Origin of the sequence: Chryseobacterium taeanense (genome assembly GCF_900099685.1) — a bacterium.
GTDB classification, from domain to species: Bacteria; Bacteroidota; Bacteroidia; order Flavobacteriales; family Weeksellaceae; genus Chryseobacterium; species Chryseobacterium taeanense.
The window spans coordinates 1-115,343 of sequence record NZ_FNDW01000011.1 but is presented as its reverse complement, the minus strand read 5'-3'; the positions used below and the strand labels follow the sequence as shown (position 1 = coordinate 115,343).

The following is a 115,343-nucleotide window of genomic DNA, read 5'->3' as shown; positions in this document are numbered from 1 at the left end:
TATTAGCTGAACAGGGTTTAAGCTTTAAAGAAATTTAATAAATACAATATTTAAAACCACTGAATTATCAGTGGTTTTTTTTGAAATAATATAAAGAAAACCTCGATTTCAGAATTCTTCAAGTCATAAAGATTATATAACTTTGCAAAAATTTTCTATTGAAAGATCTTCTTCTTATCACTCCGCCTTTTACGCAGCTTAATACTCCATATCCCGCCACAGCCTATATTAAAGGATTTTTAAATACAAAAAATATTTCAAGCTATCAGGTAGATTTGGGAATTGAAGTAATCTTAGAGTTATTTTCCAGAACCGGACTTCAGAGTATTTTTGATAAACAGATTGATATTCAAAATGTTTCAGAAAATTCACAACGGATTTATACATTAAGAGATGAATATATAAAAACGATTGATCAGGTTATTTCTTTTTTGCAGGGTAAGACACCTACACTGGCAAGACAAATCTGTTCAATGAATTTCCTTCCGGAAGCTTCAAGATTTAACCAGCTTGATGATATGGAATTTGCTTTCGGAAATATGGGATTACAAGATAAAGCTAAACATTTGGCAACCTTGTATTTAGAAGATTTATCAGATTATATTATTGAAAATATTGATTCAGATTTCGGCTTCAGCAGATATGCCGAACGTTTAGGCAAAAGTGCTAATTCATTTGATGAATTATATTCAAAATTGTCTGGAGATCAGACATTTATTGATTATTTTACTTTAAAAATCCTTCATGAAAAATTAGAATTGATACAACCTAAACTAGTTTGTTTTTCGGTTCCTTTCCCCGGAAATCTTTATTCAGCATTTAGGTGCGCAAAATTAATCAAAGAAAATTTTCCTCAGATCAAAACTGCAATGGGTGGCGGATTTCCAAATACCGAATTGCGGGAAGTAAAAGATAAAAGAGTTTTTGAATTTTTTGATTTTATTACTTTGGATGACGGAGAACTTCCGATCGAACTGCTCTATCAAAATATAATTTCCAAGGAGACTGAGCCTGTCGAAGTCAAAAGAACTTTTTTGATCGAAAACGACACGGTTACTTATAAAAATAATTCCGCAAGAAATGATTATAAACAGTCAGAAATCGGAACTCCCGATTATTCTGATTTACAATTAGATAAATACATTTCCGTTATTGAGATTGCCAATCCGATGCACAGTTTGTGGAGTGACGGAAGATGGAACAAACTGACGATGGCTCATGGATGTTACTGGGGAAAATGTACTTTCTGTGACATTTCTTTAGATTACATAAAAATCTACGAGCCTATTTCAGCAAAAATTTTAGTTGACCGAATGGAAGAATTGATCCGTACAACCGGAGAAACAGGATTTCATTTTGTGGATGAAGCTGCCCCACCCGCTTTAATGCGAGAAATTGCTTTGGAAATTTTGCGAAGAAATCTTGTCGTAACATGGTGGACGAATATCCGTTTTGAGAAAAGCTTCACCCGAGATTTATGTTTCCTGTTAAAACTTTCCGGATGTGTTGCGGTTTCAGGAGGACTTGAAGTGGCGAGTGACCGTTTGCTGAAATTGATTGACAAAGGAATTTCTGTCGAACAAGTTGCGAAGGTAACCAGAAATTTCACTGAAGCCGGGATCATGATTCATGCTTATCTGATGTATGGCTACCCGACACAAACTGTTCAGGAAACTGTAGACTCCCTAGAAATGGTTCGCCAACTATTCGAAATGGGAATTTTACAAAGTGGATTTTGGCATCAGTTTGCCATGACTGCTCATTCGCCTGTCGGATTAAATCCTGAAGAATTCGGAGTTACACCAATAAAACAGGAAATTCTTTTTGCCAACAACGATGTTGATTTTACAGACCGCACAGGAATCGATCATGGAAAATTTAGTTTTGGTTTAAAAAAATCTTTATTTAATTATATGCACGGAATCAATTTTGAACTTCCCCTTCAGGAGTGGTTTGATTTTAAAATTCCAAGAACAACCATTCACCCTGATTATATTTATGATGCTTTGCTTGAAAACAATGATTTTGCATTCAAAGGAAATTCAAAAATTATTTTTTTAGCCAAAAACGTAATCGCTGAGAATCGCGTAAAAACAAAAAAGAAATACGAATACCCGTATAAGAGAATTACAATACACTTAAAAACCAATATTATAAGCATTGATCTTGAACCTTCATATGCAGAATGGTTATTGAAAATGTTTAATGAATATCCTGTTCAAAATCCGAAAAAACCTACTCTTCAATTACTTAAGACCAATTTCGAAGAAAAATTTGAAGACTTTGAATTGTTTTGGTTTTCAAAACCGATACAGCAATTGAAAGAAAATGGTGTGATTTTGAGTTTGTAAATTTATCCATTTGATGAAAGGATTTGAGCTATAAAAAAGAAACTCCTGAAATAGCTTCAAGAGTTTTCTTTATGTAAATTAAAAATAGCTTTATTTCTGCACTCCATCCTTAGTGACTTCACCCACAATTACTTTTTCCTGAAATTTAATAAAATTAGGATCCAGAATAGCCATCCTCTCCGCAATAGCTTTGTAAGTTGGAAACTTTAGAATAGATGCCCGTCCTGACATTTCCCTATATAAAGTGAAAATTTTTCCACCAGCGGTTTTTATTTGTTTTGTGGTGGTGATATATCTACCTATATATTTACTGTTGGCATCGTAAATTTCTATATCTACAAAAGTTTTATCGGTAATAGTATCTTCAGACCCAAAACTTGCAGGCAAATTCGTAAAATAACCTACTGGTTTTCCGTTACTTAAAATTTCTCCCACATTGTTAACTGTGATATTTAGCCTATCTATTTTACTTCTTATGGTATAAGCATCTTTTGTTTTGGTATCCAGTTTCCTTTTAGGAGAATTTTTGAAAAGCTCATCTAAATTTTTGATATTGATTCCTCTTTCATCAATAATCTTTAAGCTTTTTACACAAGTATAAGCTGCAGATTTCTCTTCACCTGAAAATGCCGATGGTGAGGTATAGTCCAATTCAAGAGTTTTATCTTTATTATAAATTCTGTTTAATTTGATATAACTATCTCTTACAGAATCTACTATACTTTTATCTACAAATTCTATAGTATAGATTGGAGTCTCTTTAAGATCCATGAAAGTATAGACATTAGATTTATTTGAAACTTTGGCAACGTGTACTCCCTCCAAAGTTACAATTCCTCTTTTGATTTTGACCGTTTGAGCATGAAGGAAAAATCCTAAAATTGTAAACACTATAATTAAATTCTTCTTCATAAAACCAGGTTTTACATAACATAAAAAAAGTGTAACCAAAGTTACACTTTCTTGAAAATATATTTAGCTTTTCATTTAATTATTCACAAAGGATGATTCCTTTATTATGATTAAATTCTACAACACCGCTTTTGATAGGATAAGAAAAAACAGAATCTTTCTCATTTTCTTTGGTAAAATATTTTGCATACGCTTCATCAACAGATTTGGTATACAATTTTACCTTACCACCGTTCAGAGAAGAAACAACTCCTGCGTGATTTTTCATGATGTGGAATTCACCATTTTTTCCAGGCAATAATACTGAGTCTACTTCTCCTTCAAAAACTACGTATTCTGGTGTTAAAATTTTTATATTCATTTTAATTTAGATTAAAAGATTAAAAGATTGAAGATTAAAAGATTTTGACAAACATTAAATGTCTCTCATCTCACATCTAAAAATCTTATGTCTAATTAAGCGTTATCAGCTAACATTTTTTGTCCGGCTTCGATCGCTTCTTCGATAGTACCTTTCAGGTTGAAAGCAGCTTCCGGTAAATGATCCAGTTCACCATCGATAATCATGTTGAATCCTTTGATCGTATCTTTAATATCCACTAAAGATCCAGGAATACCTGTAAACTGTTCTGCTACGTGGAAAGGCTGAGATAAGAATCTCTGAACTTTTCTTGCACGGTAAACTACTGATTTATCTTCTTCAGAAAGTTCTTCCATACCCAAGATCGCGATGATATCCTGAAGTGCTTTATATCTCTGAAGAATTTCTTTTACTCTCTGAGCACAGTTGTAATGTTCCTCACCTATTACTTCAGGAGCAAGGATTCTTGAAGTAGAAGCCAATGGATCCACCGCAGGATAAATACCTAAAGAAGCAATTTTTCTATCTAGTACCGTTGTTGCATCCAAGTGGGCAAATGTAGTTGCCGGAGCCGGGTCAGTTAAGTCATCCGCAGGTACGTAAACCGCCTGTACTGAAGTAATTGAACCGTTTTTAGTAGAAGTAATTCTTTCCTGCATCGCACCCATTTCAGAAGCAAGCGTTGGTTGATAACCTACCGCAGATGGCATACGACCAAGAAGTGCAGATACCTCAGAACCTGCCTGTGTAAAACGGAAGATATTGTCTACGAAGAAAAGTACGTCTCTACCTTGTCCGCTTTCACCACCATCTCTATAATATTCAGCTAATGTAAGACCAGAAAGTGCTACTCTCGCTCTTGCACCAGGTGGCTCGTTCATCTGTCCGAAAACGAATGCAGCTTTAGAATCTTTCATAGCTTCCATATCCACTTTAGAAAGATCCCAACCTCCGTTTTCCATAGAGTGCATGAAATCTTCACCATACTTGATGATTCCAGATTCCAACATCTCTCTCAAAAGATCATTTCCTTCTCTCGTTCTTTCACCTACTCCGGCGAAAACAGAAAGACCTCCGTGTCCTTTTGCAATATTATTAATCAACTCCTGAATCAATACCGTTTTACCTACACCAGCACCACCAAACAAACCGATTTTACCTCCTTTTGCATAAGGCTCGATAAGGTCGATTACTTTAATACCTGTAAATAAAACTTCAGCAGAAGTTGAAAGTTGATCAAATTTTGGAGCTTCTCTGTGGATAGGAAGACCTCCCTCCTTAGAAATATTCTGAAGCCCGTCGATAGCATCACCAACAACGTTAAAAAGTCTTCCGTTTACAGCCTCTCCGATAGGCATTGTAATAGGATTTCCGTATCCGATTACATCCTGTCCTCTTTTAAGACCGTCAGTAGCGTCCATTGCGATACATCTTACTGTATCTTCTCCAATATGTTGTTCTACCTCTAAAACTACTTTTTCACCGTTATCTTTTGTAATTTCTAACGCGTCATAAATGCTTGGAATTGCTTCCACATCAGTAAAGACAACGTCGATTACCGGACCAATAATTTGAGAAATTTTACCTTTAATTTGGTTTGCCATTGCTAAATTTTTTCTTGGTGCAAATATAATGATTCTTGCTTAACCTGCAATTGGTAAAAAACAGATTTTTATCATACTTTTATTCAATGCAGCAATATATCAACGTAACAGTTTATCAATTAAATCACTAATGAAAGAAAGAGTTTGGTTTATATTGTTAAATTAGTATATTGTTATATGTTACATTAGTTTGCTTATATTTGCAGTCAAAATTTTTCCGGTTTGAAAGTTTTCAGGAATTTTAGCGATTATACTTCTCAAAAGCCTTTAGCATTATCTTTAGGAATGTTCGACGGGGTACATCTTGGTCATAAAAGTATTATAGATGAATTAATAAAAGTGGGTTCAGAGAACAATTTGGAGACTGCTATCCTTACTTTCTGGCCGCATCCGAGATTTATTTTCAACCCGAATGAAGACCTTAAACTCCTGAATACTTTAGAAGAAAAGAAGTATTTAATGGAAAAATATAGTATTGATACTTTATTTTTAAAAGAATTTGATGAAGAGTTCAGGAATTTAACCGGAGAAGAATTTGTTCGTCAGATTTTGATTGAAAAATTACATGTAAAATATTTAATTATCGGTTACGATCATTCTTTCGGAAAAAATAAAAGCGGAAATTTTGAGTTACTTCAAAAACTTTCTCAAGAACTAGATTTTGAGGTAGAACAAATGGAGGCTATTAATATTCATGAAAATAACATCAGCTCTACCAAAGTCCGCAATGCTCTTTTGGCAGGAAATATTAAAGAAGCCAATGAAATGCTGGGTTACTCCTACTCTGTTTCAGGAACCGTAGTCCACGGCAAGAAAATCGGAAGAACAATCGGATATCCCACCGCCAATATCGAAACAGATTCTATAAAACTTTTGCCTAAAAAAGGGGCTTATATTGTCGAGGTTTTCATTAAAAATCAACAGTACAAAGGGATGCTGAGCATCGGAACCAACCCTACCGTAAACGGAGAAAAATTAACAGTTGAAGTCTACATTATTGATTTTGAAGGGGATATCTACGAAGAACAAATCACTGTGAAATTCAGAGATTTTCTCCACGATGAAATTAAGTTTGAAGGACTTGAAAAGCTGATTGAAAAATTAGACGAAGACAAAAGATTGACCGAGGAGTTTAATTTTTAAGAATTAAGAATCTCTTCTTTTCCCTTTCTTGTCAAAGAACTAAATACCAAATCATACGACTGATCGATCATTTTTAAAATCAAATCTTTTTTTAGTCCATCGACCAAAACAGAATTCCAATGTATTTTGTTCATATGATAAGCACCAGTAATCTGAGGATACTTTTCACGAAGCTCTGCACTCCATTCCGGATCGGTCTTTACATTAATTCCCAACGGCTGCTTTTCCAGCGCCATTAATAAAAACATCTTGGTTCCTACTTTCAGAACAAGGGTTTCATTATCAAAAGGAAAACTTTCTGTCACTCCTTTCTTAGCAAGACAATAATCTAAAATTTCGTTGGCATCCATTGTTTATGAGTAATAAGTAATTGGTAATGAGCAATTTTTTATTAATGATTAATGATGATTGATAAATGATGCTTATTTAAAATTATCTTTTATCTTTTATCTTTTCTTTTATCTTTTCTTTTATCTTTTATCTTTTATTGCTCCAAATTTAGTAAATTTAAGAAGCAAACAACAACTTCGCAAACCAGATTATTATGAAAGCTTTAGTCATCGGTGCTACGGGCGCTACTGGAAAAGATTTAGTCAACCAGCTGCTACAGGATAAAGATTTTGAAGAAGTCAATATTTTTGTACGAAAACCTGTTGATATTCAAAATGAAAAGCTGAAAGTACATGTTGTAAACTTTGAAAACCCTGAAGAGTGGAAAAGCAAAGTAAAAGGTGATGTTGCTTTTTCATGTCTGGGAACAACGTTAAAAGCCGCAGGAAGCAAAGAAGCTCAGAGAAAGGTTGATTTCGATTATCAATACGAATTTGCCAAAGCAGCGAAAGAAAACAACGTGGGAGATTATATTCTCGTTTCAGCGTATGGAGCCAATCCGAAATCAAAAATTTTCTATTCTAAAATGAAAGGAGAATTGGAAGAAGTCGTTAAAAAATTACACTTTGAGAAAATTACTATTTTCAAACCGGGAATGTTGGAAAGAAAAGATTCCGACAGAACAGGTGAAGTTCTGGGAAGCCGGATTATAAAGTTTGCCAATAAGCTTGGACTTCTTGAAAGTCAGAAACCATTACCAACAGATGTTTTAGCAAAAGCTATGATTAAGTCTTCGAAAATTAAAAGTAATGGATATTCCAGTATAAAACTGGGAAATATTTTTTGTTTTTCGGAAAAAATAGCTCAATAATGGAAAAACGTAAAAAAATGAAACAGTATAACAATTTAATAATTCCGAATTGAATTGGTAAATTGTTACACTGTTATATTGTTATTTTAATGATATTTTATTTCAGATACTTTGTAATCGCCTCGTCTGTAGGCTTAGTAGTACTTACAAAAGAATCAATTAGTTTCCCATTTTCATCGATCAAGAATTTGGTGAAATTCCAAAGGATCGTAGTATTTTTTACTCCGTTTAAATCTTTTTCAGTTAAATACTTAAAGATCGGAGCCGTGTCATCTCCTTTTACAGAAACTTTAGCTGCCATTGGAAAAGTTACGCCATAGTTTTTCTGGCAGAAAGCACCGATTTCTTTATTGGTTCCCGGTTCCTGTCCTCCGAAATTGTTGGCAGGAAATCCCACAACGACCAATTTATCTTTATACTCTTGTGCAACTTTTTCAAGATCAGCATATTGCGGAGTAAATCCGCATTCCGAAGCCGTATTGACAATAAGGATTTTTTTTCCTTTAAAATCGGCAAAGTTGATCTGCTTACCTTCTTCCAAGGCATCAACTTTAAAATCGTAGATTGATTTTCCCATAAGTTCTTTGGTTTTGGCTTTAGAAGCATCACTTTTTTTCTGAGCACAACTATTGAAGAATGCAACGAAAGAAAGGAGCAATAAAAATATTTTTTTCATAACTAAATTTTATTTAAACTTAAATGTGTTAGCCGGAAACACTTTATTGATATCAACTCTATTGATAAGCATAACATAGTCTCCGTCTTTTTTCGCGCTTGATGATTCAATTCTGAAAGGCATAAACAAATTTCCTACCTTTTTGTAATCTGAATATAATAAAGTTTCATCTTTTTTAACTTCTTTCAAAAGCATATAATCCTTTGTATCGAAATAATAGATGTTCTTATTTACATTTTTCGTTAACTCTACTTTATGACAGTAAATATTTCCGATTTTTTCTTTTCCGAGATATTTGGCTTCAAAACCTTTGCTTTCCCAATCGATAAAATCATTATCAAAACTTTCCGGGGCATAATCGGGATATTCCTGAACTTTATTAGTGGCATAGTTCATGGCATAGCCTTTAGTTCCGTCATATCCTTCAATGGCAGTCTCTTTTCCTCCGATTGTAATGACTGTTTTTGTAAGGTTTGGACGTTGCTGATAAATTTTTATCGGATATTCATCTTTGATTCCTAAAATCACTTTTCCCTGAAGCAAAACAGAATTTAAAAGTTTCCAGTTGGTTAATCCTCCAGACAATTCAATGTTTTTATCAATAATTTCTTTCGCTGTCTGCGCAAAAATTGACTGTGAAAATACCAGGATGAATACTAAAAGTAACTTCTTCATTAATTTTATTTATAAAGTCAAATATAAGCTTTTTTTAATTTGAAAATTTTAAAATGAAGCAATTTGAAAATACGAAATGACATCACATTTTCAAATTAACTTTCTTGCTTTTTCCAGATCTTCCGGTGTATCAATTCCCACGCCGACAAAATTAGTTTCTATCATCTTGATCTTCATGCCATATTCAAGATAACGGATACATTCTATTTTTTCTGAAATTTCCAAAGGTTTCATTTCTAATTTTGAAAACTGGATCAAAGCATGTTTTCTGAAAGCATAAACGCCGATATGTTTAAAATATTCAACATTATAGGAGATCTCACGGTGAAAAGGAATCACAGAACGGCTGAAATACAGAGCAAAACCATTATTATCGGTAATTACTTTTACATTATTCGGATTTTCAATTTCTTCCTTTTCCTGAAGTTTTATTTTTAATGAAGCCAAAGAAATTTCCTGGTTTTCATCATGATGAAAAACTTCAATCAATTGTTGTAAAGGCTCCAATTTCAGAAATGGTTCATCTCCCTGAACATTAATCACAATATCACAGTCGATATTTTGTACGGCTTCTGCAATCCGGTCACTTCCTGTTTCGTGTTGACCAGTCATAACCGCTTTTCCTCCATTTTTCGTAATTTCATCAAAGATAATTTCCGAATCGGTAGCCACAAATACTTCATCAAATAAACCCGTTTCCACCACATTATGATAGGTTGTTGTGATAACAGTTTTTTCTCCTAATATCTGCATGAGCTTAGCAGGAAAACGGCTGGCTTCGTAACGTGCGGGGATAACTGCGATGATTTTCATTTTTAATTAGTTATAAGTTATTAATTATGAATTACAAGTTATTTATCAAGGTTTTTGAAGCTTATTTTTAGTAGTAATAATTATACTTCTAATTATTTTAAGTAATTCTATAGCCTGAGAATGTAAAGTTTCAAATTCTACTTTTGAGATATACTCCGTTTGATATAATAACTCTAGCCAATAAATGGTTTCGTCACATTCTTTCTGAGAAATAGACAATTTATGAATAAAATCCATTTTGCTTTGAGCATTCAAAGCTTCTCTTATATTGGCACCAACGGATGTTCCTGAGCGTAATAACTGTTTGGATAAAACATATTCCTTTTTATCGACAATAAATATTTTATAAAACTTAATAATATTTACAGCAAATTCAAAGCTCTTTTTTCCAACAATACTGCCACTCATAACTCATAATTAATAACTTATAACAAATAAAAGATTATTTTAAATCGTTCAAAGCATTTTCCAGCTTCGGCATCATTGTAGAAATTTCTTCGATGGCCAAACCTCCTACAGAAGCCCTGAACCATGGCTCAGACTTCTCTTCTCCGAAAGCAGAGAAAGGAACCAACGCAACTCCTGCTTCATTGATTAGATAAAATACCAAATCAGAAGAATTTTCAATCACAGAGCCGTCCTGTTTTGTTTTTCCGATATAATCTAATTTAATGGTTAGATATAGCGCTCCCATTGGCTCAATACTATCAACTGCAAGACCTTTTCCTTTCAGATCCTGAATTCCGGAGTGAAGAACCTTTAAGCTTGCTTCCAATTTTCCTTTAAAATCTTCAACGAAAGCGTTTACTTCTTCCGGATTTTCATAATATTTTGCAGTGGCTTCCTGCTCAGGTTTTGGTGCCCATGCTCCAACGTGTGTTAAGAGAGCTTTCATTTTATCCATAATATGAGCAGGGCCAAATCCCCAGCCTACACGAACTCCGGTTGCCGCAAGACATTTAGAAATACCTTCAATATAAATGGTGTATTCCTTCATTTCAGGGAAAAGCGACACAGGATCTACGTGTTTTGCTCCAAAAGTAAGGTTAGAATAAATCTGATCGTACATTAAGTATAAAGGCTTTTCATCTTCACCTCTTTTTTTATTTTCCGCTAAAACCAATTCGCAGATTTCTGAAAGCTGTTCTTTGGTGAACATCGTTCCCGTCGGGTTTAATGGCGAACAAAGCGCCAGTAAGACAGCGCCTTCCAGGTGTGGTCTTAAATCGTCTGCAGTAGGAAGGAAATTATTTTCCGGTGTTGTTTTTACTTCTACAGCATCCGCTGAAGTAAGATATGCGTAGTGATTGTTATTCCATGAAGGGATCGGGTAAACTACTTTATCTCCTTCATCAACGATGGTTTTGTAAACGGCATAAATTAAAGGTCTTGAACCTGCCGTAATTAAAATATCATTTGGGGAATAATCAAGGTTCCATCTAGTTTTTAAATCTTTGGAAACTTCTTTTCTTAAAGATAAAAGTCCGTTAGCAGGCGGATAATTTGTCAGATTATTCTGATAAGCTTTCTGAATTTCCTCCTTCAGTTTGGCAGGAATCGGATAAATATTAGAATTAAGATCACCAATCGTAAGGTTAGCAATCTCCGCTCCTTTTGCCTTTAAATCGTTTACTTCATTACCAATTTTTACAATTTCAGAACCGATCAGGTTCGCCGCTAATTTTGAAACTTTCACTTTATTTTTATTTAATTTATTTTAATGTATAATAGTCTGGCAATGTATCAATTTAACAATAATCGGTAAATTGCTAAATTGATATACTGTTACATTTAACTGAGTTGTAAATCTTTTCTTACTTCCTGAATTTTCTCTTCCAAAGATTTCAATTTTTCCCTGAAATCTGCTTCAGAAGTAATTGAATCTTTTACAGAGATATAAAATTTAATTTTTGGTTCTGTCCCTGAAGGTCTTACACAAACTTTTGTTCCATCCTGAGTATAGTAAATCAGCACATTCGATTTTGGAATGTCGTTCATTACTTGTTTTTCATTTTTTGAAATGATGAAATTCGTTTGTTCTTTAAAGTCTTTCACTTCTTCTACAGGAGAACCGGCCAATGTTTTTGGCGGATTTTCACGGAAATTTTTCATCATATTCTGAATTTCCTCCGCGCCGTCTCTTCCTTTTCTTACTAAATTCACCAGGCCTTCATAATACATTCCGGTTTCCTGATAAATTTCAATAAGGTATTGATACATTGTTCTTCCGTTCGCTTTGCACCACGCTGCGATTTCACAAGCTAAAACAATGCTTCCGCAAGAATCTTTATCTCGAACGAAATCTCCGGTCATAAATCCGAAACTTTCTTCACCACCGCAAACAAATTTTTCTTTCCCTTCAAAATCGCGGATCATTTTTCCGATCCATTTGAATCCTGTTAATCCAACTTTGCATTCAACACCGAATTTCTGAGCAATATCAAAGAAAATATCAGAAGTTACAATCGTAGAACCGATGAATTCTTTTCCGGTAATTCTATCCTGTTTTCTCCATTCATTCAGGATATAATAGGTAAGAATAGTATTTGTTTGATTTCCGTTCAGCAATTGAATTTCTCCATCCAGATTTCTTACGGCAATTCCAAGACGGTCGCCATCGGGATCTGTTCCGATTACGATATCAGCATTGGTAATTTTTGCTAAATCCATTGCCATTTCCAGCGCTGCCGGTTCTTCAGGATTTGGAGAATCAACGGTCGGAAAATTTCCACTCGGGATCATTTGTTCCTTCACCAGATCTATCTTTTTAAAACCTGCTTTTTTCAATGCTTTCGGAACTGTCGTATATGTTGTTCCGTGAATCGAAGTGAAAACAATATTTAAATTTTCTTTTCCAACATTCTGATACGTAGAGTTTTCGATACATGCATCGATATAAACATCATCCTGCTCCTCTCCGATCCATTCGATTAAATCGTCATTTCCATTAAATTTGATTTCTTCAAATTTTACAGAATACACTTCATTGATAATTGCTTCATCATGTGGCGGAACAATTTGCGCTCCGTCGTTCCAATACACTTTATAGCCGTTATATTCCGGTGGATTGTGAGAAGCTGTCAATACAATTCCTCCGTGGCATTTTCTGTTTCTAACGGTAAAAGACAGTTCCGGAGTTGGCCTGTGATCTTTGAAAAGCAGCACTTTAATTCCGTTTGCTGTCAGTACATCAGCAACTAATTTTCCAAATTCTTTTGAGTTATTTCTTACATCGTAAGCAATTGCCACTTTAATCTCTTCGTTGGAAAATTGCTTTAACATATAATTTGCAAGTCCCTGTGTTGCTTGACCTAACGTGTATTTATTTAAACGATTGGTTCCAACTCCCATAATTCCTCTCATCCCTCCTGTTCCGAATTCCAATTCTCTGTAAAAAGAATCTTCAAGATCAGGTGAATTGCCTTCAATTAATAATTGTACCGCATTTCTTGTCTCTTCATCAAACGATTCGTGCAACCAAAGTTTTGCTTTTTCTAATGTTGTCATATTTGTATTTCGTGTATGTTTAGGCTGGAAGTTTGAAGATGGAAGCAGGAAGTCTTCCAGCTTCAAACTCCCAGCTAATTATTATTCTTTTATCTGATTTCTAAATGCTATAATCTGGTTCATTATATTATAGCTTTCATTATATAATTTATTAAAATCATCTTCTGAGATATATTTCCTATTTTTCGCTTTATATAAGCAGCTTACAACTTCAGCTAAAGAGCGGATGGAGTATCCTAAAAACTTTCTAAACTCTAATCTTGACTGTAAAATACTTCCTTCAGAAATATTAAGAGCAACAGAATCAGAAGCCCTTCTAATTTGTGAGGTTAAATTAAAGGATTCATCTTTTGGAAAATTTTGAGATAATTTAAAAATATATTCCCCAAAATTCATAGATTTCTGCCAAATAGTTAGTTTTTCAAATTTAAAACTCATCAGCTATTATTTTTTCCATCATATTATTTATGTGTTTAATCTTCCATCCTCCAGCTTCTCTCTTCCAGCCTTATCTTATCTATCAATCCAGTTTTTTATTCTCCACTCTTGTGTCTTTATCAATTTTAAAAGCACGAATCGGATCATTATAATAAATAAATTTAGCCGTGTTCTGAATATGCCCTTTTAACGAATCTGCCACATTTACTTCTGCATAATTCCCATTTTTAGAATCAATATTCAAATTTTCGATTTTCCAATAAGGAGCGATCAGACTCGCTGTATCAGAGATCTTTATAAATGCGTTTTTAGTCTGACCTAAAAAATTCGCTCTGCTTCGGTTTAGCATTTCAACTTCTGTCCTTCTCGTATTTACAGAACCCATAAATGTAGCATAATTTTTTAAATTAAGCCTAAAATTGTCGGTCTTAATTTCACTTGAAATATTCATTTCTACAGAATCGGAAATCGAAACTTTTTCTAAATTATATTTTGAATAAATGGTTATATTATAGAAATCAACTCCTTTTGTTCCGCGCTTTTCTTTAATCGTTAATGTTTTATCTTTTACATCAACATCAAGATTATCAGCTACATTTGGATACGTTTCAATCTCAACGAAATTTTTTGCTCCTCTTGCATAAAACATACGGAATTTTCCTTCCAGATCGAGGTTTACAAATTCTGAAACATCCACATCTTTTCTTTCAATATTTCCTTTCGGAGAAACCTTTCCACAGGAAACTACCGCAAGCAATAATAATGCATAGAATGTATTTTTCATTTTAACTACATATTTCACATTTATTCATTTTCTATTGATCCTCCATAAATAATCAAAGCAATAAAAACTGCCGATATTAATATTCCGATAATAAGAGGAATCCAGATTGACTTTTTATGATACTGTTCTTCATTTGGAAAATATTTTGGAAAAAAATAATATGCCAGAATATAACCTCCTACAAGACCCCATAAATACGCATAAGAAGTTTTTGGATTTTCCAGCATCATTTCTAAAACCACCTGAATTACTGTCAATACAACAGAAAATCCTAAAACAATATATGCTTCGGCTTTCTTCTTAGTCTCTATTAAGTTTTTGTATAACATAACTCCACCAAAAAGTGTTGAGAAAAACATAGAAAAACCTAAAATAGATTGCTTGGAATAAATTTTGGGTAAATTATTTTCCATATTAAATTACCTCGTCAATATTATAATTCTTATGTTCTCTATTGGTTCTGATAATCATTTCGCCTAAAAACCCTGCCACGAAAAGCAAAGTTCCCATAAGCATCATGGTGAGAGCAATAAAAAACCACGGATTGTCTGTAATTAAATGTCCGTAAATTCCTCTGGCAACATCAATTAATTTTGAAATTCCCAGCCAAAGCGCTGAAAGAAACCCGACAATAAACATCAATGTTCCCACCGCTCCGAAAAAATGCATCGGCCTTCCGCCGAAACGACTTACAAACCAGAGTGTTACCAAGTCCAGAAAACCTCGGATAAATCTTTCAGTCCCGAATTTTGAAACCCCGTAAGGTCTTGCCTGATGCTGAACTTCTTTTTCCGTGATTCTTCTGAAACCCGCATTGGCAGCCAATACCGGAATATAACGGTGCATATCTCCATACACGTCGATGGTTTTTACCACCTGTTTTTTATAGGCTTTTAAGCCACAGTTGAAATCGTGAAGGTAAACTCCTGAAACTTTTCTTGCCGCTGCATTAAAGAGTTTTGATGGTACATTTTTCGTCATGACGTTATCAAAACGTTTCTTTTTCCATCCGGAAACGATGTCGTAATTCTCATTCACAACCATGGAATATAATTCAGGTATTTCTTCCGGAAAGTCCTGAAGATCGGCATCCATGGTAATAATAACATCACCACTTGTTCTTTCAAAAGCCGCATGAAGTGCCTGGGATTTTCCGTAATTTTTTGAAAATTTAATTCCGTGGATCTGAGGATTCTGAACTTTAAGGTTTTCAATAATACTCCATGACAAGTCTGTACTTCCGTCATCCACAAACCAGATCTCGTAAGATAAACTGTTGGATCTGCACACATTATCAATTCGTGAAAAAAGCTCTTCCAAAGAAGCCTCTTCGTTTAATAACGGAATAACTATAGATAAATTCATTTAATTCTGATAAAAAATTATTCTTGATTTTCTGTTTCCTGATAGATTGTTTTTGTTCTGAAAAACGCTCCGAAAAACAACGACAAAACTACGTAAAATATAAGTATTGCCGCAAAATATCCTGAAAAATGACTTGCGGTAAGCATATCTTTTCCTTTAACTGCCTCCGGTGTGAAACTTTGTATTCTTTCCTTATACTTCTGATCGAGTTCGTCGATATCTTTCTGATGCTTTAAAATCTTTCTTGCAGAAGTATATTCTTTATCCAGCTCAGATTTTTGTCTTGTTACATATTGATAATTTAGCAGTTTTTTCGCGTCGGTATCTACAAAATTTAGGAACGCATAAATACTTAAAATCGATAAAACGCCACCGATAAACATCGGAACAAAAGCTCTTTTAAACGCATCCTTAAAGCTTACCTGTTTATGACTGCTCCAATATGTTTTAACAGACCAAAAGGCTGCTCCAGCATAAATAATCGGTAAAACGAAAGCATTGGCTTTCAATGAAATATCAAAATATTCAACTCCTGAAAAGAAGTAATACACTACGAAAAAAACGATCATCGTAGCTCCAAATAATAAAATTCCTAATGTGGAAGGGCTTTTTGTCATATCTAATTTTTTAGAAAATTTCTGAAAATTATTGCTCTTAATCTCAGCAATTTAGCATCGTTAAAGGCTTTGTTCAGATAATTTTCTTTGATAACACTTTTAATTTTATAAAATATTCCTATCTTTGCAACGGCAAGTCCTAAACAACCAGCTCCTGAGAATCCTCCAGGGTGGGAACGCAGCAAAGGTAATCGGTCGTAGCGGTGTGATTTAGGTAGCTTGCCATTTTTTATTGGTTTAAGTTGAAGAGAGGTAATTTGAAGATTATCTTTTTTTATATCTAAACTTTCCAACATTTCTATTTTAATTTTCAAATTACCTTTCAACATCTATTTAAAATTCGAACACCTCTCCCAGTTTTGGTAAAACAAGTTCAACATTTTTGTCTGCAAAATGCTTTAATGCACTTTCGTGGTTAATTTCAATTGCAGGAAATGTATCAAAATGACAACCGATTACTTTCGGTGTCTTTAATAATTCTGATGATGCGAAAGCCGCTTTTCTAGGACACATTGTGTAATGACTTCCAATCGGAAGAATAGAAAGGTCTAAATTTCCGTATAATCTTGGAAATAACTCCATATCTGCCATTACGCCGGTATCTCCTGCCATATAAAGGTTTTTACCTTCAGGAAGTCTGAAAATATATCCTACCGGAACACCTCCGTAACTTCCGTCAGGAAATGAGCTCGTATGGTGCGCAGGAACCATTGAAATTTTAAGATCATCGATTTTTGCCGATCCGCCTAAGTTCACATCGTCTGTATTTTTTGCATTTTTAAAATATCCGCAGATTTCAGGAACGGCAATAATTGTTGCTTCAGGATGATGATGCAAAACTTCTTCAACGTCTGCAATATGATCTCCGTGCGCATGAGTCAGTAAAATATAATCAATTTTCTGAGCAGAAATATCAAATCCTGATTCTGCTTTTTTATAGTTGTAAAATGGATCTGATAAAATCGTTTTGTCTTTATAGGTAAACAAAAAACAGTTTTGTCCTAAAAATTTTATTTTCATTTTAATTATTTTTAAATATTAAATTAGAAACGCTTCGACAAGCTTAGCATTATTTAATGGAAAAAATTAAGTCCTAAAGCAGTAAGAACCGCCATCATAAAAGTCATAATTCCCACTTGTTTTAAGAATGGATCAAGTTCTCTTGGATTTTTTACGGTCATTATTTTTCTTCTGATCTTCATCAAAGGAAGCATCAAAATCATAACGATGAACACATAATAATTCTGAGTTTGGAAAAAACCATTTACTCCCAAAAACATGAGGATAAAAATCAATGGAAGATTTAACAAAATCATCTCATAAATCATCGCATTTTTAAACCCTATTCTTAAGGCAAAACTGTTTTTCCCGGATAATTTATCGCTTTCGATATCTCTCATGTTGTTTAGGTTTAAAACTGCCATGCTCATCATTCCGATTGCTGTTCCCGGTAATAAAATATCCCAGCTGAAAGATTTCGTAAATAAGAAATAACTCCCGCAAACAGAAACCAATCCGAAGAAAACAAAGACGAAAACATCTCCCAATCCCATATATCCGTAAGGTTTTTTACCAACCGTATATCCGATAGCCGCTAAAATACTTGCTACTCCCAACCCTATGAAAATGTAAAATTCATTCATATAATCCGGAATAAAAGCTACATATAAAAGTGCAACGGTAGCTACAAAAGATAATATTGAAAAAATAATAACCGCATTTTTCATCTGTTTAGCCGTAATTCTTCCGGAAGCGACGGCTCTGGATTCAGCTTCTGTTGCTCTTTTTGCATCAGTTCCTTTTACTCCGTCTCCGTAATCATTGGCATAATTCGACAAGATCTGATACAACAAAGTCACTAAAAGTGCCAATGCAAAAATTCTCCAGTCCCATGTTCCGCCTTCGCCATATAGTCTCCATTTGGCAATGAAAGCGCCCATGATAATTCCACTTAAAGAAAGCGGTAATGTTCTAAGCCTCGCAGCTTTTATCCAATCAGTCATAATATTTAGTTGATGGTTGATTGTTTATGGTTGTTAGCGAAAAATCCATCAACTAACAACTATAAACCGTCAACATTTACGATATCCATTGATTTTCTCCGAAGTCCGGTTTTCTTTTTTCGAGGAATGCATTTCTTCCTTCCTGAGCTTCTTCCGTCATGTAAGCGAGACGTGTAGCTTCCCCTGCGAAAACCTGCTGTCCTACCATTCCGTCGTCAGTAAGGTTCATGGCGAATTTCAACATTCTGATAGACGTTGGTGATTTAGCTAAAATTTCCTGCGCCCATTCATAAGCCGTATCTTCCAGCTCAGCGTGAGGAACAACTTTGTTTACCATTCCCATTTCGAAAGCCTCCTGAGCAGAATAATTTCTTCCCAAAAAGAAAATCTCACGGGCTTTTTTCTGTCCAACCATTTTTGCCAAATAGGCAGAACCGTAACCGCCATCAAAACTCGTCACATCGGCATCCGTTTGTTTGAAAATAGCATGTTCTTCACTCGCTAATGTTAAATCACAAACTACGTGTAAAGAGTGTCCTCCGCCAACAGCCCATCCTGGCACCACTGCAATCACAACTTTCGGCATAAAACGGATCAGTCGCTGAACTTCCAGAATATTCAGACGGTGTCTGCCATCTTCTCCTACATATCCCTGGTGTCCCCTTGCTTTTTGATCGCCTCCACTGCAGAAAGCCCAGCCTCCGTCTTTCGGGCTTGGTCCTTCTCCAGAAAGCAGAACAACACCTATCGAAGGATCTTCATAGGCATCATAAAAAGCATCGTATAATTCTGAGGTAGTTTTGGGTCTGAAAGCGTTACGAACTTCCGGTCTGTTGAAAGCGATTCTCGCGACACCATTACATTTTTTATAGGTAATATCTTCGTATTCTTTGGCGGTTTTCCACTCGATCATTGTTGTAAAAATTTTTCCCAAAGATACGGAATTACACATAATTTTAACATTGATTTTTGAGGATAATGCTCGGAAAAAATCAGTTTTAATAATAAAAATTAAGCAAATTCAATTTTACGATTAAAGATTAAATGAAATAAAAATAAAACCATTTAAAACTTGATCTTAAGACACAAAAAAAGACGCCGGTTTCAGCGTCTTGATTATTTGTAAATACTTATGATTAAAGCATTTTAAGATTGTTGACTTCCTGTTCCGTAAGGATTCTCCAGTGTCCTCTTTTGATATTTTTCTTCGTAAGTCCTGCAAACATTACTCTGTCAAGCGCTTCCACTTCGTATCCTAATCTCTGGAAAATTCTTCTGATTACGCGGTTCCAGCCAATATGAATTTCTATTCCCACTTCATTTTTAGGTTTTCCTTCAATAAAAGAAATCTGGTCTACGACAGCAACGCCTTCATCCAGACGAATTCCTTCAGCAATAAGCTTCATGTCTTCGTGTGTGAGTTTTTTATCTAACGTTACATGATAAATTTTCTTCGCATCAAATGACGGATGGGTAAGCTTCTTCGTCATATGTCCGTCGTTCGTTAAAAGGATAACTCCGGTTGTAGAACGATCAAGTCTTCCTACAGGGAATAAACGATAAGGCGAAGCATTTGCCACAAGATCCATCACTGTCTTTCTTGCTTTATCATCTTTGGTGGTAGAAATATATCCTTTAGGTTTATTCAAAAGAACATAAACAGGTTTTTCGGGAGTAATACTCTGTCCGTCAAAAACAACTTTATCAGTTTTCTGAACCTGATATCCCATTTCGGTCACCACTTTTCCGTTTACCTCAACCAACCCTTGGGTAATGAGTTCATCAGCTTCTCTTCGGCTGCAGATTCCTGAATTGGCGATATATTTATTCAGACGAATCGTATCTTTGTGTACATCCTTTTCAATTTTATTTAATCTCCTTTTCTGTACAAAAGATTTATTTTTATCTTCCCGGCTTTCTGTTCCCGGTCTTTTCCCGTATTTCAGGCTGCCTCTTTCGTATTTATCTCTCGTGTCAAAAGTATTGGGTCTGCTCCCTCCTCTTTTCGGAGCAGATTTACCGAAAGTTTTTTTCCCTTCTCCGGCACTGGTTATAAAGGGTTCCTGTTCGGTTTTTCCGTATTTTTTGTCCATTCGAGCCTGATAACTGGTATCACCACTTCTCCTCGAGTCTGAATTTCTCTCTCCTGCTTTTGGGAAAGACCTTTTAAATGGTTTTGATTCTGAAGAATTTTCAGATCTGGAAGCACGAGAATTATCAGAATTTTTCTTGGTTGAAATTCTTGGTCTCTTTGGTCGTTCTGAATTATTATTATCTCTGCTCATTCTAAAAATTTATGCAAAGATAGTATATTTAGTAACGAGTTAAAAATTAAGAATCATAACTTTGCAATATAGTCTTATGTAAACTAAACAGAAAACCCGAAAATGATAACAGTATTAAATGATAATTTTTCTCAGTTAAACGATTTTTTACATTCAAAATCTTTCAGCAAGATCTTTATTCTGGTTGATGAAAATACGCATGAATATTGCCTTCCTGTGCTGTTAGGAAATCTGGAAACAGATCTGGCTTTTGAGATTCTTGAGATCGAGCCTGGTGAAGAAATGAAAAATATTCAGACGGCCAATCAGCTTTGGGAAATTCTTACAGAAATGCAGGCAGACCGTAAAGCTTTGGTGATTAATCTCGGTGGTGGTGTGATTACGGATATGGGAGGTTTTGTAGCTTCTACCTATAAAAGAGGTATTCCGTTCATTAATATCCCTACTACTCTTTTGTCAATGTGTGATGCTTCCATCGGTGGTAAAACAGGGATCGATCTGATGCATTATAAAAATATGGTGGGAACATTTACTTTCCCTGAGCAAATTTTTGTATATCCAAAATTCCTGGAAACCTTACCTTATAAAGAATTGAGAAGCGGTTTTGCAGAAATGCTGAAACACGGTTTAATTGCAGATGAAAAACACTGGGAAAATCTTATTCATATTTCTAAACTTGATTTTGAAGCTGTTATTCCTCATATTTCTACGTCCATGGAAATTAAGCAAAATGTCGTTCAGGAAGATTTTCAGGAAAAAAATATCCGCAAAACTTTAAACTTCGGACACACGATCGGCCATGCAATTGAAAGCTTATGCTTAAGCCAGGGAAATCCTATTCTTCACGGGGAAGCGGTTGCTATGGGAATGATTACCGAAACGCATCTTTCTTTTTCAGAAGGTCTGATTTCTGAAGAGACCTGCAAAATTATTATTGAAAATATTCAGAAATATTATCCTTATCTGGACATCAGTGATTTTAAAGATGAAGAAATATTCGAACTGTTAATTAATGATAAAAAAAATACAGACAGTAAGATCAATTTTTCACTTATTTCAGAAATCGGATCGTGTACATTTGATTATCAGTGTAACAGGAAAAGTATTACTTCTTCTCTGGAATTTTACAGAAAACTGAACGATGCTTAGATGTTTTTGAGTAAAAAACAACCTAAAAATACACCTAATTTTTAGTGTATTTTTCAATTTAGATTATTTCTAAACAAATGTTTAATTCGTTTTACAAATACCACAAAAACAACAATTTAATTATTTAACAATAATAACTCGTAACTAATTCTATACTGATATTTATCACTGTTTATTTTTTTGGCAAGCAATTTGAAAGATACTCCCCGTCAAATTGATTGACAGTAGTAAAATTTAAAATTAGAAAAAGTAAATTATTAAAAATTAAAGTTATGAAAAAGTTAATTTTAGGAATAGCTCTTACAGCTGGTTCATTAGCATTTGCTCAAACAACTTCAAGCTCGAATATGTCTGCAAGCCCGGTACAATTTGGTATTAAGGCTGGAATAAATGTATCATCAATTTCTAAAGACGGATATGATGATGCTAAATCTAAAGTAGGATTTGCCGGAGGTGTTTTTGCGAATATTCCTTTATCAGAAATGTTCAGCGTTCAGCCAGAGGTAATGTATTCCCAAATGGGATCAAAAGTAACTAGCAGTTCTAGTGGTACAGTTTTAGGAAATAATTTCACATCAAAAAGTTCAGCTACATTGAATTTGGATTATGTGACTATTCCTTTAATGCTTCAATTCAGAGCTACCCCAGCATTTTATGTAGAAGCAGGTCCTGAATTTGGATTTTTGGTAAGTGCAAAAACTAAAGATGCGAATACAACTATTGTAAATGGATCTACAACTACTACTACATCAGAATCCGGTGATGTTAAAGATTATTTTTCAGGATTTAATATGGGTGTAGGTCTTGGTTTAGGATATGATATTACTCCAAACTTCGGTGTTAGTGCAAGATACGTTGCAGGATTTACAGATATTAACAAAAAAGATAGCAACACCAACGGTAATACTTCTCTTCAAAATGATGGAAATAAAAACAGAAATAATACATTTCAAGGTGGTGTTTACTACAAATTTTAATGATCCAAAATCTTAGAAAATACAATTTTGATTTCAATAAAAAGGTCAGGTTTTATAATAAAACCTGACCTTTTACTTATATAAACGAAGATGTTTAATTGAATAATTCTACCTCTTCCCCTTTTCCTACAGGATATTGTTCTGTAAAACATCCAAAGCAGTGATTGGCTGATCCTAAAATCTCTTTTAAATTTTCTACACTTAAAAACTCCAGAGAATCTACGCCAAGATAATTTCTGAGCTCAGGTATTGTCATATTTGCTGAAATAAGATCATCTTTTGACGGAGTATCAATTCCCAGATAACAAGGTGCAATGATTGGCGGAGAAACACTTCTGAAATGAATTTCTTTCACGCCGGCATCTTTTAAGATCTTAACCAATCTCTTGGAAGTCGTTCCACGAACGATAGAATCGTCAATGATAACTACTCTTTTATCTTTAATTTCAGAGATAATCGGGTTTAATTTAAGGTTTACCACTCTTTCTCTCATTTCCTGAGTAGGAACAATAAAACTTCTTCCGATATATCTGTTTTTGATTAAAACAGGTCGGAAAGGTATTCCGGAAGCCTTTGCAAAACCAATCGCCGCAGGAACTCCCGAATCAGGAACTCCAATAACAACATCGGCCTCTACCGGTGCCTGCTGCCAGATCTTTTCTCCTGACTTTTCTCTGATCTCATAAACATTAATATTTTCAAGTGAAGAGTCAGGTCTTGCAAAGTAGATATATTCAAATGAGCAGATTCTCTGTTTACCTTTTTTCTCATCCGCCATGTATGAGTGAAGTTTTCCCGGTTCGTTTTCATTGGTATAAACGATTTCCCCCGGCAAAATGTCGCGAACATACTGAGCCCCCACTGCATCCAGTGCTACAGATTCTGATGCAACAACATAAGATTTTTCATCGATAGCTCCCAAAACCAAAGGTCTGATTCCGTTAAAATCCCTGAAAGCAAAGAATTTGTTTCTCGTCATTCCCACCACCGAATAAGCTCCCTCGATCTTTTCCATGGTCATTTTGATAGCTCCTCGAAGTCCTAAGTCAAGGTTTTTCTGAATCAGTCTTAAAATAACCTCAGAATCAGATGTTGCTCTGAAAACCACACCTTCTGCTTCCAGTTCCGCCTTCAGCTCTTTTGCATTGGTAAGGTTACCGTTGTGCGCTATCGAAAGAATAATCTGATCGTATTCATTCTTTGCAAAGAACGGCTGGAAGTTGTATTTTTTTTTGTCTCCTGCAGTTGTATATCGGGTATGTCCGATTGCGGAGTTTCCCATAAAAGTTTCAGGATCCGGGATCTCTTTATAAACATCCAAAACAAGACCTTCATCTTTCATATTGGTGATTTTCCCGTTCTTCAAAACAGAAATACCACATGCTTCCTGACCTCTGTGCTGTAACGCAAAAAGCCCGAACTGTGAAAGTGAAAACGTATCAAGATCGTTATCAGAATACATTCCGAAGATGCCGCACTCCTCATTCGGAGCATCCAGTCTTTCTTCTTCCTGCGTTCTGAAAAGATTTCTTCCGTAGGTCTGTGTTTCAAACTGTTTTAAATATTCACTTTTATGAATGTCTAAACTTTTCATTTCTATTTTTTCTAAATTAGAAGTTAGATATTAGATGTTAGAAATTAGTCTAAGTTAACTTCAATTATAATTTTAAACTTGTCTTTAATGAGTAAATTATTTTCTGTATCTCAGCTAAAAGCTCTTTTAAAAGAATTATTTTAGTTTCAGAAATAAAGTTTAAATCTATTAATAATTGTAATTGTGTTTGTAACTCATAAGTTGATCCAAACGCAATCCCAAGAAATTGATAAAATTCATTCTTACTATTTCTTCCTGCTCCTTCTGCAATATTGGAAGGTATTGAAACAGCACATCTTCTAATTTGAGATAGTAAACCAAATTTTTCTTCATTTGGTAAATCAGCGGTAACCAGATAAACTTCTTTTACTAAAGTCATCGATTTCCTCCATACTTTAAGATCTTCTATCCGATGCGATTTCATACTAGATTCTAATATCTAACTTCTAACCTCTCAGAATTTATTTACCTAAAGCTTGTTTCAATCTGTTGTAGATTTCAACGTACGCTTCAGTAACTTCGCCAAGATCTCTTCTGAATCTGTCTTTGTCAAGCTTCTTCATCGTATCTTTGTCCCAAAGTCTGCAAGTGTCCGGAGAGATCTCATCTGCTAAGATGATTTCGCCGTCTGAAGTTTTTCCTAATTCTATTTTAAAATCAACCAAGATGATATTCATTTTGTCGAAAAGATCAATCAGGATTTCGTTGATGTCTGAAGTCAGCTCATACATTTCATCAAGCTCTTCATATGTAGCTGCACCTAAGAAAACTGCATGGTGATCGTTGATAAGCGGATCTCCCAACTCATCTTTCTTATAGCAGATATCGAAGATGGTAACCGGAGATTTGATTCCTTCTTCTACTCCTAATCTCTGAGCCATGCTTCCGGCAGAATAGTTTCTTACCACCATTTCCAAAGGAATGATTGATACTTTTCTTACCAATTGCTCTCTTTCGTTTAATTGTTTAATGAAATGAGTTTTAATCCCTTTTTCATTTAAATATTCAAAAATAAGAGTCGTGATTGCGTTGTTCATTTCTCCTTTAAGATCTACAGATCCTCTTTTCTGAGCATTAAATGCAGTAGCATCGTCTTTGAAACGCACGATTACCTCATCAGGATTGTCGGTTGCAAATACCTGTTTTGCCTTACCTTCGTACAACATTTCTTTCTTTTCCATTGCTAAAATTGTCTTTTATTAGATTTATATTTATTTGATTACTATTCCCGTTAAAACTGCCATTCCGAAGCTGAGGAGAGTACCAATAAGGACATACTCTGTAAGCTTTCTTTGCTTAGCCTGTGCAAGATCGCTGAATCTGAATACCGATTTTGCCGCTACCATAAAACCTACGCCTTCCCAATGATCTACCATAATAAAGGTAAATACCAGCAAGCGTTCCAGAATTCCTATATACTTTCCTGCATTTGATAAAGATTCGGTCTGAATATTTCCTGCTACTTCAGGAGCCGGTGTCCATGAAGACAGTAATATTCTTATCATCACAGAAGCCGGCGTTGTTAAAAACAAAGCTGCTCCTATTATTTTTAAATGAGTATAATCCTTCAGAAAATCAAAGTTGAATTCTTTATAATAAAAAGATATTCCAGCGATTACCAGAATATGAAGCGCCTGATCTGCAAAGAACCATATTTTTTGGTCTTTTATCGTTTGGAAACTAAGTTTTGCAGCATCAATGACAAAATGTGAAAGGCCAACCAAAGCGGCAATCCACCAAAGCTGAATATCCCATAGAAATATCAGGCTTAATGCTGTGTGAATAATTACATGAAAGTACAGATAAATACTTTTAAGTTTTTTATTCTCTTTATCTGCAACCCATGAATTTGGCTGAAGAATAAAATCTCCGAGTAGATGTGCCAATATGAGTTTAGTAAAAATCATGCTTAGAGTTCTGAAATTTTCTTTCTGAAATATTGATTGGTCTCTACGATCAGCTCGTAGTTAGCGCGTTTCAGTCTCTGGCTTACAGAAGACTGTGAGATGGCAAATTTCTTCGCAAGATCTTCCTGCGTGATCTCTTTATTCATAATCATTTCGTGGATGATTTCGGCAGTCGCCATCGTCCAGTTATCGAAATCTTTAGATGACCATTTGAGTAAAATATTGAGATCTCTGTCGACAGAGACATTGGACGTTTTTATAGAGACGGTATGACCGTCATTTTTAAGATCGTTAAGAAGTCTTCCTGAGTGAACGTAAGCGGTTCCGTTGGATTCTGTAATCTTATCGGAAGAGAAATTTTCTTCGCCGATACCGATGGCTATTCGTACATCCAGATTTTCCTGGCTTTTGATTAATGATTTTATGGCTAAGAAACGCCAGAAAACATCGTCGATATTACACTTGAACTGAAATTCGTCTCCTCTGTAGATTTCCCATGTGTTGGGAGCGCTTCCCCAATTTTCGAGAAGATTTTTAAGTCTGGTGATCCAAACTTCCGTATCCGCCTGTTGTGAATTTATAATGTCTCCGGTAATGACCGCTATCATTCTGCAAATATAAGCATAATTACTTATATACAAAAAATATAAGGTGTTTCCCTTATAGATAATGCGTATTAGCGAATCTGCTTATATCGATTTTAATAGGTTTCTGATGTTTCATGTATTCACTGGCAATTAAAGGGACAAATACCCTAGCCTTGATTGCAGCGGGCATCCTTTTGGGTGGAGGCCGGAGCATAAACTGAAGGTTTACGAACCTAGTTCAGGAGACCGTCACCCAAAAGATACAGCGGAAAGCAAGATCAAGCTCCTGAAAAACCATTCCGTCACGGAAGAAATTCTGAGCCTTGCCCCTCCTATTTTAAACTTCTCCTTATGATGCGTCAAACTCCTGCTGAAGAGTTGAGCAACTTGTGCTTAAGAGTTAGGCAACTTTTGCTTAGGTTATTGTCAACTCTTGCGTATGAGTTCAAAGACTTGTAAGTAAAATGTTGTTTTTTGTATATAAACTTACGTATTGCCTTCTAAAAAAACGGATAAAATAACACTTAGTAAAGGATGATTTACTCCGTATGTGGCAGCGTGCCTGGATTACGGCTGCGGATTGTTCCTGTTGATAAAATAATATACAGGAAGACCAAGCAACACCAATACGAAGCCGGGCCAAGTGTACTGCTGTTTGTAGATTAATAGTAAAATACAGAAGACAGTACCTATTAACAAATAGATAACAGGCGTAACAGGATACAGCCAGGTTTTATAAGGTCTTTCAAGATCAGGTTTTTTGAATCTTAAATAAATAACTCCAAACACTGTAATCATATAGAATAACACAATGACAAAGGAAATCATATCGAGAAGGTTTCCATACTGCCCGCTCAGACATAGTATAGATGCCCATATTCCCTGCATCCAGAGTGCATTTTCAGGAACCTCATTTTTATTGTTCTTTTCGGCCTGTCTGAAGAACATTCCGTCTTTCGCCATAGTCTGAAAAACCCTTGCTCCTGCCAGGATCAATCCATTATTACATCCAAAAGTAGAAACCATGACCAAAACAGCGATAATTACTGTTCCTGCACTTCCGAAAATAAAATGAGAAGCTGCTACGGCTACCCTGTCATTTTCTGCGAAAGCAATGGAGTCTCTGTCGAGCGCATTCAGGTACACATAATTAACGGCAATATATAGGATCATCACCGCGGTTGTGCCGTAAATCATTGATTTTACGACATTCTTTTTCGGATTTTCGATTTCACCTGATACAAAAGTTACACTTTCCCAAGCTACAGAACTGAAAACAGAACCTACCATCGCTGCAGCAATTCCGCCTAGCAGTGTCATTCCGCCAATAGGTTCCCAACCTTCTTTCAGGAAATTACCAAAGCTGTCTTTTGTAAGATTATTAAAACCTTCATATCCAAAGCTAAAATTTTCTGCCAGATGAGAAATATCCACTAAAATAAAGCCTGCCGCAATAAGCCCTACCAGAGCTATTATTTTTGAACCCGTAAAAACATTCTGGAGTAATTTACCACTTTCTACTCCTCTGGTGTTAATGTAAGTAAGCAAAAGAATGATTGCAATGGCCAGCATCTGGATCCATGTGATCTTAAATTCACCACTTTGAAAAATAGGAGCAGCATCATTCAATGCCGGAATCAGATAGGCCGTAAATTTGCCAAAAGCCATAGCCACAGCAGCAATCGTTCCGGTTTGTATTACCGTAAACAGCCCCCATCCGTAGAGGAATCCCATCTTTCTGCCAAAGATTTCTTTTAAATAAGTGTATTGTCCGCCAGCTTTAGGAAACAATGCTGAAAGTTCACCATAACTTATTGCTGCTGCAACCGTCATAATTCCGGTGATTACCCAAACCACAATCATCCAGAATCCTGAACCGAGATTTCTCATCATATCTGCGCTGACAATGAAGATTCCGCTTCCGATCATTGAACCCATTACCAACATAATGGCATCCCAAAGTTTTAGTTTTTTCTGCATAATAAAGTATAGGCTTCAAATATAAATAATTATAGGTTTAGTTTGTTTTAAAATTATGACGGAGTTGTCTTAATTGTTTTTTAACGCAACAGACGCAAAAGTTTTATTGAATAACAAGGAGCATATTTTTTCGGTTGCGAAGGCGTTATACTCAACAAAGGCTTTAGATATAGATACATTGCTATCATTTGCTGAGTGTAACGCCCTTGCGAACGAATTATGCAGGATGATTGATTATTTTTTTTGCGGACGTTGCGTTAAAAATTAGTGTTTGTCAATTTTAACGCAATAGTCGCTAGGATTTATTTGAATAACTATCCGATTATTTTTTGAGCGCGAAGGCATTTCATTCAGCGAATGATAGCGGCATATTATATATCAAATTTTGGCTGAGTGTAACGCCATTGCGAATGAACTATGCAGGATGATTGATTATTTTCTTTGCGGACATTGCGTTAAAAATTGGTGTTTGTCAGTTTTAACGCAATAGTCGCTAGGGTTATTGAATAACTAAGTGATTATTTTTTTGAGCGCGAAGGCGTTTCACTCGGCAAATGATAGCACAGTCTAGTGAATGGTCAAATAGTAAAAAAAAATAACAGAATATGCTTTCACAAGATAATAGTAATATCTTATCCATAAATCCGTTGCTGAGTGAAACGCCTTTGCGAACCGATTATGAAGAATAATTGTTAATTTTCTTTGCGGACTTTGCGTGAAAAAATTATGCATCTTGAGTATTTTTAACGCAAAAGGCGCTAGGATTTATTGAATGATTTTATGGCTATTTTTTTGAGCGCAATGGCACTCCGTTCAGCAAATGATAGCAATGTATGATGTAGGATGCCTTGGCTGAGTGAAACGCCTTTGCGAACCGATTATGCAGAATAATTGTTAATTTTCTTTGTGGGCGTTGCGTGAAAAAAAGAATTAAGCACAACGAATTAATGAACTGAACAAACAACCTGCTTTTTATAAATTTTTCAAAGATTTTATCATTCAGATTTTATTAGTACTTTTGAAAAAAATATTAAAAATGAAACTTAAATCATTATTATTCGCAACAGCATTGGGAATTTCTACAATGGCTTTTTCACAGGAATCAAAAAAATTCGGTCCACCGGCAGGAAATGCTCTTGTTGGAGATACGTATGGTGGTGGAGTGGCATCCAAAGCTGAATCTAAAGCAATATCAGTAGACAAATTAAGCAAGAAGCTTAAAAAAGATAACAAAAAAGTAGAAAACGTTGCGGTAAAAGGAAAAGTAACCGACGTATGTGACAAAAAAGGATGCTGGCTTACCATTCAGACAGAAGATAGTTCTCAGTTCTTTGTTAAAATGAAAGATTATGCTTTCTTCGTTCCAACTGCCCTAAAGGGTAAAAATGTAGTATTAGAAGGAACCGCAGAAAGAAAAATAACTTCTGTAGACGAACAGAAACATTACGCGGAAGATGCTAAGAAACCTCAATCTGAAATCGATGCTATTACGACTCCGAAAGAAGAGATCAGATTTGTAGCCAATGGAATTAAGGTGGTAAATTAAAAGTTATTTTGATTTACACAATTTAAAATAACAATCACAGTACAAATAATACTAAAGCGGAACAATCAGTTCCGCTTTTTTTAGTCTTCTATTGTAAAATTCACTTCAGTATCAAGCTTAGGATATTTTGTGAGAGAAATAAATTTTTTCCCTGTACAGTCAATTTCCAGCCAGCCTTTTCGTCCTTTTACATCACCCACCTCCATCACAAAAGGCACAAAAGATATCTCGTCTTTACCTTCCTCTTTTAGTTCGCGGTACTGCACGGCAATATCTAAAATGCATTCATGATCGGTATTGAGTTTTACATTTCGGTAAATAATATCATAATGGGTCTCTTTATTTTCAGGAATTTCAAAATAAGTTTCCCAGCCTTCTGTATCTGAATCGATTTCAGAAATTGCTTTTAATGCATAATACAACGCAATCGTGTAATATTTCCGGGTGTCTTTTCTGGTGTAATCATTTACAAAATGTCCTCCTTCAAACAAAATCGTCGGCATTCCGGCTTTAATGAAATTATCTCCGGTAGATGCGGGATAAAATTCATCAGAATATCTTCCGATCTGGTTCGGGATCATTTCTTTCAGATGATTGTAAACATTGGCAATTACTGCCATACATTTCTTCCTGTTTTCAGTGATGGTTCGTTCAACATTTTCCGATGGAGCCAAAAAAGAGAGTGTAGCAGGATGAATTCCGTCTGTGGTAAAAATAGTTCTCTGCTCATGAAGATTCAGAGCATAATGATATTTTTTCTTTGCAACAACTTGTTTTAATATTTTGATTTCCTTGCTCGCTTCGTTATGAAAATCTCTGTTAAGATCAATATCCGAAGCATTCAGTCGTGTCCATTTTTCAGAGCCATCAGGATTTAACATAAATATAAAGTCCAGTGTAATTTTATTGAGCAATTCATCCTTTAATTCCGGTGCTTTATCTAAAGTTATCAGAAGATCCAGCATGGCATGTGTCGCGTTAGATTCGTTTCCGTGCATCTGTGACCAAGCCAATATTGAAATATCTCCATTTCCTATTGTCAGTTGATAAATAGGTTTGTCTAAATAAGATCTTCCTATCTCACAAATGTAATTGCTGAGATTCGTATGTAGGTAAAAAAATAATTTTTCGGGGGAAATATAGCGATTAGGGAAGTCTGGATTTTGTTGATACAAATGTTCAAAATTCATTGTGTAATAGTTTACAAGAGTCAAATTTACTTAATTTTTAATGAAATATAAAATTAACATTTGTAATTGGATTAAACACTTCAAATTGACAGAATGTCTGTGGATAAAATTGTGGATTAACAATAATTTAATGTGTTATATTTAAAAAACTTTAAATCAAATACTTATGATTTTTATCTAAATATTAATTAGAACATTACTTTAAGTAATAAAATAAAGGGTTATATACATTTGGGTGTAATTCCATTAAACATTCTAAAGTGTGGAAAAAATTTAAACCATCACTATATACAAATGTAAATTGTTGATAATTTAAATAATTAACTTCTTAATTTGCTACCAATTTGATGCTGGTTTAGAAATGTAACTTTAAAATATGAACATCCATAATAGTAGATTATTTAACCTAAACTATATCTTAGAAAATTCCTATTGAATAGTGTTTACAAAGATTTTTGCAATGATGCTTTATAAGTTAATTCACAAAATCAGAGATTTAATAGACACTACTCCATTTTAGATTTTTAAAGCAAAAAATTTGCTGTATAAGGCATGAATACTATGAAAAGTAGAAGTTAATATGGAAATATACTCTAGTATAATGTTTAATTAATGTTATACTTTAAATACGGCATAAATAATTACGTTTGTGGAAAATTTGTTGAATAAAAAAACAGTTATTTAATAATTAAATAATAAACAATTAAAAATCAATATATTAAACGTTTACATTTGTATATTGTGAATATTTACAACTGTTTACTTTTGTATTTTTCATTTGTAAATTTTATCTTTACATTTGTAAAGTGATTAAAAAGCTTATTATATGAGTTTAAATGACAGAATTTCTAAGGTTATTGAATATTCAGGATTAACACCTTCAGAGTTTGCAGACGAGATTGATGTACAACGCTCTTCTATTTCGCATATAACTTCGGGAAGAAATAAACCATCCTTAGAATTTATCATAAAAATAAAATCGAGATTTCCTGAAATTCTCTGGGATTGGCTCGTTACCGGTGAAGGACTGATGCTGAAATCTGATTTACCCGAAGTCAGCGAAACTATTAAGGAAGACCCAAATATTTTAGAAGAGGAAAAATCAAAACCGACATCTCTCCCCGATCTTTTTACGATGATGAACGAAGATGAAGATTTCGGTGTTGAAGAGGCTGAAATTAAAGAAGAAAAAATACCTTCCGGAGAATCGTCTATACCGCCCACAAGTAAGACAAGGGAAAAAATACCCGATTCTCAGCGATTAGAAAATGACATTCCCATAAATACAATTCAATCAACTGAAAATAAAGGAGTTGGCATAAAACGTATTGTTATTTTCTACGAAAACGGAAAATTTGAAAGTTTTGAGCCTTAAAAATAAATTTTAAGAAAAATTTTACACCATAAAAAAGCCTTACAAAAAATCTGTAAGGCTTTGATATTTTTAATAGAAAAAATTATCTAGTATGTTTCCTTCTTTCCAATTCTTTTTTAATGAGCCCCAGCTCTCTTCCGGTTTGGCCGGCCACAGAGGTATTTTCCTGAGCTCTTCTTGTAAGATACGGAACAACATCTTTTACAGGCCCATAAGGAAGGTATTTGGCCACATTATACCCTTTGTCAGACAGGTAGAAAGTAATATTATCACTCATGCCGTACAATTGCCCGAAATACACATGGGCATTTCCGTTTTCAAGATTTTTAGCTTTCATTTTATCCATTACTAACTCTGAAGAAATTTCATTGTGCGTTCCAAAAAAAGCTGAAACTTTATCCAGATGGTTCATCACAAAATCGATTCCTGCATTATAGTTTTTATCAGAAGCTTCTTTCGTCGGCTGTATTGGATCAGGATAACCTTTTTCGGCAGCTCTCGCTCTTTCTTTTTCCATATATGCGCCTCGAACGATCTTATAACCAATAAAATATCCTTTATCTCTGGCTCTCTGCAATTGCTCTTCCATATACTCCAGTCTTCCGGTACGATACATCTGAATGGTATTCCAGACGATAGGCTTTTGCTGATTATATTTTTCCATCATTTCTTCGCAAAGCTGATCTGCTGCATCCTGCATCCAGGTTTCTTCAGCATCTACCATTACTTTCTTGTCGTTTTCATGGCATAATTTACAAACCTCATCGAATCTTTTCACTACTCTTTTCCATTCTTCTTTCTGGCTTGAGGTTAATTCTGCGTTGCTACCGACAGCCTCATAAAGATCTATTCTACCGAAAGCAGTAGGCTTAAAAACAATAAAAGGGATAGCAGGATTGCCAACGGAAAACTTCACGATATCTTTGATCTCATTGCAGACTGCATCAAATGTTTCTTCATCTTCTTTCCCCTCAATAGAATAATCGAAAATGCTTCCCACCCCTCTTTTAAAAAGCTGCTTTACAACTTTCATACTTTCTTCACGTGTTTCTCCACCGCAAAACTGTTCAAATAAAGTATTTTTTACGATTCCGGTAACGAATGGAAAATTGTTGTGAACGGTAAAATTTAGGACAGAAGTTCCGACTTTTGTGAGTGAGGGCTGTTCAATCATTTTGAACATCCAATACGCTTTTCTTAATTGCGCATCAGATTTATCTGCAAATGCAATTTTAGTATCGTTAAAAATGGGCATTACTTTTATAGATTTATAGTTCTGCAAAGGTAAGGATAACGAAAGATTTTTTAAAGAATTTTTTCTATAATTTACCTTCCAGACCACTCAGAAGCATGGAAATAATTCCTAAAAAAACCCACAGTCTCAGAATATTGATGGTAAAAAATTTATTTCTTCGTGAATTACTGATAATGAGATAAATACACAGAATAAAAACCAAAAGTCCGATAACAAAATAATAGGCCATAAATCCTGAAATACCAGTTCGTAGAATCAGTTTTAGGGAAACTGCCATTGTAATAAACATGAGGGAAACTATAATTCCGTTTGTTGTTTTAGCATTGAAATAATTTGGAATAGTAGTATAGCCAAACGCTTTGTCAACACTTTTTGTTAAAGTATCTTTCACAATATCAATACATAATAAAACCAGAAAAAGAAAAATGGCCATTAAGAGTACTTTTTTTGAGAAAGTTTCATAATATACCATCATTCCAAAGAAAGGATACAAAGTAAGGCTTACAAAAGTGAGATTATTTAAAATAAGAATACGGCTCAGCTTATGGCTGTAAAACCACATAAAAAACTGATAAACAATAAAGAATACAAAAACCTTATGCGAAATCATCCAGGCAACGCTTAATGAAATCATGCTGAGAAAAAGATAGGCATAAAGAAAATATTTCTGCTTGATAAAGCTCTGAATTCTCGTCCGGAAAGGTTTCACCAAATGATCTTTTTCAAAATCATAAAACTGATTAATAATTCCTCCCGCTAGAATGGTAAGCACTGTACAGAAGATTATTCCGTGAACTTTAAAATCGAAAACAAACCTGCTGAAACTTTCATCCTGGTTGAACAGAAAAAATGTGGATACATATAATGCAAAAGTAAGGAGGGCTGCAACAAAAAAGCGAGCTCCCAAAAGAAAGCCCACAAATTGTGAAAATCTGTAATATAAAGATTTTTTGATATAATTTTTCTCCTGGAAATTTTCTTTTTCAGAATTCATTTCCAATGATTTAGAATCTGTAAATCACTTCTTTATTAAATCCGTCGAGCATTTTTTCTGCTTTTTCGTAATCTTTAGTAAAACCTAAAATATAGCCTCCGCCGCCACTGCCGCAAAGTTTTAAATAATAAGCATTAGAATCCAAGCCTGTTTTCCATACCTTAAAAATACTTTCCGGAATCATAGGGCGAAAATGCTCATAAGCCCAGTGAGAAAGTTTTTTAAGATTTCTGAAAAAAGGGTTCATATCCTTTTTAAGGAAAGAATCGATACAGGCGTTATTGTAACGGATGAACTCTTCTTTAAGCGTTTTTCTGAAGCCTTCAGTCTTCATTTTCTCAAAGAAAATCTGAACCATCGGTCCCGTTTCTCCTGTCATTCCGGAATCGATTAAAAAAATAGCTCCTTTTCCTGCCTCACTTGCAGGGATTGCAACTTTATCTACACTTTCTCTGCTTTCAATAAGGATCGGCAGATTCATGTAGCAAATCAGAGGATCAATTCCTGAGCTTTTTCCGTGAAAATAGCTTTCCATTAATCCGAAAACATATCTGAGATTTTTTAATTCATCTTTGGAAATGTTTTCCGGCTCATGTTTGGAAATCGAATACCGTTCAAAAATAGCAGCCACCAAAGCTCCGGAGCTTCCGACACCATAGCCCTGAGGAATATTGCTGTCGAAGAATAAGCCTGAAGAAATTTCTTCTTTAAATTTTGAAACATTTATTTCAAAAGTGTCTGGAAGAGACAGATTTTCAAGATAGTCTGCGTATTTTTTAAGATGTTCATTAGATTTTCTTTCAAATTCGGAATCTAATGATGAGAACTTGAGGGTACCTTTATAAAAACTATAAGGTAATGTCAAACCTTGGGAATCTTCTATGATTCCGTATTCTCCGAACAAAAGAATTTTTGCGTAAAATAATGGGTTTGTCATTTAGATAAATAAATTTTGTGCAAATGTAAAATTATTCTGTTGAATATAAGCAAAAGTCACGCCGAATTCTAACATATTTTAACACCAATTATTGATACATAATTTAAAAAAGTCAAAAAAGAATACTTCTTTTATTAAAGTTAACAAAAAAGCCTGAAGTAATCAGGCTTTCATTGTAAAATATTTAAAATTATTGTTTTATTAATTTCTTAGTAACTTTTTGTTTATCTGTTTCTACAGTTACTACATAATTTCCTGTCTGTAAGGGTGAAATATTCACTTCAAATTTATTTCCTTTTAAATCAGAAGATGATTTCACCAATCGTCCGGATTCATCATAAATTTTAAATGATTTTAATCTTTCTTTAGAAGAAATCGTTATCATACTTCTTGCCGGATTTGGATAAATACTCACAGTATTATCCTTTGTATTTACATCTTCAACAGCAAGAACAGCGCATGAAAAATTGGCTTTCCAACCTATATCATTTTCTGCCGGATCTGATTCGAATTTTACCGTAATCGCTCCGGAAGGGTGTGTAGAAGTGAATGTTCCCGGTAAAGTACTTCCTGTTAAGCTGTTTCCATTAGCAAATATAGGCGAACTAGTAGAAGGACCATTATAAATATACATGAAATCGTAATCCTGTTCCAGTCCGAATTCTGTGAAGTTCATCGTTAATGCTCCTGAGCTTGGGTAGAAGGTTTTCACAATCGTCTGGTTGTCTCCGTAATTGGCTGTTAGACCTCCTGTATCTGTGAAAACAGACCCGTTACACCAGTCGCCATCCGTCATGAATAACTGTGTTCTCTGATATCCCGCCGAACAATCTGTTCCTACAGACAAAAAATAATATGTCGCTGGCTGAAGGCCTGAAAGGCTTAGGGATTGTGTTGATGTTGTTCCGTTACTGAGAACTGTTCCATCAAACTTTGTTAATTTATATTTCCACGAATTAGATGTTGCGTCATTAAAAGATGCATTTGCAGAAATTTGCGTAATGTTTGAAACTTGCAATCCGCTAATCGTTGTTGCACATGCTGTTGTACAATTTATTCCTAAACATGGTTTTGATTCCACCGTATTTCTGATTAAGGCTGCAGGCTGCGGACCAAAACCATTGGAGAAATTGATTCCAACTCCTGAAATTAAATGACAGTAGCTCATAATGGTTCCTTTTTCTGTAGTGGACGGAATTGGCCCCGTACAGCCTTCATTGGCTCCTGCTGCCGGTCCACAACCATCGATGGCCGTATTATTTCCGTTCCAGGCACATGCGTGTGTGTGAGGAGAACCCATGCTATGTCCCATTTCGTGAGTCATTGCCATAATTGTCCATGAATATACCGGAACACTATTATATGTCTGTGCAGCACCTGAATAAGCATGTCTGCTAGTTGTACAAAGAGAGTTCACATACGCTACACTCGTCGTAGATGGTTGGTTGACCAAATGCGCAAGATCACCATTAAAAGTCTGTCTGTTTGTTCTGAAACTTGCAAGATTGGCATTCGGAGTTCCTGTATAAGGATCTGCAGTAGTCCAGATATAAATCTCATTAAGAGCAATCTTTACATCATCATTGTTATAAAGTGTAGAGATATTGTTATGAATGGCAGTAAGCCAGTTTGCAGTGGTCGTTGTATTGGAACCGTTGTTGACATACGGTGTGTAGCAAATCTCATAATAGATTCTCACACAGTTCTGAGTCAATGATTTACCCGCAGTATTCTTTGCATCAGGATTGAAAGAAACTTTTTGTTTCTGATTTTCTGCCAATTCATCAGCGCCACAAATAAAAGGATTTATGCCTGTTAGTTTTGAGTCTGAATAACTTACAAAATCAGTAGAATTTTTCACTTTACCAACAATAATATTTCCTAATTCCGGTGTGGAAGCAACTCCTACAATATCATTGTCAAAGAAGCTAAAGGCTGCAACAGATTTGTTATCACCTTTCACGATTCCCTGATAATAAACACCCGGTGTATAGTTTACAATTTCTCCTTTACTCGTAACTACTTTAAATTCATTGGTAAAAATGTTATTCTTGTAAAGCTCCATCGTAATCTGCTTTCCGTCAAACGGAAATGATACTTCAAGATAGTCGGGCTTCTCATATACAAGTTTCTTCAGTTGTTTGTTATCAATATTAAGAACAGAGATATCCGTTGCAGCTCTTTTGTACTCGGACAATTTTTCTGAAGACTTATTGACGGTAAATAAATCATACTTTTCAAAACTTTTGTTTTGAGTATGAAATTCCGAAACTTTTCGGGCAACAGGTTTAAGATCCTGCGAAAAGCCTAAAACTGCAAATTGTAATATGCAGAAAATCAGGATTTTTTTTATCATATTTTTCATTAATTTAGGATTCACAAATAAACAAAAAAAATTACAATTAATAAATATATGATAAAAATTTAATTATAATAATTACAATAAATATATCAAAATTAAAATTTAATTCAATATTATACATTATTAAAGCAAAAAAAAAAGACGTTTTAAAAACGCCTTATATAATTTGATATTCATTTTTTAGTTATTCTTAGTATTATTGAGTTTTAAGAATCGTATTAAAATCAACCCGATAAAGAAGAAAATTGCCATTGAAAATGCTGCAAACCTCATCCCAGAAGCGGAAGGTAACATAATATCAATTTTAGCAAAAATTTCACGTAAAGAATCATATTTATCGATAAATAATGCGAATACGAAAGTTCCTACTATGATCGCAATTTTTTCCAGTACATCATAAAAACTAAAAAATGTAGTATTTTCCATTGAATTTTCGGGTAAAAGTTTGGAATAGGTAGATCTTGACATCGCCTGTAGCCCTCCCATTACCAGCCCTACAACTCCGGCAACACCATAAAACTGATATTCAACCGTAGGATTTTCCTTGTTAAGGAAATACGCCCAGATACAGGCTACAATCCATAACACAACTGCAATTGATATTACATTTTTATTTCCTATTTTCCTTGATAATCTTGAGAAAATAACCGCTCCGATAATTGCTTCAATCTGAATAATTAAGAGAGTTCCTATTAATTTATCCTGAGGAAGATTAATTTCACTTTTCCCAAATAATGTTGCCATCAGGAAAATGGTCTGCATTCCAACGCTGTAAAAGAAAAAACTTGACAAGAAAAATTTGAGGTTTCTGTGCTTGAAAAGTTCCTTACCTACTTTAAAAAGTTCATTGAAACTTTCTTTACCGATATCTTTATAGAAACAAAGGTTATCTTTTAAAACTTCAAAAAAACCGCCCTGTTCTTCGTGCTTTTTGAAGAGGTTTTTATAATTTAATAATACTAGGTCTTTCGGAAGTTTTTCTTTCACGTCTCCAAACTGAGGTAAATGTTTGAAAGTATATTGTGAAAAACCGAACCACCACGCTCCTGTCAATAGAAAACTTACTCTCGTAAACAACAGCTGTTTTTCAGGATCTCCTTTTGCTACCACCTGAATTAATACCAAACAGATAATTACCAGCACTACAGAACCAATATATCCATATACATACCCTTTTGCTGAAAGTGCATCTTGTTTATCTCTGGTGGCAATATCCGGCAAGAATGAGTTGTAAAACACGAGACTTCCCCAAAACCCGACACTTGCCGTAATACTAAAGAGCAAGCCCAGAAAAACGTTATGCATTCCGGTGAACATGGCCAGTCCCATACAGGAAGTTGCACCTAAATAACAGAAAAACTGTAAAAAAGATTTTTTATTCCCGATTGTATCTGCTAATGAAGACAGAAAAGGAGATAGTAATACTACAATAAAGAATGAGATCGTAAGTGAATATCCGTAGACGGCATCCGGCTGATATTCTTTACCAAAAATGGTAATCATATGCCTTACAGGAACATCAATATAAGATTTTGTTTCCTGTACATACTCCTTTTTCTCGTACGCTGTGGTAAGAATGGAATAGTAAATCGGGAAAATAGTAGAAGTAATTACCAGAGAATACACTGAATTGGCCCAGTCGTACACCGCCCAGGCTTTCATGATCTTTGGATTATTCTTTATGTTTTGAGTTTGCAGATTCTCAATTTCAGACATTTCAAATAATATTAGTAGCACAAAAATAGGAAAACGAATGAATATTCAGAGATTTTATTTTCTTTCCTCCACATTTTATTTTGCAGGTAAAACTTTAAAGCTAAAAAAGCAATACAACATTTCCGAAATATACCTTTCAGTAGTCGTAAACCTTCAGTGATATTCAAATCTTTATTTAAATGAGAATTATTATTAAAAAAAATCCGGAAGTAAAAACCTCCGGATCAGTATATGATTTAAAAAATTCTTATTGCATATTTTCAATCACAATGGCTGAAGCACCGCCACCTCCGTTACAGATTGCAGCAGCACCGTATTTACCGTTATTTTGTTTCAATACGTTGATTAATGTTACGATAATTCGTGAACCTGAACTTCCAAGCGGATGCCCGATAGCTACTGCTCCACCGTTTACATTCACTTTAGAGGCATCTAATCCTAAAATTTTATTGTTTGCCAGACCAACGACAGAAAATGCTTCATTGAATTCAAAGAAATCGATATCCGTAATTGCTAAACCTGCTTTTTTAAGGGCAATAGGAAGCGCTTTTGAAGGTGCTGTCGTAAAGTCTTCCGGAGCCTGAGCGGCATCAGCATAAGAAACGATTTTTGCTAATGGTTTAAGGCCTAATTCTTCCATTTTTTCTTTAGAAACAAGAATTAAAGCAGAAGCTCCGTCATTAAGAGTAGAAGCGTTAGCGGCCGTTACTGTTCCTTCTTCTTTTTTGAAAACGGTTGCAAGCGTTGGAATTCTGTCGAAATTTACCGCTTTGTATTCTTCATCTTCAGCAAAAACAATCGGTTCACCTTTTCTCTGAGGAATTTCTACCGGTACTACCTCATCAGCAAATTTTCCTTCACTCCATGCTTTAGCAGCTCTTTTATAAGATTCTATAGCAAAATTATCCTGATCTTCTCTTGAAATGCTGTAATCAGTTGCACATTTTTCTGCGCAAACGCCCATGTGTACTTTGTTATAAACATCTGTAAGACCGTCTAAAACCATTCCGTCCAGCATCTTTACATCACCTAATTTAGTTGCATTTCTTGCATTATAATAGTGAGGAACGGAAGACATGTTTTCCATACCTCCGGCAACGATTACATCTGCATCACCAGCCTTTATAGCCTGTGCAGCCATCGTAACGGCCTTCATTCCTGAAGCACAAACTTTATTTACCGTAGTAGAAGGTGTTTCATTTGAAAGTCCTGCTCCCAAAGCAACCTGACGGGCAGGAGCCTGTCCTTCCCCGGCTTGTAAAACATTTCCCATATAAATTTCCTGAACCTGTTTAGGATCAAGATTTATTTTATCTAATGCTCCTTTTACAGCTACAGATCCCAGCTTTGTAGCCGGAACGCCAGCCAAACTTCCCCAAAAACTTCCCATCGGGGTTCTTACTGCGGAAACGATAAATACTTCTTTCATTTTATAGTTCTATTTTTTATTTAAATATATTTTTCGATTATTAATTTTAAATCCTGAATCTTTTGACATTGACAAAAATTATTTTTATTATTTTGACAATTATTTTCTATTCCTTGCAAAAAGGATAATAAAAGCTCCAAGAAATTCAATGATCCAGCCCCATTTTAATTTTACAATACCAGCAAGCTTGTCCTGCCAAGATTTAAAAGGCATAAAACTGAAATATTCGGAAGCCTGAAGCTTCACCGCAAATAATGTAAAGACAAATAAAACAATCAGCAGGATAGCAAAAATTTTTGTGACCGCTACCTTGTTATTTGCAATACCAAACAAAGATCCTGCAGCAAGAATCCAGCATGCAATCGCAAGGAAATGGTCAAGTTTCCAGTAGTTCCAGTTTCCGATAACGGGTACATGAACCAGCGGGAAAAAACTTCCTGCCACGACCAATATTAAACCTAATAACTGAATATTTTTCATAATTCCTAAAGTGCCAAAATACAAAAAAAAACACACTTAGAATCAGTGTGTTTTAAAAGTAAATTTTACTTAATTATCATTCAGAAATGACAAAACAATTAATAAAAATTTAATCATTATGTAATATAAAACAAGAATCATTATGTAATTAAAAACTTGCATTTAAGAGTTCTATACCAATCTGAAGTCCGTATTTGCTTTTGAGATTCGCATTATTATTAAATGCCGGTGTAAAATCTTTCTGAACAAAGACATTAAATCCTGCATATCCAATTCCTAATTTTCCTCCAAAAATAATATCATTTACGCCATGGTTAATAGACTCTCTTTCAACAATTCTCTTGCTGTAGTCATTGGAATACTTGTTATAAATATTGCTTGCAATTCTTACCGCTCCATAAACACCTGCGACAATGGAGAACTGGCTTACTCTGTTGTTTAGATATTTGGTTCCGTTGTGTTCAATATATTTAGGATTCAGAACAAACTTAAACTCAACAGGCACAAAAAGATAATGGTTGTTTATATGAGTATCTTTCAGATTACCTTTCGTAAATTCTTTGGTATCCAGTATCTGATTTTCCTGAGTAAAGGTCTTTCCGTATTTAGCCTTCGACTGATCCCATCGGTAGCCCAGTCCTAACCTGTAAAAAAACGGGCTTGTAAAATTTCCGAGCTGACCTTGGTATCTCACCATATATACCGCAGAATTGAATACTGTATTTTTAAAATCTAAGGTATTATTTAAAAATGCAAAAGTTTTATCTTTAGTTGTGTAATTCGTTCCCACTAATGCTACTACATATTGCCAAGTACGAAGATAGTCAGCAGGTTTAGTTTTATCTTCATCCATAAGTATTGATACCCCTCCCAGCCCGAAAACGATCTGATTTTTATCTTTATGCAGCGAGTCTACCGGTTTTAAAACGGCATCTTTTACCGCCTGTCTTGTAAATTCCTCAAATTCATTTCTATGAGCATCTATTTTTTCATTGATCGTTTGTTCATATTTTGAAGCAATATCTGCTCTTTGTTTTTGTTTTTCATCACTGTTGATTTTGTTTCGTTTAAAATCATGGTCAACCTCATCGAGTTCTTTATTCATTTTTACTTTTTCAGAAACGACAATGCTGTCAATCATTTTAGAATAATTCTTCAGAGAAACATCCATATTCATAGTTTCCTGTGCGAATGAATATGAAAAGCCCATTAGACAAGCCATTAAAGCTATTTTAGATTTCATGTATATTAATTATTTTTTAAACAGGATTTTTGTTTTAAGTTGTCTTTTTTAAATTAGAAAATGGCAGTAATTATTTAGAATCTACATACACCGTTACACCCAATACGGTTACATTCTCAACATTGGGAGTCGGTTTATCAAAATTAAAAATCCCAATTTTCACATCATTTCTATAAGGATTTCGGCTTGTTTTATCAAACTCTCTTCCCAAAAGAAGCTCATTTGAATTGATGTAAGTTGGTTTTGTTTTCTTTACTTCAGCGATCACCGGAACATGATTTTCTATTCCGGCAGGTTGGATATCTAATTTTTCCGGCTGCTTTACGGCAATCTGCTGTATTTTCACAACAGAAACTTCATTTTTTATTGTGGTATTTTCTTTTTCAGGGACTAAAACCTTATCAAAATTTGTTTCCTTGTCTTTAATTACAATCTTTTTATTGCTTTTTTCAGTCGGTGCAGATTTTGGGTAAGCTGTTGGGTATTTTAAATCCGGATTATTAGGATTAACCGTTATTTCTAAGCTTTTTTTAACAATATAATTTACCTTCTCATTCCCGGAATCGTTTCCTGAATTAAAATAAAAAACAGTTCCCATTGAAATTAAGAATACTATTACAGCAGCATACTTCCACCATTCAAAAGTTTTTTTTGAAATTGTTACAGGATTTTCTTCAAGTTGCTGCTCCAATCTGCTCCAAAGCTCAGAGGAAGGCTTGATTTCCAGTTCTTCGTAGTTGGATTTTAAATTATTTAACATATTGTTTTTCATCCTTTTTTTGTTTTAAAAAATCAGTAATCCATTTTTTGGATTTGCTAAGCTGGCTCTTGCTTGTACCTTCAGAAATATTAAGTATTTCCGCAATTTCATGATGTTTTTTCTCCTCAAATACATACAGATTGAAAATGAGTCTGTAGCCATCAGGCATTTTAGAAAAAATCTCGCTAATATTAACTTCCTCGATTTCTTCTCCCCAATTTTCATCCGTATATTCGATTGTATTCACATCAATATCAGAGTAAAGAATATTTTTATTTTTTCTGATAAAATTGATGGAATTGTTAACCACTATTTTTCTCAGCCAAAACGGAAAACTTCTCCATTCTCTACATTCTTCTATTTTTGAAAAACAGGTAAAAAAAGAATTTATCACAATATCTTCGGCATCATGAATATTATTAACATAAGAGTTTGCAATGGCTAGCATTTTCGCTGAAAACATTTCGTAAAGAGCTTTCTGCCCTTTTCGATCCTGTTTTTTCGCCAGCTTAAAATTCTCTTCTAAATGCTTCATGTATCGGTTTCTATCTATAAGACGTAACTTTGATTAAATAGTTGCCTCAAAAAATAAAAAAATTGCACTTTTTTTGAAAGTGCAATTTAATATATTAATTATCAATGCTATTGATTAATGATTGATCTTTGAAATTTCTTCGGGATTGTGTTTGTGTTTAAATAACACGGCAAATAATATTGCTAAAACTAAAGCATAAGCTGCAAAAGCGATCCAAATATTTTGCCAGTCCCTCAGCATTACATACGAAGACAGAGTTCCATCAGCATTTACAGAAGCGTTGAATGTATTTTTAAGAATCTCCAGAAAGATAGTATTATCCGGTGTTGTATCCAAATGAGCAGCCAATGCTGACGCATTTGTAAATTTATGGGTAAAGAACCGATCAATTGCCCATCCAGCAATATTACTCCCGAAATAAGCTCCGAAGCCATTCGTCATCATCATAAATAATCCCTGTGCAGAAGAACGGATCTTTTTATCTGTTGTAGTTTCCACAAAAAGTGATCCGGAAATATTAAAGAAATCGAATGCCATACCATACACTATACAGGATAAGATGATTAATGATACACCGTAGCCTTCAGGACTTCCGTAAGCAAAGAATCCGAATCTCAATACCCATGCAAACATCGAAATCAACATGACCTTTTTAATTCCGTATCGTTTTAAAAAGAAAGGAATGGCCAGGATAAATAAGGTTTCCGAAACCTGAGATATCGACATTACAATAGTTGATCTTTGGACTACAAAAGAATCTGCATATTTAGGAAAATGAGAAAATTCGCTCAAGAAAACGTCTCCGTAAGCATTGGTTAACTGTAAAGCAGCGCCCAAAAGCATTGAAAATCCGAAGAATAAAGCCATTTTATAATTTCCAAACAGCTTAAATGCATTCAGACCCAATTGTTCAACTACAGGAGCATTCTTATCTATGAGCTTCTGCGGAGGACATTTTGGTAAAGTAAGCGCATAAATTCCCAAAAGGATAGCTGCAGCTCCTCCGATATAAAATTGTCCTTCCGTAGCTTTATTCCCTGTAAGATTGGTAACCCACATGGCTACAATAAAACCAATGGTTCCCCAAACGCGAATCGGGGGAAAATCTTTAACAACATCCAGATTACTGTTCTTTAAAACAGTATAAGAAATAGAATTTGCAAGTGCAATAGTAGGCATATAGAAGCACATCGCAACAAGCATTACGTAATAAAAAGAACCCGGATTTTCTGTATGCGGTAAAAAGAAAAGAACCAACCCATAAAGGATTTGAAGGGCAGAAAAAATTCTTTCTGCATTAACCCATCGGTCAGCAATAATACCTGTAATAGTAGGCATAAATATAGAAGCAATCCCCATTGTTCCGAAAACGGCTCCAAATTGTGCCCCATCCCAGTGTTTTGTTCCGAACCAGAAATTCGCTATTGTAATCAGCCAAGCTCCCCAAACGAAGAACTGAAGAAAACTAAGGATCGTAAGACGTAGTTTTAAGTTCATAAGTCAGTATAATATCTCTTAATCAATTTTCTTTTTCCTCCTTTTAATCTCTTCCTGAATTTCCAAGGCAGTGTCATAGTCTTCTTCTTTTACAGCCTCATCCAATAATTTCTGAAGCTCTTCCATGGAGACTGATCTCAAACTGTCTTCTGTATTCAGCGTTTCTGAGAATGTCTCTTCCTCTTTAGCTACATCTTCCAGTTCCAGAAGAATTCCTGCTTCGTTCAGCACCTGTTGGGTAGTAAAAATCGGAGCATCAAATCTTACGGCCATCGCTACCGCATCAGATGTTCTTGCATCCAGAATCAGTTCTTCTTCGTTGGTTTTATTTTTAAAATTAATATTTGAAAAGAAAACGCCGTCTACAATCTGATAGATCACAACGGAAACCAGTTGATAGTTGGCAGAAACTATAAATTTTGTAAATAAATCGTGTGTAAGGGGACGTGGCGGATGTATGTCTTTCTCCAGACCAAGAGAAATGGATTGTGCCTCGAAATTTCCTATAACAACAGGTAATTTTATATGTGTTTCTTCATGTTCCAATAACAATGCGTACGCTCCTGATTGGGTCTGGCTGTACGATATTCCGCGAATAATTAGCTGTTTATAATCCATAAGTACAAATATAGATTAATTTTTGAAAGTTTTTTTTACTTTTTAGACAAAAATAAAAGCCCGGAAGCCGAGCTTTTATAGGTTATATGATTGGTGAATTGTGAATTTTATTTGATAAGCCAATTTTGCTTTGCAAGTGAATTTTTTAATTTAAATAATAATTAAAATTGACAAGCGTAGCGAATTGACCATTCACAATTGACTTCTCTTATCCTTTTAATGCTTTAATTTTCTCTGTTAATGCAGGAACAATCTGGAAAGCATCTCCAACTACACCATAGTCAGCAGATTTGAAGAACGGAGCTTCTGCATCACTGTTTATAACAACAATAGTTTTTGAAGAGTTTACTCCGGCAAGGTGCTGGATTGCTCCAGAAATACCTACCGCAATATATAAATTAGGTGAAATAGCTTTACCGGTCTGCCCTACGTGTTCTGTATGTGGTCTCCAACCTATATCTGAAACCGGTTTGGAACATGCTGTAGCCGCACCTAAAACATTTGCCAGGTCTTCGATCATTCCCCAGTTTTCAGGGCCTTTCATTCCTCTACCCGCAGAAACTACGATTTCAGCTTCTTTTAAGTCTAATTTTCCTGAACTCTGCTCATGAGAGATTACTTTTGTATCCTCATTGGCAACCGATAGGTTTTTCACTTCTTCAGATCCTGAAACCGGGTTTTCTTTAACTCCGAAAGCATTTTGAGAAACAGTGATGATAACACCTGCAGATTCAGCTTTTGCATGCATAAAGCCTTTTCCTGAAAAAGCTCTTCTTTTCACCTGAAACGGAGAAAGACTTTCCGGAGCAGCTAATACATTGGTGATTAAAGAATGTCCGTTCATTACTGCCAACATCGGCGCAATAGAAGAAGCATCTGTTGTGTGAGGAAAAACGATAATATTTCCGTTCACCACTTCACTCACTGCCTGAGCGTATGCTTTAGCCGAGAAATTTTTCAGACCTTCGTCTTTGATATTAATTACGTTTGATGCTCCATATTTATATAAGACATCTGAGGCATCTGTTGGATTTACAGAGATCGCCGTTACGGTATCTCCCGCCTGATCTGCAACAGCTTTAGCATAAGAAACTGCTTCAAAAGCTGCTTTTTTGTAAACTCCGTTTATATTTTCTGCGTATACGAATACTGCCATTTTTTTGAATTTTAAAAATTAAAGGTTTAGATTTAGGCTAAGATTTAGAAATTAATTATCAAATTCAGCCATATCCTTAAATATTAGATAACTTTTGCTTCTTCGTGAAGTAATCTTACCAATTCATCAAGATTATCTGGAGAAACCATTTTTACGGCAGCTCTTGGTGGCACACTGTCATAAGAAACGCCCTGAACTTTTACTTCAGAAGAAGTAGGTTCTACAACCTGTAAAGATTTTGTTCTTGCAGACATAATTCCTCTCATATTCGGAATAATAAGATCTTTTTCATCAACCAAACCTTTCTGACCGGCGATCACAGCAGGCAGCTTTACAGAAATCGTTTCTTTACCTCCTTCAATTTCTCTTACCGCAGTAGCTTCGCTTCCGTTTACATCTAAACCTACGGACGCATTTACAAACGGCTGATTCAGCAGCTGAGCCAGCATTCCGGGAACAGACCCTCCATTATAATCGATAGATTCTTTACCACAAAGGATTAAATCATATCCTCCATTTTGTGCTACAGCAGCAATTTCTTTGGCCGTTGAGAAGCTGTCTTTAGGCTCAAGATTTACTCTTATTGCGTCATTAGCACCGATAGCCAATGCCTTTCTGACAACAGGCTCTGTGGTAGCATCACCTACATTGATTACCGTTACAGTAGCTCCCTGAGATTCCTGTAATTTAATTGCTTTTGTTAAGGCAAATTCGTCTAAAGGATTAATTACCCACTGAATTCCATTCTTGTCAAATGCAGATTTATCTGCTGTAAAGTTAATTTTGGAAGTAGTATCCGGAACACTACTGATACAAACTAATATTTTCATACGTTGTTTAATTTTTATTTGTCATATGTCACCATTAAGGTTTCCATGTGTACTTTTTATTCTTTTGCATAAAACCAGTTGGTTTTTATACTGTAATTTTTATTAAATTAATTTTTGCTAATATAATTAAAAAATATATTATGCATGCATAATACTTACTAATTTATTATTCAGAGCATTAGATGTATTTAACTAGCTGGTTTTGTTGCCCTGAATTCAATCTTGCTAGGCAAAACTCTAGGATTCATTCTCAAAATATCCAAAACAAGATTTCCCATATCTTCCGGCTGAATTTTCCATGCATCTTTTTCTGATGGTATATTCCCATTGAAATTCGTTGCCACTGAACCCGGCATAATAACCGTAGACTTAATGTTATATTTTCTTAAGTCAATCATTGCAGCTTGTGTAAATCCTACTACACCAAACTTAGAAGCATTATATCCAGCTCCATTTTCGAAGAAATTTGCTCCTGCCAAGCTTGAAATTGTGATATAATACCCTTCAGTTTTCTTTAATTCTTCCACAGAAGCTTTTAAAGTATAGAAAACACCTGTCAGGTTTGTTTCAATCATGTCATTCCATTCCTCTGCTGACAATTGATCTACAGGCTTAAAAACGCCTAATCCTGCATTGGCAATTACAAAATCAATTCTGCCGAATTTTTCTACCGCATATTTGATAGCTTCTTCTTCACTTTCAAGGCTTCTTACATCCGAAATAATGCCTAAAACATTTTTAGAATATTTCTTTAGCTCATTCTCAGCTTTCTCAACATCATCTCTTTTTCTTCCCGAAAATGCAACTGATATACCATTTCCCAATAAAACTTTTGCGATCCCGAAACCGATGCCTTTTGTTCCACCTGTGATATAAGCCACTTTATCTTTTATCATAATTTTGGATTTAGTTTTTAAAAATAAGAAAAACGATTTAAAATAGAACCTTTTATTAGCCAACATCTATCAGTTTAAACGTGAATATATTTAATATATAAAAAAAGCGCTTCTTTCTGAAGCGCTCTAAATATTATTTATGTCCCGTCCTAAAATAAGTTGACATAAAATAGACTTATAATGGAAAACGGAGAAAAAACAAAAGAAAAGCGTACACAACGCGATTACACAATGTCTTTTAAATTAGGACTTGTAAGCCGGATAGAAAAAGGCGAATTCACTTACAAACAGGCACAACAACATTATGGTATCCAGGGGAGAAGTACCGTTTTGGTCTGGCTCAGGAAATATGGTAACTTAGACTGGAGCAAACCTATTATTCATACGATGTCACAATCCAGAGAAACACCTGCCGAAAAGATCAAAAGATTAGAAAAGGAACTGGCTGATGAGAAACTTAAAACCAAGGTTCTCAATATGATGATTGATATCTCCGATAAACAATACGGCACGCAGATCCGAAAAAAGTTTTCTCCCAAACAATCAGACAACTCCAGGAAGAAGGATTGATTTTATCCAAGATCTGCAGATTGTTTGGGATAAGCAGACAAGCCATTTACCAGGAGCGCCAGAGAACTTGCGTTCGGGAAAAAGAATACCAAAAAGTAAAGCAATTTGTTGAACAAATCCGTCTGGAGCAACCCAGAATAGGAACAAGAAAGCTTTATCATCTACTTAAGGACAAATTTATGCTGGAAAAGATAAAAATAGGCAGAGATGCACTATTCGATTATCTCAGAAGAGAAAATCTACTTATCTATCCTAAGAAAAGATATACAAGAACTACTTTCTCCAAGCATTGGCTCAGGAAATATCCCAATCTCCTGAAAACAACCCTTATCAAAAGGAAAGAGCAGGTGTTTGTAAGCGATATTACCTATGTGAAAACCAAGACCAACGTATGTTATTTATCTTTGGTTACCGATGCTTACAGCAGAAAAATAATGGGATACGAACTGAGTGAGAATATGAATGCAGAAAATGTAGTTAAGGCATTGAAAATGGCTGTAAGAAACAGAACTACACGTTCTGCTCTCATCCATCACTCAGACAGAGGATTGCAATATTGCTCTGAAATTTATCAAAAAATGCTTGGAGAAAACAATATACAACCTTCAATGACAGATGGATATGATTGTTATCAAAACGCTTTGGCAGAAAGAATAAATGGAATATTGAAACAGGAGTTTTTGATTTACAAATGCAAAAATATTCAGGATCTAAAACAAATGGTGAAGGAAAGTATTTATATTTACAATAACAAAAGACCACATCTCAGCCTGAAGATGAAAACCCCGGAAATGATGCATAAAAAATCCGGAAAATCAAAATCTTCCGGATTGGTATTTAATTGAATAACTTGTCAACTTATTTTAGGACTAGTCATTAAAAATTTGTTTAAAAATCTGATAAGATTACATTAAAGCAAAATTATTCTTTAATAATCTTTTGGATATAAACTTTACCGTCACTGGCTTTTACTCTTAAGACATAATTTCCTTTCTGATAAGAAGACATATTTACTTCATTTACATTTTTGCTGTTGTTGATAGAAGTAATAGCTCTTCCACTAAGATCATAAATTTCAATAGACTCGGATTTCAAATTATTAGAGAATTTAAATTTAAGAACATCCTTTACCGGATTAGGATAAATCTGAAGATCTCTGGAATTAATTACTTCTGTAGTTCCTAAAGTAGCATTCTGGCCTGTAATTGTCATCACCCATCTTGCTGAAGCAAAACTAGCTAAAGCTCCTGTTCCGGTAGCAGTTGGCGTAAGAATACTACAAGTTTCAGAAACTATGTAAGAAGGTCCTGTTTGCGCACCGGCATTAGTTCCCATATAAAACTGCTGTGGAGGTGTCGTATTAGTACCATCATGGAAAATTTCTACAACGAAAGTACCCCCAGCTGGTACATTGGCATTTAAAGTTGCTCCAGTATTAACAACTGTTCCCGCACTAGCGGCAGTAAGGTTTACAGGCACTGTAGCTAATTCGGTAGGTGTTCCAGTTGGAAAAGTTCCGCCTGTCCAATTATATACTGTAACATCAACTGGAAAAGCATTATTGGCAGTCTGAACACCAAATGCAATGTTAGTAATTTTATAAGCATAGCTAATTCCATAATCTGATAATTTAAAAACTCTCAAATAAGAATTATCAGCAGTATATCCCGCTGTAGAATTACCGCAAGCAACAGATCCAGACGTAGCAATCACTGTTGGTGTTGAACTTTGCGTAATAACTTGTGAGAAAGCTGTTGCTGCAAAAAATAAGACAGCTAAAGAAGTAAAAATTTTTTTCATAGTAACTTAATTTAATCTTTCTGCTAATATAAAAAAAATTCTTGTTTCAAGATCATATTATGTTTAATATTATTGATATTCAAGTTTATTTTGAAAAATTCTCAAAAAACATTGGAATACTTTCAATTCCTTTATAAAAATTGAATAACCCATAATGTTCGTTTGGAGAATGGATCGCATCAGAATCTAATCCGAATCCCATTAAAACAGATTTAGCGCCTAAAACCTGCTCAAACATTGATGTAATAGGAATACTTCCGCCTCCTCTGTAAGGTAAAACTTCTTTTCCGAAAGCAGATTCCATTGCTTTTTTCGCAGCCAGAAATTCTTTTGTATCTGTTGGTAAAACATACGGCATTCCTCCATGATGTGAAGTAACTTTAACTTTCACATTTTCAGGAGCGATTTTTTCAAAATATCTGGTAAATTTTTCTGTAATCTCTTCCGGAGTCTGATAAGGAACAAGACGCATCGAAATTTTAGCAAAAGCTTTGGATGGGATTACTGTTTTTGCTCCTTCTCCCGTATAACCTCCCCAAATTCCGTTGCAATCTAATGTCGGACGGATAGAGGTTCTTTCCAATGTCGTATAACCCTTCTCACCTTCCACTCCACTTAATCCTATGGATTTTTTAAATTCTTCAGGATTGTCTTTAAGCTTATTCATATCCGCTCTGTCGGAATCGGAAACCGTTTCTACATTATCGTAGAATCCGTCTATAGTAATGTGACCGTCTTCATCAATTAACTTGGCAATCATTCTGGAAAGCACATGAATAGGATTCGGAACGGCACCGCCATATAATCCTGAATGTAAATCTCTGTTGGGGCCTTCCACTTCTACTTCTACATAACTTAAACCTCTTAAACCTGTTGTAACCGTCGGTTGCTCGTTGCTGTAAATATGAGTGTCTGAAATTAAAATACAGTCACAAGAAAGTTTTTCTTTATTTTCATTTACAAAATCTCCGAGGCTTACTGATCCTACTTCTTCTTCTCCTTCTAGAATAAACTTAACATTACAAGGAAGAGCATTGGTTTTCATCATGGCTTCAAACGCTTTGAGATGCATGAAAAACTGGCCTTTGTCATCAGCAGAACCTCTGGCAAATATGGCACCTTCTGGGTGGAGTTCTGTTTTTTCGATATAAGGCTCGAAAGGTGGTTTTGTCCACAATTCCAAAGGGTCGGCAGGCTGAACATCATAATGTCCATACACCAAAACTGTAGGCAGGTTTTTATCTAAAATTTTTTCTCCATAAACGATAGGATATCCTTTTGTCTCGCAAATTTCTACGTTGTCTGCGCCTGCATTTTTCAGGTGTTCTGCTACAACATCTGCGCATTTCAGAACCTCTTCTTTATAAGCAGGGTCAGCAGAAATGGAAGGAATTCTCAGTAACTCAAATAATTCATCCACGAAACGTTGTTTGTTTTCGTTGATGTAATTTAATGTCTCTTGCATTGTAAAATTTTATTTTGTTAAAAGTAAAAAAATTGACCCGCAGGAACAAACAAAAACATATAATTTTCTTCAGGTTGTGTGATATATGAGAGAGAAATCTGAGTCGGATACGATAAATTGATACAATGACTGCCACCCTAGCCCTGATTGAAGCATTTGTCTGAGCTCATTTTATTTTTCTGGCTGCGGCGGCTTTGCCGCCGCAGCCAGAAAAATAAAATAGCGAGTGCGGAAAGCAGGATAAAGCTTCAAAAAAAATATCCCGCATTTCTGCAGGACATTTTTTTATTTTAACTTATACATTAGTGCTCAGCCTTAGGAGTCTGAGACCCTTCCGGCATTGGAGCTTCAGAATGAGCTTTATCTTCTTCTGTATGTTTTGCAACACCAGCAGTATCTGTTTTAGCAGAAGTCTCATGACCATTGTGTTCAGAAAGCGTACCATGCTCACTACTTTGCTCATCATCAGAATATCTCTCGGCACCTTCTTCAAGCTTAATAACGTCTTTATTTCCGCCGGCCTGGATTTTTTTACAGCTTACCGCAACAGTAGCAAGAGCCAAACATATAACTAATTTTTTCATATGGAAAATTTATTTTTTTTAAAAGGTAATACGAATTGCAATTGGTTTTATAAAGCAATTTGTACTCAGATTTTTAATTTGCCCAAAATTAAGAAATCCTACATTTTACAGCAACATTTTTATACTGATTTTAAAATTATTTTTCCTTTTTTGGACTGTGTAAAAATAAGATAATTTTCACCACCGTCTTTCAGGCTGTATTTCTTTTTGATTTCTTCAGGTTTTAAAGGGTAGTTTTTTGAAATAATGTTAAACCTGCTTTTTTTCTGAATCTGCTTAGCATCAATACATTCCATTTTAAAAATTCTTCCCGGAAAATCTTTGATTATTTTGTCTGAAGTATAAAGATGTGAATTGGGATGGAGTTTTCTCACCCCGAATCTCTTAGCTATTAAGTTAAATATTCCGGCCTTTAATATCGAATTATTAGGAATGTAGATATATTTCTCCGGTTCTCCATATTCTGCGGTTGCTTTTTCTTCTTCTCCGATGTTGAAAACACAAGCTGGTTCTCCGCTTTCAAGATTTACAGCATTACAGATTATTTCCTTCTTATTTTCGTTAGATAAAAAGATAACGACTTCTTTTACATCATTTTTCACAGCAATAATATCAATCCTGAAAATACCCGACAAAGCAGTTACAAGGTATTTTAAATCAATAAGCGGCGAAAGTTTTATCACGACTTCCTTAGAAAAGGAACATAATTTCCCATGAATTTCAAGAATATCAGGCGATAAATCTTCCAAAAGAAAAACCTTATTTTTATGAGAATCCCTTCTCGCCGGATCAAGATAGATTACATCAAAATTCTCTTTATTTTCGAGCAGAAAATCTTCCAGTCTCTGATTAATAAATCGGGCTTTTTTTCCTAAAACAGACCAATTATGCTCGACAATCTTTAGAAGATCTGAGTTTTGCTCTACCAAGGTAGTTTCGTCGAAATTTTCTGATAAATAGTACGCATCAATTCCAAATCCTGAGGTGAGATCAATAAATTTTTTACCCTTTAGAGTTTCGGATTTATAAAGCGCTGTTTTTTCTGAAGAGGATTGTTCTAAATTGAGCTGTGGCGGAAAAACAATTCCATCCTTCAATAAAAAAGGAAACTTTTTCTGCGCCACCTGCTTTCCTTTGATCTGCTGAACGATCTCCTGCATGGAAACCTCAGGGAAAGGAGATTTTTTCAATAATAAGCTATGCAAATCAGTATTTAGATTGGCATTAATGTAATGTTGTACGTTTGGATCTAATATTTTATTAACCACAGATTTCTCAGATTTACACAGATATATATTTAATAATCTAAATTTCCATTTATTTTTCTGAATATACTTTTATCAATATAATCCGTATAAAAATTCACTAAAATACCCAGTTTTAAATTGGTTAATTTTAAATAAGTAAGCAATTGCTGATGATGAACATTCTTAATTTCCGCTACTGCCTTCACCTCAATTATAACTTTATTTTCAACAATAATATCAGCAATAAAACTTGAATCAATAAAAGTATCTTTATATTTTACTTTCATAGGAACTTGGGATTTTACGCTTAATCCATTGTTTTGAAGTTCGTGAGCTAAAACCTTTTCATAAACCTTTTCCAACAGGCCTGGTCCTAATTCATTATATACAGAAAATATACATTTTCTAATATAAAAACTTATTTCATTTTCTTTCATTATCAATGTGTTTATAATATAACATCTGTGCAAATCTGAGAAATCTGTGGTTAAATATTCCAAACAGAATTTAAGATCAATCAGAATAATTTTATCTTTTGTAAAAAATATAATCCGTTAAAACCGGTTCGATCCCGCACTGTTTCAGTAAAGAATTAATTTGTCCGCGATGATACGTAGAGTGATTGATAATCTGAAAAAGGATATCAAAAATTTCATTTTCAAACTTTGTTCCTCTGGAATTTCGATATTCAATTCTTTTATTCAGATCAAATTTTTCAACAATTTCAATACTTTTATTAAAATTCTGCTGATTAATTTCCTGAAGGGCTTCAAATGGATTTATCTGCCAGACATCAAAAGATGCTTCACCCAAAATCCTGGAATTCCAGATTTGTTGGGCATTTAGTGTATGATTGATTAAGCTGACCGTTTTTTCGTCAGTTTTGGAAATATTTTCAGAAATAGTCTCAATCATTTCTTTATTAAAATGATACGTATATTCCAGAAAATCAATCAGTTTTTCTTTCATGACTCGAACATCTCGGCCCAACGAACCTTTTTAATTTCTTTTTCGCTGTACAAATCTTTAATAGATTTTTTAACTTCTAATTTTGGATATAAATTAACACCAATAAGCTTTATTTTACCTTCTTCTACCCATTTCTGCTCTTCCACAGCATGTTGGTAAATCTGTTTTTGAATGATCTTTTGCTTCATGAGAGCGAGATAACCTCCATCTTCTTCGATTTCAACAAAATATAACCAGGCTTTTTCAGCGATTTGATGAGTAAGGTCTTCTACAAGATAACTTCCGTTGGATGCGTCTTCAAAAACGTTTATGATACTTTCATAAGCCAAAACGATCTGTTGTTTAAAGGATATTTCTTCCGAAATTTCTGCTGTTTTCCCAACCAGATAATTATTACTGAAAACTGCGTCAGCACCTCCGATCATTGCGGAAGCCAGCTCTAATGTCGAACGGATCAGATTATTTTCATGATCTGATACCGCTTTATTTCTAAGTGATGTTTCCGCAAAGATGTATGGAATTTCGTCTAATTCATATTCTTTGGACAATTGATTAAAAACCAGTTTAAAAGCTCTTAATTTTGCCATTTCAAAGAAATAATTTCCACCAATGGCAATTCTGAAAATTAATTTATTTAAAATTCCTTCACCGTATACTTCAACCAGCTCTTTGGTTTTAGCTAAAGCAATTCCCAATTGCTGATAAATGGCTGCACCTGCGTTCTGATGAAGGGAAATATCGACACAGATATTTCTCTTGAATTGTTTTGCCAGTAATTCTTTAACCAATTGGTCATTGATTACAGTTTCTTTTTCTTCAAAAACATCAATCAATGAAAAATACTGATCTTCTTCTTTTGGACTTATGTGTCCTGCAAGATCAATATTATCAACGAAAATGGTTTTTTCCAAAAGATTTTCAACATTTTCATCCAGAAGAAATGCAAAAACATCTTCTTCAAGACTTTCATGATATCTTGCTACAAGATGCGTATTTTCTTCAACTTTTGGGAGATTCACCAACGGATACTGAACTTTGTCATAGAAAGGTTTCACTACAATTCCTTCCAGATTTTCTTTAGTGAGAACAGGATAAATATCTTCAGTTTTGAGTTGTTTTTTAACTAAATTTTCCCAAGCAGTGTTTGACATAGATTTGTTTTAAAGTGTGAAGAATGCATTGGTAATTCACTTTCAAAGCAAATTCACAATAAACATTAACTTTTAAGAATTATTTTTTCGCAACTTTTGTGCTGTCTACGACCAGAATAAAGATTTCTTCATTCGGCTTCTTCATAAAATAATTTTCTCTTGCGTATTTTTCCTTTTCAGATTTATTATTCATCAGTTTCTTATAAAACGCATCATTTTTTTCATATTCCGTTTTATAATACTGAAGCTGTTCTTCATATTTATTAATTTCACCATTCAGTTCATTAATTACCAAAAATGAAGTTTTATCAAAAAAAATCATCCAGACCAGAAACAGACATATCGTAATGGTATATTTATTCAAAATATATTTCTGAATAAATTTAAACGTCTCAGATTTTGGCTGAATGTCTTTGATCAGTTTGTTTTCTTTCATTTTAATGTTTTCTCAAAGAGTTTTTAATGACAGTTGTTAAAAAATCAATCGCTACGGAATTTTGCCTCATGTTCGGAATAATGAGATCTGCTTCATTTTTAGAAGGTTCTATAAATTCCTGATGCATTGGCTTCAAAGTCGTCTGATAACGGTGCAGAACTTCATTTAAATCCCTTCCTCTTTCCTGTGTATCTCTTTTTATCCTTCTTATAAGTCTTTCGTCCGAATCTGCATGTACAAAAACTTTAAGGTCGAATTCCTTTAAAAGTTCCTTATTGGTGAGAACCAGAATTCCTTCTACCACCAATACGTTCTTGGGTTCTACAGTAACATGATCTCCGGTTCGGGAGTGGGTTACAAAACTGTAAATAGGCTGCTCGATAGGTTCATTATTCTTTAAAGCTTTTACGTGTTTTATCAATAAATCAAAATCGATGGATTTCGGATGGTCATAATTCAAAGCTTCTCTTTCTGTCAACGTAAGATTATGATTATCATGATAATAATTATCCTGAGAAAGGATGTTCATACCTTCAATATCAAGTTGTTGGATAATTTTGTCCACAACTGTAGTTTTGCCGGATCCTGTACCTCCTGCAATTCCTATTACAAGCATTCTTATTTGTTTCTTTATAGTTTTTACAAATATACTATTTTATTTAAAAGATAGAATAAGGATAAAGGAAGATGGAAGTTTTAAAGATAAAAAAGAATTATTCATTTTTTTAATCTAAGAACTTTTTAAACTTTACCTATACAAAAAAATCCTGCAATATTGCAGGACTGTTTTATACTATTTCGCTTGTTAATTCTCTTGAAAGCAGTTTTTCGTGCATTGGTTTTAAAACATCCAAAGAGCCTGTTTTCACGGTACATTTGCCTTTAAAGTGGACTAAAATCGTACATTGCTCTGCCTGCTCCAGTGTATGTTTACAGATTTCAATAAGACAATCGATCACATAATCGAAAGTGTGAACATCATCGTTATGCAAAACCAATTTATAAACTTCATCTGTATCATCGAGAACGAGAACTTCTTCTTCATATTTACGTTTCGGATCGTCGTAATCTTTTATACTGTTATAAAAAATCATTATAATTTATTTAAAATTGAACTATACTTCGCCTATTTTCTCTGCCAGATCATTTATATTATTAGGCGGTTCATATACAAGCTCCACAAGCTCTACACTTTTATTATTCATTTTTAATATTTTAAAATGATAACTATCAAGGTCAAACTCCTGGTTTTCTCCAGGAATATCTTCAAGCGCATGAAGAATAAACCCAGCCAGCGTATTGTATTCGCTTTCTTCAGAAAGAGGAAGTTTTTTAGGAATAAACTCATTAATCTCGTCTAATGGCTGAGTCGCCTGAACCCAAAAGGTATTTTCTGCGATTTTATCAACGATTTTCTCCTCATCATCTTCTTCATCCTGAATTTCACCTACCAATTCTTCAAGAATATCTTCAAGGGTGATAATTCCTTCCGTACCCCCGAATTCGTCTATGACAATGGCAAGATGCTGTTTTTTCTGCTGAAAAATTTTCAGTAAATCCGAAATTTTCTTACTTCCTACCACGAAAAAAGCATCACGCATAAGCTCTTTAAGATCTTCATGGCTTAGCTCTCCTTTTCTTTTAACAAATTCTCTGATGATTTCTTTTGTATAAAGAATACCAATAACATTATCAATAGAATCTACATAAACAGGAATTCTGGAATATCCGCTATCCATAATTTTATTGATAATTTCATTAATATCTTCCTCAAAATCTATTGAAGTAATATTTTGTCGCGGAACCATAATCTGCTTGGCAGAGTGATCCGTAAAATCGAATGCATTCTTGATGATTTCGTAATTTTCTTCCTCAATTTCTCCACTGTCAGCACTTTGCTTAACTAAAAGCTGAAGCTCTTCCGTAGAATGGATTTCGTGTTCGGAAGCGGGATGAATTTTTACCAGTCTCAAAAATGTATTTGACATTAAATTCATTAACCAAATAAAAGGTTTGAAAACGGTATAAAATACCCTTAACGGAATAGCAGTTGCCATCGTAGTAGCTTCTGACTTTCTAATTGCGATCGATTTCGGAATAAGTTCTCCGAAAACAATATGCATAATAGTAATTAAAACAAAACTAGTGATTACGGAAATAGAGGTAATTGTAGTCTGAGTAAGATCAATATTAAGCGAGCTGAAAATGTTTTCAACAATATGATGCAATGCACTTTCTCCTACCCAACCTAGGGCAAGAGAAGCTAAAGTAATTCCTAGCTGTGTTGCCGATAGGTATTCATCAAGATGTTTGATGATATGCTCTGCCTGCTTGGCCATAGAGTTTCCTTCTGCGGCTTTTAACTGGATTTGTGAATAACGAACTTTAACGATTGAAAATTCTGCGGCTACGAAAAAGCCATTAAGTAAAACAAGTAATAAGGCCAGCAAAAGCCTGACTATGTCCGAGTCCATTTAGAAGTTGTATATATAATTTATTGGTACAAATATATACAAAATAAAAATAACAAAAAAAGCATCGCGATGTACGATGCTTTAATATTGTATAAAAATTTTCTTAAGAATTCTTCAAGGCTTCTGCTCCCGAAACGATCTCCAGGATCTCGTTGGTAATAGCAGCCTGTCTTGCTTTATTATAGAAAATTTTCAGATCATTTCTTAACGCTTCTGCATTATCCGTTGCTTTATGCATTGCGGTCATTCTAGCGCCATGTTCTGATGCTACAGAATCCAAAACAGCTTTGAAAACCTGCGTTTTGATCGATTTAGGAATCAGATTGTCGAGGATTTCTTTTCTATCTGGTTCAAAAATATAGTCTGTTTCTGTCTGAGGTTCAGAAGTTTCTGGCATAGAAATCGGAAGAAGTTGTTCTGTTGTAACTTCCTGCGTTGCTGCATTAACGAATTTATTGTAGATAAGATAAACTTCGTCAAACTTACCTTCGATAAAACTTGCCATGACAGCTTCTGTAACATGAGCAACAGTATCGAAATTCAGATTGTCATAAACAGAACTTGCATTAGAATATACAGTACGGTTTCTTCTTACAGCATCAAAAGCTTTTTTCCCTATAGTAAGAACTTCAATCTCATATTGAGAATTGTTCTGAAACTGAACGTTAAGCTCTTTAACAATAGATGAATTGAAAGCACCTGCCAAACCTCTGTTTGAAGTAACAGCGATGAAAAGCACTCTTTTCACTCCTCTTTTCTGAGCATAAGCAGAAATCTGATCAGGATCTGAGCTGGAATTTACATTCTGGATAAGCTCCTGTAGTTTTTCAGAATAAGGTCTTAGCATTACGATAGCGTCCTGTGCTTTTTTCAGTTTCGCAGCGGAAACCATTTTCATAGCACGTGTAATCTGCATCGTAGATGAAATTGACGTAATTCTGCCTCGTATTTCTTTTAAGTTTGCCATAATTGGGGTTAGCTGTTGGTTGTCGGCTGTTGGTTGCTAGTTTAGAAAATTCTGTCTACTAACAACCAAAAACCCTCAACTAATTTTTAGTTATATTTAGAAGCTAAATCGTTAGCTGCCTGCTTAAGAACACCAGTGATTGAATCATCGATTTTTCCAGCTTTGATAGCAGCCATTGTATCAGGATGCTTAGATCTAAGGAATGCGATGTACTCGATTTGGAATTCTTTTACTTTTCTGATAGGAACATTTCTCAATAAATTCTCTGTTCCTGCGTAGATCATAGCAACCTGGCTGTCTACAGGAAGTGGAGAGTTTACAGGTTGTTTAAGGATTTCCACGTTTCTTTCTCCTTTAGAGATTACCGCTAATGTAGCAGCATCAAGGTCAGAACCGAACTTAGCAAACGCCTCTAATTCTTTATATTGTGCCTGGTCTAATTTTAGCGTACCAGATACTTTTTTCATTGATTTAATCTGAGCATTACCTCCAACTCTTGATACAGAGATACCTACGTTAATCGCAGGACGAACCCCTGAGTTGAATAGATCTGATTCAAGGAAAATCTGTCCGTCTGTAATAGAGATTACGTTGGTTGGGATATACGCAGAAACGTCACCAGCCTGAGTTTCAATGATCGGAAGAGCTGTTAATGAACCTCCACCTTTCACGATTGGTCTTAAAGACTCAGGTAAATCGTTCATCTGACTTGCAATTTGGTCATCAGCGATAACTTTTGCCGCTCTTTCCAATAGTCTTGAGTGAAGATAGAAAACGTCTCCAGGATAAGCTTCACGACCCGGTGGTCTTCTCAAAAGTAGAGAAAGCTCACGGTAAGCAACCGCTTGTTTAGATAAATCATCATAAACGATCAATGCTGGTCTACCTGTATCTCTGAAGAACTCACCGATTGCAGCTCCTGCCATCGCAGAATATACCTGCATTGGAACCGGATCTGATGCGTTAGCCGCAACGATTACCGTATAAGCTAAAGCTCCTTTATCTGATAATGTCTTAACGATTTGAGCTACAGTAGACGCTTTTTGTCCGATAGCAACATATATACAATATACAGGATTACCTGCATCAAAAAATTCTTTTTGGTTGATGATCGTATCGATCGCAACAGTAGTTTTACCTGTCTGTCTGTCACCAATGATAAGCTCTCTCTGTCCTCTTCCTACAGGGATCATAGAGTCGATTGCGACGATACCTGACTGTAAAGGTTCAGTTACCGGCTGTCTGTAAATAACTCCTGGAGCTTTTCTTTCCAATGGCATTTCGTATAATTCCCCAGAAATAGGTCCTTTACCATCGATAGGATTACCTAGAGTATCTACTACTCTTCCCAACATACCTTCTCCTACTTTGATAGAAGAGATTCTGTTTGTTCTTCTTACGGTATCTCCTTCTTTTACTAATTTACTTTCACCAAGTAGCGCAACCCCAACGTTGTCTTCTTCAAGGTTTAGTACAATACCTTCTACATCACTAGAAAATTTCACCAACTCTCCGTATTGTACGTTTTCTAACCCGTATACACGAGCAATACCATCACCGATGGTTAAAACTGTACCTACTTCCTCAACGTTTGATTGAGTATCGAAGTTGGCCAATTGCTGTTTTAAGATCGCAGATACTTCTGCCGGATTTATTTCTGCCATTGTATGGTTGTTTTTTTCTTAATTTAAATGAAAATCTTTTTTAATACTGTTAAGTTTAGACTTAACAGATGCATCTACCTGCTGATCGCCTACTCTTAAAATATATCCTCCTAAAATTTCAGGTTTTATATTAACTATCAAATCAAAATTTGAACTGTTTACCAAATCCGTAGATTTCAGGATATGCTCAATATTTTCTTTGGAAAGCTGAGTTGCAGTAGTAAGTGTAACTCTCTGCACCCCATTGATATCTTCAACTTTATTGATGAATTCCTGAGCAATATTCTTCAGTTGTTTTTCTCTTCCGTGTCTGATAACCAGTGTGATCAGATTCTGTGAAGAAGTCGACAAACCTTTAAAAATCTCATTTGCTACCTCTATTTTCTTTTTAGAATCGATGTAAGGCGTAAGGAAGAACTTTTTTAAATCCTGAGATTCATTCATGATCTTCACTACATCTTTCATTTCAGAAAATACAGTAGCCGTCTGACCTGATTCGTTTGTGAAATCAAGTAAGCCTTGTGCGTATCTTTTAGCTACTTTAGATGTAAGCATTCTTAGTTAAGGTTTGATTTGTTTAAATAATTTTGAACCAATTCATTCTGAGCCTCGCTATTATCAAGTTTTTGCTTAAGAATAGATTCTGCAATGTTTACAGATAAAGCACCGATCTGAGTTTTAATATCTGCCATTGCAGCATTTTTCTCTGCGTTGATCGTTTGCTTTGCAGCTTCGATTAGCTTATCTCCTTCAGCTTTAGCCACATCTTTAGCCTCACCTACGATTCTATCTTTAATTTCTCTGGCTTCTTTAAGGATAGCATCTCTTTCGATTTTCGCTTCACGAATGATTCTTTCGTTATCCTCTTTCAAAGTTGCCATTTCTTTTCTTGCCAAAGTAGCTTGGTTAAGAGCATCAACGATAGATGTTTCTCTTTCATTTACGGCATTAACAATTGGTTTCCAGGCAAATTTTGCCAGAAGAAATAACAGGATAACAAAAGTAAGAGTCATCCAAAACAAAAGTCCAATTCCAGGTTCTATAATTCCCATATCTGTAGATTCTTTTTACGTGTTATTTTATGGATTGTTTTTAAAATTCTTAGCAGCAGCCAACCGCTTTACTGCTAAGAATTGTTTTTTGAGGATAGATTACTTGATGAAAGCACCAAAGATGATCGCGATAAGACCAGCACCTTCGATAAGACCAGCAGCAATAAGCATTGCTCCTTGAATCTTTCCAGCTTGCTCAGGTTGTCTTGCAATAGCATCCATTGCGTGACCTCCGATTTTACCAATACCAAGACCTACGCCTAATACTGCTAAACCGATACCTACGTAAATTAATCCTGCTCCAGTTGATAAATCCATAATAAATAAATTATATTAGTTAAAAATTATTTTAAATATTTTCTTTTAATTAATGAGCGTGTTCTTCATGACCGTGCTCATGCTCGTGTTCTGCTACTGCGATACCGATAAATAAAGCGGATAATACAGTAAAGATATATGCTTGCAGTGCCGCTACCAATAATTCCAGTACGGAAACAAATAATGCTAAAGGCACAGACGCAAATCCTAAGAAAGGAGATTTGAAAATGAAGATCAATGAAATAATCGCCAAGATCATAATGTGTCCCGCTGTAACGTTAGCGAAAAGTCGCATCATTAAGGCAAAAGGCTTTGTAAAAATCCCGATAATCTCAATTGGAACCATAATTGGGTACAATAAAATCGGAACCGGCGGCATAAAGATATGTTTCCAGTAATCTTTATTAGCACTGAATAAAGTAATTAATAAAGTAATGATTGCCAAAACAGCAGTGATTGCAATATTACCTGTAAGGTTTGCTCCAAAAGGAAAGAAAGGAATTAATCCGAATAAGTTGTTAAACCAGATAAAGAAAAATGCTGTTAATAAATAAGGCATATATCTTTTATATTTAACTGATCCGATATTTGGAATAGCAACTTCGTCTCTTATAAATACAATTACCGGTTCCAACAATTTACCAGCGCCTCTTGGTAATTGTGATTTCTTATAATTTCTCGCCATTCCGATAAAGATTACCATCATGAAAATTACTGACAAAAACATTGATGCAGCATTTTTGGTAATTGAAAGATCAAAAAACACTTCGTTTGATTTTTGCTTTCCGCTGATGATTGAAAATAGTGTTGCCTTTTCAATACCTTTAGTTGAAACTACCTGTCCGTCTTCTAAAGTATAGCCATCATGCTCGTGACCATGAGCAATACTCTTAGAAAGAAAAGCATGCCACCCTTCATTATCTTTGATAATTACAGGAAGCGGAACAGAAACATGATGCTCTTCACCATTATCATCTTTTGTAGTCCATAGGTGCCATTCATTTGAATCACCGATGTGTTCCATGATCATCTTAGTAGCATTAAAACCTTCTTTCTGCTCTATCTTTTCTGCCGGCTCTTCGCCTTCAGAAGTATGCTGAGCAATGGCTAAACTGCTCACAAACACAAGTAAAAATGCGAAAAACAATGAAGAAATCTTTCTATTCATATCTCTTTTTTAATCGTGTGCAAATATATCGATTTTATTAAACTTTACCAATACTAAAAATTGATTTTTATCATCAAAAAAATCAGGATTTATTAATGAGTTTTATTACAGGTATATATACAAGGAGTGATGCAACTAAAAAACATATCACTATAAATAGAAAATTTTCTTTTGTTTTATCAATTATTATTAAAGAAATTATAAGCCAGATAATATCTTTTGAGATATTAAGTGACAAGAATTTCATTGCCGCATTTGCTCTACCGTACATATATTTCTTAAATAATGTAAATACAAAGATATTCAACAAAAGAATCAGCAATATGACGATCAGACAATCCATAAAATTCATCTGGCAAAAATAGAATTATAATTTTGAAGTATCACAAATCTCTATTCTTAATATATAATATATACTAAAAATTTCCTTATTTTTGCAAACCTATAATTTACAATAAATATGTTTAACAGTTTACAGGATAAATTAGATAAAGCGCTTCATAATATTTCAGGACGTGGAAAAATCACGGAAATCAATGTAGCGGAAACCGTAAAAGAAATTCGCAGAGCATTGGTGGATGCCGATGTTAATTATAAAGTTGCAAAAGATCTTACCAAAAGAGTTCAGGATAAAGCTTTAGGGCAAGACGTTCTTACATCGCTTACTCCTGGACAGCTCATGACGAAAATCGTTCATGATGAATTGGTAGATCTAATGGGAGGTTCCCAAGAAGGAATCAACCTTTCGGGAAAACCTTCTGTAATTCTTATTGCAGGTCTTCAGGGTTCGGGTAAGACGACATTTTCCGGAAAATTAGCGAATTACTTAAAAACCAAAAAAAATAAAAAGCCTCTTTTAGTAGCGTGTGACGTTTATCGTCCGGCTGCGATTGATCAGCTAAAAGTTTTGGGTGGACAAATCGGAGTTCCGGTTTTTACGGAAGAAGGTTCTATGGATCCGTCAAGCATTTCTCAGAATGCCATTAATTTTGCTAAATCTAATGGTCACGATATCGTAATTGTGGATACAGCAGGTCGTCTGGCGATTGACGAGCAGATGATGAAGGAAATTAAAACAGTTCACTCTGTTATCACACCTAATGAAACCTTGTTCGTCGTTGATTCAATGACCGGTCAGGATGCGGTGAATACGGCGAAGGCATTCAACGATACTTTGAATTTTGATGGAGTTGTTTTAACCAAATTAGACGGTGATACGCGTGGTGGAGCTGCTTTAACGATCCGTTCTGTGGTAGAAAAACCAATCAAATTTATTTCTACCGGTGAAAAAATGGAAGCTTTAGACCTTTTCTACCCGGAAAGGATGGCAGACAGAATCTTAGGAATGGGAGACGTTGTTTCCTTGGTAGAAAGAGCTCAGGAACAGTTTGATGAAGAAGAAGCAAAAAAACTTCATAAGAAAATTGCTAAGAACGAATTTGGTTTTGATGATTTCTTAAAGCAGATCAACCAGATCAAAAAAATGGGGAATATGAAGGATTTGATGGGAATGATTCCGGGAGTTGGAAAGGCGATCAAAGATGTGGAAATCAGCGATGATGCATTTAAACATATCGAAGCGATCATTTATTCAATGACTCCTGAAGAAAGAAGAAGACCTTCCATTATTAATACTCAGAGAAAAAACAGAATTGCCAAAGGTGCAGGAAGAAAAATTGAAGATGTAAATCAACTGATGAAGCAGTTTGACCAAATGGGTAAAATGATGAAGATGATGCAAGGGCCTCAGGGTAAACAAATGATGCAGATGATGAGCAAAATGCCGAATATGCCTGGAATGGGCGGAATGTTTGGAAAATAAGAGCATACTATAAAAAGAAAAAGAGGCCGTCCTACATGAGTGTAAGACGGCCTTTTTTATTATCCTATATATTTAAAGATTAAAATTTAACCTTTAATAATTTAGTTTTTAGACAGATTCTGTTCTATTACTTAAACTTATATCCTACTCCTATCTGGAAAAAATTCATTTTCATTTTTTCACCGTCAACAGGATTTTTAATCATATTAGACAATCCGAAGCTGTAACGTGCATCCACAAAAAATCCTTTGTAAAGGTTATAATCGGCTCCTAAGAACAATCCGAACTCAGCAGATTTTAAACTATCATCAAATGATTTTTCAAGAAAATTCTCAGCTTCATTCAATAATTGCGGATCTGCAGTACCACCGGACACATCAATATTTACTTTAGTACCTGTTTTAATGCTGACAAAAGGACCTGCATATACAGCAAGATCAGGAATTGCATAATATCTTGCAGATACAGGAATTACAATTCTGTTCATATTGAAATTCTCTTTCACGGTAATCCCTGATACTGATACTTCAGTTCTGCCTCCAAGATTGGCGTACTGAACTTCACCTTGTACAGCAAATTTATTATTGAATTTATGCTCTACCAAGCCGCCTACGTAGAAGCCAGCCTTTGATTTCAGTCCAGCATTTACTCCGTCTAAAACGTCAAGATCTTCATTTGTTGTTAATATAGATAAAGCAAATCCGCCTTTTACGCCAAAAGTTGTCTGTGCATTAGCTGCTGTGAATAATGCTAAAGCAGATGCAAATAAAATTTTTCTCATTATATTTAATTTTAGCAGGTTCATTACTGAACCAGGTTTTGTTATTGTTTTGATTGCTGATTATTTATCAGATTTTTGAGCTTTAGCTTTAATGAAATAAGAGAAACCAACGTTTACCCCAAAAGTATTTCTTGTTGTTTTATAATCAATTCCGGAATAAGTCTCTTTATTGGAGAACTGATCGAAGCTAAGACCTAAATTAATTCCTAAAGATTGAGTAGCCATAAAGGTAACCCCTGCCTTTGCTTTCCATGCAAGACCATCCGTTGTTGTATCTCCTGACCAAAGCAAAGGATCAGCAATAGAATTTGAAATATTGAATTTTGTTTTGGTAGATGCGTATCCGATACCTGCTCCTACAAAAGGGAAAAATTTGCTATCTGTATTAAAATAATAAGTAGCGGTCGGCATAACAGAAAACGTGGATAAAGTTACTTTGCTCCCGTCGCTTTTTGTGGTGTTTGTATTAAAGCCTAAATCAATACCTACAGCCAATCCGTCGATAACGAAATATCCGACAGAAGGACTAATTGAAAATGAATTAACCTTAGTTTCGTCATATTTTGTTCCGTTTACTTTGGTATTCGTATTAATATTGTTGAAACCCATTCCTGTGTTTCCACTGATTATCCAATCTCCTTTAGTCATTTGAGCATTTGATAATCCGAAAAGTGCAACAGCACCGGCTAGTAATAGTTTTTTCATAGTTATTTATTTTAAATTAATGAATAAGCACAAAAGCCCTAAGCAATAACTTAGGACTTTTTAGCTTATGTATTTGTTTATTATTTTGCAAAAACATATTTAACACCGAAAGTAACTGAAGATAAATTCAATCCGAAGTTAAAATTATCAGTGCTTTTGTCAAGATCTTTATACTTGAAGTTATTGTATCCGAATTCTCCGATCGTAGCTTCGATAGACCAGTTTTTATTTAAGAAATAATCTAAACCTGGTTTTACGTTTACTCCGATTGAAGTAAATTTAGATTCTGTATTGAACTGAGATGCAGTACCGCTGTATTCAGCCTTATCTTTACCGAATGCCATTGGAACTTCTAATTGTCCGAAGATATAGAACTTCTCTCCTACAGTCCAGTATTTTCTTACGAAAGGTGCCACTACAAATGCATCAGTTGAAAGTTTAGTTTCAACATTTGTTAATGCACTTGTTGTAGTTGTAGAGCTGTTCGCATAACCTACACCTAAACCAACAGCAACATTATTTCCTACAAAATAACCTACAGTAGGTACAATTGTAAAATCTTCTACTTTAGAGTCAGTGTTGTTATCCTGAGTTGAAGAATAACCTACCTGTCCTGATACATATGTAGTTCCTTTAGCGATCTGAGCATTAGATAAACCGAAAAGTGCGATAGCACCTGCTAATAATACTTTTTTCATTTTTTAAAAATTTAATACTTTCTGGCAGCAAATTTACAGTGGTACCTCTTAATATTAAAATTTGTTAATGTGATTAATGTCAGGCATAAATATTAGTAATTTTCAAAAATAATATTTATATAAAATACAGATTTTGATTTTTTCACAATTTTTTGAATAAAAAAACTCCAACTTTTCAATTGGAGTTAAATATGATTGATTTTTTTAATTTTACTTCAGGAAGAAATTTGCACCGAAATTGATTGCACCAAAATTAAAACGGTCGTTACCTCTCCAGTAAGGATCCTTATATTTACTGCCAATATTCTGGAACCCGAGGTACAATTCTGTATTTTTCATCTGATATCCTACTCTTGGTGCCACGTATAATCCGCTGTTAATATAATTTTTTGTAGAAATAGCTGCCCCCAGATCCAATCCAACAAAAAGAGGAATCTTATTAAATGTATATTTCCCTGAAGCAGCAATAGGTATAAAACCAAAATCATCTACATTATCTTTTCCGAAAAAATGAGAATAGCCGGTAGTAGCTCCAATGTCTAATCCTTTAGTAATATTCCACATATAAGCTGCATCAATACCGATTGTTACACTAGCCGCATCTGCTGCGTCACCAAGCGGCGCACCAATATGCCCGCCAAGTCTGAAACCTTCCTGCGCCTGTGCAACACCACCTAAAAGTGCAAAAGCACCCAGTAATAATAATTTTTTCATTTTTAAATAGTTTAAATAGTTAAATTATCTGAATTGTTATTCACTAAAATGTGGTATCTGAAAACCACAAAAAAAGCGGAACAAATTTTGTACCGCTTTGATTTTTTTGAAAAATAAATTCTTAGTTCCCTCCGAATTTGAAGCCTACGCCAATCTGAGCAAAACTGTTGGTAACTTTACCTCCACTTCCGTCATTAGAAAGGTTAGAAACTCCTAAACTGTATCTTGCATCAAAAAATAATCCGTTTTCCAACATGTATTCTACGCCTACAAATGGAGCAATGTTTAATTTTTTGATATCATCCTTAATATCCATTTCACCATTATCACCCTCTATCTCCATATCCATAAAATCTGAACCGATTACAGTTTTTTGTTTTGCTGTAAGAATAATCCCGAAGTTAGCACCCGCAGCAACTGAAAAATTTTCTGTTATGAAATATTTTGCAGAAATCGGAACCAAAAGAGTTCCTAGATTAACCTTAGTCTGCTCACCTACATAAAGAGGTCCTGCATTTACACCATCAATTTTCTCTTTTCCTCCAAGTGGAGAGTATAAAACTTCCGCCTGAAAACCAAAATTATCATTGATCTTATATTCTGCCATACCTCCGATATAAAACGTATATTTAGGATCCATATTTCTTTTTCCTAAATCATCCTGTTTTTCATCAATTTTAAGAGTTGACATAGCGAAACCTGCTTTAGGCCCGAATCTGAATTCCTGAGCATTTACGCTCATTCCCATTACGGCAAATGATGCCAGAAGTAAAAATTTCTTCATGATATAAAAGTTTTTTAAGTAATTCGCTCGCAAAAATAAACTTTTTTTTCAAAATTCAAACAACTGTGAGTTTTATTTTTAAATTAAAAAAAATACAGGATAGTATAACTTCCTGTATTATAGTATATTTATAAAATATATTTTTAATCATTTCTATGCTTTTTCTCCTCGTCGTTATAAGCCAGAATGATCTTTCTAACTACTGGATGCCTTACAACATCTTCCTCATTAAGGTGTACAAATCCTATTTCTTTCACATCTTTCAGAATCCTCATGGCTTCTTTCAGTCCGGATTGCTGTTTGGGCGGAAGATCGACCTGGCTCGGATCTCCTGTTATGATAAATTTAGCATTCATCCCCATTCTGGTAAGAAACATTTTCATCTGAGAATGCGTGGTGTTCTGTGCTTCATCCAGAATAACAAAAGCATCATCCAGCGTTCTTCCTCTCATGAATGCCAACGGCGCTACTTCAATCACTTTCTTTTCAATAAAACCTTCCAGTTTTTCATGAGGAATCATATCCCGAAGCGCATCATATAACGGTTGCAAATAAGGATCAAGCTTTTCTTTAAGATCACCCGGTAAAAATCCAAGGCTCTCACCCGCTTCCACAGCAGGTCTCGTCAGAACAATTCTTTTTACGGCCTTATCCCTCAAAGCTCTTGCTGCAAGGGCTACACTGGTGTACGTTTTACCTGTTCCCGCAGGTCCAATCGCAAAAACCATATCTTTTTTCTCCGTTTCTTTAACTAGTTTTTTAAGATTTGTAGTTTTGGCCTTAATGATTTTCCCATTTACCCCTTTTACGATGATATCCTGATCGAAAACAAGCTGTTTTTCATTTTCATCTTTTATATTAAGGATATTTTCAACGTCTTTAAGATCGATTGAGTTATGTTTAGAAATAAACTTTACAATGTCATCCAGTTTCTGCTTAAAAATATCAAGCGCTTCCTGATTGCCTAATGCAAAGATATAATGATCTCTACCCGTGATTTTAAGTGTCGGAAAAGTAGATTTTATCAAATTGAAATATTGGTTATTAACTCCATAGAAGATTTTCGCATCGATATCCTCCAAATCATATGTTAATTCAAACATGCAGTATTTTTATTAATTTTAGAACTTAAATGTAAAGCTTTTTTTGGAAATTTATATCAAATTCTTTTCCACAATCATTCGGGCTTTCTTTTTATTTTAAATAAATTTGCATTTCTACCATTCTATAAACAATCAATGTCAATTATTACACTTACTTCAGATTTCGGAAATTTGGATTACAGAGTTGCCGCTGTAAAAGGCAGCATTCTTTCTCTGAATCAGAAAGTTAACATTATTGATATTACTCACGATATCCAGGCTTTCAACCTTGTGCAGACATCTTACATCGTCAGAAATGCCTACAAACATTTTCCGAAAGGTACAATTCATATAATTTCTGTGGACAGTTTCCACAACAAATCAAGAAAAAATATTGTGTATAAAGCAGACGGACATTACTTTATTGCTGCCGACAATGGACTTTTAAGCCTAATTTTTTTTGATATTAAACCTGAAGCGATCTACGAAATAACTTTAAACAACCGATTTGACGATATTGTAAATTTTACATCAACCGATGTTTTTGTACCTGCGGCAGTACATTTGGCCAATGGCGGACTTCCCGAAGTAATCGGAAGAAAAATCGATACTGCTAAGCAGCTTCTTTTCCCGAAACCAGTTTACAACGAGTCGGAAAAGATGATTATCGGCGAGGTAACGTATATTGATAATTTCGGAAATATAATATCAAATATCAGCAAAGATTTTTTTGAAAGTTCTGGTAAAGGATATGAAAATTTCACTATAAAATTCAGAAATTTAAGTCTTTCAAGAATTTTCCTGAGCCACACGGAAGTAGTTTCTGACTGGGAAAGAGAAACGGAATTTCATGGGCAATCTGCAGCTATTTTCAATGACAGTCAGCTTTTGGAGCTTACGATTTATAAAGGGAGCCGAAAGAACGGTGCAAAATCTCTGTTCGGTCTCAACGTCGGAGAGAATATTTACATTGAATTTTTCTAAAATTTAATATTTCATAAAAAAATCGATTTTTTTTATATATTTGTCAAAATCTAAAAATTAAAAATGGCAGAGTACAAATTATTGCTTCCTTCCATGGGAGAAGGTGTTATGGAAGCGACAATTATCACTTGGTTGTTCAACGAAGGCGATATTGTGAAAGAAGATGATTCCGTAGTGGAGATTGCAACTGACAAAGTAGATTCAGACGTTCCGACACCAGTTTCGGGGAAAATCGTAAAGATTTTAAAACAGAAAGACGAGGTTGCAAAAGTAGGCGAAGCTATTGCTATTTTAGAAATTGAGGGAGAAGGAAACAACACTTCTGAAGAAACAGTTACAGAAACTCCTGCTTCAGCTCCGGATGCGGAAACTTTAAAAACGATAGAGGAACCGTTAAAAGTATCAGCTTCTACAGAATTTTCGGGAGACCTTTATCTTTCTCCGCTTGTAAAATCAATTGCACAAGAGGAAAATATTTCTGAAACTGAACTGAAATCTATTAAAGGAAGCGGTTTGGAAGGAAGAATTACAAAAGAAGATATTTTAGCATACGTTAAAAACAGAGGAAGCCAGCCGGCTCCTCAAGCTCCGGTACAACAGGCTGCTCCGATTGCACAACCTGTGGCAACATCTGTTCCTGCTTCTACGATTACAGCTGCAGCAGGCGATGAGATCATTCCAATGGACAGAATGAGAAAAATTATCGCTGAAAATATGGTGAAAGCTAAGCAGATTGCTCCTCACGTTACTTCTTTTATTGAAACCGACGTTACCAACGTTGTAAAATGGAGAAATAAAAATAAAGCTGTTTTTGAAAAGCGTGAAGGTGAAAAACTGACTTTCATGCCGATTTTCGTAAAGGCGGTGGTAAAAGCAATTCAGGATTTCCCGATGATTAATGTTTCCATCAGCGGTGAAAATATCATCAAAAAGAAAAACATCAATATCGGTATGGCAACTGCTTTACCAGACGGAAATCTTATTGTCCCTGTAATCAAAAATGCAGATCAATTATCGCTTTCAGGATTGGCAAAAGCAATTAATGATTTAGCATACAGAGCAAGAAATAAAAAATTAAGACCTGAAGACACTCAGGGTGCTACTTACACCATTTCTAACGTAGGAAGCTTCGGAAACCTTATGGGAACACCAATTATTCCACAACCTCAAGTAGCGATTTTGGCAATCGGAGCCATCGTTAAAAAGCCTGCCGTTCTTGAAACTCCGGATGGAGATGTGATTGCGATCAGAAACCTTATGTTTATGTCTCACTCATACGACCACAGGGTTGTTGACGGTTCTTTAGGAGGAATGATGTTGAAACACGTTCACGATTACCTTGAAAATTGGGATCTCAATACTGAAATATAATCTATAAATGGTGATTGATAAGTTATAATTGATGCAAGTGTCATGTTAAGCTTGTCAAAAGCATCTATCAATACAAAAACCTTCGGATTTCCGGAGGTTTTTTGTATGATAATCTCATTTGTTTACACTAATCGATTTTATCTTACTAATATTATTGATTTATCCCCACAATCTCTTGTATATTACAAATAATTTAAATACTTTTGCACCTCGAAATAATTAACAAATTCATTTAACATTATGAACAATTACGAAACTGTTTTCATTTTAACTCCCGTTCTATCTGATGCACAGGTGGAGGAAGCAGTGAACAAGTATGTAGATCTTATCAAAGAAAAGAACTGCGAAATCGTTGCTAAAGAAAACTGGGGATTAAAAAAATTAGCTTACCCGATCCAATTGAAAAAGAACGGATTTTACACTTTAATTGAATTTAAAGGTGAAGGTTCTGTAGTTGCTGATTTAGAATTAGCATTCAAGCGTGACGAGAGAGTAATCCGTTACCTTACTACAAAACTAGACAAACACGCTGTTGAGTACGCTGTAACAAGAAGAGCAAAAGTAAAAGCAGCTAAAGCTTAATTATTAACCCTATTTTTTAAAAAAGACAAGACATGGCAATAGACGAAATGGCTAAACAAGCCTCAGCTGGAGGAGAATCTGAAGTAAAATTCCTTACTCCGCTTGATATCAATACAAAATCTGAAAAGAAATATTGTAGATTCAAAAAATACGGAATTAAGCACGTTGATTACAAAGACGCTGATTTCTTATTACAGTTCGTAAACGAACAAGGTAAAATTTTACCAAGAAGATATACAGGAACTTCTTTAAAATACCAAAGAAAAGTTTCTGCTGCTATCAAAAGAGCTAGACATTTAGCTTTACTACCATACGTAGCTGACTTATTGAAATAAAAAAATTGCAATTAGCCATTAGCTTCAGCTTTTGGCTTTTTGTTGCTGAATAAATAATTAATTCTAACTTGATTTTAGATTTCAGATTTCAGACAAAGGACATTAAGTCTAGTTTCTAATTTCTCACTTCTAATATCTAAAAAAAGGACAACAACAATGGACATTATCCTAAAAAAAGACGTAGAAAACTTAGGTCTTGAATTTGACACAGTAAGTGTAAAGCCTGGTTACGCAAGAAACTTCTTAATCCCACAAGGATACGCACTTTTAGCTACACCTAAAAACAAGGCAGCTTTAGAAGCTACTTTGGAAGCTAGAAAAGAAGAAGAAGCTAAATTAATCTCTGCTGCAAACGCTGTCGTTGAGCAATTGAAGAAAACTTCTATCACAATTCCTGCAAAAGTAGGTTCTGGTGATAAATTATTCGGATCTATCAACAATGCAGATCTTTCTGCTGCTCTTGAAAAAGCTGGAGTATCTGTAGAGAAAAAATACATCAAAATTCCAGGAAATACAATCAAGAGAACTGGTAAAGTAACTGCAAACATCAGATTACACAGAAATGTTGAGTACAATTTCGAATTCGATATCGTATCTGACGCTCCGGTAGAAGCTCCGAAAGCGGCTCCTGCTAAAAAAGAAGAAGCTCCTTCTGAAGAAGCTTAATCAGAAAAGAATTTTTCATCATACAAAACCATCTCTTTCGAGGTGGTTTTTTTATATATTCATAGCAGTTTATATATAGCTATTTAATTATTCCTTAATTTCACTTTAGGCAAATAATTTGCTTTAGTTCCAGAAATTTACTTTATGGAAATTAGTGACATCGTATCAAAACAAAAAGAATTTTTCAAAACTAATCAGACGAAAAATATTAAATTTCGCAGAATGTATCTTGAAAAACTGAAAGAGGTTATTATCAAGAATGAAAATCTTTTATATGAAGCTATTGAGAAAGATTTTGGTAAATCCAGATTTGATACATTCACCACAGAAATTTCATTTATCATTAATGATATCAATTATTACCTGAAAAATTTGAAATCGCTTTCCAAAACGAAAAAAGTAAGAACCAATCTTATCAATCAAATCGGGAAAAGCAGAATTCATCTGGAACCGTTGGGAAACATTCTCGTTATCGGAGCTTGGAATTATCCTTACCAGCTTTCATTATCCCCTGTTATAGCAGCTATCGCAGCCGGAAACTGTTGTGTTGTGAAACCCAGTGAGATTGCAGAAAATACAATGAAAGTGATGACTAAAATCATCAACGATAATTTTCCTCCGGAATATTTATATGCTTATGAAGGTGGCATAGATGAAACCACTGAGCTTTTAAAATTGAGATTTGATAAAATATTTTTTACAGGAAGCACAAAGGTTGGCAAGATTGTTTATGAAGCGGCTTCAAAAAACCTTACTCCGGTTACTTTAGAGCTTGGAGGAAAGTCTCCGGCTATTGTTACAAAAGATGCCAATCTGGAGATCGCGGCAAAAAGAATTGTATGGGGGAAATTCCTGAATGCCGGCCAAACCTGTGTAGCACCAGATTATCTGCTTGTTGAAGAATCGGTACAGGAGCAGTTTCTGGAAACGTTAAGGAAATACATCAAAGAATTTGATTATAAGCCTGAATCTGAGCATTATACGAGAATTATTAATGTCAAAAATTTCGACAGGCTAACTCACCTGATAAATAAAGATAAAATTTATTTCGGCGGTAACTTTAATCGCGAAGAGCTGTATATAGAGCCTACTATTTTAACCCATATTAATTGGGAAGATGAAGTCATGCAGGAAGAAATTTTCGGGCCGATTTTGCCTGTTATTTCGTTTACTAATTTTAATATTATTGTAAACCAGCTTTCAGATTTGGAAAAGCCGCTTGCAGCCTATTTATTCACCAGTAATGCTGAAGAAAAAGAAATTTTCAAGAACAAACTATCGTTTGGAGGAGGCTGTATCAATGAGGTAATAATGCATTTAGGCAATGAAAATCTTCCGTTTGGAGGAGTGGGAAATTCCGGTATAGGAAATTATCATGGTAAGTTTGGTTTTGATACATTTTCGCATCAGAAAGCAATTTTAGAGAAGGTCACCTGGGGTGAGCCAAAAATAAAATACCCACCGTATTCCGAGAAAAAGCTGGGATGGATAAGAAAACTATTGAACTTTTAAACTAAAAAATAAACCGGGAAATTGTCCCGGTCTTATTTATGATTTTTTAGGAGTCCAGTGACTGAAAAATTCTTTTACTTTTTCTAAACTGTATCCCTTTCCTTCTTCCAATACATCACTTTGCTGAACATGGATCATTTTTCCGTCCTTATTAAGGACAATAAAAACAGGATACCCGAATTTATCTCCGGGATTTCCATATTGAGAAAAAACTTTCTCATTTTTATTATCAGGTGAATAATTCAGGTGATAATATAAATAATTTTTATCAACCAGTTTCTTCAGTTCCGGTGTCGTCTGCACAAACTGATTGAATCTCAGACACCAGATACACCAGTTTCCACCTGCCTGAATCATAATGTTTTTATTTTCTTTTTTTGCCTTGGCAATCAGATTTTGAATATCCTGTTCCGCATCAGCCTTCGGATCGTAAGGTTTGGGTAATTTTGCTTTTTCTTCCGCAGCTTTCTTCTTCGCTTCGAGTTCAGACTGGTCAGTCTTTACCAAAAGTGCCTTTTCATCTTTATTTTTATCCTCCTTAGGTTTTACATTCTGGGAAAATCCCAAAAAGCTTACTCCCCAAAAACCTATTAATAATAACTTTTTCATAAATATAAAATTAAAAAAATAATACTATTTGCAAGCAAAAATACAACCATATTTTTATTATCCGTAAATTTGCCTGTTTTATGAATTTTCTAATCAAAATATTATACTTAATTTCCAAGCTTCCGCTGAGAGTTTTATATATTTTTTCAGATATTATGTTTTTTCTGAATTATTATATTGTTGGCTATCGCAAGGATGTTATTACACAAAATTTAAAAAACTCATTTCCGGAAAAAACAGATGAAGAGATAAAAAAAATAAGAAAGAAATTTTATCTTAATTTTTCAGATTATCTTGTTGAAACCATAAAATCATTCAGTATATCCAAAACGGAATCCAGAGTGAGAATGCAGCATATCAATCAGGAGCTTTTTCATGAGGCGAAAGCAGAAGGTAAAAATATTATTTTACTGGCAGGACACGTTTTTAACTGGGAGTGGATCAATGCTTTGGCAACAGTAATTCCACAAGATCACTGCCATCCCGTGTACCGAAAAGTAAACAACAGTTTCTGGGAAAACCAAATGAAAATTGTACGAAACAGGTTCGGCAATGAAGCTCTGGAAGCCAAAGAGGTGATTCTCAATATTTTCCGATCAAAAAATAATGGAAGCTCTGCCTATATGTTTGTGGCAGACCAGACTCCACATTTTGCACATATTACCTATGGTTTAAACTTTCTCAATCAAAGAACTCCCGTATTTACAGGCTATGACAAGCTTGCGACAAAAATGGATCTGATCTTTATTTATTGTGAAATGAAAAAGGTAAAGCGCGGATTTTATCAGGTAAATTATCACCGGATTTATCCTGATGGAGAAAAATTCGTAGAGCATGAAGTGATTAAAAAGTTTCATAAACTTCTGGAAAATACGCTACATAAAAGTCCGGACAATTATCTCTGGTCACATAGAAAATGGAAATATCAGGATGCTATCAAAAATTATGATTCTGAAAAAATATAGAACTTCATGCAGAAAAAATTAGCTGTTGTCATATTAAACTGGAACGGAAAATCATGGCTGGAAAAATTTCTTCCAAGCGTAATAAAGTTTTCCACACAATCCGATATTTATGTGATTGATAATCTTTCAACAGACGATTCTATTGACTTTTTGCAGACCAATTTTCCGGAAGTAAAAATCATTAAAAATGATAAAAATTACGGATTTGCAGGAGGTTATAATGAAGGATTAAAAAAAATTGACAACGACTTTTACTGTCTTCTCAATTCCGATGTGGAAGTTACGGAAAACTGGATTGAGCCGGTATTAGATCTCTTTGATAAAAATCCTGAAATATCAGCGATACAACCCAAAATTTTGTCTTACGACCAAAAAGATTATTTTGAATTTGCAGGTGCCGGAGGTGGTTTAATTGATAATTTAGGCTATCCATACTGCAGAGGAAGAATATTTGATGAAGTGGAAAAAGATAACGGTCAATATGACGATGAAACGGAAATTTTCTGGGCTTCCGGATGCTGTCTTTTTATTCGTTCCAAAGATTTCTGGGAACAAAGAGGTTTTGATGAAAGATTTTTTGCTCATCAGGAAGAGATTGATCTCTGCTGGAGGCTTATCAATTCAGGGAAAAAGATTTTCTATACCGGAAAATCAAAAGTTTATCATGTAGGTGGCGGAACATTAAATAAACAAAGCGCAAAAAAGACATTCCTGAATATGAGGAACAATCTTTCAATGCTGTTAAAGAATTTACCTTTTCCATACCTGATTCTAGTTATATTTTCAAGACTTTGTCTGGATGGTCTTGCTGCAATATATTTTGGATACAAATATGGAATAGCCCATTTTTGGGCAGTCGGAAGGGCACATTTTTCGTTTTACTTTCAGGCTCCCGGAACATGGAAACGCCGCCAGAAAAAGCAGAAACATCAATTTTATCAATCAAAATGGTTGATTTTTAAACATTTTTCCAAATGAAAACCACTCCAACATCGCTTTTAGTATTTTTACTTTTAATCCAGTTTAGTTTTGCTCAAAAAAACAACTGGACTGCTATCGATAAAAGTTACAGCATAAAAACTCTGGAAGAAAAAAATACAGATAATTTAAAAGATTCTGACCCGCTAACTGTCGAAATTTATCCATTTTCCGGAATTATAGATGATATTGCTATCGAAAAAGAAAAGCCCTCCACAAGTAAAAAGCTGAGTTTTAAAGATCTTCACGATAAAATCGGAAATAAGAATAATCTGAACTTAAAAAAGAATTCGGTATATCTGATAAAACTTCAGGAAGGCGTGCGTGGTGGAAGATTCCGTCTTGAAATGGATAAGAATGCGGATGCAAAATCCATTGAAAACCTGAATAAATATCTCACCGAAAAGGTAACTCACGGAAGTATCCTGAAAGAAGAAATTACTACCTCGGAAAGTAAAAAAATGATAACCAGTTTCATCATTACTATCACAACCGACGATCATTTTGATTTTGATATTCTTAAAAAGAAATTTAATAATATTATCATTGATATCAGTAAAGTTGCGACCAACAGAAATACTATTTTCTTTAAAGTAACAACATAATGGATTTTTGTGCATTAGATTTCGAGACTGCTACCCATGAGAGAAATTCTGCCTGTGAGCTGGGAATATGCATTGTTCAGGATTCTAAAATCGTGGAAACAAAAACCTGGCTCATTAAACCACCTAGTTTTCCTTATTTTAACCCTTTTAATGTAGAAGTTCACGGAATTCTCCCTGAAGATGTAAAAGACGCTCCTACGTTTGATGAAATCTGGTATGAAGTGGAAGAAATGATGTACGGAACATTAATGATTGCACATAATGCAGGTTTTGATGCCGCAGTACTCCGGGGTTGCCTTAATCATTACGGAATGTTTACCCCAAAATTAAATTATCTGTGCAGCATTCAGCTTGCTAAAAAATCATGGAATTATTTGCCCAGATACGGACTGAAACATTTAGCAGAATATCATCAGATAGGATTTAATCATCACAGAGCTGGCGACGACGCTGAAGTTTGTGCCAAAATATCTTTGCTGGCTTTCGAGAAATTATTTCTTACCAGTAATGAAGAAATAGCAGATTATATGAAACTGAAAATCAAGAAACTTTGATTTTTCGTTTATCAATTACTCAACACTTCAGATAATAAATTAAACTTAGGAATATCTATTTCAAAACTTTCTTGAGTTTCCATATTTTTTACCAGGTACTTTCCGCTCATATTTCCTACTCCGGAACGAAGCATTACATTAGAAAAGTACGCAAAATTTTCATTAACAGAAATTTCAGGAGTCAATCCAATTACTCCATCTCCTATAATTTCAGTGTATCCGAAGCCTACATCGAAAATAAGCCACTTCCTTTTAAGAACTTTTATAGGAAAATTACCGTCATTTTCGATGGTAATATTATATTTGAAAACATATCGGTTTTCAGACGGATAGCTATTCTTAATATCATATTCAGGGACTACCGAAACCCTTATATTTGAAGTCATTTTTGAAAACATCATCTTAGTATTTATTAAAATGGATACAAAAATCTCGCCTTTTTGAGGCGAGATCTAAAATTTATATTATATTTTCATTAAATCTTATAATCCAAGACCTTTTCTTTCGTCACCATTCATTAAGATTGCAACAGGATTGTCGATGGCCTCTTTTACCGCTACAAGGAATCCTACAGACTCTTTTCCGTCGATAATTCTATGGTCATAAGACATAGCAACATACATCATCGGACGAATCACCACCTGCCCGTCAACCGCAACCGGTCTTTGGATAATATTGTGCATTCCTAAGATAGCAGATTGAGGAGGATTGATAATCGGCGTAGACATCATAGAACCAAAAGTACCACCGTTTGTAATCGTGAATGTACCTCCTGTCATTTCATCAACGGTAATTTTTCCGTCTCTTACTTTAGTTGCCAAATCTTTAATATTTGCTTCAACACTTGCAAAAGACATATTTTCTGCATTTCTCAATACAGGAACCATTAATCCTTTAGGACCTGAAACGGCAATTGAAATATCGCAGAAATCATAATTTACTTTGAAGTCTCCGTCGATAGATGCATTTACATCCGGATACATCTGTAAAGCTCTGGTAACTGCTTTTGTAAAGAAAGACATGAAACCAAGTCCTACTCCGTGTCTTTGAGCAAATTCTTCTTTGTACTGTTTTCTTAGTCTGAAGATTTCAGACATATCAACTTCGTTGAAAGTCGTTAACATCGCTGTTTCATTCTTTACAGAAACCAATCTTTGAGCGATTTTTCTTCTAAGAACTGAAAGTTTTGTAGTCGTTGTAGATCTTGAACCAGTAGCAGTAACAGGATTTCCTCCCAATGCAGGAACAGCAGCAAGCTCTGCATCAGATTTTGTAATTCTTCCGTCTCTTCCGCTTCCTGAAACTTGTGAGGCATCCATTCCTTTTTCATCAAGGATTTTTTTAGCAGCAGGCGATGGAGCGCCAGTGGCATACGTTTGAGTTGCAGCAGCTGGCTGAGCGGCAGGCTTTGGAGCCTCTTGTTTGGTTGGCTCAGCCGCTTTAGGAGCTTCTTCCTGTTTTGGCGTTTCAGCAGCAGGGGCAGCGCTACCTGCAGGTTTTGCAGCATCCACATCGATCAGGCAAACCACTTGCCCTACCTGCACTACGTCTCCTTCCTCAGCTTTCAAAGTGATTACACCACTTTGTTCTGCAGGCAATTCAAGAGTTGCTTTGTCTGAATCTACTTCAGCGATGGGCTGATCTTTTTCTACATAATCACCATCTTTTACAAGCCAGGTTGCAATTTCAACTTCTGTAATGGATTCGCCCGGTGAAGGAACTTTCATTTCTAAAACTGACATATCGTATTTTTTATTTTTTTTATTTATTATTTTTTTAAACTTTGAGAAATCGATAAAAGATGAAAAATTAATTTCTAACCTCTAATTTCTACGTTTTTTAATTAAGCTGTTACTGGTCTTTTTACCGGAGCATCATTTCTGTCGAATACTCTGTTGATTACTGCATTCTGGTTTTTTTCAAACATTTTGTGACTTCCCGGAGCCGGTGCACCACTTGGAACCGGCGCAACCACCTGAATTCCTGTATCTCTGAAATTTCTAAGAATATAAGACCACGCTCCCATGTTTTCAGGCTCTTCCTGAGCCCATACAAGAGCTTTTCTGTTATCATACTTATTGAAGATTGCCTCAATCGCATCTGTTTGTAAAGGATATAATTGCTCGAATCTTACCAATGCCACATTTTCAGCTTTTAATTCCTCTTTTTTAGCTAATAATTCAAAGTATAATTTACCTGAACAAAGTACTAATTTTTCAACTTTTGCAGGATCTGCAGTAGGATCGTCTAAAATAGGCTGGAATCCTTTGTTTGAAAAATCTTCAAGCGGAGAAACTACTTTTGGATGTCTTAACAGAGATTTTGGACTCATAACAATTAATGGCTTTCTGAAAGACCACTTCAATTGTCTTCTCAACAAATGGAAATAGTTGGCAGGTGAAGTAATATTCGCAACTACCATATTTTCATTGGCACAAAGTGTTAAAAATCTTTCCAGTCTTGCGGAAGAGTGCTCTGCACCTTGGCCTTCAGAACCGTGAGGCAACAACATTACTAAGCCATCCTGAATTTTCCATTTTTCTTCAGCTGCCGCTAAATATTGATCTACAATGATTTGAGCACCATTCACGAAATCTCCGAACTGAGCTTCCCAAATCGTTAATGTATTAGGGGAAGCCATGGCATATCCGTAATCGAATCCAAGAACACCATATTCTGAAAGGTGAGAATTATATACATCAAATCTGCTTTCTGAAATATGTCTTAACGGGATATATTCTTCTTCTGTATCTTCGGTTTTCACAACAGCGTGTCTGTGAGAGAAGGTTCCTCTTTCCACATCTTCCCCAGAAATTCTCACATTGTGACCTTCTACAAGAAGCGTTGCATAAGCCAGCCATTCACCTAGAGCCCAGTCTAATGAATTGCCTTCAATAGCCTTGATTCTGTTTTCGAAAAGTCTTGTGATTTTGTTTAAAAACTTTTTATCAGCCGGAAGTGTTGACATTTTAAGCGCCAGTTCCTTCAGCTTTTCTAAATCAAATTTAGTATCAACAGCTTCCTGAACGGCTCCTCTTTTAGCAATCGGATAATTTGTCCAGTCATCTGCCATGAAAACATCCATTACATTTTTCTCAATTTCCTTGGATGCATCGAAATTTTCATCCAGCAATGCTTTGAACTCAGTCTCCATTTTAGCAATAACGTCATTTGAAGTCACGCTGTCTTTTAGTAACTGGTCTTTGTAGATTTCTCTTGGATTCGGATGTTTGGAGATAATTTTATAAAGATTAGGCTGTGTAAACCTTGGCTCATCACCTTCATTGTGCCCGTATTTTCTGTATCCTAATAAATCGATGTAGACATCTTTACCAAATTTCGCTCTGAAATCAGCTGCGAAATGAATTGCATGAACCACCGCTTCTGCATCATCGGCATTTACATGCATTACAGGAGATTCTGTTACTTTTGCAATGTCTGTACAATAAGTGGAAGATCTTGCATCAATATAATTCGTTGTAAAAGAAACCTGATTATTCACAACGATATGAACTGTTCCTCCTGTTCGGTATCCTTCCAAAGTCATCATCTGAGCGACTTCGTAAGCAATACCCTGTCCTGCGATCGCACCATCACCATGAATTACGATCGGTAAAATTTTAGAATAATCTCCTTTGTATTTATCGTCAACTTTTGCGCGGCAGATTCCTTCCACGAGTGCTGCAACTGTTTCAAGGTGAGACGGGTTCGGAGTCAGATTGATGGCAACTTCTTCCCCTGAAGCTGTTTTAATCTTTTTAGATGAACCTAAATGGTATTTAACGTCACCTGAAAATACATCTTCTTCAAATTCTTTTCCTTCAAATTCAGAGAAAATTTGCTTGTAAGATTTACCAAAAATATTAGTCAATACATTTAATCTACCTCTGTGAGCCATTCCTAAAACAACCTCATCAACGCCCAACTGAGAAGATCTTGTAATCAATTGATCCAATGCAGGAATCAATGTTTCACCGCCTTCCAACGAGAATCTTTTCTGGCCAACAAATTTTGTATGAAGATAATTTTCAAAGGCTACCGCCTGGTTTAATTTTAATAAAATTTCAGTTTTTTCATTTGCCGAAAGGTTGGGATGATTTTCATTAACCTGAAGCCACTGCTTGATAAAGTCTTTTTCCTCAACATTGTTGATGTGCATATATTCCACACCGATAGAATCGCAGTAGATGTTTTGCAAATGTGTGATAAGCTCCTGTAAAGTGGCAGGACCTTTCATCCCTGTTTCCACTGCACAGTTGAATTTTGTATTTAAATCAGACTTGTCAAGACCGAAATTTTCGATATCCAAAGTCGGAGCGTAATGTCTTCTTTCCCTTACAGGATTGGTTTTTGTAAACAGATGACCTCTCGTTCTGTACGCTTCGATAAGGTTTACTACCTTAAATTCTTTTTTGATGTGCTCAGGAACTTCACCATTTGAAGCGGCCTGTGCTGCCTGCTGTACTACAGGAGCTGAAACCGCGGAAGCCTGAACATATTGTATATTATCGTCGTCTCCGTAGTTTTCCAAAGCAAAATCAAAGCCTTGAAAGAAGGCTTTCCATGATGGTTCTAAAGAGTCCGGATATTTTAAGTATTGTTGGTATAAATCCTCAATTAACTGAGAATGAGCTGCGTTTAGGAATGAAAATCTGTCCATTATTACAGTTTATCTGTTATTAAAATTTGTTTATAGAATTAATCCTCAAATTTAATAAAAAAAACCGACTTGGAGCAGCCTTTAAACTATTAAAAAAACTATAAAATAAATAATTACATTCAATTTACTTAAAGACTGATAATGAGAGTTTCATATTAACATCCTGATCGTCTGCCGGCCTCTCAATAAAGGTTTGCCTAATGTCATTAAAACGCATTTCATCTTTCTTCGCTTTCTGGATCAATTGCTGTATTGCTTTCACTCTTCCGGCATAATTACCTTTGTAATACATCACGTAGTTTTGAGTAGCCGCCTGTGTTCTGAAGCTGAAATTGTTATCGGTCAGTCCAAACTTTTTAGACAAAGGAATTCCAAGGAAATAAGAAACTTCTTTATCTTTATAATTATCGGCATCCGTGATGAGCACAGGAAATCCGAATTCATCATCTTTTTTGCCTAAATCCATTGTGGTGTAATTATAAATTTTGTTATAATTCATCACAATATTTTTGTAAAGCGCATCTTTTTTATTGGAAGTACTTACATTAATTCCCAGCAGCAGTTTTTCTTCTTCATTTTCAACCATTATACTGTCATATTTTATAGCAGCCATCTGATTGTCTTTCTCTACTTTATTTCCTAAAACGTTGTTGAGATTTACCATACTTTTATCAATATTCTCGGCGAACCGGTCTTCCGTCCAGAAATTTTCGACACGCCTCAAAACAGATAATTTGGGAGTATGAACAATCCACGTAATTTTAGTTTTCTCCGGAGAAACAGCTTTAAATTTTACATCGACCGAAGTAGGGCTTTCATTTTTGTCTTCAAAAAGTTGATATCTTAACGTTTTGTTGGGGTTTTCGTAACGTAGGAACATTTCTCCGTCGGTATCATTTTTAGAATCTGTATAACTGATAGAACTCCCTTGTCCTTCATAAGGCGTATAATAATCGATATCAATAGATTTGGAACTTGTAAAGAAATTATTCCAGCGGGTGAAATTCTGTAGATTATTAAACTGATTAAAGACTTTTTCTACCGGATAATCAATCTCTTTTTCGATCCTAAAATCTTTGCTCTCATCTACAAAATAGTACATAGAAGCCGCATAAGCTCCTATCAGCAAAATAACAATTACCGCTATGATTTTTAAAAAACGCATCGTGCAAATGTATTGAAAATAACAAAAGTGACCAATATGATGGCCACTCTGTTTTAATTATTTTTAGTTGGAAGATAAATGATAGAGGATGGAAGTTCATGTTTAATTTTTTTAAAATTTTAATTAATCAAACCCTCCAAAAATTTCAAGTTTTACACTTCCTTATTTCCTACCCAATATGAGTTCCGGGCGTAAGAACCGCGCCTTTTTTTACCACAATAATTCCATCCTGAACTGAATACGTTCCATAATCGCCATCGCTAAGATGTTTTCCTCCGATAATGCGTACGTTATCGCCGATGTAGCAGTTTTTATCCAAAATTGCTTTTTCAATATAACAGTATTTCCCGATTCCCATATTAGGCTGACCTCTTTCGTCATTTATGACGATTTCGGTCGTATCCTGATAGAAATCTGAACCCATAACATATGAATTTACAATGGTACTTCCTTTATCTATTCTCGTTCTGTTCCCAATGACTGAATTTTCAATCTTGTCAGCCATAATGATACATCCATCTCCAAAAACCGCTTTGCTTACGTAAGAGCCATTGATTTTCGACGGCGGAAGCATTCTTGCTCTGGTATAGATCGGAGAAGAGGAGAAAAGATTGAACTGAGGAAAATCCTGGCAAAGATCAATATTAGCTTCATAAAAAGATTCAATGGTTCCAATATCCGTCCAATAGCCTTCATATTGGTAGCTGAGTGTTGTATATTTCCCGATAGAGTTTGGAATAATATCTTTCCCAAAGTCATCTCCGGCACCCTCTTCAAACATTTTTTTAAGAATGCTTTTTGTAAAAATATAAATCCCCATGGAAGCCAAGTATTCTTTACCAGAACGTTTATTCTCTTCAGAAACTTCAGATTGCAAGCCATCCAGCATATCATATCCTGGCTTTTCAACAAAAGAAGTGATATTGCCTTCATCATCAGAACTTAAAATTCCGAAGCCTGTTGCATCTTTCGCATTCACAGGAATCGTAGCAATAGTGACATCGCCACCTTTTTCGATATGGAAATTCAGCATTTCCCTGAAATCCATCTGATAAAGCTGATCTCCCGAAAGAATTAAAATATAATCATAATCATATTTTTCCAAATGTTTCATCGACTGGCGTACTGCGTCAGCCGTTCCCTGATACCAATTTTCATTTTCAACATTCTGTTCCGCCGCAAGAATATCTACAAATCCTTTACTAAAAATATCAAAATGATAAGAGTTTTTGATGTGGGCATTTAAAGAAGCCGAATTAAACTGTGTCAGGACAAGAATTTTATTTAATCCTGAATTTAAACAATTTGAAATAGGAATATCAACCAATCTGTATTTTCCTGCGATCGGCACGGCAGGTTTTGATCTTGAATATGTGAGCGGGAACAATCTCGTTCCCCTACCCCCTCCTAAAACAATGGAAATTACATTGCGATTCATAGTTTATCTTGCGTTTTTAACTTATTAATAATATTTTGTTAGTGATTATATAAAGCTATATATTTTTCTGCTGACTTTTCCCATGCAAAATCAAAATTCATATTGGCGTGAATCAGATTTTCCATTACATCTTTCTGATTATACAACATTAATGCCCTATTCATTGCATGAATTACATCATCTACGCCGGGATAGGTAAAATTAATCCCTGCTCCACCTGTAGAAATATCCTCTACCGTATCTCTCAGACCTCCCGTATAACGTACAATAGGCACCGTACCGTATCTCATCGAATACATCTGATTAAGACCACAAGGTTCTACTCTCGAAGGCATCAGCAAAAAATCCGCCGAAGCATATATTTTATGCGAAAGATGTTCTTTATATCCTAAATCCAGTGCAAAATTGGTGTAGGTATATTCATATTCTTTAAGCTTATTTTCTATATAAGTATTTCCTGATCCCAGAATCATGATATTAAGCCCGCCATAGCTTTGCTTAATACTTCTCCATACAATATCGGGCAGCAAATCTGCTCCTTTCTCGGTTGCAAATCTTCCGATAAAGGCAAAAAATGGAAGTTCCGGCTTTAAGCCATATTCTTTACAAAGTTTTTCTTTACCTTTCCTTTTTTGTTCAACGGCATTTTCACTGTTAAAATTAAAATCCAGCATCGGGTCGGTCTCCGGATTCCAGACTTCAGTATCAATACCGTTAATGATTCCATACGCTTTACTGAATTCATCTCTAACAAGGCTTTCCAACCCTCTGAAACTTACAAAAAGTTCTTCAAGATATCCTTGTGAAACTGTCGTAAATGCATTCGCACATTTAATCATACTGGCCAAAGGATTAATAAGCCCGTTCCAGTCCATTAATCCCCATTTGTATGGATCAAAAGATGGAAGATATTTTGCCATTTCCCAGCTCATCATTCCCTGATATTCACCATTGTGGATAGTCCCTACTGTTTTTACACCTTTCAGAAATGAAAATTCCGCACAGTTTTCGATCATAAAAGGAACCAATCCCGTATGATAATCGTGACAGTGCAAGACATCCGGACGAATGTTCATGGCTGTTAACCAATGTAAAACGCCATGCTGAAATGCGATAAACTGAAAATTTTCATCCTGATAACCATAAGGATTATCCCTGTCCAGCAATCCCGGAATTTTTACCATATACAGTTCAAAGCCTAAAACATCAGATTTTTCCTTCAAAACCTGCACCTGAAGCATATTTCCTCCCTGGTGTATGAAACCATCAAAAACTATGTCAAACTCATGATCGTAAATAAATGATTTGTTATACCATGGCATAACAACCTTCGCTTCAATATCTTTAATTTTGTTTTGATATTTCGGCAAAGCACCTACGACATCTGCCAACCCCCCGACTTTTGCTACCGGATAACATTCCGTACTTAGATGGTAAATTATCATTTCTAACTTATCTTTTATGGTTTTTAATTCTGTTCTGCTTATACTTTTTATCTTTCCTCTTTAAAATAATCCCAGCCAGAGGAGGTAAATTGATGCTGATTGACTTTTGATGACCCATATAATCCTCATACTGCTCATTGAAAATATCTGCTTTTACCCCACTCCCTGCATATTGCTCATCATCGGAATTAAAAATAACTTCCCAATGGCTTCCCGCCGCTACACCGATCTTATAATCGATCACTCTTGGTGTGAGATTGAGAATAACCATGCATACATCATCCTTTTTTTCTCCTTTTCTCAGATAAATATATACCGAATTGTCTAGATCATCAGCCTGCACCCATTCAAATCCATAATGATTGAACTGATTTTCGTAAAAAGCAGTTTCATGTCTGTATAAGTGATTAAGCTCTTTCACCAATTGCTGTAAACCTTTATGAACAGGATATACAAGCAATTGCCAGTCCAGACTTTTCCTGAAGTCCCATTCTTTTGTCTGTCCGAACTCATCACCCATAAATAAAAGCTTAGCTCCCGGATGTGTAAACATATAAACATACAAAGCCCGGAGATTGGCAAATTTCTGCCATTCATCACCAAACATCTTATAAATAAGGCTTGCTTTCCCATGCACAACTTCATCGTGAGACAAAGGCATCATGTAATTTTCATTGTACATATACATCGATGCGAAAGTCAGCTTATGATGATGAAATTTCCTTTCTATAGGATCTACTTTAAAGTAATCCAGTGTGTCATGCATCCAGCCCATCATCCATTTCATTCCGAAGCCGACACCACCGTCGTGAACAGGTTTTGTCAGCAAAGGAAAATCTGAGCTTTCTTCGGCAATCGTTATGATATTATCTCCGAATTCTTTATAAACAGCGGTATTAAATTCCTGTAAAAAGGTTTTCGCTTCAAGATTTACGTTTCCACCATGAATATTTGGTTCCCATTCTCCTTCATTTCGGGAATAATCAAGATGAAGCATAGACGTAACCGCATCTACACGCAGTCCATCGGCGTGATAGCGCTCCAGCCAAAACATCGCATTTGAAATTAAAAAAGATTTTACCTCATTTCTTCCGTAATTGAAAATGTAGGACTTCCAGTCGGGATGAAAACCTTTTCTAGGATCTTCATGCTCATAAAGATAAGAACCATCAAATCGATGTAAGCCGTTTGCATCACCAGGAAAATGAGAAGGAACCCAATCTAAAATGACTCCTATATCATTCTGATGAAGTTCATCAATCAGAAACATCAGATCCTGTGGTGAGCCAAAACGGGAAGTTGCGGCAAAAAAACCGGTAATCTGATAACCCCAGCTGGGATCATACGGATACTCCATCACCGGCATGAATTCAACGTGTGTGAATTCCATTTTTTTGATGTAGGGTACAAGCTTTTCAGCAATCTCCCGATAATTCAACAATCTTTCAGGATCATTTTCATTTCTCATCCAGGAGGCTATATGAAGTTCATATACAGAAAGCGGAGCTTTGAGACTGTTTCTTTTCCAGCGGTTTTGCATCCACTCTTTGTCATTCCAGTCGTACCATGTCGTAGACACCAGTGATGCAGCCTGAATATTCTGCTCCCAGCTTAATGCATACGGATCACTTTTTTCAAGAATTTTACCTCTGGCTGTTTCTATAGCATATTTATACAACGTACCCCAGGAAAGATCTGCGATAAATCCTTCCCAGATTCCTGATCCGTCCCATCTTGGAAATAAAATATGATCTTTATGATTCCAGTTGTTGAAGTTTCCGATCACAGAAACTTTTTTGGCATTAGGTGCCCATACTGAAAAGTAAACGCCCTGTATTTCATCTTTTTGTACGGAATGTGCACCGAATTTATCGTACAGCTTATAATGTTTACCTTCTTTAAAAAGATAAATATCATGATCCGTAAAAAGAGTGTATGTTTTAACCGAATTCATCACGGTTTTGATTTAAATTTTAATATTTCTCTGAAACTACTAAAAAAATCAGAAAGAATTGTTAATAAATATTGAAGTAATTATTATGTTAAATGCATATCATCACTTGTTTCTATCAAATATAGAGTTTTTTCAGGAGTGTTCCCTTTGAATTTAAAAATAATTTGTCATAAAGAGATTTTATTCTAAATTTATCCTTCCGAATTGTAAAAAACGCATGGATGAGATTTGAACTCTATACCGAAGAAAATGATGAAAGAAAGATCTATATCACGGGAAACTTCAACAGTTGGAACCCGAGAGATGAGCGTTATATCCTTTCTCAATACCAAAAACAAAATTATTTTATAGAAATCGACGACCAGCTTTTGCCGGAAAATATTGAATATAAATTCACTAAAGGTGGCTGGGAAAATGTAGAACTCGACAAGTTTGGAAATATTACACCCAACAGGAAAATAAAGAAATCTGCTGGTAAAAGCTCTGATCTGGTTGAAAAGTGGAGACTGAACTGGGGACCATTCAAAAAAGAATTTTTCCCCATCGCAGAAGTTATTTCGGAAGAATTTTACATTCCTCAGCTGGATCGTCACCGTAAAGTATGGGCGCTTCTTCCCTACGACTATTACATCTCAGACAAACATTATCCGGTTCTTTATCTTCAGGATGCTCAGAATCTCTTCAATGAAGGCAGCGAATACGGAAACTGGGAAATCGATAAGAAGCTTTCAGTATTAACAGAATACGGACGTGGCGATATCATCATCATTGCTGTTGAACATGGCAGCGATGACAGAATTAAAGAATACATTTTTGACAATGACCATATAGCAAATGGCTCGGAAGGAAAAAAATACATCCGCTTCGTCACAGATACACTGAAGCCTTTTGTAGATGAACATTACCGAACCAAAAGAGACCGTGATAATACAGGAATCGGAGGAAGTTCTCTGGGTGCCCTCATCAGCATTTACAGCGGTTTTCTTTATCCTGAAGTTTACTCCAAGATGCTTATATTTTCCCCGTCACTGTGGGTAGAACCTGATAATAATTTTCCGATGATGAATTTCAGAATTCCTTTCAAAATGAAAATTTATCTTTATGGTGGAGGTCAGGAAGGATCCAAAATGGTTAAAAGAATTCATATTTTTGAGCAGTATCTTAAACGGTGGGAAAAGAAAAATCTTTTTGATTTTGAGTTCAGAACGAGCATCAACCCGGAAGGAACACATAATGAATTTTACTGGTCGCAGGAATTCCCAAGAGCTATAGAATGGCTTTTCTATGACAACACAGAAAATCCGGTTGAAGTAAAACCTCATCAAAAAATTATTAAAAAGTAAGTTATGAAATTAGTCAATAAAAAAAATAAAAACTACACTCAGATTTTTCATCTTTTCTCTGAAGAAGAATGGATAAAAACAGCCAAAAATTTTAATAAAAACATCTCTGCATTTTTCACCGGTAAAAAACATGAAGTTTTTATCAATGTGCAGGAAGAAGGAATTGCTTTTTTTATAGGTTTGGGTAAAGCAGATTCGGCTTTTTTTGAAATTCAACAGGTTGCGGTTAAATTTTCGCAGGTGTATAAAGAAAAGCTGTCAGCAGTCGCTACACTCATTGTTGGAGATTTTATGCATGAAAAACAACTGGAAGAATTTGTAAAAGGACTTCTGATAGGTACTTATCATTATCCTTTTGAAAAAACGCACGCTTTCTGGAATGCAAAATTTGAATTGCATTTTGAGAATTTAAGTCAGAAAAAGTTGGATCTCATCAGTCAGAAAGCCGAGGCAATCAGCAATGGTCAAATTGCCTGTCAGGAGTGGCTGAATAAGCCGGCTAATCTTAAAAAACCGGATATTTTCAGTTTATATTTAAAAAATTTAGCTAAAAAATATGATCTGAAATATACTTCATTCAATAGAAAAAAGTGTGAGGAGCTTGGCCTTGGAGCATATCTTTCGGTAAACCAGGGAAGTGCCTATGACGCCGCCTTCACAATTCTTGAATATAAAACTGCTGCTAAAAATGCAAAAACCTTCGGCTTGGTTGGCAAATGTGTACTGTTTGATACAGGAGGAATTTCTTTGAAGAACCCGGACAATATGCACTATATGAAATCGGATATGGGTGGTGCCACTGCTGTTCTGGGAACTTTAATCTATGCTGCAGAAATGCAGCTTCATGTAAATATTATTGCTATTTTACCCATTACGGACAATGCTATTTCCGAAAATGCATTCCTTCCAAGTGATGTCATTACAGCATACAACGGAAAAACAATTGAGGTATTAAATACCGACGCTGAAGGAAGGATGATCCTTGCAGACGGACTTTCTTATATGGCAAAAAATTTCAAAACAGATTTTCTGATTGATCTAGCTACCTTAACAGGAAGTTCGGTGAGAATGTTCGGTGACACCTGCGGAGCAATGTTCTCGAATAATGAAGAACTGAAAAACCTACTGATAAAAACAGGAGATAAAACCAACCAGAAACTTTGGAATTTACCACTTTGGGATGTCTGGAAAGATGATATAAGGTCTGATGTTGCCGATATCAAGAATATATCTATGAAACCTATTGGTGACTGTATTGTAGCTGCAAAATTTTTAGAACAGTTTATAGAAGAGCATCCGAAATGGGCACATCTTGATATTGCAGGAGTCGCTTTCGGAAATGTAGGATATGCAAAAGAAAAAGCTGCAACGGGGTTCGGCGTACAATTACTGGCAGATTTAATCGAAAATTATCACTAAAAATTAGTTTATTACAAAAATTCTCTGTATAATTGATATGAAATTTTCAAATATTTATTTTATTTACTACTTTAGTAATAAATACCTAAAGAAATAAGTATTTCATTTTTTAAATTTCATTAAAAACTAAAAAACATTATATGGAGGAGAAAACAATAGTATGCATTTCGTGCTATTACAAAGGTTATGATTTCATGGACGAAATGAAAAACCTCGGTAATAAAGTAATTCTTGTAACATCCGAAAATCTTAAAGAGAAAAACTGGCCGTGGCATGCTATAGATGAAGTTTTCTATATGCCTGAGATAAAACCCTCAGTCTGGAATCTCGATCATCTTATCCAGGGGTTTTCTTACCTGATGCAGACTCGTAAAGTTCACGCCGTAATTGCCCTCGATGACTATGATGTTGAAAAAGCAGCTTTGATCAGAGAAACCTTCCGTATTCCCGGAATGGGACAGACCACACATCGCTATTTCAGGGACAAGCTTGCAATGAGACAAAAAGCAAAAGATTCCGGCATCCATGTTCCTGAGTTCACTGCGGTTTTTAATAATGATGAGGTTAATGATTTTATTGATAAAGTTTCCGCCCCATGGGTTTTAAAACCCCGTTCGGAGGCTTCAGCTTCAGGAATTAAAAAACTGACTTCCAGGGAAGATCTTTGGGAAGCATTGAAGAATCTTGGAGAAGAACGACACTTATTTTTACTGGAAAGCTTTAAGCCAGGCGACGTGTATCATGTTGACAGCCTTACTTTTAATAAAGAAATCGTTTTTACTTCCGCTTCAAAATATCTGGCTCCTCCGATGCAGGTTTCTCATGAAGGCGGAGTTTTCAGAACAAAAACTTTGGGAAGATATTCCTATGAATTTCAGGCTCTTGAGCAGGCCAATGCAAAAGTTCTTTCCAATTTTGGGCTAATGAATGGCGCGACTCACACAGAATTTATCCGCAGTAAAGAAAACGGAAAATATTACTTTTTGGAAACTTCTTCAAGAGTTGGAGGTGCTCATATTCCTGATTTAGTGGAAGCATCAAGCAACATTAATATCTGGCGAGAATGGGCAAAAATTGAGGATGCCTTGCTTAAAGGAAAAGATTATCAGATCCAAAAACCAACGGGGTATTATTCAGGATTAATCATTGCTTTAATTAAAGATGAAAAGGCTGACTATACTAAGTTTGAAAGTCCTGAAACGGTTAAATTTTTACCAATAGATCATCACGTTGGGATTGTTTATAAATCAAATGATCCTGATATTATTCAGGAGAGACTGGACCATGCAGCCGAAAAAATTCATGCCGAAATGCTAAACATCCTTCCTCCGAAAAGCAAACCGACAAGCTGATGAATAAATTAGAAGTTAGAAGTTAGAAGTTAGAAGTTAGCGAAAATACTGATAATTGATAATCGATTATCATTCATAAATTATCATTTATAACACCATATGCCGCATATAGAACATACAGATTATTATTCACATATTTTGGGTACAAGCCTGAAAATAGAAGTCACAGGACATTACGGTCACCCAATTATTATGTTTCCTACTTCTCAGGGTCTTTATACGCAAAATCATGATTTTCACCTGAACGGAAGCATCAACTGGTTTGTTGAGCACGGAAAAGTGAAGCTCTATAATATTCAAACTATTGATAACTGGAGCTTTTACGATGAAAACATATCGCCACAACAACGAATTAAAAATTATGAAAGATATGTGCAGTTTCTGATTCAGGAATTTGTCCCTTATATTCAGAAAATTCACAAAACTCATCGTGTTGCTGTGGCGGGAGCAAGTTTCGGAGGGTATCACGCGGCCAATTTCGCTTTCAGATTTCCGGATGTCGTTTCGCATCTCATTTGTCTTTCAGGAGCTTTTAGCATAAGAAATTTCATGGATGGATATTCAGATGATCTGGTGTACTTCAATTGCCCGAGAGAATTTGTAAAAAATGATGAAGCCTGGAAATACAAACATATGCACATCGTTTTAAGCACTTCCGATCAGGATATCTGCAAAGATAAAAACATTGAAATGGCAGAAATTTTACGTTTCAAAGGAATTGATTTCTGGTATGATGAAAGAAAATGGATCAATCACGACTGGCCTTTATGGCGAATGGTTTTTCCGACGTTCATCGGAGCATTTTTCTCTTAACTTTAAATAAATAATAAACAATACAAAAAAATACAATTATGGTTAAAAAAGTTGGAATTTTATTCGGTATGGAAGATACATTTCCCTGGGCATTTATTGATAAGGTAAATGAGCTTGGAAAAGGTGAAATTGTTGCAGAACCTGTAAATATTGACAAACTGGAACAGGGCGCAGATTACAACTATGCCGTTATTATCGACAGAATTTCGCAGGACGTTCCTTTTTACAGAGCTTATCTTAAAAATGCAGCACTGAACGGAACGTATGTAATTAATAATCCTTTTTGGTGGAGCGCGGATGAAAAATTTTTCAATAATGCTTTAATGACAAAACTCGGAATTCCGCTTCCGAAAACAGTTTTACTTCCCTCCTATGAAAGACCAACCAATACTTCAGAAACTTCTTTCAGAAATCTGAAATTTCCTCATGACTGGGATTATATTTTTGATTATGTCGGATTTCCGGCTTATATGAAACCTCACGATGGCGGTGGCTGGAGAAACGTGTACCGCGTAGAAAATCCGCAAGACCTCTGGGAAAAGCACGCAGAAACCGAACAGCTTGTGATGATGGTACAAGAAGAAATTATTTTTGATGACTACTACAGGGTATATTGTTTAGGCAGAAAATATGTTCATATTATGCCTTACGAACCGAGAAATGCCCCTCATCTGAGATATGAAACAACTCACAAAACAGAAGGAAAAGAACTGGAAAAATTATTGAAAACCATTCATGATTACACCATCAAAATGAATGAAGCATTAGGCTATGATTTCAATACCGTGGAATTTGCGGTTCGGGATGGAATTCCTTATGCGATTGACTTCTGTAATCCTGCACCTGATGCCGACAGAAATTCTGTAGGAGAAGAAAATTTCGCATGGATTGTAGAGCACTCGGCTAAATTAGCTGTAGAAAAAGCCAAAGAATATGTTCCCGGAAAACCTAATATCGCCTGGGGAAATTTTGTAAAAGATTCTATTAAATAAAAAACATAAAACACGAAAAAAAATGCATCAATTTACTATTGGGATCGAAGAAGAATATCAGATCATTGATGTTGAGAGCAGAGACCTGATCTCTCATGTTTCGAAAATTATTGAAGGCGGAAAAGCTGTTTTAAGTGAAAATTTAAAGCACGAAATGCACGAATCCATGATCGAAATGGAAACAGGGATTTGCCAGAACATTCAGGAAGCAAAAACTGAATTAACAAATCTGAGAAGGCATCTTATCAAAATAGCCCACGAGCAGGGACTTCGTGTTTCAGGTGGTGGCACCCACCCTTTTTCCAATTGGGAACACAATACGATTACCAATGGTGAACGGTATAACAAAATCGTCGACGATATGGGTGATGTGGCACGTGGAAATCTCATCTTCGGACTTCATGTTCATATCGGAATCCCGAACCGCGAGGAAGGTGTGAGAATACAAAATGTGATGCGATATTTTCTTCCTCACGTTTATGCTCTATCTACCAATTCGCCATTCTGGATCGGCAGAAATACAGGTTTTAAATCTTATCGACAGGAAATTTTTGTAAAGTTTCCACGAACAGGAATACCGAGTTTTTTCAATTCTCTTGCGGAATTTGACAGCTATGTTGACCTTTTGGTAAAGACGGGAACAATCGACAATGCAAAAAAAATCTGGTGGGATCTCAGGGTTCATCCGTTTTATCCCACCATTGAATTCAGAATCTGTGATATGCCTTTAAGAATTGAAGAAACCGTTTGTCTGGCCGCCATCATGCAATCATTAGTAGCAAAAATCTACAAACTTCATCAACAGAATTTAAGTTTCAGAAGCTACAGAAGATTATTGCTTAATGAAAATAAATGGCGAGCTTCCAAAAGTGGCATCGAAGCGCATTTAATTGATTTTGGAAAAGAAGAATCTGTTCCCTATCCTGATTTATTGAAAGAACTTTTAGAATTTATAGATGATGTTGTAGACGATTTAGGATGCAGAAAAGAGGTGGAATACGCCTGGACAATTCTTGAAAACGGAACCGGCGCAGACCGTCAGCTCAGAATATTCAAAGAAACAGGGGATCTTACGAAAGTAGTTGATTACATGATCTCAGAAACTGAATATGGCATCACTCACGGAGAATTGCTTCATAATATTTGATAAATTTGTAAAAAATCAAGTAGTATGAAGGACATTCGAATCGCTTTGCTGGACATGAACAATAATAAAGTGAATCAGGGATTTAAAAATATAAAAGAAATCTCGGAAACTTTTCAGCGGCGTTATGTGGGGGAAAATGTAACCATCAAAACATTTGATGTAAGGTTTAAAAATGAAATTCCGGAAATTGAAGATTTCGACATATTTATTTCTTCCGGAGGTCCAGGAGATCCGCATAGGAAAGGCTTGGAATGGGAAGATAAATTTGCCCGATTTTTAGATAATATTTTTGAGCATAATCAATCTCATTCAAATAAAAAGTATTTATTCCTGATCTGTCATTCTTTCCAGCTGGCAAGCATTCACTGGAAACTCGGGACAATCAATAAACGGAAATCTTATTCCTTCGGCGTGATGCCGGTTCACAAAACCGAAGAAGGCGAGCAGGAATTTTTATTTAAAAATCTGCCAGATCCATTTTATGCAGTAGATTCAAGAGCTTTTCAGTTTATTGAACCGGATTATAAAAGGTTTGAAGAACTAGGCATGAAAATCACAGCGATTGAAAAATTCCGACCTCATATTGACCTTGAAAGAGCGATAATGGCTGTTCGTTTTTCTGAAGAGATTTTCGGGACTCAGTTTCATCCGGAAGCCAATCCTGAAGGAATGATGGAAAATCTCAAAGATGAAAAAAATAAAGAAGCGATGATCGAAAATTTCGGGATGGAAAAATATCTTGAAACCATTGACAGAATTGATGATGAGGATAAAATCATTCTTACACAGGCTCAGATTTTACCACGGTTTCTGGACTTCGCAAAACAGAATATTGTTAGCAGAACCAATGTTTTGATGTAAGAGATACTTTTCGATAATAAATATATAATCGGGCTGGACTGTCCGATTTTTTAACTCACAAAGAAAAAGATTTATGATTCCAAAATACAGACAACAGTTTAATCAGGATTTTTCACAGGAAAAGTATAGCCTGCTGAAAGAATATTTAAAACAAAAAAGCGGACTTGAACCTGCATTCAGAGTTTCTGAAAGTCCTATTTTCCTTAAAAAAGAATTTGAGTCTAAATTAATTGATGCCAGCGAAAGCATTATTGACCAGATCAAAACTTTATCTCCCGACCTGTTACGAAAGGCAGTTCCCGACAACTGCTACGTTCCGGGACACACCGATAAACCCCATTTTTTAACCATTGATTTCGGAATCTGCAGAAGTGAAAATGGAGAAATTGAACCACAGCTGATTGAGCTTCAAGCCTTCCCTTCTCTGTATGCTTTTCAGAAAGTTTTTGAAGACACTTTTTGTGAAGTGTATCCTTTTTTATCCGAAATCAGGAATAAAATGCCGCACGAAGAATTCAAAAATTATATGAAAGATTTAATTCTTGGCAATGAAGATCCTGAAAACGTTATTCTCCTGGAAATCTATCCCGAAAAACAGAAAACAGCCATTGATTTTGTACTGACTGAGAAATTATTAGGCATAAAAACGGTTTGTTTAACCAAATTAAAAAAAGAGGGTAAAAAATTATTTTACGAAAACGAAGGAAAATTAACCGAGATCAAAAGAATTTACAACCGTGTTATTTTCGATGAATTAGACAGAATCCTGGATCTGAAAACAGAATTCGATTTCCGTGAAGATGTCGATGTAAAATGGGTTACACATCCCAATTGGTTTTTTAAAATCTCCAAATTCTTGTTGCCTCTTTTACAGCATCAGTTCGTGCCAAAAAGTTATTTCCTGCATGAATTTCCGGAAAATGAAAACCTTGAAAATTTTGTTCTGAAACCATTGTTTTCCTTTGCGGGAAGCGGCGTTAATTTAAATCCGACAAAAGAAATTACGGATGTAATTAAAGATAAAGAAAACTACATTTTACAGAGAAAAGTAAATTACGAACCTGTTTTTGAAGACATTAACGGAGATTTCTCAAAAGGTGAAATTCGTTTGCTGTATATTTGGAGAGAAAATGATGAACCCCCTATTCTACTGGAAAATCTCGCAAGAATGACCAAAGCTGATATGGTAAATGTAGATTTTAATAAGAAAGATGCGATTTGGATCGGAAGTTCCAATGCTTTTTTTGCGGAATAATAATTCTATATTGAAGTTATAATTTTAAAATTAGTTTCGGCGGCACCTTTGGTGCCGCCGAAACTTTTTAAATATCATTATAAAATCTTATCATCCTCAAGCAACTCTCTCGCCTGATATTCCTGTACAAGATCAATAGCATTGGAAATAACATCACTTAAAGCGGTAATAAAAGTACCTTCTTCCGCCATTCCCATGGCATGTTTCAGGGCATCTATTTCTTTAGGAATCGTTTCATAACTTACATCTTTTCCAGAATTCTGCATTCCTTCAATAATCAACCCGTTTATTTCCTCTTCCGTTCTTCCGCGAAGATGCTTTTCGTTTCGGATAATAATGTGATCGAACATTCTTCCTGCAATTTTCCCGCACTCTCTGATGTCGTTATCTCTTCTGTCTCCGACTCCCGAAATAATGCCTATTTTTTTCGTGGCTTCTACATTTTTAAGATAATCTTCAATCGCTTCATAGCCTGCAGGATTATGAGCAAAATCAATTAAAACTTTAAAATTTTTGAACTTAAAAACATTAAGTCTTCCGGGGGTAAGCTGTGCACTAGGCAGAAAAGTTCTTAATGAATTCGAAATATCTTCAATTTCAAACCCTTGAAGATAACTTGCCAAACTTGCCGCCAACACATTTTCAATCATGAATCTGGCCTTACCCTCCATCGTGATTGGAAAATCTTTTGCCTTTCCGATCCTGATCTTCCAGTCACCTTTTTTAATCGTTACAAAACCTTCTTCATAAACACAGGTGATTTTGCCTTCTTTGGCAAATTTCTTCATGTGCGGATTATTTTCATCCATACTGAAAATCGCTACATTGCAATGAAGATCGTTCACAATTCGCATAGAATATTCGTCATCGGCATTCATTACACTCCATCCATTCTTTTTAACGCTATCCAGAACCACTCTTTTTACTTTCGTAAGATCTTTTAGATTATGAATATCATTCAATCCCAAATGATCTTCTCTAATGTTAGTTAAAACACCAATGTCGCATTGAGAAAAACCTAATCCTGAGCGTAAAATTCCGCCTCTTGCAGTTTCCAGAACAGCAAACTCTACCGTTGGATCTTTCAATACAAATTCTGCTGAAAGAGGCCCCGTGGTATCACCTTTTGTCAACATCGTATTCTGAATATAAATTCCATCAGAAGTTGTGAAACCAACTCTGTAACCATTACTTTTAACAATATGAGAAATCAGTCTGGTAGTGGTTGTTTTTCCATTAGTTCCTGTCACTGCAATAATTGGAATAGTGAAAGGTTTTCCTTGCGGATAAAGCATATCAACTACAGGAGCCGCAACATTTCTCGGAAGCCCCTCACTTGGAGCCAAATGCATTCTGAAACCAGGTGCAGCATTAACTTCAATGATGGCACCCCCGCTTTCTTTCAGCGGTTGCGTAAGGTTTTCAGCCATAATATCAATTCCGCAAACATCAAGCCCGATGATTTTTGATATTCTTTCAGCCATTGTAATATTTTCGGGATGAACCATATCCGTCACGTCAATCGACGTTCCGCCGGTTGAAAGATTGGCTGTTGATTTTAAATAAACCACTTCTCCTTTCTGAGGAATTGTTTCCAGTGTATAATTCATTTTTTCAAGAAGCTCGGTAGTATCTTTATCAACCTGAATTTCCGTCAAAACATTTTCGTGGCCATATCCTCTTCTGGGATCATTATTTTCTTTTTCGATTAATTGTTCAAGATTCAGCTCACCATCGCCCACAACATGAGCCGGAACTCTTCTGGCAGCAGCCACCATTTTATTATTGATGACCAAAACTCTGAAATCGTAGCCCGTAATATACTTTTCAACGATAACTTTTTTAGAATATTTCAGAGCATGTTCCAGTCCTGTTTTTGCAGATTGCCAATCATTGACATTAATAGAAGAACCTTTCCCATGATTTCCATCTAAAGGCTTGATTACAACAGGATATCCTATTTTTCTCACAACACTGTCGAGACCTTCTTCATCCATTATCAGATCACCGATGGGTACGGGTATCGCAGCATCATGCAGCATTCTTTTTGTCAACTCTTTATTACACGCAATATCTACGGCAATAGAACTTGTCTTCCCGGTAATCGTTGCCTGGAATCTCTGTTGATTGACTCCATAACCAAGCTGTACCAAAGAATTTGTCCCTAAACGTATCCACGGAATTCTTCTGGAAACGGCTTCTTCAACAATGCTTCCTGTTGAAGGACCAAGGCGCACTGTTTCGCGGATTTCTTTCAGTGTCTGAATACATGCATTCAAATCGTACTCTTCTCCATTAATCAAAGCTTCAGCGATTCTCACAGATTCTTCCGCTGCATAAATTCCTGCGTTTTCTTCAATATAATTAAATACGACATTATAAACTCCCGGAGTTTTTGTCTCCCTTGTTCTCCCGAAGCCCACGTCCATACCTGCCAAAGTCTGGATCTCCAGCGCGATGTGCTCAATCACATGTCCCATCCATGTTCCTGTTTCTATACGGTGAAAGAAACCACCTTCTACTCCTTCAGAACACCTGTGAGAGAATAAAGATGGTATCAGTTTTTCTATTCTTTCTCTAAATCCATCGATTTTATTGGTAGGGAAATTTTCCATTTCTTCCAGATCCAACCTCATCTGTATCAGCTTCTTTCGTCTGATACTCCAAATATTCGGGCCGCGCAATGCCTGTATTTTTTCAATTTTCATAGTCTATTTGCATTTTTACTCGTTAACAATAACTGCAATTAAAATCAAAGATAATGCAAAACCCTAAACAAAACTATACCACGTTTGAATATTTATTAAAAATAAGCAAGGTTTGTTTATCATTCTAAAATCCTCAAAATCAATTTTATGACCTGAGATTTTTTCAACTGTTAATAATTTTTTTAAATTTGCATGCTATGACGAAACCTGTTGGAAAATTAATTGTAATCGGTGGTGCTGTTAACAAAGGTAGTTTTGCCGAAACCGATTTTGATCAGAATATAGAAAAAAACCTGAATTTTTTTGAACGAGGAATTCTTAGAAAAATCATTAACGAATCTAAACATAAGGAAGATTCTATTATAGAAATCATTACGACAGCCTCACAGATTCCTCAGATCGTAGGTGCCGAATATAAAAAAGCTTTTGAGTTCTTAGGAGCAAAAAACGTCAATATACTTGATATTCATAACCGTGAAGAAGCCAATTCTGATGCAATTGTCGCAAGGGCAAATGCTGCCGATGTTGTTATGTTCACAGGAGGAGATCAGTTGAGGCTGACATCCATTCTTGGCGGAACAAGATTTCATGATACCATTTTACTGAAATATCAGGAACAGGATTTTATCTATTCAGGAACTTCTGCAGGCGCAGCTGCCGCTTCCGAAAATATGATTTACCAGGGAAGCAGCTCCGAAGCATTGCTTAAAGGTGAAATAAAAACTACACAAGGTTTAGGTTTAATTGATAATGTTATTATCGATACGCATTTCGTACAGAGAGGAAGAATCGGCAGGCTTTTTCAGGCTGTAGTAAGCAATCCGAGAACGCTGGGAATAGGCTTGGGGGAAGATACAGGGCTTTTCATTCATAATGATGTAATGACTGCCGTAGGTTCCGGGCTTGTGATCCTTGTGGACGGAAGGTTTATTAAAGACACCAATCTTACCAACATCAATCTCGGAGAACCTATTTCTATTGATAATCTTACCGTCCACGTGATGTCGATGAACGATCATTATGATCTTACCACGAAAACACTGACGATCGAAAATTCTCAATTCAATCCTGTTCCTCAAGACAAATAAATGATGATTGTCTGTTAAAATTATCAATCACATTATCAGAAAACATATCCAATAATCAAAAATAGTATATGAAAATAATCATCCACGGCGGATTTTTCTCGGAAAGCGATCAGAGCCATGAAGTAAAAACTGCCAAGCAGGAATCTTTGAAAAGTATTGTAAAAAAAGCCTTTGAATTTTTACAGAATAATTCTGCTTTTGACACCGTAGCTTTTGCAGTTTCTTTACTTGAAGATGATGAGCTGTACAATGCAGGTATAGGTTCCCAGATTCAAAGTGACGGCGTTATCAGGATGAGTGCTGCCATTATGGATGGTGGAACCCAGAAAATGAGCGGTGTTATCAATATACAGGATGTAAAAAATCCGGTTTTTGTGGCAAAAGAGCTGATGAAAGAAGACGACAGAGTCTTAGGCGGAAGCGGAGCTAAAAAATACGCCTCAGAACATGGCTTTGAAAACTTTTCCACTGAAATTCCAAAAAGAAGAGAAGAATACGAATTAAAATTGAAGAACGGTGGAAAAGGAACTGTTGGATGTGTGGTTCTTGACAAGCAAGGCAAATTAGCAGTTGCTACATCCACAGGAGGAAAAGGATTTGAAATCCCGGGAAGAATTTCCGATTCGGCGACAGTAGCCGGAAATTATGCCAATTCTTTCTGTGCCGTAAGCTGTACAGGAGTTGGTGAAGATATTGTAAGCAACGCTACAGCTACAAAAATAGTAACAAGAGTTACCGATGGTATGTCCATTGAAAAAGCTTTTGATAAAACTTTTGAAGAACTGAAATCCATTGACGGATTTGCAGGAGCAATCGCGATTGATAAAAATGGAAATATTTTTCACCAAGACTCGTATCCTACTATGGTTTTTGCAAGTTTTGACGGAAATATTTTAGAAACTTTCAATTAAATTTAACATTATTTTATACTTCTGATATTTTTTTTGGCACGTATTTTACATGATTATTAACAACAAATTTAATATTAACATTTAAAAAATAGAAATCATGGGAAATAAGACAAAAGGTTTATTAGCATTAGTCGGTTTAGGAGCTTTAGCCTATTGGAAATACAAAAATTCAAGCGCTGAAGAAAAACAAATGGTAAAAGATAAATTTAATACAGCAAAGGATAACCTAAACAAATGGGGAAATGATATTAAGGACAGAGCAAACAATGTTGCTTCCCAAGTTCAGGATAAAGCTAATGAATTTAAAAACAAGGCACAGGATACTGTAAATAACGTACAGGAATCTGTAAACTAAGACTAGTTATTTTAACATTCATATATTTAGAAAGTCATCGTAATAAAAAACTACGATGACTTTTTTTGTGCTTCTACGGCAAATACCAATGGAATTTTATTCCCAAATTTCGAAATCCTCCATTTTCCTTTTTCAAATTCCTCCACATGTCTGAAACATGGATACGGCGACCAGTCATATTCCTTAAACTGATGGATATCGATTCCGTTATTAATCAAACTCTGAATAACTTCTGCCAGCGAATGATTCCACATCACATATTCTTGGACAATGTCCGCAGATTGATCTGCATAAGTGCCTTCATACGTTTCAACAATGGCTTTTTCATTAAAATAATTATACTTCACACCTTCAAAATCATCATCAAACATCCATACTACAGGATGAAATTCTGCCATAATGAATTTTCCTTCAGGTTTTAGAAATTGTGAAATGACTTTTGCCCACCGATCAAGATCTGGAAGCCAGCCTATCGTTCCGTAGCTGGTAAAGACAATATCAAACTGCTCATTAAGAACGTTAGGAAGATTATACAAATCTGTACAGATAAATTGAGTATCAGTTCCACATTTCTGTGCCAGTTCTTCTGCTGCAGCGATTGCTCTATCCGACAGGTCAATTCCTGTAACCTGAGCCCCAAGCCGGGAAAGAGAAATAGAATCCTGCCCGAAATGGCATTGCAGGTGCAGAATCTTTTTATCTTTTATGTCTCCCAGAAGCTCCAATTCGATAGAATTAAGTGAAGTCCTGCCTTTCAGAAATTCATCTACAAAGTAAAAATCCGATTTCAGATGAGTCTCCACTTTAGCATTCCAGGAGTTTCTGTTAATTTCTAAATAGTTTTCCATGGCTGATATTTATATCTAAAAATATAATTATAATTACCTTCAGGTAAAAATATTGAAAAAGATTTTTTAAATATTGTTTCGATGTAAGCTTACTTTTTTACGAGTTGTTTTTACATTGACACGAAATTAAGTTACTTTTTCGCATTGTAAGGTTACATTCTTGCAATATAAGTTTACTTTTTTACGAGTTGGTTTTACATTGTCACGATATAAAGTTACTTTTTCACGTTGTAAGGTTACATTCTTGCAATATAAGTTTACTTTTTTATGAGCTGGTTTTACATTGGCACGATATAAAGTTACTTTTTCGCATTGTAAGGTTACATTCTTGCAATATAAGTTTACTTTTTTACAAGTTGATTTTACATTGGCACGATGTAAAAAATATTCCTTTGATGCGAAGCAATATTATTTGTTTAAAAATTCTTCCAAGGAAACTGTTTTCTGCTCTCCGGCTTCAAGATCTTTATAAGTAATAGTTCCGTTTTTAATTTCTTCTTCACCAAGGAAAACAAGATTTTTAATTCCTTTTTTCTCAGCGTAGGTAAACTGCTTTCCAATCTTCGCAGATTCAGGATACAGCTCGGCAGAAATTCCTTTTTCTCTTAATTGCTTGATTAATTTTAAAGCTTCCAGCGTTTCATCACCTCCGAAGTTAGCAAACAAAAATTCTACTTTTGAAGTAGCTTCTTCAGGGAATAAACCTAATTCTTCCATCACAAGATAAATCCTGTCCAGACCAAAAGAAATCCCAATTCCCGGAATATTTTTAACTCCAAAAACTTCGGTAAGGTTATCATATCTACCACCTCCACCGATTGAGCCCATCTGAACCTCATCGGATTTTACTTCAAAGATCGCTCCCGTGTAATAATCCAGTCCTCTCGCTAAGGTAATGTCAAATACCAGATTTTGAATATCAATGCCTAAATTTAACGACTGAGTGATTACAAATTCTAACTCTTCTACCCCTTTTAATCCTGTTTCATTCCCTGAAAACTTCTCTTTCAGTTGCAGAAGATTTTCCAATGCATCTTCTGATTGGGTAAAAAGGAAATCTAGTTTATCAATAGATTCCTGAGCAATTCCTCTTTCCAATAATTCCTTCACCACACCCTCTTTTCCTATTTTATCCAGCTTATCCAAAGCTACGGTGAAATCGATAAGCTTATCGGTAATTCCTGCATACTCGGCAAGACCGGAAAGTATTTTACGGTTATTGATATGAATTGTTACAGAAACCCCAAGCTCTGCAAATGATTTTAGATATAACTGAACCAAATCGACTTCCTGCAAAAGACTCTCACTTCCCACTACATCAGCATCACACTGATAAAACTCTCTGAATCTTCCTTTCTGAGGACGATCTGCTCTCCAAACCGGCTGGATCTGATATCTTTTAAAAGGAAAAGTAAGCTGATTGTGGTTCATCGCCACGAATCTTGCAAAAGGCACGGTAAGATCGTAACGAAGGGCTTTATCTGAAATTTGTGAGGTTAATTTCTGATGATTTCTGTTTTCCCAGTCTTCCTGATTTACTTTTGAAGTATAATCTCCTGAATTAAGAATCTTAAAAATCAGACGGTCACCTTCCTCTCCGTATTTCCCTGTTAATGTAGAAAGATTTTCAAAGCTTGGTGTTTCCAATGGCTGGAACCCAAATAATTCGAAGTTTTTCTGTAAAGTATTGATGATAAATCTTCTTCTTGCAACTTCTAATGCTGTAAAATCTCTCGTCCCTTTTGCTAAACCTGGTTTCATTTTATAATTGATAAATGATGATTAATGTATAAGTCTTGCAAAAATAAGGATTTGAACTGACTTTTAGCCAAATCAAAAGCCGAAGAAACTTCTTCAGCTCATGATTTTTCATCAGTTGTGTTTTGTTGTAAAGTTTCAAATACTTTCTAAAATTTCAAGGATCTCTTCTCCATAATTTTCTATTTTATGTTTACCAAATCCTTTGATATCCAGCAATTCTTCTTTCCTGGCAGGTTTGTATTTTGCCACAGAGATCAGTTCTTTATTTGTTGCAATAAAATAGCTTGGGAGATTCTGTTCCTTTGCTTTTTCAGATCGCCAGTCTTTAAGAGCATCAAGGATTTTCTCTTCATCGGAGTTGAGGAAATCATTTTCAGATACATATTTTGCGTGCTTTGATTCTTTTACAGAACTTTTACTCAATTTCAATTCATCAAAATATAAAATGACCGACCAGTAACTTTCATCATTTACAAAAGCCGTTTCTACTTTTACAATCTGATGGGATTCGAGAAAATCATCAAGTGTTCTTTGATCTTCATGTAAAAATCCCTTATCCAGCCTGATTTTAAAAACTTTACTTTCATCATTTGTGCTTTTATTTACCTCCGAGAAGTAGAATTTCATCCACTCTTATTTCCGTAATATATCTTTTCACACCGTCTTTATCATCATATGATCTGTACGTTAGCTTACCTTCAATAGCGATTTCCTTTCCTTTTGTAACATATTTCTGAAAGATCTCCGCCGCTTTTCCAAAAGCAATAAGATTATGCCATTGCGTTTCTTCTACCTTTTCACCTTTTGCATTGGTATAATAATCTTTGGTAGCAAGTGATACCGTTGCTTTTGCATTACCGTTTTCGAAGTTTACCATTTCAACTTCTTTTCCTGTGTGACCAATAAGTGTTACTTTGTTTCTTAGTGACATTGTTTAAAATTTTTAAGATTAATATTTCAGATCAGAGACGCTCACTGTTTTCTCAAATCTCTGTTGCAAAGATTGCGGTATTCTGAATTTCAAATCGGTAAAAAATTATTTAAGTTCGTTTGTAGTCGTTTGAAAACGGATAATTATGTATCTTTGATTAAATATGAGAATTACAACCTAAACACCAGCTAAAGCTGCTGTTAAAGGAAAAAATTCTTTCACACAAACTGAAAAAATAAAATTATGAATTGTCTTGAATGTGGCGAAAAAATCATCGGTAGATCTGACAAAAAGTTTTGTAACGATGCCTGCCGTAATGCCTATAACAACAAACAGAATAAGGATTCCAACAATCTGATGCGGAATGTAAACAACAAACTCCGCAAAAATTACAGAATTCTGGCAGAGACAAATGTTGACGGTAAAACAAAAATTGCCCGTTCAAAACTTGATGGCTTAGGTTTTGATTTTGATTATTTTACGAATCTGAAAGTTTATAAAAATGGTTCAGAATATAAATTTATATACGATTATGGCTATAAACTTTTAGATGATAATTTTGTTTTGATCGTCAGAAATAATTCATAAAATCTAAATGGAATATATTAAATGAAAGAAATCGTACTCATCACAGGTGCCAGCGGACTTATTGCCCGTGAACTCTCCGAAATTCTTAAAAAAAACTATATTGTTCGCTTTTTAACCCGAGAAAAAAAGCACGAAAATGAATTTGAATGGAATATCAATGAAAAAACCATAGATGAAAAAGCATTTGAAGGAATTTCTCATATTATCCATCTGGCAGGAGCCAATATCTCAGAAAAACGCTGGACAGATGAGCGAAAAAAAGAACTGATTTCCAGCAGAGTTGATTCTGCCGACTTACTTTTACAAACTTTAAGAAAGAAGAATATCAGATTAAAATCCTTTATTTCTGCTTCCGGTATAAATTACTACGGAACAAAAACCACAGACAAAATCTTTAACGAGAATGATGCTCCGGGAAATGATTTTCTGAGTGAAGTAGTCGTTCTTTGGGAACGTGCTGCCGATCAGTTTAAGGAACAACATCTCGCTGAAAGAGTGGTAAAGATTCGTACAGCGGTGGTGCTTTCAGATAAGGAAGGTGCATTAAAGAAGATGCTTCCGACTATCAAAATGGGGATTGGTTCAGCACTTGGAAGCGGTAAACAATATATGCCCTGGATTCATATCAAAGATATTTGTTCAATCTATGAGTTCGCTTTACAAAATTCTTCTGTAGACGGAGCGTTCAACGCTGTTGCACCACAACATACAACAAATAAAAATTTAACAGAAAAAATTGCCGGAGTTTTGGATAAACCTTTATTTATGCCGAATGTTCCGGCTTTTGTTTTAAAATTTATTTTTGGTGAACTGGCTGATGCCTTGCTTGAAGGTTCCAGAGCTTCAGCCGATAAAATTCAGAAAGCAGGTTTTCATTTTGAATTCCCTGATTTAAAGATAGCTTTAGAAAATTTATTAAAAAAATAATCACAATATTTACAATTAATGCAAAATACAAACGTTCAGATAGAGAAAACAGAAATATTATCAGACAATTGGTATATCCTAAAGAAAATAACGTTCAATATCCTTAAAAAAGACGGAAGTTTTGAACAGCAATCCCGTGAAGCGTATGACAGAGGAAACGGTGCCACTATTATGTTATACGATAAAAGTTCGGGAAATGTAATATTGACAAGGCAGTTCAGATTGCCTACGTTTATTAACGGAAACGAAACGGGAATGATGATCGAATCATGTGCGGGATTGCTAGACAATGACAACCCTGAAGACTGTATCAAAAGAGAAACAGAAGAAGAAACAGGCTATAAAATATCGAAAGTAGAAAAGATTTTTGAAGCCTATATGTCTCCCGGTTCTGTTACGGAAATTCTTCACTTCTTTATCGCAGAGTATTCAAAAGAAATGAAGATTGCAGACGGTGGAGGCCTTGAAGATGAAGGCGAAGATATCGAAGTTTTGGAGCTTCCTTTTGATAAAGCTTTGGCAATGATCGATTCAGGAGAGATTAAAGATGCGAAAACCATTATGCTGCTGCAACACCTCAGAATTAAAAATATTCTTTAAATCTAAACTACTAGTAAATACATTCAAGATTATGAAATTATTATATACAGCCATTCTTTCATTATTTTTGTCGGTTCCTGCTTTTGCACAAAAAACAGACAGACCAGGATCTAAAGATAAGGCAGTTATAGAGCATTTTAAAAACGATTACAAAAGGAAAAACTATAAAAAGTTTTCAGGAAATATTGTAATAAAAGACAACCTGATTCAGTTTGATGATAAGGTTATCTTTTATGATAAATCGGATAAAATAACCAAATTGCTTCTTCAGGAAGGATTGATTTATCCCCAACTTTTGACTGAGTTTCAGATTGACAAATTTGAAAATGAAGACAGCGACAGAACACAGAAAAGGTTTGCCAAACTACAGAAAAACTGGAAAAATGCCTTTGAAGTCAACAATATTAAATTCAGCAACGCTTCCGAACTTGCTTTTTTAAGCACTGATGAAACAGTCAGGAGGTTTAGGATATATTGCAAAGATCCAAAATTCCCAAATATAATGGTTTACTATATTGAACTTACAAACAAAAATGCTACTAAGAATACTTCTTTAGAGGATTTTATTAAGAATGGGAAAGTAACACATATTTATCAGAGGACGGAATAGTTGTTTCTCTAAAATAATTGGGGTTAAAATTTCATTTTTGAAAAATTAGAAATAAAAACAGGAGCTAAATAGCTCCTGTTTTTATTATAGCAAATAGGTCAATAACAATCTATCCTTAACTTTTTCATCCTCTAGAGTTTTACCTTCCATCTGAAATCTACGCAACATTGATGAGCCTAAAGAAATTAGAATTTCTTGCTCAAACAATCCTTCTGGAATTGGTAAATCACATAAATAGTTTCCTGATTTTTTCGACCCATCAATACTTAAAGCAACATAAACACCTTTTTCCTTAGCTTCTTTGATTGAATTGAATAGTTCAATCAAATTAAAATCATGAGCTCCGTATAAAATACTTTGGCTATGTGTATAGGGAGGATCACAATAAATTAAATCACCTTCTTTAGCAGAATTAAAAATATCTTTATAATCACAATTGATAAAATTAACGTTTCGCATTCGATATTTCCATTCAATTACTCTTTTTCTAAAAGTTTCTGAAGATATAGGATCATGAATCCCACAAGGTGTGCTCATATATCCATCAGATTTTCTAAACCTAACTATACCTCCATAGCATGTTCTGGTTAAAAAAAGAAAATCAGCACCATTATTATTTTTGTTAAAACTATTTAAAATATCATTATAAACATCAATCTTATTTTCATTGTTTAATCTGTCAACTCTTGTCTTATACCAACTTATCAATTCTTCAGGATTGTCTTTCAATGTCTGCCAAATCTCAATCAATGGTTTATATATGTCTGATCCGACTCCTCTATTAGGACTAACGGTTGCCATTAAAGCTCCACTGCCTAAAAAAGGTTCATAAAATGTATTAAAATCAGCAGGAAAAAATCTACTAATTTGTCCTGCAAATTTTTGTTTATTGCCAACCCATTTAAGTAATTGAGATTTTGGTGGAATATAAGTTGCAAATTTACTATCTAATGTTAGTTGCATGATTTTATAATGATTTCTACAAATCTAACAAAAAATATGTCAAAATCCTATTTTGGGATATCCTTTTTCAGGATATACATTAGCGATATGAACAAAAGTATTTATACTAAGGAATATAAAATATTATTAGAAACTCTTTATAGTTTGAGAGTTGGAAATAATTTGCTTCAAAATGAACTAGCAAAAAAATTAAATGTTTCACAATCTTTTATAAGTAAAATTGAGAACGGAGAAAGAAGATTAGATTTAATTGAATTAAAAAATATTGTCGAGGCTATGAATACAACATTAAGTGAATTCGTATCAAAATTTGAACAAAAAATCCATGATTCCGAACGCAAAATTTAAAAATCAATCACCAGAGTTTTGGGCTAATATAAAACTGTTAAACCAAAGATTAGGATATACAAAAAAACCTAATAAAACAAATCCTGCAGGAGGCTTTGTGATTCCCACTAAAGATAATATAAAAAAAGTTTTTATAGATGAAGGGCTTGATTATAGTAAATTAATTAATTCAGAAAATGAGTATACTGAATTAGGTAATATAATAATTGAGTATATAATTTACCGCAGTGAAGTATTATCAGAAAATGTCCAGAATTTATTAATGGATAAGCATGAAGCTAAGGAATTATTTTATTCAATTAAAGAATCTTTTACTCATTCTACTCCATTGCCATATAATAAACAAAAAGACGAAAAAAGAGATTTTGCATATCTAACAGGGATTGTTAATATGCTCATTACAAAATACAAAGGTGATTTTGATTGTGATTTTGATCCTAAAGAGCTAACAGCAATCACACAAAATGGCTTTCCTGTAAGAACATTATCCAGAAGATTAGATGGAGCTTTTCCCAGTGTAATAAATCCAAAAGCTGTTTGGGAGATAAAAGAATATTATTATACAACAACTTTTGGAAGTAGAGTTGCAGACGGAGTTTATGAAACCCAGCTGGATGGGTGGGAATTATTAGAAGTTAAAAATAACTTAGGTATAGAAATTAAACATTATTTAATTGTAGATGATAAATTTACATGGTGGGTGAAAGGGAGATCTTATTTGTGCAGATTAATAGATTCAATGCATATGGGATTAGTGGATGAAGTAATATTTGGGAAAGAAGTAATTTCTAGAATTCCAGAATTAGTTATGGAATGGAAGGTTTAATATTCAATTTAAAACCCTAATTTTGCATCGCAAAATAAGCAACAGCCATATGAAAAAATTAGGTGAATACAGAAAGCTTCTTGAGGTGGATAAAAATGTCACATTAAAGGAACTGAAAACAATCTACAGAAATGTGATGAAAGATACACATCCTGACAAATTTATCAATGATGAGGCAGGAAAAACAGAAGCCGAAGAGAAAAGTAAATCGGTGATCGAAGCCTATCATTTTCTTGTGAGCATAAATCCTGAAACACAGGAAAAATACAAAGAAGAATATACAGAAACTACGACAACTTCTAATATTCAGGATTTTTATCTGGAGAAATCAATTCTAACCATTCAGCATCTAAACGGTAATATTTATGAGTACTTAGGTGTGCCGAGAAATACGTATATCAAAATGGTGAACGCGGATTCTCCAAGCCGTTTTGCAAGAAGACATATTTACGGCAGTTTTGTTTACCGTAAGGCCGGTGAAGTAATGGCAGATTAATCGCTTCAAAATATTAAATTATTAAAACTAAAAAAGTGGCTGGGTCTCTCAAAGCCACTTTTTTCAATTAATGCCATTGATAAATTAACCTGAGTTCGGGATAATAATTGAGATAAACTTTGTAAAAAATAGCAATAATTCGTATATTTAAGTTTCTGACATTCAAATATTTAAACGAT

116 protein-coding genes and 1 other RNA gene (1 of these 117 running past the window's edge) are annotated in these 115,343 nt (G+C 35.0%); 39 read left to right on the top strand and 78 right to left on the bottom strand.

What is annotated here, in order from left to right; translation table 11 throughout:
* A protein-coding gene (locus BLR30_RS14445; RefSeq protein WP_175443673.1) for an aminotransferase class I/II-fold pyridoxal phosphate-dependent enzyme crosses the window boundary here: on the top strand, positions 1–38 show its final stretch. 1,234 nt of this gene lie to the left of the window's left edge; only the last 38 of its 1,272 coding nucleotides appear in the window; its start codon lies beyond the left edge, outside the window; its stop codon occupies positions 36–38.
* A gap of 120 nt (positions 39–158) precedes the next feature.
* Entirely contained in the window at positions 159–2,351 is a 2,193-nt protein-coding gene (locus BLR30_RS14440; RefSeq protein ID WP_089860405.1) for a B12-binding domain-containing radical SAM protein, read from the top strand.
* A 90-nt stretch (positions 2,352–2,441) separates the two neighbouring features.
* Here BLR30_RS14440 and BLR30_RS14435 read toward each other — a convergent pair whose 3' ends face one another.
* From BLR30_RS14435 to atpD, 3 genes are all read right to left on the bottom strand, one after another.
* Positions 2,442–3,263, bottom strand: coding sequence for a hypothetical protein (locus tag BLR30_RS14435; RefSeq protein WP_089860402.1), 822 nt, complete (start codon positions 3,261–3,263; stop codon positions 2,442–2,444).
* 79 nt (positions 3,264–3,342) lie between these two features.
* The gene (locus BLR30_RS14430; protein ID WP_089860398.1) at positions 3,343–3,624 is read right to left on the bottom strand and encodes a FoF1 ATP synthase subunit delta/epsilon; all 282 of its coding nucleotides are present in this window, start codon (positions 3,622–3,624) and stop codon (positions 3,343–3,345) included.
* Positions 3,625–3,719: 95 nt separating this feature from the next.
* A complete protein-coding gene (gene atpD, locus BLR30_RS14425) occupies positions 3,720–5,228 on the bottom strand; it encodes a F0F1 ATP synthase subunit beta (RefSeq protein ID WP_042720082.1) in 1,509 nt (502 codons plus the stop codon).
* 222 nt (positions 5,229–5,450) lie between these two features.
* Between atpD and BLR30_RS14420 the strand changes: the two genes are divergently transcribed.
* The gene (locus tag BLR30_RS14420) at positions 5,451–6,371 is read left to right on the top strand and encodes a bifunctional riboflavin kinase/FAD synthetase (protein WP_089860395.1); all 921 of its coding nucleotides are present in this window, start codon (positions 5,451–5,453) and stop codon (positions 6,369–6,371) included.
* Here the strand turns inward: BLR30_RS14420 and BLR30_RS14415 are convergent.
* Complete coding sequence (locus BLR30_RS14415; RefSeq protein WP_089860392.1) at positions 6,368–6,721, bottom strand: MmcQ/YjbR family DNA-binding protein; 354 nt, start codon at positions 6,719–6,721, stop codon at positions 6,368–6,370. The two genes, BLR30_RS14420 and BLR30_RS14415, sit on opposite strands and share 4 nt — an antisense overlap.
* 194 nt (positions 6,722–6,915) lie before the next feature.
* Here BLR30_RS14415 and BLR30_RS14410 point away from each other — a divergent pair, with 194 nt between their 5' ends.
* A complete protein-coding gene (locus BLR30_RS14410) occupies positions 6,916–7,572 on the top strand; it encodes an NAD(P)H-binding protein (RefSeq protein WP_089860389.1) in 657 nt (218 codons plus the stop codon).
* Positions 7,573–7,669: 97 nt separating this feature from the next.
* Here BLR30_RS14410 and BLR30_RS14405 read toward each other — a convergent pair whose 3' ends face one another.
* The 11 genes from BLR30_RS14405 to BLR30_RS14355 form a co-directional block, all read right to left on the bottom strand.
* Entirely contained in the window at positions 7,670–8,248 is a 579-nt protein-coding gene (locus BLR30_RS14405; RefSeq protein WP_089860386.1) for a glutathione peroxidase, read from the bottom strand.
* Between the two features lie 9 nt (positions 8,249–8,257).
* A complete protein-coding gene (locus BLR30_RS14400) occupies positions 8,258–8,923 on the bottom strand; it encodes a histidine kinase (protein ID WP_089860383.1) in 666 nt (221 codons plus the stop codon).
* A gap of 90 nt (positions 8,924–9,013) precedes the next feature.
* Positions 9,014–9,736, bottom strand: a complete 723-nt coding sequence (kdsB, locus tag BLR30_RS14395) for a 3-deoxy-manno-octulosonate cytidylyltransferase (protein ID WP_089860380.1) — start codon at positions 9,734–9,736, stop codon at positions 9,014–9,016.
* Positions 9,737–9,781: 45 nt separating this feature from the next.
* Positions 9,782–10,144: a four helix bundle protein gene (locus tag BLR30_RS14390; protein ID WP_089860377.1), complete on the bottom strand. Its 363-nt coding sequence runs from the start codon at positions 10,142–10,144 to the stop codon at positions 9,782–9,784.
* A gap of 34 nt (positions 10,145–10,178) precedes the next feature.
* Positions 10,179–11,432, bottom strand: coding sequence for a pyridoxal phosphate-dependent aminotransferase (locus BLR30_RS14385; RefSeq protein WP_089860374.1), 1,254 nt, complete (start codon positions 11,430–11,432; stop codon positions 10,179–10,181).
* Positions 11,433–11,527: 95 nt separating this feature from the next.
* Positions 11,528–13,243, bottom strand: a complete 1,716-nt coding sequence (locus BLR30_RS14380; protein ID WP_089860551.1) for a phospho-sugar mutase — start codon at positions 13,241–13,243, stop codon at positions 11,528–11,530.
* An 81-nt stretch (positions 13,244–13,324) separates the two neighbouring features.
* On the bottom strand, positions 13,325–13,681 hold the full coding sequence (locus BLR30_RS14375) for a four helix bundle protein (RefSeq protein WP_089860371.1): 357 nt from the start codon (positions 13,679–13,681) through the stop codon (positions 13,325–13,327).
* An 82-nt stretch (positions 13,682–13,763) separates the two neighbouring features.
* Positions 13,764–14,465, bottom strand: a complete 702-nt coding sequence (locus BLR30_RS14370; protein WP_089860548.1) for a GIN domain-containing protein — start codon at positions 14,463–14,465, stop codon at positions 13,764–13,766.
* Positions 14,466–14,485: 20 nt separating this feature from the next.
* Positions 14,486–14,878, bottom strand: coding sequence for a hypothetical protein (locus BLR30_RS14365; protein WP_089860368.1), 393 nt, complete (start codon positions 14,876–14,878; stop codon positions 14,486–14,488).
* Between the two features lies 1 nt (position 14,879).
* Positions 14,880–15,830, bottom strand: coding sequence for a glycosyltransferase family 2 protein (locus tag BLR30_RS14360; RefSeq protein WP_089860364.1), 951 nt, complete (start codon positions 15,828–15,830; stop codon positions 14,880–14,882).
* A 17-nt stretch (positions 15,831–15,847) separates the two neighbouring features.
* Entirely contained in the window at positions 15,848–16,447 is a 600-nt protein-coding gene (locus tag BLR30_RS14355; protein WP_089860359.1) for a DUF4199 domain-containing protein, read from the bottom strand.
* A gap of 130 nt (positions 16,448–16,577) precedes the next feature.
* Here BLR30_RS14355 and ffs point away from each other — a divergent pair.
* Positions 16,578–16,675: signal recognition particle sRNA small type (gene ffs / locus BLR30_RS14350), an RNA gene on the top strand.
* 105 nt (positions 16,676–16,780) lie between these two features.
* On the opposite strand, the gene BLR30_RS14345 is transcribed toward ffs, so the two are convergent.
* The 4 genes from BLR30_RS14345 to BLR30_RS14330 form a co-directional block, all read right to left on the bottom strand.
* On the bottom strand, positions 16,781–17,467 hold the full coding sequence (locus BLR30_RS14345) for a metal-dependent hydrolase (protein WP_089860356.1): 687 nt from the start codon (positions 17,465–17,467) through the stop codon (positions 16,781–16,783).
* Positions 17,468–17,520: 53 nt separating this feature from the next.
* Positions 17,521–18,450, bottom strand: coding sequence for a 1,4-dihydroxy-2-naphthoate octaprenyltransferase (gene menA / locus BLR30_RS14340; protein ID WP_089860353.1), 930 nt, complete (start codon positions 18,448–18,450; stop codon positions 17,521–17,523).
* A 76-nt stretch (positions 18,451–18,526) separates the two neighbouring features.
* The gene (locus BLR30_RS14335; protein ID WP_042723259.1) at positions 18,527–19,363 is read right to left on the bottom strand and encodes a 1,4-dihydroxy-2-naphthoyl-CoA synthase; all 837 of its coding nucleotides are present in this window, start codon (positions 19,361–19,363) and stop codon (positions 18,527–18,529) included.
* A gap of 223 nt (positions 19,364–19,586) precedes the next feature.
* Complete coding sequence (locus BLR30_RS14330) at positions 19,587–20,543, bottom strand: pseudouridine synthase (RefSeq protein WP_089860545.1); 957 nt, start codon at positions 20,541–20,543, stop codon at positions 19,587–19,589.
* A gap of 294 nt (positions 20,544–20,837) precedes the next feature.
* On the opposite strand from BLR30_RS14330, the gene aroB reads away from it, so the two are divergent.
* Together aroB and BLR30_RS14320 are read left to right on the top strand one after the other, a co-directional pair.
* Positions 20,838–21,884, top strand: a complete 1,047-nt coding sequence (aroB, locus tag BLR30_RS14325) for a 3-dehydroquinate synthase (protein WP_089860350.1) — start codon at positions 20,838–20,840, stop codon at positions 21,882–21,884.
* Between the two features lie 272 nt (positions 21,885–22,156).
* Complete coding sequence (locus BLR30_RS14320) at positions 22,157–22,861, top strand: porin family protein (protein ID WP_089860542.1); 705 nt, start codon at positions 22,157–22,159, stop codon at positions 22,859–22,861.
* Positions 22,862–22,955: 94 nt separating this feature from the next.
* On the opposite strand, the gene purF is transcribed toward BLR30_RS14320, so the two are convergent.
* The 6 genes from purF to BLR30_RS14290 all read right to left on the bottom strand — a co-directional run bounded on the left by purF (position 22,956) and on the right by BLR30_RS14290 (position 28,929).
* On the bottom strand, positions 22,956–24,455 hold the full coding sequence (gene purF, locus BLR30_RS14315) for an amidophosphoribosyltransferase (protein ID WP_089860346.1): 1,500 nt from the start codon (positions 24,453–24,455) through the stop codon (positions 22,956–22,958).
* A 64-nt stretch (positions 24,456–24,519) separates the two neighbouring features.
* Complete coding sequence (locus tag BLR30_RS14310; protein ID WP_089860343.1) at positions 24,520–24,879, bottom strand: four helix bundle protein; 360 nt, start codon at positions 24,877–24,879, stop codon at positions 24,520–24,522.
* A gap of 37 nt (positions 24,880–24,916) precedes the next feature.
* Positions 24,917–25,636 (bottom strand): phosphoribosylaminoimidazolesuccinocarboxamide synthase, encoded by a 720-nt coding sequence (purC, locus tag BLR30_RS14305; protein WP_089860340.1) that lies wholly within the window; start codon positions 25,634–25,636, stop codon positions 24,917–24,919.
* Between the two features lie 30 nt (positions 25,637–25,666).
* The gene (locus BLR30_RS14300; protein WP_089860338.1) at positions 25,667–26,362 is read right to left on the bottom strand and encodes a DUF3307 domain-containing protein; all 696 of its coding nucleotides are present in this window, start codon (positions 26,360–26,362) and stop codon (positions 25,667–25,669) included.
* 2 nt (positions 26,363–26,364) lie between these two features.
* Positions 26,365–26,970 carry a SatD family protein gene (locus BLR30_RS14295; RefSeq protein ID WP_089860335.1) on the bottom strand — a complete coding sequence of 202 codons (606 nt, stop codon included), beginning with the start codon at positions 26,968–26,970 and terminating at the stop codon, positions 26,365–26,367.
* A gap of 546 nt (positions 26,971–27,516) precedes the next feature.
* Positions 27,517–28,929, bottom strand: coding sequence for an APC family permease (locus BLR30_RS14290; protein WP_089860332.1), 1,413 nt, complete (start codon positions 28,927–28,929; stop codon positions 27,517–27,519).
* A 1,036-nt stretch (positions 28,930–29,965) separates the two neighbouring features.
* Between BLR30_RS14290 and BLR30_RS14285 the strand changes: the two genes are divergently transcribed.
* Positions 29,966–30,475 (top strand): DUF4920 domain-containing protein, encoded by a 510-nt coding sequence (locus BLR30_RS14285; protein WP_089860329.1) that lies wholly within the window; start codon positions 29,966–29,968, stop codon positions 30,473–30,475.
* Positions 30,476–30,555: 80 nt separating this feature from the next.
* On the opposite strand, the gene BLR30_RS14280 is transcribed toward BLR30_RS14285, so the two are convergent.
* The gene (locus BLR30_RS14280) at positions 30,556–31,665 is read right to left on the bottom strand and encodes a M14 family zinc carboxypeptidase (protein WP_089860326.1); all 1,110 of its coding nucleotides are present in this window, start codon (positions 31,663–31,665) and stop codon (positions 30,556–30,558) included.
* Positions 31,666–32,491: 826 nt separating this feature from the next.
* On the opposite strand from BLR30_RS14280, the gene BLR30_RS14275 reads away from it, so the two are divergent.
* Positions 32,492–33,040: a helix-turn-helix transcriptional regulator gene (locus BLR30_RS14275; RefSeq protein WP_089860323.1), complete on the top strand. Its 549-nt coding sequence runs from the start codon at positions 32,492–32,494 to the stop codon at positions 33,038–33,040.
* A gap of 82 nt (positions 33,041–33,122) precedes the next feature.
* Here BLR30_RS14275 and BLR30_RS14270 read toward each other — a convergent pair whose 3' ends face one another.
* From BLR30_RS14270 to BLR30_RS14200, 15 genes are all read right to left on the bottom strand, one after another.
* Entirely contained in the window at positions 33,123–34,295 is a 1,173-nt protein-coding gene (locus BLR30_RS14270) for a proline dehydrogenase family protein (protein WP_089860319.1), read from the bottom strand.
* A 64-nt stretch (positions 34,296–34,359) separates the two neighbouring features.
* A complete protein-coding gene (locus tag BLR30_RS14265; RefSeq protein WP_089860316.1) occupies positions 34,360–35,289 on the bottom strand; it encodes a UbiA family prenyltransferase in 930 nt (309 codons plus the stop codon).
* Positions 35,290–35,299: 10 nt separating this feature from the next.
* Complete coding sequence (locus BLR30_RS14260) at positions 35,300–36,226, bottom strand: mevalonate kinase family protein (protein WP_089860313.1); 927 nt, start codon at positions 36,224–36,226, stop codon at positions 35,300–35,302.
* A gap of 190 nt (positions 36,227–36,416) precedes the next feature.
* A complete protein-coding gene (locus BLR30_RS14255; protein WP_089860539.1) occupies positions 36,417–38,582 on the bottom strand; it encodes a T9SS type A sorting domain-containing protein in 2,166 nt (721 codons plus the stop codon).
* A gap of 186 nt (positions 38,583–38,768) precedes the next feature.
* Positions 38,769–40,304, bottom strand: coding sequence for an MFS transporter (locus BLR30_RS14250; protein WP_089860310.1), 1,536 nt, complete (start codon positions 40,302–40,304; stop codon positions 38,769–38,771).
* Between the two features lie 247 nt (positions 40,305–40,551).
* Positions 40,552–41,733, bottom strand: coding sequence for an acetyl-CoA C-acyltransferase (locus tag BLR30_RS14245; protein WP_089860306.1), 1,182 nt, complete (start codon positions 41,731–41,733; stop codon positions 40,552–40,554).
* A 99-nt stretch (positions 41,734–41,832) separates the two neighbouring features.
* Positions 41,833–42,213 carry a hypothetical protein gene (locus BLR30_RS14240; RefSeq protein WP_089860304.1) on the bottom strand — a complete coding sequence of 127 codons (381 nt, stop codon included), beginning with the start codon at positions 42,211–42,213 and terminating at the stop codon, positions 41,833–41,835.
* Between the two features lie 148 nt (positions 42,214–42,361).
* Positions 42,362–43,456 carry a hypothetical protein gene (locus tag BLR30_RS14235; RefSeq protein ID WP_089860301.1) on the bottom strand — a complete coding sequence of 365 codons (1,095 nt, stop codon included), beginning with the start codon at positions 43,454–43,456 and terminating at the stop codon, positions 42,362–42,364.
* A gap of 70 nt (positions 43,457–43,526) precedes the next feature.
* Complete coding sequence (locus tag BLR30_RS14230; RefSeq protein WP_089860298.1) at positions 43,527–44,228, bottom strand: hypothetical protein; 702 nt, start codon at positions 44,226–44,228, stop codon at positions 43,527–43,529.
* Positions 44,206–44,751: an RNA polymerase sigma factor gene (locus tag BLR30_RS14225; protein ID WP_089860295.1), complete on the bottom strand. Its 546-nt coding sequence runs from the start codon at positions 44,749–44,751 to the stop codon at positions 44,206–44,208. Before BLR30_RS14225 ends, BLR30_RS14230 begins: the two co-directional genes overlap by 23 nt.
* Positions 44,752–44,865: 114 nt before the next feature.
* Positions 44,866–46,248 carry a nucleoside permease gene (locus BLR30_RS14220; RefSeq protein ID WP_089860292.1) on the bottom strand — a complete coding sequence of 461 codons (1,383 nt, stop codon included), beginning with the start codon at positions 46,246–46,248 and terminating at the stop codon, positions 44,866–44,868.
* 18 nt (positions 46,249–46,266) lie between these two features.
* Positions 46,267–46,866: a bifunctional nuclease family protein gene (locus BLR30_RS14215; RefSeq protein ID WP_089860289.1), complete on the bottom strand. Its 600-nt coding sequence runs from the start codon at positions 46,864–46,866 to the stop codon at positions 46,267–46,269.
* Positions 46,867–47,074: 208 nt separating this feature from the next.
* Complete coding sequence (locus BLR30_RS14210; RefSeq protein WP_089860286.1) at positions 47,075–48,022, bottom strand: electron transfer flavoprotein subunit alpha/FixB family protein; 948 nt, start codon at positions 48,020–48,022, stop codon at positions 47,075–47,077.
* Between the two features lie 83 nt (positions 48,023–48,105).
* Positions 48,106–48,852 carry an electron transfer flavoprotein subunit beta/FixA family protein gene (locus BLR30_RS14205; RefSeq protein WP_089860283.1) on the bottom strand — a complete coding sequence of 249 codons (747 nt, stop codon included), beginning with the start codon at positions 48,850–48,852 and terminating at the stop codon, positions 48,106–48,108.
* A gap of 188 nt (positions 48,853–49,040) precedes the next feature.
* Entirely contained in the window at positions 49,041–49,748 is a 708-nt protein-coding gene (locus BLR30_RS14200) for an SDR family oxidoreductase (RefSeq protein ID WP_089860536.1), read from the bottom strand.
* A 180-nt stretch (positions 49,749–49,928) separates the two neighbouring features.
* Here BLR30_RS14200 and BLR30_RS14195 point away from each other — a divergent pair.
* Positions 49,929–51,163 (top strand): IS3 family transposase gene (locus BLR30_RS14195; protein WP_228400777.1). Its coding sequence is split into 2 segments (ribosomal slippage): positions 49,929–50,277 and positions 50,277–51,163, totalling 1,236 coding nucleotides; the frame shifts between segments, so codons are not numbered across the junction.
* Positions 51,164–51,239: 76 nt separating this feature from the next.
* Here BLR30_RS14195 and BLR30_RS14190 read toward each other — a convergent pair.
* The 17 genes from BLR30_RS14190 to atpB all read right to left on the bottom strand — a co-directional run bounded on the left by BLR30_RS14190 (position 51,240) and on the right by atpB (position 65,613).
* Positions 51,240–52,118 (bottom strand): T9SS type A sorting domain-containing protein, encoded by an 879-nt coding sequence (locus tag BLR30_RS14190; RefSeq protein WP_089860280.1) that lies wholly within the window; start codon positions 52,116–52,118, stop codon positions 51,240–51,242.
* A gap of 85 nt (positions 52,119–52,203) precedes the next feature.
* The gene (locus tag BLR30_RS14185; RefSeq protein WP_089860277.1) at positions 52,204–53,583 is read right to left on the bottom strand and encodes a dipeptidase; all 1,380 of its coding nucleotides are present in this window, start codon (positions 53,581–53,583) and stop codon (positions 52,204–52,206) included.
* A gap of 302 nt (positions 53,584–53,885) precedes the next feature.
* The gene (locus BLR30_RS14180) at positions 53,886–54,167 is read right to left on the bottom strand and encodes a hypothetical protein (protein WP_089860274.1); all 282 of its coding nucleotides are present in this window, start codon (positions 54,165–54,167) and stop codon (positions 53,886–53,888) included.
* 119 nt (positions 54,168–54,286) lie between these two features.
* Positions 54,287–55,435 carry a class I SAM-dependent methyltransferase gene (locus BLR30_RS14175; RefSeq protein WP_089860271.1) on the bottom strand — a complete coding sequence of 383 codons (1,149 nt, stop codon included), beginning with the start codon at positions 55,433–55,435 and terminating at the stop codon, positions 54,287–54,289.
* A gap of 29 nt (positions 55,436–55,464) precedes the next feature.
* Complete coding sequence (locus BLR30_RS14170) at positions 55,465–55,851, bottom strand: GxxExxY protein (protein WP_089860268.1); 387 nt, start codon at positions 55,849–55,851, stop codon at positions 55,465–55,467.
* 91 nt (positions 55,852–55,942) lie between these two features.
* Complete coding sequence (locus BLR30_RS14165) at positions 55,943–56,383, bottom strand: DinB family protein (protein WP_089860265.1); 441 nt, start codon at positions 56,381–56,383, stop codon at positions 55,943–55,945.
* Positions 56,380–57,534: a methylmalonyl-CoA mutase family protein gene (locus BLR30_RS14160; protein ID WP_089860262.1), complete on the bottom strand. Its 1,155-nt coding sequence runs from the start codon at positions 57,532–57,534 to the stop codon at positions 56,380–56,382. Before BLR30_RS14160 ends, BLR30_RS14165 begins: the two co-directional genes overlap by 4 nt.
* A gap of 79 nt (positions 57,535–57,613) precedes the next feature.
* Positions 57,614–57,970, bottom strand: coding sequence for an FtsB family cell division protein (locus BLR30_RS14155; protein WP_089860260.1), 357 nt, complete (start codon positions 57,968–57,970; stop codon positions 57,614–57,616).
* A 1-nt stretch (position 57,971) separates the two neighbouring features.
* Positions 57,972–58,586, bottom strand: a complete 615-nt coding sequence (gene udk, locus BLR30_RS14150; protein WP_089860257.1) for a uridine kinase — start codon at positions 58,584–58,586, stop codon at positions 57,972–57,974.
* A 172-nt stretch (positions 58,587–58,758) separates the two neighbouring features.
* Positions 58,759–59,064: an ATP-dependent Clp protease adaptor ClpS gene (locus BLR30_RS14145; protein WP_089860254.1), complete on the bottom strand. Its 306-nt coding sequence runs from the start codon at positions 59,062–59,064 to the stop codon at positions 58,759–58,761.
* 21 nt (positions 59,065–59,085) lie between these two features.
* Positions 59,086–60,444 carry a hemolysin family protein gene (locus BLR30_RS14140; RefSeq protein WP_089860251.1) on the bottom strand — a complete coding sequence of 453 codons (1,359 nt, stop codon included), beginning with the start codon at positions 60,442–60,444 and terminating at the stop codon, positions 59,086–59,088.
* A gap of 103 nt (positions 60,445–60,547) precedes the next feature.
* Positions 60,548–61,411 carry an ATP synthase F1 subunit gamma gene (gene atpG / locus BLR30_RS14135; protein ID WP_089860249.1) on the bottom strand — a complete coding sequence of 288 codons (864 nt, stop codon included), beginning with the start codon at positions 61,409–61,411 and terminating at the stop codon, positions 60,548–60,550.
* A gap of 86 nt (positions 61,412–61,497) precedes the next feature.
* A complete protein-coding gene (atpA, locus tag BLR30_RS14130; RefSeq protein WP_089860246.1) occupies positions 61,498–63,075 on the bottom strand; it encodes a F0F1 ATP synthase subunit alpha in 1,578 nt (525 codons plus the stop codon).
* 18 nt (positions 63,076–63,093) lie between these two features.
* A complete protein-coding gene (atpH, locus tag BLR30_RS14125) occupies positions 63,094–63,630 on the bottom strand; it encodes an ATP synthase F1 subunit delta (protein ID WP_089860243.1) in 537 nt (178 codons plus the stop codon).
* Between the two features lie 2 nt (positions 63,631–63,632).
* On the bottom strand, positions 63,633–64,127 hold the full coding sequence (locus BLR30_RS14120; RefSeq protein ID WP_089860240.1) for a F0F1 ATP synthase subunit B: 495 nt from the start codon (positions 64,125–64,127) through the stop codon (positions 63,633–63,635).
* A gap of 99 nt (positions 64,128–64,226) precedes the next feature.
* Positions 64,227–64,445, bottom strand: a complete 219-nt coding sequence (locus BLR30_RS14115) for an ATP synthase F0 subunit C (RefSeq protein WP_007844726.1) — start codon at positions 64,443–64,445, stop codon at positions 64,227–64,229.
* A gap of 49 nt (positions 64,446–64,494) precedes the next feature.
* Positions 64,495–65,613 carry a F0F1 ATP synthase subunit A gene (atpB, locus tag BLR30_RS14110; protein ID WP_089860237.1) on the bottom strand — a complete coding sequence of 373 codons (1,119 nt, stop codon included), beginning with the start codon at positions 65,611–65,613 and terminating at the stop codon, positions 64,495–64,497.
* A gap of 460 nt (positions 65,614–66,073) precedes the next feature.
* Between atpB and ffh the strand changes: the two genes are divergently transcribed.
* Positions 66,074–67,435 (top strand): signal recognition particle protein, encoded by a 1,362-nt coding sequence (ffh, locus tag BLR30_RS14100; RefSeq protein WP_089860231.1) that lies wholly within the window; start codon positions 66,074–66,076, stop codon positions 67,433–67,435.
* A gap of 127 nt (positions 67,436–67,562) precedes the next feature.
* Here ffh and BLR30_RS14095 read toward each other — a convergent pair whose 3' ends face one another.
* From BLR30_RS14095 to BLR30_RS14070, 6 genes are all read right to left on the bottom strand, one after another.
* Complete coding sequence (locus BLR30_RS14095; protein ID WP_175443672.1) at positions 67,563–68,216, bottom strand: porin family protein; 654 nt, start codon at positions 68,214–68,216, stop codon at positions 67,563–67,565.
* Between the two features lie 60 nt (positions 68,217–68,276).
* Entirely contained in the window at positions 68,277–68,921 is a 645-nt protein-coding gene (locus BLR30_RS14090) for an OmpW family outer membrane protein (protein WP_089860226.1), read from the bottom strand.
* 80 nt (positions 68,922–69,001) lie between these two features.
* A complete protein-coding gene (locus tag BLR30_RS14085) occupies positions 69,002–69,619 on the bottom strand; it encodes an outer membrane beta-barrel protein (RefSeq protein ID WP_089860223.1) in 618 nt (205 codons plus the stop codon).
* Positions 69,620–69,829: 210 nt separating this feature from the next.
* Positions 69,830–70,333, bottom strand: coding sequence for a hypothetical protein (locus BLR30_RS14080; protein ID WP_089860220.1), 504 nt, complete (start codon positions 70,331–70,333; stop codon positions 69,830–69,832).
* 121 nt (positions 70,334–70,454) lie between these two features.
* A complete protein-coding gene (locus BLR30_RS14075) occupies positions 70,455–71,117 on the bottom strand; it encodes a porin family protein (protein WP_089860217.1) in 663 nt (220 codons plus the stop codon).
* A gap of 143 nt (positions 71,118–71,260) precedes the next feature.
* Positions 71,261–72,220 (bottom strand): PhoH family protein, encoded by a 960-nt coding sequence (locus BLR30_RS14070; protein ID WP_089860214.1) that lies wholly within the window; start codon positions 72,218–72,220, stop codon positions 71,261–71,263.
* A gap of 135 nt (positions 72,221–72,355) precedes the next feature.
* On the opposite strand from BLR30_RS14070, the gene BLR30_RS14065 reads away from it, so the two are divergent.
* From BLR30_RS14065 to BLR30_RS14040, 6 genes are all read left to right on the top strand, one after another.
* Positions 72,356–73,183, top strand: a complete 828-nt coding sequence (locus BLR30_RS14065) for an SAM hydrolase/SAM-dependent halogenase family protein (protein WP_089860211.1) — start codon at positions 72,356–72,358, stop codon at positions 73,181–73,183.
* A 63-nt stretch (positions 73,184–73,246) separates the two neighbouring features.
* Entirely contained in the window at positions 73,247–74,554 is a 1,308-nt protein-coding gene (locus BLR30_RS14060) for a dihydrolipoamide acetyltransferase family protein (RefSeq protein WP_089860208.1), read from the top strand.
* A 240-nt stretch (positions 74,555–74,794) separates the two neighbouring features.
* Positions 74,795–75,136, top strand: a complete 342-nt coding sequence (gene rpsF / locus BLR30_RS14055; protein WP_089860205.1) for a 30S ribosomal protein S6 — start codon at positions 74,795–74,797, stop codon at positions 75,134–75,136.
* A gap of 32 nt (positions 75,137–75,168) precedes the next feature.
* On the top strand, positions 75,169–75,471 hold the full coding sequence (gene rpsR / locus BLR30_RS14050; protein ID WP_002979091.1) for a 30S ribosomal protein S18: 303 nt from the start codon (positions 75,169–75,171) through the stop codon (positions 75,469–75,471).
* Between the two features lie 156 nt (positions 75,472–75,627).
* A complete protein-coding gene (gene rplI, locus BLR30_RS14045; protein WP_089860203.1) occupies positions 75,628–76,137 on the top strand; it encodes a 50S ribosomal protein L9 in 510 nt (169 codons plus the stop codon).
* A gap of 135 nt (positions 76,138–76,272) precedes the next feature.
* Positions 76,273–77,649 carry an aldehyde dehydrogenase gene (locus BLR30_RS14040; RefSeq protein ID WP_317041397.1) on the top strand — a complete coding sequence of 459 codons (1,377 nt, stop codon included), beginning with the start codon at positions 76,273–76,275 and terminating at the stop codon, positions 77,647–77,649.
* Between the two features lie 36 nt (positions 77,650–77,685).
* Here the strand turns inward: BLR30_RS14040 and BLR30_RS14035 are convergent, their stop codons facing one another.
* Positions 77,686–78,258, bottom strand: coding sequence for a thioredoxin family protein (locus BLR30_RS14035; protein WP_089860197.1), 573 nt, complete (start codon positions 78,256–78,258; stop codon positions 77,686–77,688).
* An 80-nt stretch (positions 78,259–78,338) separates the two neighbouring features.
* Here BLR30_RS14035 and BLR30_RS14030 point away from each other — a divergent pair, with 80 nt between their 5' ends.
* The 4 genes from BLR30_RS14030 to BLR30_RS14015 are packed head-to-tail and all read left to right on the top strand — an operon-like array spanning position 78,339 to position 81,360.
* Positions 78,339–79,223 carry a lysophospholipid acyltransferase family protein gene (locus BLR30_RS14030; RefSeq protein ID WP_089860194.1) on the top strand — a complete coding sequence of 295 codons (885 nt, stop codon included), beginning with the start codon at positions 78,339–78,341 and terminating at the stop codon, positions 79,221–79,223.
* A 6-nt stretch (positions 79,224–79,229) separates the two neighbouring features.
* Positions 79,230–80,201: a glycosyltransferase family 2 protein gene (locus BLR30_RS14025; protein WP_089860191.1), complete on the top strand. Its 972-nt coding sequence runs from the start codon at positions 79,230–79,232 to the stop codon at positions 80,199–80,201.
* Positions 80,198–80,806 (top strand): hypothetical protein, encoded by a 609-nt coding sequence (locus BLR30_RS14020; RefSeq protein ID WP_089860188.1) that lies wholly within the window; start codon positions 80,198–80,200, stop codon positions 80,804–80,806. The genes BLR30_RS14025 and BLR30_RS14020 overlap by 4 nt, the downstream gene beginning before the upstream one ends.
* Positions 80,806–81,360 carry a 3'-5' exonuclease gene (locus BLR30_RS14015; RefSeq protein ID WP_089860185.1) on the top strand — a complete coding sequence of 185 codons (555 nt, stop codon included), beginning with the start codon at positions 80,806–80,808 and terminating at the stop codon, positions 81,358–81,360. Before BLR30_RS14020 ends, BLR30_RS14015 begins: the two co-directional genes overlap by 1 nt.
* 11 nt (positions 81,361–81,371) lie before the next feature.
* Here BLR30_RS14015 and apaG read toward each other — a convergent pair whose 3' ends face one another.
* From apaG to glgB, 7 genes are all read right to left on the bottom strand, one after another.
* On the bottom strand, positions 81,372–81,746 hold the full coding sequence (gene apaG, locus BLR30_RS14010; protein ID WP_228400776.1) for a Co2+/Mg2+ efflux protein ApaG: 375 nt from the start codon (positions 81,744–81,746) through the stop codon (positions 81,372–81,374).
* 96 nt (positions 81,747–81,842) lie between these two features.
* On the bottom strand, positions 81,843–83,102 hold the full coding sequence (odhB, locus tag BLR30_RS14005) for a 2-oxoglutarate dehydrogenase complex dihydrolipoyllysine-residue succinyltransferase (protein ID WP_089860179.1): 1,260 nt from the start codon (positions 83,100–83,102) through the stop codon (positions 81,843–81,845).
* Positions 83,103–83,203: 101 nt separating this feature from the next.
* Positions 83,204–86,020: a 2-oxoglutarate dehydrogenase E1 component gene (locus BLR30_RS14000; protein WP_089860176.1), complete on the bottom strand. Its 2,817-nt coding sequence runs from the start codon at positions 86,018–86,020 to the stop codon at positions 83,204–83,206.
* Positions 86,021–86,144: 124 nt separating this feature from the next.
* Positions 86,145–87,185, bottom strand: coding sequence for an SRPBCC domain-containing protein (locus BLR30_RS13995; protein ID WP_089860170.1), 1,041 nt, complete (start codon positions 87,183–87,185; stop codon positions 86,145–86,147).
* A gap of 169 nt (positions 87,186–87,354) precedes the next feature.
* The gene (locus BLR30_RS13990; RefSeq protein ID WP_089860167.1) at positions 87,355–88,623 is read right to left on the bottom strand and encodes a glucose-1-phosphate adenylyltransferase; all 1,269 of its coding nucleotides are present in this window, start codon (positions 88,621–88,623) and stop codon (positions 87,355–87,357) included.
* Between the two features lie 38 nt (positions 88,624–88,661).
* Positions 88,662–90,068, bottom strand: a complete 1,407-nt coding sequence (locus BLR30_RS13985) for a glycogen synthase (protein WP_089860164.1) — start codon at positions 90,066–90,068, stop codon at positions 88,662–88,664.
* A 7-nt stretch (positions 90,069–90,075) separates the two neighbouring features.
* Positions 90,076–92,022, bottom strand: a complete 1,947-nt coding sequence (gene glgB / locus BLR30_RS13980) for a 1,4-alpha-glucan branching protein GlgB (protein ID WP_175443671.1) — start codon at positions 92,020–92,022, stop codon at positions 90,076–90,078.
* 221 nt (positions 92,023–92,243) lie between these two features.
* Between glgB and BLR30_RS13975 the strand changes: the two genes are divergently transcribed.
* From BLR30_RS13975 to BLR30_RS13940, 8 genes are all read left to right on the top strand, one after another.
* Complete coding sequence (locus tag BLR30_RS13975) at positions 92,244–93,365, top strand: alpha/beta hydrolase-fold protein (RefSeq protein WP_089860159.1); 1,122 nt, start codon at positions 92,244–92,246, stop codon at positions 93,363–93,365.
* Between the two features lie 3 nt (positions 93,366–93,368).
* Positions 93,369–94,784 carry a leucyl aminopeptidase family protein gene (locus BLR30_RS13970; RefSeq protein ID WP_089860155.1) on the top strand — a complete coding sequence of 472 codons (1,416 nt, stop codon included), beginning with the start codon at positions 93,369–93,371 and terminating at the stop codon, positions 94,782–94,784.
* Positions 94,785–94,924: 140 nt separating this feature from the next.
* A complete protein-coding gene (locus tag BLR30_RS13965) occupies positions 94,925–96,136 on the top strand; it encodes an ATP-grasp domain-containing protein (protein WP_089860152.1) in 1,212 nt (403 codons plus the stop codon).
* Between the two features lie 99 nt (positions 96,137–96,235).
* Positions 96,236–96,949: an alpha/beta hydrolase-fold protein gene (locus tag BLR30_RS13960; protein WP_089860148.1), complete on the top strand. Its 714-nt coding sequence runs from the start codon at positions 96,236–96,238 to the stop codon at positions 96,947–96,949.
* Positions 96,950–96,987: 38 nt separating this feature from the next.
* Positions 96,988–97,941, top strand: coding sequence for an ATP-grasp domain-containing protein (locus BLR30_RS13955; RefSeq protein WP_089860146.1), 954 nt, complete (start codon positions 96,988–96,990; stop codon positions 97,939–97,941).
* A gap of 22 nt (positions 97,942–97,963) precedes the next feature.
* Positions 97,964–99,088: a carboxylate-amine ligase gene (locus BLR30_RS13950; RefSeq protein ID WP_089860143.1), complete on the top strand. Its 1,125-nt coding sequence runs from the start codon at positions 97,964–97,966 to the stop codon at positions 99,086–99,088.
* 24 nt (positions 99,089–99,112) lie between these two features.
* A complete protein-coding gene (locus BLR30_RS13945) occupies positions 99,113–99,949 on the top strand; it encodes a type 1 glutamine amidotransferase (RefSeq protein ID WP_089860140.1) in 837 nt (278 codons plus the stop codon).
* Between the two features lie 73 nt (positions 99,950–100,022).
* Entirely contained in the window at positions 100,023–101,204 is a 1,182-nt protein-coding gene (locus tag BLR30_RS13940; RefSeq protein ID WP_089860137.1) for a hypothetical protein, read from the top strand.
* Between the two features lie 77 nt (positions 101,205–101,281).
* On the opposite strand, the gene cphA is transcribed toward BLR30_RS13940, so the two are convergent.
* On the bottom strand, positions 101,282–103,912 hold the full coding sequence (gene cphA / locus BLR30_RS13935) for a cyanophycin synthetase (protein ID WP_089860134.1): 2,631 nt from the start codon (positions 103,910–103,912) through the stop codon (positions 101,282–101,284).
* A gap of 197 nt (positions 103,913–104,109) precedes the next feature.
* On the opposite strand from cphA, the gene BLR30_RS13930 reads away from it, so the two are divergent.
* From BLR30_RS13930 to BLR30_RS13920, 3 genes are all read left to right on the top strand, one after another.
* Positions 104,110–105,000: a cyanophycinase gene (locus tag BLR30_RS13930; RefSeq protein ID WP_089860131.1), complete on the top strand. Its 891-nt coding sequence runs from the start codon at positions 104,110–104,112 to the stop codon at positions 104,998–105,000.
* A 68-nt stretch (positions 105,001–105,068) separates the two neighbouring features.
* A complete protein-coding gene (locus BLR30_RS13925) occupies positions 105,069–105,911 on the top strand; it encodes an isoaspartyl peptidase/L-asparaginase (RefSeq protein WP_089860128.1) in 843 nt (280 codons plus the stop codon).
* A 97-nt stretch (positions 105,912–106,008) separates the two neighbouring features.
* Positions 106,009–106,266, top strand: coding sequence for a YtxH domain-containing protein (locus BLR30_RS13920; RefSeq protein WP_089860125.1), 258 nt, complete (start codon positions 106,009–106,011; stop codon positions 106,264–106,266).
* Positions 106,267–106,316: 50 nt separating this feature from the next.
* Here the strand turns inward: BLR30_RS13920 and BLR30_RS13915 are convergent, their stop codons facing one another.
* The 4 genes from BLR30_RS13915 to BLR30_RS13900 form a co-directional block, all read right to left on the bottom strand.
* Positions 106,317–107,114: a class I SAM-dependent methyltransferase gene (locus BLR30_RS13915; protein ID WP_089860122.1), complete on the bottom strand. Its 798-nt coding sequence runs from the start codon at positions 107,112–107,114 to the stop codon at positions 106,317–106,319.
* A gap of 408 nt (positions 107,115–107,522) precedes the next feature.
* Positions 107,523–108,875 carry a histidine--tRNA ligase gene (hisS, locus tag BLR30_RS13910; protein ID WP_089860120.1) on the bottom strand — a complete coding sequence of 451 codons (1,353 nt, stop codon included), beginning with the start codon at positions 108,873–108,875 and terminating at the stop codon, positions 107,523–107,525.
* A 135-nt stretch (positions 108,876–109,010) separates the two neighbouring features.
* Complete coding sequence (locus tag BLR30_RS13905; RefSeq protein WP_089860116.1) at positions 109,011–109,502, bottom strand: HRDC domain-containing protein; 492 nt, start codon at positions 109,500–109,502, stop codon at positions 109,011–109,013.
* Positions 109,474–109,806 (bottom strand): single-stranded DNA-binding protein, encoded by a 333-nt coding sequence (locus BLR30_RS13900; protein WP_089860113.1) that lies wholly within the window; start codon positions 109,804–109,806, stop codon positions 109,474–109,476. Before BLR30_RS13900 ends, BLR30_RS13905 begins: the two co-directional genes overlap by 29 nt.
* A gap of 243 nt (positions 109,807–110,049) precedes the next feature.
* Here BLR30_RS13900 and BLR30_RS13895 point away from each other — a divergent pair, with 243 nt between their 5' ends.
* From BLR30_RS13895 to BLR30_RS13880, 4 genes are read left to right on the top strand one after another with little or no spacing between them, the layout of a single operon-like run.
* Positions 110,050–110,394, top strand: a complete 345-nt coding sequence (locus tag BLR30_RS13895) for a hypothetical protein (RefSeq protein WP_089860110.1) — start codon at positions 110,050–110,052, stop codon at positions 110,392–110,394.
* Between the two features lie 21 nt (positions 110,395–110,415).
* On the top strand, positions 110,416–111,321 hold the full coding sequence (locus tag BLR30_RS13890; RefSeq protein WP_089860106.1) for a TIGR01777 family oxidoreductase: 906 nt from the start codon (positions 110,416–110,418) through the stop codon (positions 111,319–111,321).
* Positions 111,322–111,339: 18 nt separating this feature from the next.
* Positions 111,340–111,921, top strand: coding sequence for a GDP-mannose pyrophosphatase NudK (gene nudK, locus BLR30_RS13885; RefSeq protein ID WP_089860103.1), 582 nt, complete (start codon positions 111,340–111,342; stop codon positions 111,919–111,921).
* 31 nt (positions 111,922–111,952) lie between these two features.
* Positions 111,953–112,531: a hypothetical protein gene (locus BLR30_RS13880; RefSeq protein WP_089860100.1), complete on the top strand. Its 579-nt coding sequence runs from the start codon at positions 111,953–111,955 to the stop codon at positions 112,529–112,531.
* Positions 112,532–112,615: 84 nt separating this feature from the next.
* Here the strand turns inward: BLR30_RS13880 and BLR30_RS13875 are convergent, their stop codons facing one another.
* Positions 112,616–113,494 (bottom strand): DNA adenine methylase, encoded by an 879-nt coding sequence (locus BLR30_RS13875; protein WP_089860098.1) that lies wholly within the window; start codon positions 113,492–113,494, stop codon positions 112,616–112,618.
* Between the two features lie 36 nt (positions 113,495–113,530).
* Between BLR30_RS13875 and BLR30_RS13870 the strand changes: the two genes are divergently transcribed.
* Genes BLR30_RS13870 through BLR30_RS13860 form a run of 3 tightly spaced genes read left to right on the top strand, consistent with a single transcriptional unit; the run spans position 113,531 to position 115,164 of the window.
* Positions 113,531–113,842 (top strand): helix-turn-helix domain-containing protein, encoded by a 312-nt coding sequence (locus BLR30_RS13870; RefSeq protein ID WP_228400775.1) that lies wholly within the window; start codon positions 113,531–113,533, stop codon positions 113,840–113,842.
* Positions 113,820–114,668 (top strand): DUF7687 domain-containing protein, encoded by an 849-nt coding sequence (locus BLR30_RS13865; protein WP_228400774.1) that lies wholly within the window; start codon positions 113,820–113,822, stop codon positions 114,666–114,668. The genes BLR30_RS13870 and BLR30_RS13865 overlap by 23 nt, the downstream gene beginning before the upstream one ends.
* A 49-nt stretch (positions 114,669–114,717) precedes the next feature.
* Positions 114,718–115,164 carry a KTSC domain-containing protein gene (locus BLR30_RS13860; RefSeq protein WP_089860092.1) on the top strand — a complete coding sequence of 149 codons (447 nt, stop codon included), beginning with the start codon at positions 114,718–114,720 and terminating at the stop codon, positions 115,162–115,164.
* Positions 115,165–115,343 lie beyond the last annotated feature (179 nt).

Excerpts from the sequence above, each read along its gene's own strand:
- rpsF (WP_089860205.1), top strand. The coding sequence starts at position 74,795 with ATGAACAATTACGAAACTGTTTTCATTTTAACTCCCGTTCTATCTGAT.
- BLR30_RS14430 (WP_089860398.1), bottom strand. The coding sequence starts at position 3,624 with ATGAATATAAAAATTTTAACACCAGAATACGTAGTTTTTGAAGGAGAA.
- rpsR (WP_002979091.1), top strand. The coding sequence starts at position 75,169 with ATGGCAATAGACGAAATGGCTAAACAAGCCTCAGCTGGAGGAGAATCT.
- BLR30_RS14415 (WP_089860392.1), bottom strand. The coding sequence starts at position 6,721 with ATGGATGCCAACGAAATTTTAGATTATTGTCTTGCTAAGAAAGGAGTG.
- BLR30_RS14250 (WP_089860310.1), bottom strand. The coding sequence starts at position 40,304 with ATGTCTGAAATTGAGAATCTGCAAACTCAAAACATAAAGAATAATCCA.
- BLR30_RS14335 (WP_042723259.1), bottom strand. The coding sequence starts at position 19,363 with ATGATCGAGTGGAAAACCGCCAAAGAATACGAAGATATTACCTATAAA.
- BLR30_RS14355 (WP_089860359.1), bottom strand. The coding sequence starts at position 16,447 with ATGACAAAAAGCCCTTCCACATTAGGAATTTTATTATTTGGAGCTACG.
- BLR30_RS13870 (WP_228400775.1), top strand. The coding sequence starts at position 113,531 with ATGTCAAAATCCTATTTTGGGATATCCTTTTTCAGGATATACATTAGC.
- BLR30_RS14120 (WP_089860240.1), bottom strand. The coding sequence starts at position 64,127 with ATGGGAATTATAGAACCTGGAATTGGACTTTTGTTTTGGATGACTCTT.
- BLR30_RS14235 (WP_089860301.1), bottom strand. The coding sequence starts at position 43,456 with ATGAAATCTAAAATAGCTTTAATGGCTTGTCTAATGGGCTTTTCATAT.
- atpD (WP_042720082.1), bottom strand. The coding sequence starts at position 5,228 with ATGGCAAACCAAATTAAAGGTAAAATTTCTCAAATTATTGGTCCGGTA.
- BLR30_RS13895 (WP_089860110.1), top strand. The coding sequence starts at position 110,050 with ATGAATTGTCTTGAATGTGGCGAAAAAATCATCGGTAGATCTGACAAA.
- menA (WP_089860353.1), bottom strand. The coding sequence starts at position 18,450 with ATGACTGATTGGATAAAAGCTGCGAGGCTTAGAACATTACCGCTTTCT.
- BLR30_RS14115 (WP_007844726.1), bottom strand. The coding sequence starts at position 64,445 with ATGGATTTATCAACTGGAGCAGGATTAATTTACGTAGGTATCGGTTTA.
- apaG (WP_228400776.1), bottom strand. The coding sequence starts at position 81,746 with ATGACTTCAAATATAAGGGTTTCGGTAGTCCCTGAATATGATATTAAG.
- BLR30_RS14140 (WP_089860251.1), bottom strand. The coding sequence starts at position 60,444 with ATGGACTCGGACATAGTCAGGCTTTTGCTGGCCTTATTACTTGTTTTA.
- BLR30_RS14170 (WP_089860268.1), bottom strand. The coding sequence starts at position 55,851 with ATGAAAGAAAATGAAATAAGTTTTTATATTAGAAAATGTATATTTTCT.
- BLR30_RS14180 (WP_089860274.1), bottom strand. The coding sequence starts at position 54,167 with ATGAAAAAATTAGTTATATGTTTGGCTCTTGCTACTGTTGCGGTAAGC.
- BLR30_RS14210 (WP_089860286.1), bottom strand. The coding sequence starts at position 48,022 with ATGGCAGTATTCGTATACGCAGAAAATATAAACGGAGTTTACAAAAAA.
- BLR30_RS14265 (WP_089860316.1), bottom strand. The coding sequence starts at position 35,289 with ATGAATTCTGAAAAAGAAAATTTCCAGGAGAAAAATTATATCAAAAAA.
- BLR30_RS14410 (WP_089860389.1), top strand. The coding sequence starts at position 6,916 with ATGAAAGCTTTAGTCATCGGTGCTACGGGCGCTACTGGAAAAGATTTA.
- BLR30_RS14310 (WP_089860343.1), bottom strand. The coding sequence starts at position 24,879 with ATGAAATCGCATCGGATAGAAGATCTTAAAGTATGGAGGAAATCGATG.
- BLR30_RS14025 (WP_089860191.1), top strand. The coding sequence starts at position 79,230 with ATGCAGAAAAAATTAGCTGTTGTCATATTAAACTGGAACGGAAAATCA.
- BLR30_RS13915 (WP_089860122.1), bottom strand. The coding sequence starts at position 107,114 with ATGGAAAACTATTTAGAAATTAACAGAAACTCCTGGAATGCTAAAGTG.
- rplI (WP_089860203.1), top strand. The coding sequence starts at position 75,628 with ATGGACATTATCCTAAAAAAAGACGTAGAAAACTTAGGTCTTGAATTT.
- BLR30_RS14320 (WP_089860542.1), top strand. The coding sequence starts at position 22,157 with ATGAAAAAGTTAATTTTAGGAATAGCTCTTACAGCTGGTTCATTAGCA.
- BLR30_RS13905 (WP_089860116.1), bottom strand. The coding sequence starts at position 109,502 with ATGAAATTCTACTTCTCGGAGGTAAATAAAAGCACAAATGATGAAAGT.
- BLR30_RS14095 (WP_175443672.1), bottom strand. The coding sequence starts at position 68,216 with ATGAGAAAAATTTTATTTGCATCTGCTTTAGCATTATTCACAGCAGCT.
- BLR30_RS14290 (WP_089860332.1), bottom strand. The coding sequence starts at position 28,929 with ATGCAGAAAAAACTAAAACTTTGGGATGCCATTATGTTGGTAATGGGT.
- BLR30_RS13865 (WP_228400774.1), top strand. The coding sequence starts at position 113,820 with ATGATTCCGAACGCAAAATTTAAAAATCAATCACCAGAGTTTTGGGCT.
- atpA (WP_089860246.1), bottom strand. The coding sequence starts at position 63,075 with ATGGCAGAAATAAATCCGGCAGAAGTATCTGCGATCTTAAAACAGCAA.
- BLR30_RS13955 (WP_089860146.1), top strand. The coding sequence starts at position 96,988 with ATGGTTAAAAAAGTTGGAATTTTATTCGGTATGGAAGATACATTTCCC.
- BLR30_RS14405 (WP_089860386.1), bottom strand. The coding sequence starts at position 8,248 with ATGAAAAAAATATTTTTATTGCTCCTTTCTTTCGTTGCATTCTTCAAT.
- BLR30_RS14000 (WP_089860176.1), bottom strand. The coding sequence starts at position 86,020 with ATGGACAGATTTTCATTCCTAAACGCAGCTCATTCTCAGTTAATTGAG.
- odhB (WP_089860179.1), bottom strand. The coding sequence starts at position 83,102 with ATGTCAGTTTTAGAAATGAAAGTTCCTTCACCGGGCGAATCCATTACA.
- BLR30_RS14270 (WP_089860319.1), bottom strand. The coding sequence starts at position 34,295 with ATGCCCATTTTTAACGATACTAAAATTGCATTTGCAGATAAATCTGAT.
- glgB (WP_175443671.1), bottom strand. The coding sequence starts at position 92,022 with ATGAATTCGGTTAAAACATACACTCTTTTTACGGATCATGATATTTAT.
- BLR30_RS13940 (WP_089860137.1), top strand. The coding sequence starts at position 100,023 with ATGATTCCAAAATACAGACAACAGTTTAATCAGGATTTTTCACAGGAA.
- BLR30_RS13970 (WP_089860155.1), top strand. The coding sequence starts at position 93,369 with ATGAAATTAGTCAATAAAAAAAATAAAAACTACACTCAGATTTTTCAT.
- BLR30_RS14260 (WP_089860313.1), bottom strand. The coding sequence starts at position 36,226 with ATGACAAACCCATTATTTTACGCAAAAATTCTTTTGTTCGGAGAATAC.
- BLR30_RS14400 (WP_089860383.1), bottom strand. The coding sequence starts at position 8,923 with ATGAAGAAGTTACTTTTAGTATTCATCCTGGTATTTTCACAGTCAATT.
- BLR30_RS14185 (WP_089860277.1), bottom strand. The coding sequence starts at position 53,583 with ATGCAAGAGACATTAAATTACATCAACGAAAACAAACAACGTTTCGTG.
- BLR30_RS14155 (WP_089860260.1), bottom strand. The coding sequence starts at position 57,970 with ATGAAAGAAAACAAACTGATCAAAGACATTCAGCCAAAATCTGAGACG.
- BLR30_RS14390 (WP_089860377.1), bottom strand. The coding sequence starts at position 10,144 with ATGAGTGGCAGTATTGTTGGAAAAAAGAGCTTTGAATTTGCTGTAAAT.
- ffh (WP_089860231.1), top strand. The coding sequence starts at position 66,074 with ATGTTTAACAGTTTACAGGATAAATTAGATAAAGCGCTTCATAATATT.
- BLR30_RS14205 (WP_089860283.1), bottom strand. The coding sequence starts at position 48,852 with ATGAAAATATTAGTTTGTATCAGTAGTGTTCCGGATACTACTTCCAAA.
- BLR30_RS14230 (WP_089860298.1), bottom strand. The coding sequence starts at position 44,228 with ATGAAAAACAATATGTTAAATAATTTAAAATCCAACTACGAAGAACTG.
- BLR30_RS13925 (WP_089860128.1), top strand. The coding sequence starts at position 105,069 with ATGAAAATAATCATCCACGGCGGATTTTTCTCGGAAAGCGATCAGAGC.
- BLR30_RS13950 (WP_089860143.1), top strand. The coding sequence starts at position 97,964 with ATGCATCAATTTACTATTGGGATCGAAGAAGAATATCAGATCATTGAT.
- BLR30_RS13880 (WP_089860100.1), top strand. The coding sequence starts at position 111,953 with ATGAAATTATTATATACAGCCATTCTTTCATTATTTTTGTCGGTTCCT.
- udk (WP_089860257.1), bottom strand. The coding sequence starts at position 58,586 with ATGCTTGTAATAGGAATTGCAGGAGGTACAGGATCCGGCAAAACTACA.
- BLR30_RS14190 (WP_089860280.1), bottom strand. The coding sequence starts at position 52,118 with ATGAAAAAAATTTTTACTTCTTTAGCTGTCTTATTTTTTGCAGCAACA.
- BLR30_RS14085 (WP_089860223.1), bottom strand. The coding sequence starts at position 69,619 with ATGAAAAAAGTATTATTAGCAGGTGCTATCGCACTTTTCGGTTTATCT.
- BLR30_RS14165 (WP_089860265.1), bottom strand. The coding sequence starts at position 56,383 with ATGAAAGAAAAACTGATTGATTTTCTGGAATATACGTATCATTTTAAT.
- BLR30_RS14015 (WP_089860185.1), top strand. The coding sequence starts at position 80,806 with ATGGATTTTTGTGCATTAGATTTCGAGACTGCTACCCATGAGAGAAAT.
- kdsB (WP_089860380.1), bottom strand. The coding sequence starts at position 9,736 with ATGAAAATCATCGCAGTTATCCCCGCACGTTACGAAGCCAGCCGTTTT.
- BLR30_RS14035 (WP_089860197.1), bottom strand. The coding sequence starts at position 78,258 with ATGAAAAAGTTATTATTAATAGGTTTTTGGGGAGTAAGCTTTTTGGGA.
- atpH (WP_089860243.1), bottom strand. The coding sequence starts at position 63,630 with ATGCTTACATCTAAAGTAGCTAAAAGATACGCACAAGGCTTACTTGAT.
- BLR30_RS13945 (WP_089860140.1), top strand. The coding sequence starts at position 99,113 with ATGAAGGACATTCGAATCGCTTTGCTGGACATGAACAATAATAAAGTG.
- BLR30_RS14220 (WP_089860292.1), bottom strand. The coding sequence starts at position 46,248 with ATGAACTTAAAACTACGTCTTACGATCCTTAGTTTTCTTCAGTTCTTC.
- BLR30_RS14370 (WP_089860548.1), bottom strand. The coding sequence starts at position 14,465 with ATGAAAAATACATTCTATGCATTATTATTGCTTGCGGTAGTTTCCTGT.
- BLR30_RS13995 (WP_089860170.1), bottom strand. The coding sequence starts at position 87,185 with ATGCGTTTTTTAAAAATCATAGCGGTAATTGTTATTTTGCTGATAGGA.
- BLR30_RS13875 (WP_089860098.1), bottom strand. The coding sequence starts at position 113,494 with ATGCAACTAACATTAGATAGTAAATTTGCAACTTATATTCCACCAAAA.
- BLR30_RS14345 (WP_089860356.1), bottom strand. The coding sequence starts at position 17,467 with ATGAAAATAAAATTTTTAGGACAAAACTGTTTTTTGTTTACCTATAAA.
- BLR30_RS14020 (WP_089860188.1), top strand. The coding sequence starts at position 80,198 with ATGAAAACCACTCCAACATCGCTTTTAGTATTTTTACTTTTAATCCAG.
- BLR30_RS13930 (WP_089860131.1), top strand. The coding sequence starts at position 104,110 with ATGACGAAACCTGTTGGAAAATTAATTGTAATCGGTGGTGCTGTTAAC.
- BLR30_RS14285 (WP_089860329.1), top strand. The coding sequence starts at position 29,966 with ATGAAACTTAAATCATTATTATTCGCAACAGCATTGGGAATTTCTACA.
- BLR30_RS14375 (WP_089860371.1), bottom strand. The coding sequence starts at position 13,681 with ATGAGTTTTAAATTTGAAAAACTAACTATTTGGCAGAAATCTATGAAT.
- atpB (WP_089860237.1), bottom strand. The coding sequence starts at position 65,613 with ATGAATAGAAAGATTTCTTCATTGTTTTTCGCATTTTTACTTGTGTTT.
- hisS (WP_089860120.1), bottom strand. The coding sequence starts at position 108,875 with ATGAAACCAGGTTTAGCAAAAGGGACGAGAGATTTTACAGCATTAGAA.
- BLR30_RS14275 (WP_089860323.1), top strand. The coding sequence starts at position 32,492 with ATGAGTTTAAATGACAGAATTTCTAAGGTTATTGAATATTCAGGATTA.
- BLR30_RS14030 (WP_089860194.1), top strand. The coding sequence starts at position 78,339 with ATGAATTTTCTAATCAAAATATTATACTTAATTTCCAAGCTTCCGCTG.
- BLR30_RS13965 (WP_089860152.1), top strand. The coding sequence starts at position 94,925 with ATGGAGGAGAAAACAATAGTATGCATTTCGTGCTATTACAAAGGTTAT.
- BLR30_RS14435 (WP_089860402.1), bottom strand. The coding sequence starts at position 3,263 with ATGAAGAAGAATTTAATTATAGTGTTTACAATTTTAGGATTTTTCCTT.
- BLR30_RS13975 (WP_089860159.1), top strand. The coding sequence starts at position 92,244 with ATGAGATTTGAACTCTATACCGAAGAAAATGATGAAAGAAAGATCTAT.
- BLR30_RS13900 (WP_089860113.1), bottom strand. The coding sequence starts at position 109,806 with ATGTCACTAAGAAACAAAGTAACACTTATTGGTCACACAGGAAAAGAA.
- aroB (WP_089860350.1), top strand. The coding sequence starts at position 20,838 with ATGATAACAGTATTAAATGATAATTTTTCTCAGTTAAACGATTTTTTA.
- purC (WP_089860340.1), bottom strand. The coding sequence starts at position 25,636 with ATGGAAAAGAAAGAAATGTTGTACGAAGGTAAGGCAAAACAGGTATTT.
- BLR30_RS14280 (WP_089860326.1), bottom strand. The coding sequence starts at position 31,665 with ATGAATTTTGAACATTTGTATCAACAAAATCCAGACTTCCCTAATCGC.
- BLR30_RS13860 (WP_089860092.1), top strand. The coding sequence starts at position 114,718 with ATGAAAAAATTAGGTGAATACAGAAAGCTTCTTGAGGTGGATAAAAAT.
- BLR30_RS14215 (WP_089860289.1), bottom strand. The coding sequence starts at position 46,866 with ATGGATTATAAACAGCTAATTATTCGCGGAATATCGTACAGCCAGACC.
- BLR30_RS14255 (WP_089860539.1), bottom strand. The coding sequence starts at position 38,582 with ATGATAAAAAAAATCCTGATTTTCTGCATATTACAATTTGCAGTTTTA.
- BLR30_RS14075 (WP_089860217.1), bottom strand. The coding sequence starts at position 71,117 with ATGAAGAAATTTTTACTTCTGGCATCATTTGCCGTAATGGGAATGAGC.
- BLR30_RS13960 (WP_089860148.1), top strand. The coding sequence starts at position 96,236 with ATGCCGCATATAGAACATACAGATTATTATTCACATATTTTGGGTACA.
- nudK (WP_089860103.1), top strand. The coding sequence starts at position 111,340 with ATGCAAAATACAAACGTTCAGATAGAGAAAACAGAAATATTATCAGAC.
- BLR30_RS13985 (WP_089860164.1), bottom strand. The coding sequence starts at position 90,068 with ATGATAATTTACCATCTAAGTACGGAATGTTATCCGGTAGCAAAAGTC.
- BLR30_RS14245 (WP_089860306.1), bottom strand. The coding sequence starts at position 41,733 with ATGAAAGAAGTATTTATCGTTTCCGCAGTAAGAACCCCGATGGGAAGT.
- BLR30_RS14380 (WP_089860551.1), bottom strand. The coding sequence starts at position 13,243 with ATGACAACATTAGAAAAAGCAAAACTTTGGTTGCACGAATCGTTTGAT.
- BLR30_RS14360 (WP_089860364.1), bottom strand. The coding sequence starts at position 15,830 with ATGAATTTATCTATAGTTATTCCGTTATTAAACGAAGAGGCTTCTTTG.
- BLR30_RS14200 (WP_089860536.1), bottom strand. The coding sequence starts at position 49,748 with ATGATAAAAGATAAAGTGGCTTATATCACAGGTGGAACAAAAGGCATC.
- BLR30_RS14065 (WP_089860211.1), top strand. The coding sequence starts at position 72,356 with ATGTCAATTATTACACTTACTTCAGATTTCGGAAATTTGGATTACAGA.
- BLR30_RS14060 (WP_089860208.1), top strand. The coding sequence starts at position 73,247 with ATGGCAGAGTACAAATTATTGCTTCCTTCCATGGGAGAAGGTGTTATG.
- BLR30_RS14160 (WP_089860262.1), bottom strand. The coding sequence starts at position 57,534 with ATGTCAAACACTGCTTGGGAAAATTTAGTTAAAAAACAACTCAAAACT.
- BLR30_RS14225 (WP_089860295.1), bottom strand. The coding sequence starts at position 44,751 with ATGAAGCATTTAGAAGAGAATTTTAAGCTGGCGAAAAAACAGGATCGA.
- BLR30_RS14090 (WP_089860226.1), bottom strand. The coding sequence starts at position 68,921 with ATGAAAAAACTATTACTAGCCGGTGCTGTTGCACTTTTCGGATTATCA.
- BLR30_RS14330 (WP_089860545.1), bottom strand. The coding sequence starts at position 20,543 with ATGGACAAAAAATACGGAAAAACCGAACAGGAACCCTTTATAACCAGT.
- BLR30_RS14365 (WP_089860368.1), bottom strand. The coding sequence starts at position 14,878 with ATGGAAAATAATTTACCCAAAATTTATTCCAAGCAATCTATTTTAGGT.
- BLR30_RS14070 (WP_089860214.1), bottom strand. The coding sequence starts at position 72,220 with ATGTTTGAATTAACATATGATTTGGAGGATATCGATGCGAAAATCTTC.
- BLR30_RS14145 (WP_089860254.1), bottom strand. The coding sequence starts at position 59,064 with ATGATTTTTTATAACAGTATAAAAGATTACGACGATCCGAAACGTAAA.
- BLR30_RS13890 (WP_089860106.1), top strand. The coding sequence starts at position 110,416 with ATGAAAGAAATCGTACTCATCACAGGTGCCAGCGGACTTATTGCCCGT.
- cphA (WP_089860134.1), bottom strand. The coding sequence starts at position 103,912 with ATGAAAATTGAAAAAATACAGGCATTGCGCGGCCCGAATATTTGGAGT.
- BLR30_RS14295 (WP_089860335.1), bottom strand. The coding sequence starts at position 26,970 with ATGATAGCGGTCATTACCGGAGACATTATAAATTCACAACAGGCGGAT.
- BLR30_RS14300 (WP_089860338.1), bottom strand. The coding sequence starts at position 26,362 with ATGATTTTTACTAAACTCATATTGGCACATCTACTCGGAGATTTTATT.
- BLR30_RS14240 (WP_089860304.1), bottom strand. The coding sequence starts at position 42,213 with ATGAAAAATATTCAGTTATTAGGTTTAATATTGGTCGTGGCAGGAAGT.
- BLR30_RS13990 (WP_089860167.1), bottom strand. The coding sequence starts at position 88,623 with ATGAATCGCAATGTAATTTCCATTGTTTTAGGAGGGGGTAGGGGAACG.
- BLR30_RS14080 (WP_089860220.1), bottom strand. The coding sequence starts at position 70,333 with ATGAAAAAATTATTATTACTGGGTGCTTTTGCACTTTTAGGTGGTGTT.
- atpG (WP_089860249.1), bottom strand. The coding sequence starts at position 61,411 with ATGGCAAACTTAAAAGAAATACGAGGCAGAATTACGTCAATTTCATCT.
- BLR30_RS13920 (WP_089860125.1), top strand. The coding sequence starts at position 106,009 with ATGGGAAATAAGACAAAAGGTTTATTAGCATTAGTCGGTTTAGGAGCT.
- purF (WP_089860346.1), bottom strand. The coding sequence starts at position 24,455 with ATGAAAAGTTTAGACATTCATAAAAGTGAATATTTAAAACAGTTTGAA.